At 37.7% G+C, this 115,343-nt stretch carries 97 protein-coding genes, 2 tRNA genes, 1 other RNA gene and 1 pseudogene (1 of these 101 cut by a window edge); 31 read left to right on the forward strand and 70 right to left on the reverse strand.

Translation table 11 applies throughout. The annotated features are described in order from the left end of the window. Nucleotides 1-81 precede the first annotated feature (81 nt). The 3 genes from F3H00_RS04385 to F3H00_RS04395 all read left to right on the forward strand — a co-directional run bounded on the left by F3H00_RS04385 (nt 82) and on the right by F3H00_RS04395 (nt 1,514). Nucleotides 82-157: transfer RNA gene (locus F3H00_RS04385), tRNA-Val, on the forward strand. An 8-nt stretch (nt 158-165) separates the two neighbouring features. Continuing rightward, nucleotides 166-242, forward strand: a tRNA-Asp gene (locus F3H00_RS04390). A gap of 252 nt (nt 243-494) precedes the next feature. Next, on the forward strand, nt 495-1,514 hold the full coding sequence (locus F3H00_RS04395) for a bifunctional 3,4-dihydroxy-2-butanone 4-phosphate synthase/GTP cyclohydrolase II (protein ID WP_148800141.1): 1,020 nt from the start codon (nt 495-497) through the stop codon (nt 1,512-1,514). A 37-nt stretch (nt 1,515-1,551) separates the two neighbouring features. Here the strand turns inward: F3H00_RS04395 and panB are convergent, their stop codons facing one another. Next, nucleotides 1,552-2,361, reverse strand: a complete 810-nt coding sequence (panB, locus tag F3H00_RS04400; RefSeq protein WP_148800144.1) for a 3-methyl-2-oxobutanoate hydroxymethyltransferase — start codon at nt 2,359-2,361, stop codon at nt 1,552-1,554. 86 nt (nt 2,362-2,447) lie between these two features. Here panB and F3H00_RS04405 point away from each other — a divergent pair, with 86 nt between their 5' ends. Both F3H00_RS04405 and ssrA read left to right on the forward strand, forming a co-directional pair. After that, nucleotides 2,448-2,852, forward strand: coding sequence for a histidine phosphotransferase (locus F3H00_RS04405; RefSeq protein ID WP_035167557.1), 405 nt, complete (start codon nt 2,448-2,450; stop codon nt 2,850-2,852). A gap of 26 nt (nt 2,853-2,878) precedes the next feature. Continuing rightward, nucleotides 2,879-3,237: a transfer-messenger RNA gene (gene ssrA, locus F3H00_RS04410) on the forward strand. Nucleotides 3,238-3,280: 43 nt separating this feature from the next. Here the strand turns inward: ssrA and F3H00_RS04415 are convergent. The 16 genes and pseudogenes from F3H00_RS04415 to galU form a co-directional block, all read right to left on the reverse strand. Next, entirely contained in the window at nt 3,281-4,168 is an 888-nt protein-coding gene (locus tag F3H00_RS04415) for a cache domain-containing protein (RefSeq protein ID WP_149703725.1), read from the reverse strand. Next, nucleotides 4,161-4,532 carry an HIT family protein gene (locus tag F3H00_RS04420; RefSeq protein WP_148800150.1) on the reverse strand — a complete coding sequence of 124 codons (372 nt, stop codon included), beginning with the start codon at nt 4,530-4,532 and terminating at the stop codon, nt 4,161-4,163. The genes F3H00_RS04415 and F3H00_RS04420 overlap by 8 nt, the downstream gene beginning before the upstream one ends. 14 nt (nt 4,533-4,546) lie before the next feature. Beyond that, a complete protein-coding gene (locus tag F3H00_RS04425) occupies nt 4,547-5,587 on the reverse strand; it encodes an AI-2E family transporter (RefSeq protein WP_148800153.1) in 1,041 nt (346 codons plus the stop codon). 216 nt (nt 5,588-5,803) lie between these two features. Next, nucleotides 5,804-6,883, reverse strand: a complete 1,080-nt coding sequence (locus F3H00_RS04430; RefSeq protein ID WP_148800156.1) for a cytochrome C — start codon at nt 6,881-6,883, stop codon at nt 5,804-5,806. 23 nt (nt 6,884-6,906) lie between these two features. After that, on the reverse strand, nt 6,907-7,917 hold the full coding sequence (gene ruvB / locus F3H00_RS04435) for a Holliday junction branch migration DNA helicase RuvB (RefSeq protein ID WP_021090089.1): 1,011 nt from the start codon (nt 7,915-7,917) through the stop codon (nt 6,907-6,909). A gap of 49 nt (nt 7,918-7,966) precedes the next feature. Further along, complete coding sequence (locus F3H00_RS04440; protein WP_103576260.1) at nt 7,967-9,073, reverse strand: sensor histidine kinase; 1,107 nt, start codon at nt 9,071-9,073, stop codon at nt 7,967-7,969. Beyond that, nucleotides 9,057-9,725, reverse strand: a complete 669-nt coding sequence (locus F3H00_RS04445) for a response regulator transcription factor (protein WP_021091644.1) — start codon at nt 9,723-9,725, stop codon at nt 9,057-9,059. The genes F3H00_RS04440 and F3H00_RS04445 overlap by 17 nt, the downstream gene beginning before the upstream one ends. Before the next feature lie 90 nt (nt 9,726-9,815). Continuing rightward, nucleotides 9,816-10,751, reverse strand: coding sequence for an NrfD/PsrC family molybdoenzyme membrane anchor subunit (gene nrfD / locus F3H00_RS04450; protein WP_148800162.1), 936 nt, complete (start codon nt 10,749-10,751; stop codon nt 9,816-9,818). Further along, nucleotides 10,744-11,307, reverse strand: a complete 564-nt coding sequence (locus tag F3H00_RS04455; protein ID WP_072595164.1) for a 4Fe-4S dicluster domain-containing protein — start codon at nt 11,305-11,307, stop codon at nt 10,744-10,746. Before F3H00_RS04455 ends, nrfD begins: the two co-directional genes overlap by 8 nt. A 9-nt stretch (nt 11,308-11,316) precedes the next feature. Further along, a pseudogene (phsA, locus tag F3H00_RS04460) lies at nt 11,317-13,591 on the reverse strand (thiosulfate reductase PhsA). A gap of 292 nt (nt 13,592-13,883) precedes the next feature. Beyond that, nucleotides 13,884-15,371, reverse strand: a complete 1,488-nt coding sequence (locus F3H00_RS04465) for an anaerobic C4-dicarboxylate transporter (protein WP_054196953.1) — start codon at nt 15,369-15,371, stop codon at nt 13,884-13,886. Nucleotides 15,372-15,462: 91 nt separating this feature from the next. Then, on the reverse strand, nt 15,463-16,863 hold the full coding sequence (locus F3H00_RS04470) for an aspartate ammonia-lyase (RefSeq protein ID WP_148800165.1): 1,401 nt from the start codon (nt 16,861-16,863) through the stop codon (nt 15,463-15,465). 662 nt (nt 16,864-17,525) lie between these two features. Continuing rightward, nucleotides 17,526-19,115 carry an ABC-F family ATP-binding cassette domain-containing protein gene (locus tag F3H00_RS04475; protein WP_148798854.1) on the reverse strand — a complete coding sequence of 530 codons (1,590 nt, stop codon included), beginning with the start codon at nt 19,113-19,115 and terminating at the stop codon, nt 17,526-17,528. A 62-nt stretch (nt 19,116-19,177) separates the two neighbouring features. After that, nucleotides 19,178-19,723 (reverse strand): DUF1287 domain-containing protein, encoded by a 546-nt coding sequence (locus F3H00_RS04480; protein ID WP_148798852.1) that lies wholly within the window; start codon nt 19,721-19,723, stop codon nt 19,178-19,180. A gap of 3 nt (nt 19,724-19,726) precedes the next feature. Next, entirely contained in the window at nt 19,727-20,947 is a 1,221-nt protein-coding gene (locus tag F3H00_RS04485) for a glucose-6-phosphate isomerase (RefSeq protein WP_148798850.1), read from the reverse strand. Then, entirely contained in the window at nt 20,944-21,765 is an 822-nt protein-coding gene (gene galU / locus F3H00_RS04490) for a UTP--glucose-1-phosphate uridylyltransferase GalU (RefSeq protein WP_009294249.1), read from the reverse strand. The genes F3H00_RS04485 and galU overlap by 4 nt, the downstream gene beginning before the upstream one ends. A 126-nt stretch (nt 21,766-21,891) precedes the next feature. Between galU and F3H00_RS04495 the strand changes: the two genes are divergently transcribed. The 13 genes from F3H00_RS04495 to F3H00_RS04555 all read left to right on the forward strand — a co-directional run bounded on the left by F3H00_RS04495 (nt 21,892) and on the right by F3H00_RS04555 (nt 37,795). Next, nucleotides 21,892-22,533: an IMPACT family protein gene (locus tag F3H00_RS04495; RefSeq protein WP_148798848.1), complete on the forward strand. Its 642-nt coding sequence runs from the start codon at nt 21,892-21,894 to the stop codon at nt 22,531-22,533. A 40-nt stretch (nt 22,534-22,573) separates the two neighbouring features. After that, nucleotides 22,574-23,389 (forward strand): prolipoprotein diacylglyceryl transferase, encoded by an 816-nt coding sequence (gene lgt, locus F3H00_RS04500; RefSeq protein WP_103600061.1) that lies wholly within the window; start codon nt 22,574-22,576, stop codon nt 23,387-23,389. A 119-nt stretch (nt 23,390-23,508) separates the two neighbouring features. Beyond that, nucleotides 23,509-24,207, forward strand: a complete 699-nt coding sequence (locus F3H00_RS04505; protein WP_148798846.1) for a fumarate reductase cytochrome b subunit — start codon at nt 23,509-23,511, stop codon at nt 24,205-24,207. Between the two features lie 14 nt (nt 24,208-24,221). Then, nucleotides 24,222-26,240 (forward strand): fumarate reductase flavoprotein subunit, encoded by a 2,019-nt coding sequence (locus F3H00_RS04510; RefSeq protein WP_148798845.1) that lies wholly within the window; start codon nt 24,222-24,224, stop codon nt 26,238-26,240. Then, nucleotides 26,233-26,952: a fumarate reductase iron-sulfur subunit gene (locus F3H00_RS04515; protein WP_021091811.1), complete on the forward strand. Its 720-nt coding sequence runs from the start codon at nt 26,233-26,235 to the stop codon at nt 26,950-26,952. Before F3H00_RS04510 ends, F3H00_RS04515 begins: the two co-directional genes overlap by 8 nt. A gap of 362 nt (nt 26,953-27,314) precedes the next feature. Beyond that, nucleotides 27,315-28,214: a restriction endonuclease gene (locus F3H00_RS04520; protein ID WP_148798843.1), complete on the forward strand. Its 900-nt coding sequence runs from the start codon at nt 27,315-27,317 to the stop codon at nt 28,212-28,214. A 232-nt stretch (nt 28,215-28,446) separates the two neighbouring features. Next, complete coding sequence (locus F3H00_RS04525) at nt 28,447-29,178, forward strand: phosphatidate cytidylyltransferase (protein WP_149703726.1); 732 nt, start codon at nt 28,447-28,449, stop codon at nt 29,176-29,178. Beyond that, nucleotides 29,160-30,269 (forward strand): 1-deoxy-D-xylulose-5-phosphate reductoisomerase, encoded by a 1,110-nt coding sequence (dxr, locus tag F3H00_RS04530; protein ID WP_148798840.1) that lies wholly within the window; start codon nt 29,160-29,162, stop codon nt 30,267-30,269. The genes F3H00_RS04525 and dxr overlap by 19 nt, the downstream gene beginning before the upstream one ends. After that, nucleotides 30,256-31,491, forward strand: coding sequence for a uracil-xanthine permease family protein (locus F3H00_RS04535; RefSeq protein ID WP_085658208.1), 1,236 nt, complete (start codon nt 30,256-30,258; stop codon nt 31,489-31,491). Before dxr ends, F3H00_RS04535 begins: the two co-directional genes overlap by 14 nt. Beyond that, a complete protein-coding gene (locus F3H00_RS04540) occupies nt 31,491-32,783 on the forward strand; it encodes a M99 family carboxypeptidase catalytic domain-containing protein (RefSeq protein ID WP_148798839.1) in 1,293 nt (430 codons plus the stop codon). The genes F3H00_RS04535 and F3H00_RS04540 overlap by 1 nt, the downstream gene beginning before the upstream one ends. Next, nucleotides 32,780-33,787: a tRNA (adenosine(37)-N6)-threonylcarbamoyltransferase complex transferase subunit TsaD gene (tsaD, locus tag F3H00_RS04545; protein ID WP_148798837.1), complete on the forward strand. Its 1,008-nt coding sequence runs from the start codon at nt 32,780-32,782 to the stop codon at nt 33,785-33,787. The genes F3H00_RS04540 and tsaD overlap by 4 nt, the downstream gene beginning before the upstream one ends. Nucleotides 33,788-33,882: 95 nt before the next feature. Continuing rightward, on the forward strand, nt 33,883-35,970 hold the full coding sequence (locus F3H00_RS04550) for a dynamin family protein (RefSeq protein ID WP_148798836.1): 2,088 nt from the start codon (nt 33,883-33,885) through the stop codon (nt 35,968-35,970). After that, complete coding sequence (locus tag F3H00_RS04555; protein ID WP_148798834.1) at nt 35,963-37,795, forward strand: dynamin family protein; 1,833 nt, start codon at nt 35,963-35,965, stop codon at nt 37,793-37,795. Before F3H00_RS04550 ends, F3H00_RS04555 begins: the two co-directional genes overlap by 8 nt. 51 nt (nt 37,796-37,846) lie before the next feature. Here the strand turns inward: F3H00_RS04555 and F3H00_RS04560 are convergent, their stop codons facing one another. Next, nucleotides 37,847-40,300, reverse strand: coding sequence for a molybdopterin-dependent oxidoreductase (locus F3H00_RS04560; RefSeq protein WP_149703727.1), 2,454 nt, complete (start codon nt 40,298-40,300; stop codon nt 37,847-37,849). 160 nt (nt 40,301-40,460) lie between these two features. Here F3H00_RS04560 and F3H00_RS04565 point away from each other — a divergent pair, with 160 nt between their 5' ends. The 3 genes from F3H00_RS04565 to F3H00_RS04575 are packed head-to-tail and all read left to right on the forward strand — an operon-like array spanning nt 40,461 to nt 41,962. After that, complete coding sequence (locus F3H00_RS04565) at nt 40,461-40,754, forward strand: putative quinol monooxygenase (protein ID WP_149703728.1); 294 nt, start codon at nt 40,461-40,463, stop codon at nt 40,752-40,754. Nucleotides 40,755-40,786: 32 nt separating this feature from the next. Next, complete coding sequence (locus tag F3H00_RS04570) at nt 40,787-41,008, forward strand: hypothetical protein (protein ID WP_021091847.1); 222 nt, start codon at nt 40,787-40,789, stop codon at nt 41,006-41,008. Between the two features lie 51 nt (nt 41,009-41,059). Next, a complete protein-coding gene (locus F3H00_RS04575) occupies nt 41,060-41,962 on the forward strand; it encodes a Cj0814-related protein (RefSeq protein ID WP_149703729.1) in 903 nt (300 codons plus the stop codon). A 167-nt stretch (nt 41,963-42,129) separates the two neighbouring features. On the opposite strand, the gene F3H00_RS04580 is transcribed toward F3H00_RS04575, so the two are convergent. The 6 genes from F3H00_RS04580 to F3H00_RS04605 form a co-directional block, all read right to left on the reverse strand. Beyond that, the gene (locus tag F3H00_RS04580; RefSeq protein WP_149703730.1) at nt 42,130-44,868 is read right to left on the reverse strand and encodes a M16 family metallopeptidase; all 2,739 of its coding nucleotides are present in this window, start codon (nt 44,866-44,868) and stop codon (nt 42,130-42,132) included. Nucleotides 44,869-44,943: 75 nt separating this feature from the next. Continuing rightward, on the reverse strand, nt 44,944-45,660 hold the full coding sequence (locus F3H00_RS04585; RefSeq protein ID WP_087579056.1) for a transporter substrate-binding domain-containing protein: 717 nt from the start codon (nt 45,658-45,660) through the stop codon (nt 44,944-44,946). Nucleotides 45,661-45,855: 195 nt separating this feature from the next. Further along, the gene (locus F3H00_RS04590; protein ID WP_103629478.1) at nt 45,856-47,808 is read right to left on the reverse strand and encodes a methyl-accepting chemotaxis protein; all 1,953 of its coding nucleotides are present in this window, start codon (nt 47,806-47,808) and stop codon (nt 45,856-45,858) included. A 381-nt stretch (nt 47,809-48,189) separates the two neighbouring features. Then, entirely contained in the window at nt 48,190-48,960 is a 771-nt protein-coding gene (locus F3H00_RS04595) for a transporter substrate-binding domain-containing protein (protein WP_148798826.1), read from the reverse strand. A gap of 13 nt (nt 48,961-48,973) precedes the next feature. Further along, nucleotides 48,974-49,702: an amino acid ABC transporter ATP-binding protein gene (locus tag F3H00_RS04600; protein ID WP_148798824.1), complete on the reverse strand. Its 729-nt coding sequence runs from the start codon at nt 49,700-49,702 to the stop codon at nt 48,974-48,976. Beyond that, on the reverse strand, nt 49,695-50,405 hold the full coding sequence (locus F3H00_RS04605; protein WP_148798822.1) for an amino acid ABC transporter permease: 711 nt from the start codon (nt 50,403-50,405) through the stop codon (nt 49,695-49,697). The genes F3H00_RS04600 and F3H00_RS04605 overlap by 8 nt, the downstream gene beginning before the upstream one ends. Before the next feature lie 150 nt (nt 50,406-50,555). Here F3H00_RS04605 and putP point away from each other — a divergent pair, with 150 nt between their 5' ends. Further along, nucleotides 50,556-52,043: a sodium/proline symporter PutP gene (gene putP / locus F3H00_RS04610; RefSeq protein ID WP_148798820.1), complete on the forward strand. Its 1,488-nt coding sequence runs from the start codon at nt 50,556-50,558 to the stop codon at nt 52,041-52,043. 47 nt (nt 52,044-52,090) lie between these two features. On the opposite strand, the gene mnmC is transcribed toward putP, so the two are convergent. The 14 genes from mnmC to F3H00_RS04680 form a co-directional block, all read right to left on the reverse strand. After that, nucleotides 52,091-53,971 (reverse strand): bifunctional tRNA (5-methylaminomethyl-2-thiouridine)(34)-methyltransferase MnmC2/FAD-dependent 5-carboxymethylaminomethyl-2-thiouridine(34) oxidoreductase MnmC1, encoded by a 1,881-nt coding sequence (gene mnmC, locus F3H00_RS04615; RefSeq protein ID WP_148798818.1) that lies wholly within the window; start codon nt 53,969-53,971, stop codon nt 52,091-52,093. Next, a complete protein-coding gene (locus tag F3H00_RS04620; protein WP_148798816.1) occupies nt 53,968-55,407 on the reverse strand; it encodes an N-acetylmuramoyl-L-alanine amidase family protein in 1,440 nt (479 codons plus the stop codon). Before F3H00_RS04620 ends, mnmC begins: the two co-directional genes overlap by 4 nt. Further along, on the reverse strand, nt 55,404-56,495 hold the full coding sequence (locus F3H00_RS04625; RefSeq protein WP_148798814.1) for a nitronate monooxygenase: 1,092 nt from the start codon (nt 56,493-56,495) through the stop codon (nt 55,404-55,406). The genes F3H00_RS04620 and F3H00_RS04625 overlap by 4 nt, the downstream gene beginning before the upstream one ends. Next, on the reverse strand, nt 56,496-57,701 hold the full coding sequence (gene tyrS / locus F3H00_RS04630) for a tyrosine--tRNA ligase (RefSeq protein ID WP_148798812.1): 1,206 nt from the start codon (nt 57,699-57,701) through the stop codon (nt 56,496-56,498). Nucleotides 57,702-57,711: 10 nt separating this feature from the next. Further along, a complete protein-coding gene (locus tag F3H00_RS04635; protein WP_148798810.1) occupies nt 57,712-59,901 on the reverse strand; it encodes a RelA/SpoT family protein in 2,190 nt (729 codons plus the stop codon). Continuing rightward, nucleotides 59,888-60,103 carry a DNA-directed RNA polymerase subunit omega gene (locus tag F3H00_RS04640; protein ID WP_021091717.1) on the reverse strand — a complete coding sequence of 72 codons (216 nt, stop codon included), beginning with the start codon at nt 60,101-60,103 and terminating at the stop codon, nt 59,888-59,890. Before F3H00_RS04640 ends, F3H00_RS04635 begins: the two co-directional genes overlap by 14 nt. An 18-nt stretch (nt 60,104-60,121) precedes the next feature. Continuing rightward, nucleotides 60,122-60,838 (reverse strand): UMP kinase, encoded by a 717-nt coding sequence (gene pyrH / locus F3H00_RS04645; protein WP_054196984.1) that lies wholly within the window; start codon nt 60,836-60,838, stop codon nt 60,122-60,124. A gap of 73 nt (nt 60,839-60,911) precedes the next feature. Continuing rightward, on the reverse strand, nt 60,912-62,132 hold the full coding sequence (locus F3H00_RS04650; RefSeq protein WP_103600545.1) for a murein hydrolase activator EnvC family protein: 1,221 nt from the start codon (nt 62,130-62,132) through the stop codon (nt 60,912-60,914). Continuing rightward, nucleotides 62,129-62,944, reverse strand: a complete 816-nt coding sequence (locus F3H00_RS04655) for an FtsX-like permease family protein (protein WP_148798808.1) — start codon at nt 62,942-62,944, stop codon at nt 62,129-62,131. Before F3H00_RS04655 ends, F3H00_RS04650 begins: the two co-directional genes overlap by 4 nt. After that, nucleotides 62,931-63,602 (reverse strand): cell division ATP-binding protein FtsE, encoded by a 672-nt coding sequence (locus F3H00_RS04660; protein WP_021091805.1) that lies wholly within the window; start codon nt 63,600-63,602, stop codon nt 62,931-62,933. Before F3H00_RS04660 ends, F3H00_RS04655 begins: the two co-directional genes overlap by 14 nt. Next, nucleotides 63,586-64,773 carry a tRNA (guanosine(46)-N7)-methyltransferase TrmB gene (gene trmB / locus F3H00_RS04665; RefSeq protein WP_148798806.1) on the reverse strand — a complete coding sequence of 396 codons (1,188 nt, stop codon included), beginning with the start codon at nt 64,771-64,773 and terminating at the stop codon, nt 63,586-63,588. Before trmB ends, F3H00_RS04660 begins: the two co-directional genes overlap by 17 nt. After that, nucleotides 64,773-65,198, reverse strand: coding sequence for a fibronectin type III domain-containing protein (locus tag F3H00_RS04670; RefSeq protein ID WP_223155236.1), 426 nt, complete (start codon nt 65,196-65,198; stop codon nt 64,773-64,775). Before F3H00_RS04670 ends, trmB begins: the two co-directional genes overlap by 1 nt. 106 nt (nt 65,199-65,304) lie before the next feature. Beyond that, the gene (locus tag F3H00_RS04675; protein WP_187422127.1) at nt 65,305-65,979 is read right to left on the reverse strand and encodes a fibronectin type III domain-containing protein; all 675 of its coding nucleotides are present in this window, start codon (nt 65,977-65,979) and stop codon (nt 65,305-65,307) included. Then, nucleotides 65,912-66,883: an RluA family pseudouridine synthase gene (locus F3H00_RS04680; RefSeq protein WP_148798804.1), complete on the reverse strand. Its 972-nt coding sequence runs from the start codon at nt 66,881-66,883 to the stop codon at nt 65,912-65,914. The genes F3H00_RS04675 and F3H00_RS04680 overlap by 68 nt, the downstream gene beginning before the upstream one ends. A 52-nt stretch (nt 66,884-66,935) precedes the next feature. Between F3H00_RS04680 and F3H00_RS04685 the strand changes: the two genes are divergently transcribed. Then, the gene (locus F3H00_RS04685; protein WP_148798802.1) at nt 66,936-68,042 is read left to right on the forward strand and encodes an FtsW/RodA/SpoVE family cell cycle protein; all 1,107 of its coding nucleotides are present in this window, start codon (nt 66,936-66,938) and stop codon (nt 68,040-68,042) included. A 37-nt stretch (nt 68,043-68,079) separates the two neighbouring features. Here F3H00_RS04685 and F3H00_RS04690 read toward each other — a convergent pair whose 3' ends face one another. The 4 genes from F3H00_RS04690 to F3H00_RS04705 all read right to left on the reverse strand — a co-directional run bounded on the left by F3H00_RS04690 (nt 68,080) and on the right by F3H00_RS04705 (nt 72,100). Next, nucleotides 68,080-69,357: an aminotransferase class V-fold PLP-dependent enzyme gene (locus tag F3H00_RS04690; RefSeq protein WP_148798800.1), complete on the reverse strand. Its 1,278-nt coding sequence runs from the start codon at nt 69,355-69,357 to the stop codon at nt 68,080-68,082. 70 nt (nt 69,358-69,427) lie between these two features. After that, on the reverse strand, nt 69,428-70,033 hold the full coding sequence (thiE, locus tag F3H00_RS04695) for a thiamine phosphate synthase (protein ID WP_148798798.1): 606 nt from the start codon (nt 70,031-70,033) through the stop codon (nt 69,428-69,430). Further along, nucleotides 70,026-70,772 carry a hydroxymethylpyrimidine/phosphomethylpyrimidine kinase gene (locus tag F3H00_RS04700; RefSeq protein ID WP_148798796.1) on the reverse strand — a complete coding sequence of 249 codons (747 nt, stop codon included), beginning with the start codon at nt 70,770-70,772 and terminating at the stop codon, nt 70,026-70,028. The genes thiE and F3H00_RS04700 overlap by 8 nt, the downstream gene beginning before the upstream one ends. Then, nucleotides 70,769-72,100: an aminotransferase class V-fold PLP-dependent enzyme gene (locus F3H00_RS04705; protein WP_148798794.1), complete on the reverse strand. Its 1,332-nt coding sequence runs from the start codon at nt 72,098-72,100 to the stop codon at nt 70,769-70,771. Before F3H00_RS04705 ends, F3H00_RS04700 begins: the two co-directional genes overlap by 4 nt. A 110-nt stretch (nt 72,101-72,210) precedes the next feature. On the opposite strand from F3H00_RS04705, the gene F3H00_RS04710 reads away from it, so the two are divergent. From F3H00_RS04710 to F3H00_RS04720, 3 genes are read left to right on the forward strand one after another with little or no spacing between them, the layout of a single operon-like run. Continuing rightward, entirely contained in the window at nt 72,211-73,047 is an 837-nt protein-coding gene (locus F3H00_RS04710; RefSeq protein WP_107824458.1) for a DUF234 domain-containing protein, read from the forward strand. Beyond that, on the forward strand, nt 73,044-74,027 hold the full coding sequence (locus F3H00_RS04715; protein ID WP_148798792.1) for a sensor histidine kinase: 984 nt from the start codon (nt 73,044-73,046) through the stop codon (nt 74,025-74,027). Before F3H00_RS04710 ends, F3H00_RS04715 begins: the two co-directional genes overlap by 4 nt. 2 nt (nt 74,028-74,029) lie before the next feature. Next, nucleotides 74,030-74,692: a cysteine hydrolase family protein gene (locus tag F3H00_RS04720; RefSeq protein ID WP_148798790.1), complete on the forward strand. Its 663-nt coding sequence runs from the start codon at nt 74,030-74,032 to the stop codon at nt 74,690-74,692. On the opposite strand, the gene F3H00_RS04725 is transcribed toward F3H00_RS04720, so the two are convergent. The 16 genes from F3H00_RS04725 to F3H00_RS10330 all read right to left on the reverse strand — a co-directional run bounded on the left by F3H00_RS04725 (nt 74,689) and on the right by F3H00_RS10330 (nt 94,932). Continuing rightward, nucleotides 74,689-75,363 (reverse strand): DUF6882 domain-containing protein, encoded by a 675-nt coding sequence (locus tag F3H00_RS04725; protein WP_148798788.1) that lies wholly within the window; start codon nt 75,361-75,363, stop codon nt 74,689-74,691. The two genes, F3H00_RS04720 and F3H00_RS04725, sit on opposite strands and share 4 nt — an antisense overlap. Before the next feature lie 14 nt (nt 75,364-75,377). Continuing rightward, nucleotides 75,378-78,995 carry a DNA polymerase III subunit alpha gene (dnaE, locus tag F3H00_RS04730; RefSeq protein WP_148798786.1) on the reverse strand — a complete coding sequence of 1,206 codons (3,618 nt, stop codon included), beginning with the start codon at nt 78,993-78,995 and terminating at the stop codon, nt 75,378-75,380. A 639-nt stretch (nt 78,996-79,634) separates the two neighbouring features. Beyond that, on the reverse strand, nt 79,635-80,486 hold the full coding sequence (locus tag F3H00_RS04740) for a universal stress protein (protein WP_021091781.1): 852 nt from the start codon (nt 80,484-80,486) through the stop codon (nt 79,635-79,637). Between the two features lie 17 nt (nt 80,487-80,503). Further along, the gene (locus F3H00_RS04745) at nt 80,504-82,702 is read right to left on the reverse strand and encodes a polyribonucleotide nucleotidyltransferase (RefSeq protein WP_149703731.1); all 2,199 of its coding nucleotides are present in this window, start codon (nt 82,700-82,702) and stop codon (nt 80,504-80,506) included. Beyond that, nucleotides 82,692-83,390 (reverse strand): sodium:proton antiporter, encoded by a 699-nt coding sequence (locus tag F3H00_RS04750; RefSeq protein WP_148798782.1) that lies wholly within the window; start codon nt 83,388-83,390, stop codon nt 82,692-82,694. Before F3H00_RS04750 ends, F3H00_RS04745 begins: the two co-directional genes overlap by 11 nt. Beyond that, the gene (locus F3H00_RS04755) at nt 83,391-85,550 is read right to left on the reverse strand and encodes an LPS-assembly protein LptD (RefSeq protein ID WP_148798780.1); all 2,160 of its coding nucleotides are present in this window, start codon (nt 85,548-85,550) and stop codon (nt 83,391-83,393) included. It lies immediately after the preceding gene. Continuing rightward, complete coding sequence (locus F3H00_RS04760) at nt 85,543-85,992, reverse strand: RDD family protein (RefSeq protein WP_148798778.1); 450 nt, start codon at nt 85,990-85,992, stop codon at nt 85,543-85,545. The genes F3H00_RS04755 and F3H00_RS04760 overlap by 8 nt, the downstream gene beginning before the upstream one ends. Continuing rightward, on the reverse strand, nt 85,989-87,233 hold the full coding sequence (gene purD / locus F3H00_RS04765; protein ID WP_148798776.1) for a phosphoribosylamine--glycine ligase: 1,245 nt from the start codon (nt 87,231-87,233) through the stop codon (nt 85,989-85,991). The genes F3H00_RS04760 and purD overlap by 4 nt, the downstream gene beginning before the upstream one ends. A 233-nt stretch (nt 87,234-87,466) precedes the next feature. Continuing rightward, nucleotides 87,467-88,105: a uroporphyrinogen-III synthase gene (locus tag F3H00_RS04770; RefSeq protein ID WP_148798774.1), complete on the reverse strand. Its 639-nt coding sequence runs from the start codon at nt 88,103-88,105 to the stop codon at nt 87,467-87,469. After that, nucleotides 88,098-89,258 carry a multidrug effflux MFS transporter gene (locus F3H00_RS04775; RefSeq protein ID WP_148798772.1) on the reverse strand — a complete coding sequence of 387 codons (1,161 nt, stop codon included), beginning with the start codon at nt 89,256-89,258 and terminating at the stop codon, nt 88,098-88,100. The genes F3H00_RS04770 and F3H00_RS04775 overlap by 8 nt, the downstream gene beginning before the upstream one ends. Nucleotides 89,259-89,368: 110 nt before the next feature. Next, on the reverse strand, nt 89,369-90,013 hold the full coding sequence (locus F3H00_RS04780) for a cupin domain-containing protein (RefSeq protein WP_148798770.1): 645 nt from the start codon (nt 90,011-90,013) through the stop codon (nt 89,369-89,371). Between the two features lie 557 nt (nt 90,014-90,570). Then, nucleotides 90,571-90,939 (reverse strand): TIGR02328 family protein, encoded by a 369-nt coding sequence (locus F3H00_RS04785; RefSeq protein ID WP_148798768.1) that lies wholly within the window; start codon nt 90,937-90,939, stop codon nt 90,571-90,573. Continuing rightward, a complete protein-coding gene (locus tag F3H00_RS04790; protein ID WP_148798766.1) occupies nt 90,923-91,327 on the reverse strand; it encodes a YbgA family protein in 405 nt (134 codons plus the stop codon). Before F3H00_RS04790 ends, F3H00_RS04785 begins: the two co-directional genes overlap by 17 nt. 390 nt (nt 91,328-91,717) lie before the next feature. Further along, nucleotides 91,718-93,250 (reverse strand): glutamine-hydrolyzing GMP synthase, encoded by a 1,533-nt coding sequence (gene guaA, locus F3H00_RS04795; protein WP_148798764.1) that lies wholly within the window; start codon nt 93,248-93,250, stop codon nt 91,718-91,720. A 10-nt stretch (nt 93,251-93,260) separates the two neighbouring features. After that, a complete protein-coding gene (gene nhaD / locus F3H00_RS04800; RefSeq protein ID WP_148798761.1) occupies nt 93,261-94,649 on the reverse strand; it encodes a sodium:proton antiporter NhaD in 1,389 nt (462 codons plus the stop codon). A 115-nt stretch (nt 94,650-94,764) separates the two neighbouring features. After that, nucleotides 94,765-94,932, reverse strand: coding sequence for a hypothetical protein (locus F3H00_RS10330; RefSeq protein WP_021091736.1), 168 nt, complete (start codon nt 94,930-94,932; stop codon nt 94,765-94,767). A 30-nt stretch (nt 94,933-94,962) separates the two neighbouring features. Here F3H00_RS10330 and F3H00_RS04805 point away from each other — a divergent pair, with 30 nt between their 5' ends. Genes F3H00_RS04805 through F3H00_RS04820 form a run of 4 tightly spaced genes read left to right on the forward strand, consistent with a single transcriptional unit; the run spans nt 94,963 to nt 100,835 of the window. Continuing rightward, nucleotides 94,963-95,412, forward strand: a complete 450-nt coding sequence (locus F3H00_RS04805) for a hypothetical protein (protein WP_148798758.1) — start codon at nt 94,963-94,965, stop codon at nt 95,410-95,412. Further along, nucleotides 95,406-97,223: an excinuclease ABC subunit UvrC gene (uvrC, locus tag F3H00_RS04810; RefSeq protein WP_148798756.1), complete on the forward strand. Its 1,818-nt coding sequence runs from the start codon at nt 95,406-95,408 to the stop codon at nt 97,221-97,223. Before F3H00_RS04805 ends, uvrC begins: the two co-directional genes overlap by 7 nt. Continuing rightward, nucleotides 97,220-97,975 carry a hypothetical protein gene (locus F3H00_RS04815; protein ID WP_148798754.1) on the forward strand — a complete coding sequence of 252 codons (756 nt, stop codon included), beginning with the start codon at nt 97,220-97,222 and terminating at the stop codon, nt 97,973-97,975. The genes uvrC and F3H00_RS04815 overlap by 4 nt, the downstream gene beginning before the upstream one ends. Beyond that, nucleotides 97,965-100,835 (forward strand): hypothetical protein, encoded by a 2,871-nt coding sequence (locus tag F3H00_RS04820; RefSeq protein WP_148798752.1) that lies wholly within the window; start codon nt 97,965-97,967, stop codon nt 100,833-100,835. The genes F3H00_RS04815 and F3H00_RS04820 overlap by 11 nt, the downstream gene beginning before the upstream one ends. Here the strand turns inward: F3H00_RS04820 and F3H00_RS04825 are convergent. Further along, on the reverse strand, nt 100,832-102,103 hold the full coding sequence (locus F3H00_RS04825) for an anthranilate synthase component I family protein (RefSeq protein WP_148798750.1): 1,272 nt from the start codon (nt 102,101-102,103) through the stop codon (nt 100,832-100,834). The genes F3H00_RS04820 and F3H00_RS04825 overlap by 4 nt on opposite strands. A 152-nt stretch (nt 102,104-102,255) precedes the next feature. Here F3H00_RS04825 and F3H00_RS04830 point away from each other — a divergent pair, with 152 nt between their 5' ends. Beyond that, nucleotides 102,256-102,996 (forward strand): sulfite exporter TauE/SafE family protein, encoded by a 741-nt coding sequence (locus F3H00_RS04830; protein ID WP_148798748.1) that lies wholly within the window; start codon nt 102,256-102,258, stop codon nt 102,994-102,996. Nucleotides 102,997-103,040: 44 nt separating this feature from the next. Here F3H00_RS04830 and F3H00_RS04835 read toward each other — a convergent pair whose 3' ends face one another. The 11 genes from F3H00_RS04835 to hisC all read right to left on the reverse strand — a co-directional run. Continuing rightward, nucleotides 103,041-104,501, reverse strand: a complete 1,461-nt coding sequence (locus F3H00_RS04835; protein ID WP_148798746.1) for a methyltransferase regulatory domain-containing protein — start codon at nt 104,499-104,501, stop codon at nt 103,041-103,043. After that, a complete protein-coding gene (serC, locus tag F3H00_RS04840) occupies nt 104,501-105,580 on the reverse strand; it encodes a phosphoserine transaminase (RefSeq protein ID WP_148798744.1) in 1,080 nt (359 codons plus the stop codon). The genes F3H00_RS04835 and serC overlap by 1 nt, the downstream gene beginning before the upstream one ends. Nucleotides 105,581-105,582: 2 nt before the next feature. After that, a complete protein-coding gene (xseA, locus tag F3H00_RS04845) occupies nt 105,583-106,749 on the reverse strand; it encodes an exodeoxyribonuclease VII large subunit (RefSeq protein WP_148798742.1) in 1,167 nt (388 codons plus the stop codon). Continuing rightward, nucleotides 106,742-107,464 carry a bifunctional demethylmenaquinone methyltransferase/2-methoxy-6-polyprenyl-1,4-benzoquinol methylase UbiE gene (gene ubiE / locus F3H00_RS04850; RefSeq protein WP_148798740.1) on the reverse strand — a complete coding sequence of 241 codons (723 nt, stop codon included), beginning with the start codon at nt 107,462-107,464 and terminating at the stop codon, nt 106,742-106,744. The genes xseA and ubiE overlap by 8 nt, the downstream gene beginning before the upstream one ends. 13 nt (nt 107,465-107,477) lie before the next feature. After that, nucleotides 107,478-108,884 (reverse strand): CYTH and CHAD domain-containing protein, encoded by a 1,407-nt coding sequence (locus F3H00_RS04855; protein ID WP_223155237.1) that lies wholly within the window; start codon nt 108,882-108,884, stop codon nt 107,478-107,480. Between the two features lie 140 nt (nt 108,885-109,024). After that, nucleotides 109,025-109,435: a Fur family transcriptional regulator gene (locus F3H00_RS04860; protein ID WP_054197019.1), complete on the reverse strand. Its 411-nt coding sequence runs from the start codon at nt 109,433-109,435 to the stop codon at nt 109,025-109,027. 72 nt (nt 109,436-109,507) lie between these two features. Further along, nucleotides 109,508-111,334, reverse strand: coding sequence for a 1-deoxy-D-xylulose-5-phosphate synthase (gene dxs / locus F3H00_RS04865; RefSeq protein WP_148798738.1), 1,827 nt, complete (start codon nt 111,332-111,334; stop codon nt 109,508-109,510). Next, nucleotides 111,327-112,190: a flagellar assembly protein FliH gene (fliH, locus tag F3H00_RS04870; protein ID WP_148798737.1), complete on the reverse strand. Its 864-nt coding sequence runs from the start codon at nt 112,188-112,190 to the stop codon at nt 111,327-111,329. Before fliH ends, dxs begins: the two co-directional genes overlap by 8 nt. Next, nucleotides 112,187-113,218: a flagellar motor switch protein FliG gene (gene fliG, locus F3H00_RS04875; RefSeq protein WP_021091747.1), complete on the reverse strand. Its 1,032-nt coding sequence runs from the start codon at nt 113,216-113,218 to the stop codon at nt 112,187-112,189. The genes fliH and fliG overlap by 4 nt, the downstream gene beginning before the upstream one ends. After that, nucleotides 113,218-114,915 (reverse strand): flagellar basal-body MS-ring/collar protein FliF, encoded by a 1,698-nt coding sequence (gene fliF / locus F3H00_RS04880; protein WP_149703732.1) that lies wholly within the window; start codon nt 114,913-114,915, stop codon nt 113,218-113,220. The genes fliG and fliF overlap by 1 nt, the downstream gene beginning before the upstream one ends. Before the next feature lie 4 nt (nt 114,916-114,919). Further along, on the reverse strand, nt 114,920-115,343 hold the 3' end of the coding sequence (gene hisC, locus F3H00_RS04885) for a histidinol-phosphate transaminase (protein WP_149703733.1). It continues 674 nt past the right edge of the window; 424 of the gene's 1,098 nt are visible here — the last part of the coding sequence; the start codon falls outside the window, past its right edge; the stop codon is at nt 114,920-114,922.

A 115,343-nucleotide genomic window follows, 5' to 3' on the forward strand; every position in this document is an offset into this window, starting at 1 on the left:
AGTGGCTCAGGACTCTACTTTCTCTGTGTAGAAACAGAGGTTCAAATCCTCTAAGGGTCGCCAGATATTTTTTAAATTTTAGGTCGCTTAGCTCAGTTGGTAGAGCGCCACCCTTACAAGGTGGATGTCATAAGTTCGAGTCTTATAGCGACCACCATTTTAGGTGCAGCGGTAGTTCAGTTGGTTAGAATGCCGCCCTGTCACGGCGGAGGTCGCGGGTTCGAGCCCCGTCCGCTGCGCCATCTATTATTCTTTAACTTCCATTTTTCCCAGTTATTGCTATTCTTAAAAATAGTGTTTTTATTAAAAAATTTATGCTTTTAAAATTTATACGTAAGACAAATTAAAAATAAAATCTAAGTTATCGCCACTAAATTGCATATATTTAATCTAAAATTTCTAAATAATTGATACAAGACAAATCAAAATTAATATTTTTATCTCTAAGTTATCAAAAAATCAATATAATCGTAAAAAATTAATAAGGGAAATTTATGGCATTTGAAAATGTATTAAAAGCGATCGAAGATATAAAAAATGGCAAAATGGTAATTATGGTCGACGATGAGGACCGTGAGAATGAAGGAGACTTGGTCTTTTCGGCGACAAGCAGCGATATGCAAAAGGTAAATTTTGCAATCACTCATGCAAAAGGCGTGCTTTGCCTTGCGATGGATGAAGCAAACGCAAAAAGACTTGATTTGCCGCTAATGGTTTCTAAAAATACATCTAGTCACGAAACCGCATTTACTGTCACGATTGATGCAAAGGAAGCAACGACAGGCGTAAGTGCTTATGAGCGTGATATGACGATTAGACTTGCTGCTAATACTGATTCAGTGCCTGAAAATTTTGTAAGGCCTGGGCATATATTTCCGCTTATTGCAAAAAAAGGCGGCGTACTCGTTCGAACAGGTCACACTGAAGGATCAGTTGATCTTTGCAAACTTGCTGGCGTTAGTCCAATGGCAGCGATTTGCGAGATTGTAAAAGAAGATGGCACAATGGCAAGACGTGATTATCTGGAGGAATTCTGTAAAAAATTTAACCTAAATATGATAAGCGTTTCTGAATTAGTAGAATACAGACTTAGCCACGAAAGCCTAATAGAAGTTTCGCCCACAAAGAGTGTAAAAATCTGTGGTTTTGAAGCAAAAAGATATGACATAAAAGATCACGAAAATAAAAATCACGCTGCCTATATTTTCGGGGAGATAAAAGCGCAAACTAATGTAAAATTTCAAAAAATAAGTAAAGATCATGAGCTTTTAAGCGGAGATAAATTTGATAATTTATTAAAGTCGTTGGATTTTTTAAGTAAAAATGGTGGAGTGTTACTATTTTTAGACAGTAATAAAAGCGATGCAAGCTCACAAAAAGATTATGGCATTGGGGCACAAATTTTAAAGTATTTTGGTATAAGCGAGATTGAGCTTTTAAGCTCAAATAAAAATAAAGAATTTGTAAGCCTTGCAGGCTTTGGTCTTGATATAGAGGGCTATAAAGAAATTTAATTTTGCCATGTTCTATTTAATGCGGATATTAATCGTCCTAATAGCAAAATTCTTCACTTGGAAAAATTTTGCTCTTTACATCATTTGCGTAGGATTGCACACTCTTTCTTACAATATCCGCTCCATCAAGATAGCGTTTTACAAATTTTGGTTTAAAGTCTTCGAAAAACCCAAGCATGTCAGACCATACAAGCACCTGTCCATCGACGTTTACTCCAGATCCGATACCAATAACTGGTACATGAACTTGCTTTGTTATCTCACTGGCCACGCCACTCATCGTGCCCTCAAGTAAGATACCAAATGCTCCAGCTTGCTCAAACGCCAAAGCCTCTTCAATTAGTTTTTTTGCCTCGATCTCGCTTCTACCTTTTATCTTATAGCCACCTTCAAATTTATAAAACTGAGGCTTTAAGCCAATGTGAGCCATAACGTTTATGCCCTCTTCACAAAGGCGCTTCACTAAATTTACTTGGCGCATGCCAACTTCGAGCTTTACCGCATCGGCATTTGTTTGTTTGAAAAATTTCATCGCATTTTTTATAGCTTGCTTTTCATTTGTGTAGCTGCCAAATGGCATATCGGCCATGATAAAAGTATTTTTAGCTCCATTACAAACTGCCTTTGTATGATAAAGCATGGTATTCATGTCCGCACTTATCGTGCTTTCTTGCATATTAAAACTCATATTTAAGCTATCGCCAACCAAAATAATATCAGCATAATCATCAAAAAGCTTAGCAAATAACGCATCATAGGCAGTTATCATTACAATAGGCTCAATGCCTTTTTTATTTTTTATATCATTTATGCTTAGTTTTTTCTTCTGAGTTTTTTCATTTTTCATTGCAAGCTCCAAGGATTTTTAGCTAAAAGGCTAACAATTTTATCAAATTTTTGCTACAATTACGCCAATTTCTTAAGGACATAAAAATGGGTATATTAAAAAGGCTTGAAATAGATTACTCTTATGACATAGTTGAAGAATTTTTATCTCACTATGCTTTAATGTGCGATTTACTCGAGCCTTTGATAATAAATTTAGGAAGAGCTGATAAATATAAAGATAGTATCTTAGAGCTTACTAGGATTTTTCATAATATTAAATCAGCAGCAGGATTCATGCATCTTGATCCGATACTAAAGCTTACAACTTTAGCTGAAGAGATAACTCAAGAGGCAAGAAGTCTAAAGGGTCCAGCAAATGATAAATTTATAGATTGGTTGCTGCTTATTAGTGATCAGTTTAATAAATATAAAGATGACGTCGAGAACGATTTTGAATATTTTAGCGTTCTTGAGCCAAAAATCATTGATGTGCCTGCAAAACTTAACTAAATAATTCACTAACCATTTTATTTTTTGGGAGCGACTTGGCTTCGACAGGAGCAGAGTGTATACGGTGGCACGTCGCTTTGAGCAAAGCGTAAAAAGCTCAAATTAAATTTAAACGCAAACAACGTTAATTTCGCTCCTGCTTACGCTAAAGCTGCGTAAGTTCAGTTGAGCCTTGCTTAGTCTAATTCTAGCTAGGACAAAAGCAAGTAATTTAGCTAGAATAGGCTCGCAAAGTGACTGCTTGCTAGCTGAAATTTTAGTCTTAGTCTAAATTTTGGTTTTGGAAAGTGAGCCTTTTTAGATGAAATTTTCACTTTTGCTAAGCGTGTAGAGGCTGTATGCATTTTGTTTTTGGACAGGGGTTCGATCCCCCTCGCTTCCACCATTTTTATCTAAAATACAAATAATTTTTTATTAAATAGATTAAATTAAAAGAGTTCTTCTGACTCAAAATAATTTTGTGAAATATTTCGCTCTTTTTCATTAGTATTTACATGAAGCACGTAGTAACCTATCTGTGTGTTGCTAGCGTCTATTAATGGTACCACGCAAAAGTAGTGCGTTTTATAAACGTAAAATTCATATTCTTTAAAATTAATATCACGCAAAAAACCTACTATATTTAAATTTGCACTGCTTAAATTTTCGATGTAATAATCATTTAAAATTTGATCACTTGGAATGCTTTTACGTGATGGCATCTTGTCTTTAGCTAAAAGAACAAATAGATCAATTCCTTGCTTTTTAAAATAATTTCCAAGTGAGTCAAAATTTAACAAAACCTCGATGTTGCCAATAATTTTACCATCACGTACTACGTTTGAGACAGCCCTTAGATGCGTTCCGGCATACCACGCCTCGATACCGACCATGGGCTTGTTTTGATGCCTTGACTCTTGCACTAAAAACCTACTACTAGCGATCATATCGCCATATCTGTTTAGATCCCAACTCCTTACATAGCTTTTTAGATCTTTATCATAAATGTGAAGCTTAATGTTGTTATACATCGAAGCTGCACCAAGGGTTTTGGTTAAATTTTCGATATTTTTTATACATTCATCGCGGCTTTGCCCTAGCAAGCATATTTGTATGGATTCATTTTGAGCAAGCAAGATAGAGATCGCCATTGATGAAAATTTCTCATCATCTATACTTTTATTAAGCTGTTTTACCTGGTAATCAAAAAAGACTCGCATATTATTTTGCATCTTTTCAGCCATATAAGAGCTGTAAAGAAAGTAAAAAAGCCCTCCAAGCACTATGATAAAGATAAAAACGATATAGAAATTAAGATATTTTTTATATTTATTCAAAACTAGCCCTTAGCTTTTCTTCTAAAAATTTTGCAAATTTATCAAATTCTGGTAACGCAAGCTCGCTTTTTCTTTTTGGATTAGCCCAAACACTATCTGGAAAAAATGCGTCATCACTAAATCTAGCAATAACATGTATATGCACGTGTGGCACGTAGTTTCCAAAGCTTGCAATGTTTATTTTGGTTGGTTTATAAAACTCAAGCATCGCCTTTTCGCTTATAAGCATCGCTTCAAATAGCCTGGCTCTACTCGCTTCATCACAATCGCTTAGCTCACGAAATGGCTTAATGGTAAAAATTTTTATCCATGGAAGTTCATTGTCTTCACGCTCGATTTTTATAAATTTATCTTTATAGATCATATTTGTTCCTATTTTTATACAAAATTTCTCTCTCTTAAAAGCGTATAAAGCTTAATAGTCGAGATAAAAAATGTCACGATCGCTGGTCCAAGGATCACGCCCCAAAACCCAAATGTCGTGATACCTGCAAGCATCGCAAAGAATATAAGAAGCTCATTTATCTTTGTTGGTATTTTAACCAGCTTCGAGTTTATAAATTTAATAACAAGTGGCTTTAAAAGCGTATCAGCTGCAAATGAGATCACTACGATCGTATAAATTGCGATAGTTATCGCTGCTGCTGTGTTGCCATTTGCAAACTCATAAATGCTAATAGGCCCCCATGCCAAAATACCGCCAACAACTGGAATAAGCGAAGCAAAGCTAAAAAAGATGCCAGTTAGCACGCCGTCATAGCCGTAAAAGCTTGTGATAATAGCAAATAAAAAGCCTTGGATTATCATATTTGCGATAGTTGAATAAAAAACCACACTCATCACGTTGCCAACTTCGCTTAAAATAGACTCTGTGTCATCTTGTTTTAGCGGAAGTGCATATTTTAGATAGCTGATTAGTTCATTGCCATAAAGATTACAAAAGAAGAAAAAGACCAAAATAATAATCATATCAAAGCCAAATTTAAGGCTTAACTTACCTAGACTTGCAAGATTTGTCGCAAGTTGAGAAAAAAGCATCTTAATATCAAGTCCGCCGATAAATTCTTTTATCTTTGGCTCTAAAAAATTTATCGACTCAGGCATCCTAAAATCATAATTTTTGATAAATTCGATAGTCTTTGTGACATTGTTTATATCAAAGCCAGCTGCGTATTTTGCGATCTCAACCACTGCATAAAGAAGTGGGGCGATAAATAAGCAAAGAAGCACCGACGTGGTAAGAGCCGATGAAAGCGTCTTGCGGTTTTTAGTGAGCGATAAAAATGCGATTTGGACATTCGAAACCGCGACAGCAAGCAGTGCTGCGATAAAAATATCAAGCAGATATGGTTTAAAAAGATAGACCACCAAAGCTAAAGCGCAAAATACAAAAATTCCAAAAAATAGTCTATTGTTCATCTCGCTCCCTTAAAATGGGGTAATTATAGCAAATTTATCAAAGCTGCTCATTTGCTTCCCAAATTTGCTCAATCTCTTTGCCATCAAGCTTGCAAAGCTAGCAAGTGTGGCTAGGCTTTGGGTATTTTCAGCATGCTACTGGCGCTTAGTAAATTTAGATAAATTTATAGTTTTACGCAAAATTTCTAGCTCAAAAGCTCCTACAAATTTAGCCTTTTACGTGCACTGAAAATTTGCCCCGACGATCTCGCACTTATCACAAATTTGCATATAGATCGTGCCCTCGCCGTCTATCAACGCGCCAAGAGGAATTTGTGCTAGATATTTCATGCTTTTGCTACATTTTGGACATTTTAAATGCTCAGCATCTTGCTCCCACTGCGGATATCCACCAAGCAAAATTTCGCTATCTATCATATATGAGTAGTGAGCGCAAACCTCGCTAGCTAGCTCGAAATTTTGCCCATCGAGCGTTGCCACAGCATCTCTTAAATAATCTTCGCTATCACCCTCGCCTACTACCTCTGTTTGCACGCTATTGTCATCATTTTGGCAAAAGTACTGCACAAGGCCAACGCATGTTGGGCAAAATTTAAGCACAGCATCGTTTTTTAGCTCTAGTCCAAGTCGCTTTAGACTCTCTTTTTTGATGATAAATTCCAGCATCTCACCGCTACAAAATTTACATTTTTCATCGCTTAGTGCTTTAAATTTAATGCTTGCATCTGCATTTTGGCTTGGCCCACATGTAAAACATTTATCAAAAACTAGGCTTCTTCTCTTGCCACTCTCGTCAAAGCTCCAGCCAGCAACCTGCGCATATCCGTCCATATCAACATGAAGCTTCGCCCTCCAAGGCTTTGGCGCATTATAGAGCTTAAAAAATAGCTCCCTTACCACCTCATCGCCCTGCCAGGCAAGTGCGCAAAGGATGTGATTTATTTTTACGATATTTTCAGCGCCATTAAGCCTATTTATGAGCTCATCTCTCACGTCGCTTGGGGCGTTTTTGTAAATTTCAAATGGGTAGTACTCGCCCTGCTTGGTCACTTCTCTTATTATCTGCTCATCACAAATGCCGTGTAGGTAGAAAATATAGACAAGATCGCTATAAATTTCATCATATTTGCCTATCTCGTCTGTGTGAGCTAGGACATTTTTTAGCTTTTGTTTGATCTCATCTTCGCTTAAGCCTTGATAAAACTCCAACTTCTCTTTTTGCCTGCAATCATAGCAGATCCCGTCAAAGTAAATCGTCCTTTGCTCGCACTTAGGACAAAGATATGGCTCGCCCATTTTTGCTCCAAATTTAAATTTCGCTACTCAAAAAGCCCTTTTTCGATATCTATCTTGACGTTAAAGGTTTCAAAGCACTTCGCACTCGCGATTCTACCCTTTGCAGTGCGCTCGATAAAGCCATTTGCAAGCAGGTATGGCTCGATGACGTCCTCAACCGTGCCCTCGTCCTCGCTAAGTGCTGCTGCAATCGTGCTAAGTCCCATAGGACGGCGCCTTGCTTGCATCAAAATTTCTAAATACCTAATATCCATCTCGTCAAATCCAAGCGAATTTACACCAAGTGCGTTAAGTCCCTCTTTTGCGCGCTCGTGGCTGATGATTTGCTCGTCATTTACCTCAGCAAAGTCGCGAATTCGCTTTAATAGCCTAAGAGCGATCCTAGGCGTGGCACGTGAGCGTTTGGCGATCTCTAAAGAGGCGTTTTTGTCGCACTCTTTACCAAGCTTAGCTGAGGCGATCTGTACGATACGGCTTAGCTCGCTACTTGTATAAAACTGGAGTCTAAAATCCATCCCAAAGCGGTCTCTTAAAGGCGCTGAGATCATGCCAGCACGCGTCGTTGCGCCTATTAGCGTAAATTTTGGCAAGTCTATCTTGATAGTCTGGGCAGCTGGTCCTGAGCCTATGATAATGTCTAGCCTAAAGTCCTCCATCGCAGGGTAAAGCACCTCCTCAATAGCTGGGCTTAGGCGGTGGATCTCATCGATAAAAAGCACGTCGCCCTCTTGTAAATTTGTAAGGATTGCCGCCAGGTCGCCACTCTTTTCTATCATCGGTGCTGCGGTCATTTTGATACTCACGCCCATTTCGTTTGCTATGATGTGAGCAAGGGTTGTTTTACCAAGTCCTGGAGGGCCGTAAAATAGCACGTGATCTAGGCATTCATTTCGCTTTTTGGCTGCTTTTATAAAGACATCTAAATTTTGCTTGATCTTTTCTTGTCCGATGTAGTCTTCAAATTTTGTCGGTCTAAGTGAGACTTCAAAGTCATTTTCAAAGCTTACTTTTTCGATTTCAACGATTCTATCCAAAGTTTTTCCTTCTAAATTTAAGGCTTCATTTTACGCTTTTATGCTTAATTTAAGCTCGTTTAAATTTATAATAAAAGGTGCTACCCTCGCCGTAGACGCTATCAACGCCGTATGTAATGCCATGTTTTTGGCAAATTTCACTGACGATATTTAGCCCAAGGCCAAAGCCGCCTTGGATTTCATCCTCTCTGACGTATCTTTTCCAGACCTTTTTGACGTCCTTTATCCCCTTGCCAAAGTCTTGCACGCTAAGCTTTATGCGCTCATTCTCAAAGCTTAAATTTATTAGTATCTCGCTCTCTTTTTGACTGTATTTTATAGCGTTTGTGATGGTGTTGTCGATGATACGCTGAGCTTCGACCTTGCTTAGCATAGTAAATGCATCGCTTGCCAAATTTGTCTTTACCACGATGTGCTTGACATCAGCCACGCTTGAGAGAAATTTCACTCGCTCTTTGACGTAGTCGCCTAAATTTAGCCTCTCAAGTGGGAATTTGATATAGCCTCGCTTTATGAAATACTCGACATCTTCGTAGGTTATTTGCATCTGTTTTAGGGCGTTTTTGATGCGAGTTATATACTTGTTTTCAAGCCCAAGCATCTCAAGATTCATACCAGCTACACCAAGTGGAGTCTTTAGCTCATGCATGGCGTCGTTAAAGAAGTTATTCATATATTTTTGAAACTCTTTATAAGGCTTAACGCTGCTTAGATATAAGAAATATACGATAAAAAGCACCGCTACAAGGATGACAAGGAGCATAAGTGCCGCTAGAAATATACTTTTTTCATTATCAAGCTCTTTTTCAACGACAATGTAATAAGGCGTTTTATCCTTTATAAAAAAGCTTTTATAAAACAAGCAGCCATTTTCTTCAAGTGTTACAAATTTAAAGTTGCTTGGCTGCCTGGAGAGATTTGAAATAATTGGATTAAAATTTACATCATAGATCGCAAATTTATAATTTAAAGAAGGAGTTATATTTTCATTTTTTAAAAACGAATTTTTGATAATAGTTTCATGCTTCATCGCACCAAAAAGAGCTTTTGAAGTGCTATTTTTTTGACTTAAATTTAAGATCACAAAGCTTTGAAAACAAAAAAGCGACATTATCACAAATGTCGCTATGATCTGAACCTTAAAGCTCTTGTGCATCTATCTTATAGCCTATACGCCTCTTTGAAGTGATAAAGTCACTAGTTGTTTTGTTTCTTATCTTTAAAACGTGCATTCTAATATCAGCGCCTTCTATTTCTTTGTCATTCCAGACAAGATCTCTTAGTTCTTCCATGCTGACGTAAGAATTTAGATGTGAAACTAGACACTCAACAAGTGCGACTTCTTTTGCACTAAGATCGACCATTTTGCCGTTTTTAAATAGCGCACGCTTGTTTAGATTAAAGCTAAACTCGTCATTGATCTTTACTATGTTCTTATCATCAGTACCATAGTATTTTCTCATAAGCTCAGTTACTCTAAATTTAAGCTCAGCAAGCTCAAATGGCTTTTTTAGGTATTCATTACAGCCAAGCTCATAGCCAATAGCCATATCGCCTATATCAACTAAAGATGTTGTTATCATGATAGGAGCGTTTGGATTTAAACTCCTTATGTACTTGATAACTTCATGTCCATTTACACCAGGGACTTTTATATCAAGTATAAAAAGATGATAGAAATTTTTCTCTATCAGATCACACGCCTCTTGGCCATCGCTCACCGCTGTAACTTCATAACCAAGCGTCTGTAAAAACTCACAGACGCTCTCTTGAAACCCTAAATCATCTTCTAAAAGTAAAATTTTCAAATCTCTCTCCTAAAAAATAAGTTTTATTAAGATTTAGCCCTATTGTAATATTTAATAGGTAAATTCAAAATTAAAATTATTTTTTAAGCATTAAATAAAAATTTGCCCTGCATAGACAATGTAATACCTTAGCAAAAAGACGCCACATATTACGAATAATGCGTTGATCACGGCAAATTCGCGTTTAAAATCATGCATCTTTAAAACGCTTAAGTCTAAAATGATAGGCAAAGCCATACCAAAACCAATAACGCCAATATAAAACATTAGCCCAAGAGAATTTGCGCTAAGCGCGTTTGCTACGCTCTCCGCACCACTTGTGCTTGCACTTTTTACAACCATAAACAGAGCAACTATGAGCAAAAACTCGGCAATAATCGCAAAAAAATCAAATTTTAATAAATAGTGTGCAATATCGTTTTGTCTTTTTGCCTTATCTTTTAGCACGCCAACAAGTAGCGTAAATGCACCAGCACAACTCAAGCCTGATACTAAAAATAATACCGGCAAGACCGATGTATTCCAAAGTGCGATCTTGTGAGCTGCACTTAGCAAAAAACCTGTATATGCACCAACGCCAATGCCTAGGATAAAAAGCAAAATTTCAAGTAGGTTTGAAAGCTTGCTAGCAAAATTTGCAACCACGTCAAAAAGAGAAATTTTAAGCATTGCAATCTCGTTTTTAAATGCACCAAGCGCGTATATAACGCTAAGAGGCGTATAGACTAGAAGCAGTGCAACGCCTATTGACATGACCGAGTCGAAGTTGTAAAGCAAAAGTATCCAGTAAAAGCTAAGCGGCTTGCCAAGATCAAGCACCAAAAGAGCAAGTCCAAGGACGATCGCCACTGGAGCGATAAGAGCAGCTGCTTTAAAGTAATAATTCTCTTTGCCATATTTTTTTGAAATAAGCACAGCAACGATGCTAGCACCCGCACTAAGTCCTGCTAAAAATAGATAAACGGCTATCGGCCAACCCCAGTAAATTTCAGAGTATTGAGCTAGGCTTCCTGACATGTTATTCATGGTGTGCTCCTTTTGTATTTGCGATCATCGCAAGTGAAGGTTTTGTATTTAGCTCCGCTTTTGGCAAGTAGTATTTACTCTCTTTTAATTTCTTTGAAATTTTAGAATTTTCATCATTTACATCGCCAAAAGTTAGGGCATTTGTAGGGCAGACGCTAACGCAAGCTGGCTCTTTGCCCTCTTCTAGCCTACTCTCATAGCAAAATGTGCATTTGCCTATCTCGCCATTTGGTAAGACGTAGCGAGCGTCGTATGGACAGGCTAGGATGCAGTATTTGCAACTAACACAAATTCTATGATCAAGCAGCGTAACGCCGTCAGCTGTTTTAAAGCTAGCGCCAGTTGGGCAAACCTCAACACAAGGTGCATCTTCGCACATAACGCAACTTTGACGTAAAAAGTCAGTCTTTAAATTTGGAAATGTCCCACTCATCTTCGCATGCACCTGCAAGCGGTAAAGCCCCCTCGGCACGTTGTTTGCACTTCTGCAAGCTACCGAGCAGCCTTGACAGCCGATGCATAAATTTTCATCATGTATCATCATATATTTTTTCATTTTCTATCCTTACGCTTTACTTATACTAACGCCAACATTTGTAACCATAGTCGCAGCCACTGGGCCTTCAGCTGGATTAAGAAGCACACTTGTGTTAAGCCCCACGTGATCTATGCTCTTAAGAGCTGGGGTGATGTGTCCAAAGCCGTGATAGATAAAGAGTGTATCTTCTCTAATGCCCTCAGTTACCATAAGCTTGCCCTTTTGCTCGCCAAATTTATTTTTCACCACGACCATGTCGCCATCACGTAAATTTTTACGTTTAGCTGTTTTTGGATTTATCCAGATAGGGCTATCACTCATAAGATCATGAAGCGACGGCACCGCCTGAGTATGTCCATTGGTATGAATAGGCGTTTTGCCACAAGTTAGACAAAGATCATGCCCATCAAACGTGTCCATATCTTTATCATTTAGCGCGCCATATCCTGCAAACTGCGCTTCGACATCAGGCAAAAATAGCTCTATCTTGCCGCTTTTTGTTTTAAGCTTAGCCATATCGTCCATTAGTCCATTTTCACCTACAAATTTAGATGCGACTGGATATTTAGCGATAAATTTCTCAATCATGCCTTTTTCTCTAAACAAAATTCCCGGCTCATCCCACGTAATAAAGCCATCTTTTTCCAGCGCAGCAAGTAAATTTACATCTCCACCAGCTTGCTGCATCCTAAACTCACGTATGTCGTTCCAAGTGTAAAGCTCATCTATCTTCATGCGGCGTGCTAGCTCTCTAAAGATAAACGCTCCATCTTTTGTGTCGCCAACTGGATCAATAACCTTATTTCTTATCATATAAGCTGGCTTTAGACCTGACTTATCCTCTATGCCCTCGTCGCGCTCAAGGTAGCTGCTCTCAGGCAAGATGACATCGGCAAAGGTCGCCATATCGTTTAGATAGATATCGCTTACTACGATGAGATCAAGCTTCTTCATCGCTTCTATGCTCTTCATCGTTTCAGCCACGTTTATGAGGTGGTTAAAGCGGATGTTAAACCAACCTTTTATGGCGTATGGTTTCTCGTTTAAGATAGCGTTATCTATATCCATCAAAACGCCGTGTTTTCTGCTTACAAATTTATGCGCTCCAGCCTCGCCAGCGAAGTCTAGTCTAGTGACTTTTGGCACTTTAAATTTATCATCTGGGTTTTTAAGGACTGGAAATTTATCCTCACCAACTAGCTTGTTAAAGGTTTTTGCATTTTTGCCACCAAAAAGACCGCCTTTGACCTCCCAGTTGCCCATCATCGCATTTGCCACCATGATGGCTTTTGTTCTCATATATTCAGCTCTTGTGGTAGTTGTCTTGTGACCAAAGTCTATGATGACTCTTGGAGCAGCTTTGTAAATTTCATCAGCGATGCGTCTAACATCACTTGCTTTTATGCCAGTGATTGCCTCTTGCCACTCAGGCGTTTTGCCCTCGACGCTCTTTACGATCTCATCAAAGCCGGTTGTAAATTTCTCAATAAATTCTTTATCGTAAGTACCATTTTGTATCCAACTGTTGATAAGTGCTAGAACAAAAGCGAGATCGGTGCCAGGTTTAACTGGTAGCCACTCATCAGCCTTTGAAGCTACAACGCTAAATCTTGGTTCAAGCACGAGCAACTTTGTATCTTTGCTGGCTGCAAATTTAGCAAGCTTTTTTGCATCAGCTATAACGATACCCTCAAAGAGGTTGTGCCCCAAAATTTACAACATATTTTGCATTTGCAAAGTCCCTTTTTAGTTTAGCTATGCCATACATCTGCTCACAGACCATTTGGTAGGTGATCGGGCAGCATGAAAAGTGGGAAAAGCAGTTTGGCGAGCCGTAAGCTGAGGCAAAATTTACCATCAGCTTATGCGTTTGCGAGCTTTTACAGGTAAATACAAAGCTTTCAGGGCCATACTTTTGCTTGATATCAAGCATCTTTGAAGCGACATAGTCAAGCGCCTCGTCCCAGCTAACCTCACGCCACTTGTTCTCACCTCTTTCACCAGCTCTAATTAACGGCTTTTTGATCCTATTTTCATCATAAAGCTGACTAAGGCCTGAGCCGCCTCTTGCACAAAGAGAGGTTGCCGTGCCGCCAGCTTTTGGATTGCCACTTAAGAAGCGAACTTTGCCATCAACGACTTTTGCTTCGATAGGACACCTTGAAGAGCACATCTCACAAAAGCTATGAACGTGCTTTTCACCTCCATTTGTAGCACCTTGCAAAACACCACCTGATAGAGATGATGCAGCTGCGCTAACTCCTGCACTGAATTTTAAAAATTCTCGTCTATTTAAGCTCATCTTTCTCCCTTTAAAGATATTTGCCTTTAGTTATTCTAGTATTTAAAGTTGAAAATAAAATTAAATTTTACTTAATATTTATATTTAGATTTTTAGTTTTAAAAAATGAGCATTCTAATATCAAAATGAATAAAATTCTAAAAATGATAGATTTAATTAATATAATTTTTAACGCGATCTTATAAAAATTTTGAATATAAAATTTTGATTAAGGATTTTGAATAGAAATTAAAAATTTTAAAGGGATTTAAAAAGCCGAGAGAGATCTCGGCTTAAGTTTGATTTAAAATACTTATAAAAGTATCGGAGCTATCAAAAATCCAAGTGCGACAGAAAAAGCAATAGCTAAAACACCTGGAATAAAAAATGAGTGGTTAAATATATATTTACCTATCCTAGTTGTTCCAGTATCATCCATTTGAACGGCTCCAAGAAGTGTCGGATATGTTGGCAACACAAACAATGCTGAAACTGCAGCAAATGATGCAACCAAAATATATGCATCGCCGTTATTTGCAGCAGTTAAACCAAGTGCGGCTATAACTGTAGGAATAAGTGCCTTTGCGGTAGCAGCTTGAGAATAAAGAAGCATACTAGCAAAAAATAGCGCAACAGCTAGCATAAATGGATAGTCTTTAACAAAATCACCTGCAAAATTTTTGATCGCATCGGTGTGATTTACCACAAAAGTATCTCCAAGCCACGCTACACCTAGCACGCAGACGCACGCGGTCATACCGCTTTTAAATGTAGCTGTATTAAATAGCTTATCGACTTTAACGCCACAAGTTAGTGTGATTAAAGTAGCGATAACTAGCATAAAGCTCATAATAGCGTTATCTCTAGTTAATACCAACACCTTTGTAGGCTTATCTGGATCTTCTACATATTTTACATTAGTAGTTGAGTCAGTTTTGACTTTTATATCTTTTGCGACAAGTTCATTAAATTTATCTGGACTTTTGGTCTCATAAATTTTTTCATAGCCTGTTACATAGCTTGGTTTTATCCAGCCTACGTTTTTACTAATAGCAGTAGCATATAAAACGACAGAGATAACACCAACTAGGAATATTAAAACAGATAGTTTAGCTCCTTTTGGAAGCTCTTTTTTCTCTTCGATTTTAACATCTTTGATTAGCCCTTCTTTAAGTCTTCTTTGATACTCTTTATCGCTACTTAGATCAAGGTTATAAAATATATTTATAACAAGAGCTGTTAGCATACAACCAATAAAAGTTGTAGGTATCCAGATAGCTAATAGTAATGGATAGCTGATGCCAAGTCCACCCAAAGCATGCTCACCAGCCATAAATACAACCGCTGCTGAAACTGGGCTTGCAGTAATGGCTATCTGACTAGCAACAACAGCTATACTAAGAGGCGCGCTAGGCTTAATATTTTGCGTCTTTGCAACTTCAGTAATAACTGGAATCATAGAAAATGCTGTGTGTCCAGTACCAGCAAATACAGTTAGCAAGTAAGTGACAACTGGGGCTAAGAAATTTATGTATTTTGGATGTTTTCTTAGTATCCCTTCGGCTATTTGCACTAAATAATCAAGACCACCAGCTACTTGCATCGCTGTAATAGCAGCTATAACGGACATGATGATTAAAATAACATCCCAAGGTATACTACCTGCTTTTAATCCAAGTCCTAAAGTTAAAACTACGACGCCAATGCCACCAGCATAACCAATGGCCATACCGCCTAGTCTAACACCCAAGAATATCGCACCAAAGAGTACGATCAACTGTAATATCAATGAAATATCCATTGAAAACTCCTCTATTAAATTTTATAACTAAAATTTTTACTTAAGCGTGTCAGAATTTTGACACGCTTTTAATAATACTTTGCTTAAATTTTTACCTAACCATGCTTGGATTTAGCATATTTTTTGGCTCTAAAATTTTATCGATCTCTTCTTTGCTTAGATAGCCTCTCTCTAGGCAGATATCGCCAACTGCTTTACCTGTTTGCAAAGCTTCTTTAGCGATGCTTGCAGATTTTTCGTAACCAATGTATGGGTTAAACGCAGTTACGATACCAACTGAGCCTAGAACTAATTTTAAGCAAGCGTCTGGATTTGCTGTTAGTTTTCTTACAGCTTTTTCAGCTAGTGTTTTCATCGCGTTTTCAAGGATAAATATAGAGTTAAATAATGCATAAGCGATGCCTGGCTCAAATGCATTTAGCTCAAATTCGCCTCTTTCTGAGCAAAGCATGATAGTTACGTCGTTGCCGATTACTTCATAGCACGCTTCGCCTACGACCTCAGCAATAACTGGGTTTACTTTGCCTGGCATGATTGAGCTGCCTGGTTGCATTTGCGGTAAATTTATCTCGCCAAGACCGCATCTTGGGCCTGAATTCATCAAACGAAGGTCATTTGCGATTTTTGAAAGTCTAACAGCTGCAGTTTTTAACGCACCACTTACGTGAACGAAGTCTGCTGTATCTTGTGTAGCTGCTATGAAATCATCAGCTTTTTTGAAATCAACACCAGTGATATCTTTTAACTTTTTAACAACCACATTTTTATAATCAGGATGGCAGTTGATACCTGTACCAATCGCAGTTGCACCCATATTTAGATATGTCATTGATTCGCGTGCAGCTGTGATCTTTTCTATATCGCTCTTAATATAGCTTGCAAATGCGTTAAATGTATTTCCAAGTGTTGTAGGAACTGCGTCCTCAAGCTCAGTTCTACCCATTTTAATGATATCTTTAAAATCTTTTGCTTTTTTTTCAAGTTCGTCTTTTAGTAGATTCATCGCAGCAAGCAAATCAGTAAGTTTTGCGTAAGTTGCTACTTTTATTGAGCTTGGGTAAGTGTCGTTTGTGCTTTGTCCAAGGTTTGTATGATCGTTTGGATGGATGTATTGATACTCACCTTTTTTATGACCCATGCTCTCAAGTGCGATATTTGTAATAACTTCGTTTGCATTCATATTTGTACTTGTTCCAGCACCACCTTGGACCATATCAACCACAAATTGATCTAAAAACTCACCAGCTATTACTCTATCAGCGGCTTTTGCTAGCGTATCAGCGATCTTAGGGTCTAAAACGCCAACCTCTTTATTTGCAAGTGCAGCTGCTTTTTTAATTTGTGCAAATGCTTTTACAAAGTATGGATACTCTTTTAAAGTTCTACCGCTCATGTGAAAATTTTCGGTAGCTCTAAATGTTTGGATACCATAATAAAAATCGTCAGAGATTTCCAACTCACCTATAAAATCGTGTTCTTTTCTGGTTGCCATAACCATTCTCCTTATAAAAAATGTATTAATGAAATTATATAGATATTTAATATTTTAAATATTAATTACTACTTTATTTTTTTAAGCTTTGACTTTTAACCTAGATAAAACGACTTTTGGAGAAAAATTTATAGTAGCTTTTAAGCTATATTTAATAATATAGCTTAGATAAATTGTTATTTAAATAATAATATCACTTTTTTATTATATAAAAAGCTCGTAATTAGCTCAAATTTATTTAAATTTTTAAGCTTAAAAGGTAAATATATAGAAAAATAACATAAAATAAATATTAAATCACACTTTTTATATCCAAAAATATAAAAAATAAAGTTAAATTTTATTTCTAATATTACTTTAGAAAGTAAAAACTAAGTAAATATCGCCATATTGCAAAGTAAATTTATTAAATTTTTAAGTAGAGCCCTTAAACTAAGCATTATAAAAATATTATTTAATAAATTTTATTTTACAAATCTTACTAATACTTTAGAAATTTCTTATTAATTTTCTTTCTTGTTTATAAAGTCTTTTTACTGGATTTTGATAATTTTTATAAGCTATTTTTAATTTATATGGTTAGATTAATACTTGCAAGAATTTATAGTAAATATAAAAATTTTAATCTTGCTCCTATAATCAGGAGCAAGAAATAACAGATTTTAGCTCTCAAATCCCAAATTTGCTCTGTATTCTTCATATGTGCCTTTAAAATTAACCACTTCGCCATTGCCTTTTAGGTGTAAAATTCTATTTGCAAAGGCGTCTATTAGCTCCCTGTCGTGGCTCACGCAGATAACTGAGCCGTTAAAGTTATAAAATGCCTCGCCAAGCGCGATGATAGCCTCAAGATCGAGGTGGTTGTTTGGCTCATCCATGACAAGTAAATTTGGTCTGTGAAGCATAAGCTGAGCTAGTCTCACGCGGTGTTTTTCGCCACCGCTTAGCGCGCCTACTGCCTTTTCTTGCTCAGCACCGCTAAAGAGCATCCTGCCAAGGCACTTTCTAATCTCATCGATGTCCTTGTTTTTGGCATCTTGCAAGTACTCATAAAGCTTTAGCTCGCCATCTATCTTATTTACCGTATCTTGTGCAAAATATCCTAGCTCGATGGTCGCGCCTATATGCACTTCGCCCGCATCAGGCTTTAGCTCGCCCATTATGATCTTGCAAAGCGTACTTTTACCAACGCCATTATGACCGATAATAGCTAGTTTATCGCCCTTTTCAAGCTTAAAGTTAAAGTTTTCAAATATCACTTTATTGTCAAATTTCTTACTAATGTTCTTTAGCTCTATTAGCTCATTTCCTATCTCGCGGTTTGCACGAAATAGAATACTAGGATCACGTCTGCTTGATACTGCGATTTCTGCGATATCGAGCTTTTCAAGCTGCTTTGCACGAGAGGTCGCCTGCTTTGCCTTACTCGCATTTGCTGAAAATCTCGCGATAAATTTCTCCAGCTCCTCTTTCTCTTTTAGCTTCTTGTCACGCTCCATCTCATGCTGCTTTGCGATCAAATTTGCAGCCATATACCAGTTGTCGTAGTTGCCTGAAAACTCGCGAATTTTCTTAAAATCCACATCCAAAATGTTTGTGCAAACTCTATTTAAAAAGTGCCTATCGTGGCTGATAACCACAAGTGTGCCCTCGTGGCGGTTTAGCTCGTTTTCTAGCCATGCGATCGCGTCTATATCAAGGTTGTTTGTCGGCTCGTCTAAAAACAAGATGTCTGGCTTTGGAAATAGCACTTGAGCTAGCAAAACTTTAACTTTATCTGAGTTTTCGACCTCGCTCATGAGCTTATCAAATTCATTTAACCCAAGCGAGCTTAAAATTTTTTCTATCCTAGTCTCGTACTCGTAGCTTGGGTCTTCTTCAGCACTTATCATCTCAAGCTCGCTTAAGCGCTCATTTATCTCATCTGTAAATTCCTCGCTCATATAGAGCTTTTCTTTCTCTTTTACAGCGTCATATAGGCGTTTGTTGCCATAAAGTACCGCGTCTTTTAGTGTGAAATTTTCAAATGCAAACTGATCTTGCCCAAGCACGCCAACCTTTAGTCCATTTTCTATGACGATCTCGCCGCTAGTCGGCTCGATAGCTCCGCTTAAAATTTTTAAAAATGTCGATTTACCAGCGCCATTTGCACCAATTAGTCCATATCTATTGTGGCGATTTAGCTTTAAATTTACATCTTCAAATAGCAAACTGCTTGCAAATCTTTGAGTAAGTCCCCTAACTTCTAACATTATTTTTCCTTGAATTTATTTTTTGCGATTTTGCCTAAAAATTGATTAAAAAGCCATTTTTGCTACTTTAGCCTAAAATGACCTGTGATCTTGTAGTTATAAAGTATATTTTCTTCTTGTACGCCAGAGCCGATATTGTGGATGACAAGCGGTGTTTGGCCTTCAAATTTATCTGAGATCACGCCAATGTGAGGTAAATTTCTTGGTAGCATCCATGTGACGATATCCCCTGGCAGAAATTTATCATCGCTCACCTCAAAACCTTTCCTTTTTAGATAGGTAGCGATGTTTAAAACACGCCTGTGATCGATGTTTTTATCAGCCTTTTTAAGTCCCCATTTTTTAGGATAGCTTGCGAAATTTCTACTTATATCTTCAAAAATGAGTCTTTGCAGATCCATCTCTTGATGACGTAGCGCCCTTATCACAACATCGGTACAAACGCCCTTTTTGATATCCACGTCGCCCATTGGATAGGCGAGCCCTTCGTAGCTTGGATCGTAACTTAGCGTCACGCCGATCTGCAACCTAGCATCATTTACAAATTTGCTCGCCGAAAAGGCAAAAATTTGTGTGGCAAAAAGAACCAAAAGCAGAAATTTCTTCATTTCTTACTTTAAAAGCATGGTTTTTAGGATACGTTTTCCTATCTCAACGCCTGGCTGATCATAGGTGTTGATGCCTAGCATGATGCCAGTGGCCGAGGTGAGCAACTCGTAGTAGAAAATGAGCCAGCCAGCATGAAACTCATCAAGCCTCTCAAGCGTGATCGTATCAACACTTATGCCCTCTTGCACCAGCGCCATAGCAGTCGCGTCGCACTGCAAATTTATAAGCTCATTTAGGCTTAGACCCGCCACAAAATCGCACTCTTCAAGCCCTTTTAGGCTCAAATTTGGGATAGTCTTGTCGCTTGCGTGATCTTTTATCTTTATAAATGTCACGCTCTTATCTTTTACACCGTCCATGATAAGCTGCAAAAAGCTGTGCTGATCACGGCTACCGACAAGTCCAACTGGCGTAAGACCAACTCTTTTATAACCTCTTTTTTTACCAAGGCTCTCAGCCCAAAGCTGCACATACCAGTCGTTAAATTCAAAAAATCTATCGCAGTAGCTAAATATGACATTTATGCTAGCGTTTCTATTAGTGGCGTAGTGGTAGGCTTTTGCGACGATAGAGTTATCTTTTTGCTCGATGTATTGCTTCTTACAAGCAAGTGCACCATCTAAAAGCGCCTTTATATCGTAGCCACAGATACCAAGAGGCACAAGGCCGATCGCACTTAGCACGCTAAATCTACCGCCAACATTTTTTGGAATATTAAAAAATTTAATCCCATTTTCTTTGGCAAAATTTTCTAAATTTGTCCCAGGATCAGTTATGATTAGGAAATTTTTGCCTAAATTTTGAGGTTTAAAGTCATCAAGCAAGCACTTAAAAATAGTGATCGTCTCGATTGTGTTGCCTGATTTTGAGCTTATTACAAAAAGCGTCTCATCAAAATTTACCCCATCAAGCGTGCTTTTGTAGCTGCAAGGATCGACGTTATCTAAAAACAAAAGCTCTCTTTTTATCCCCTTTGTGCCATCAAGCATTGATTTTAGCGCCTTTACGCCAAGACTGCTGCCGCCAATGCCAACTAGCACGACATTTTTGATATGAGCTAGCCCCTTTTCATACTCCTCGATCTCGCCAAGTAAATTTTGCCCAAGCACTGGCAAGTGGTAGTAGCCTATCTCACCGCTTTCGTACTCGTCGTTTATGCGTTTGGCATAAGAGTCGATGACGTCGCTACTTGCGAAGTTAAATTTAAATGAAGTTTCTATCATTTACTTCGCTCGTAAAAGAAATTTGTAGCTTCGACAAAGCCATCTATACTACCACAGTCAAACCTCTTGCCCTTAAATTTATAAGCTAGCACCATACCATCTTTTGCCTGCGTTTTTAGCGCGTCAGTGATCTGAATTTCGCCGTTTTTACCTGGCTTTGTTCGCTCTAAGATGTTAAAAATATCTGGCGTTAGGATGTAGCGACCAATGATAGCTAAATTTGTCGGAGCCTCGGCTGGATCAGGCTTTTCAACCATATCATCAACCATTATAAGATCATCTTCTATAAACCTGCCGCTTACAACGCCGTAAGACTTGGTCTGCTCTTTTGGCACTTCCATCACAGCAACGACACTGCAGCGATACTTTTCATAAATTTTAACCATCTGTGAAAGCACGCCCTCACCATTTTCATTTATGCATAGATCATCTGCCAAAATGACTCCAAATGCTTCATCTCGAACTAGCGTTTTACCTGTATAAATAGCATGTCCAAGCCCTTTCATGGCATTTTGCCTAGTAAATGAAAATGTGCATGAGCTCATTAAATTTCTAACTTCGCTAAGCAGCGACTCTTTTGAGCTGCCAGCGATCTCTTTTTCTAGCTCGTAGCTGATGTCAAAATAGTCCTCAAGCGCTCTTTTTCCGCGCCCTGTGACAAATGCCATATTATCCATGCCAGCCTCAAGTGCCTCATCAACGCCGTAGTGAATGAGCGGTTTTGTAAGGATCGGCAACATCTCTTTTGGGAGCGATTTTGTAGCTGGCAAAAACCTCGTTCCGTATCCAGCCGCTGGAAATAGGCAAGTTTGTATCATTTTAGTCCTTCATGAAAAATTGCAAAATTCTACTATCTTTTCCTTAATAATATAAATTTGTCTGAATTTACAAGGCTTTAATTAGCAAATTGATAAGATTTTTAAAATTTTTAAAAAAGAGCAAATTTGCAGACGATTGATAGGATTTTTAAAGCCCAGCTTGATATAAAAAAGTCAAATTTTTTAGCATTTTTGTGCCCGATTAGCTCGTTTAAAAGCTTGCATGAGAGCCTAAAAGAGGAGCATTTTAAGGCTGTTCACATAGTTTGGGCGACAAGGGAATTAAACAAATACGGACAAATCGTTGAAAATCAAAGCGATGATGGCGAGCCAAAGGGCACTAGCGGTCAGCCAAGCCTAAACGCGCTAAGGGGGGCGGGGCTCATAAATGTTGGTGTCTTGATAGTCAGGTATTTTGGCGGGATCAAGCTTGGCACTGGAGGGCTGGTAAGAGCCTACTCTGGGGCTGTAAATGAAGCGATAAATGAAGCGATAAAAGATGGTGGCGTGATGAAATTTGAGATAAAAGATGAGGTTAAATTTTTTACGCCATTTTCATTAATGAGCCGCTTTGAGCACTATTTTGCCACTAAAAATTTAAGCGAGTTTGAAAGAGAATTTAATGACACTGGAGCGATCTGGAGCGTAAATTTAAATGAGGCGGAGTTTGCTGAGCTATTTAAATTTTGCAAAGAATTTGAAGCAACTGAGTTTAATTTTTTAGCCCTTGCGCTTAGTGGCAAGAGCTTATTCGCTCATCAAAGCTAAATCATTGTAAAATTGCAAAAAATTTAAAAAGAAAGTAAAAATGGAAATTTGGAACGACATTTATAACCACTTTAACCCAGTCGCCTTTAGTATCTTTGGCTTTAGTGTGCACTGGTACGGGCTTATGTATATTTTAGCCCTTGTTTTAGCACTTGCCATGGCAAAATATCTCGTTAAAAAAGATAAAATCCCAATCTCAAATCAGCTTTTGGATAACTACTTTTTTTGGGTAGAGATAGGTGTCATTTTAGGCGCTAGGCTTGGCTGGGTTTTAGTATATTCAGGCGAAGTAAGCTACTACTTGACGCAGCCTTGGCAAATTTTTAATCCATTTCATAACGGCGAATTTATAGGAATTCGTGGTATGAGTTATCACGGAGCTGTAGTTGGCTTTTTGCTTGCGACATATCTATTTTGCAAAAGGTATAAACAAAATTTATGGCAGCTACTTGATCTTTGTGCGGTTTGCATACCTTTTGGCTATACATTTGGCAGGATCGGAAATTTCTTAAATCAAGAGCTTTTTGGACGAGTTACAGATGTGCCTTGGGCGATAAATGTTTTTGGCCAACCAAGACATCCTAGCCAACTTTATGAGGCATTCTTAGAAGGTTTAGTTATTTTTATTATTTTATTTTTATATAGGAAATTTAAGAAATTTAATGGCGAGCTGATCGCGCTTTATGCTATTTTATACACTTTTGCAAGATTTATTTGTGAATTTTTTAGAGAGCCTGATTCAGGGCTTGGATTTATTATTTTTAATCTTTCAATGGGTCAAATATTATCACTTATCATGTGTGGTTTTGGAATTTTTATTTATGCCATGCTTTATAAAAAATTTTCAAAGCTCTAATATAAGTGTTTAAAAAATATTAAAGTAAAAATCTGATAGGATTAGCTTTATCAATTAATACTAATATTTAAATTAGTATTAAGAAATGATAATTTATTTCAAATTTCTTAGGAGGGCTCATGACCGGGCTTATAGAAGGTTTTTTGGGAAAACGGTCGGACGATAAAAAAAGTCGCACACCAGCCGCTTGGGATAGATGGCAAAGTATTACAGGTTTTATTTTAGCCTGTTTCATATTGTGCCATATGGTTTTTACTTCTACTATACTACTTGGTAAAGACGCATTTAACGCTGTCGTAGGATTTGCGGAAGCTAAATTTTTATTTGGAGAAGCTACTTGGTGGATTACTAATGTTATTGCCGCGGTAATATTTGCCATTTTTATCGCTCATGCATTTTTAGCTATGAGAAAATTTCCAGCAAACTATAGACAATATCTAATGTTTAGAGGCCACAAAGACCGCATGAAGCACCTTGATACTACGCTTTGGTGGTTTCAGTTTTTGACCGGTTTTGCGCTATTTTTTGCAGCCAGCGCGCACCTAGTGGATATAGTCTTTGGCGGACACATTACTGCAGATAATTCAGCTAAAAATTTTCATCAATTAGAAATTTTTTACTTCGCGCTACTTGTTTTCATGGTCGTTCACGCTAGCGTGGGAATGTACCGCCTATACGTAAAATGGATAAGCATCGACGGAGTAAACAAACAAGAGATGTTTGCAAAAAGAAATAAAGCCAAAACTGCGATATTTGCGGTCTTTGGAGTGCTCGCGGTCATCGCGCTGATCGCCGATTTCGTGTGGATCAGCCATTAAAAAGGAGCTAGAAGATGAATGTAAAATATTATGATGCATTAGTTATCGGAGGCGGTCTAGCTGGTCTTAGAGCTGCCGTTGCCGCAGGAGAAAAAGGGCTAAGTACGGTAGTTTTAAGCCTAATCCCGGTTAAGCGCTCGCACTCTGCGGCTGCGCAAGGCGGCATGCAAGCCTCTTTAGGAAATTCAAAAATGAGCGAAGGCGACAACGAGGATGTGCACTTTGCCGACACGGTAAAAGGTAGTGACTGGGGCTGTGACCAACAAGTTGCTCGTATGTTTTGTCAAACAGCGCCTAAGGCGATTCGCGAGTTAGCGGCTTGGGGCGTGCCTTGGACTCGTATAACAAAAGGCGAGAGAAGTGCTATCATCAACGCTCAAAAAACTACTATTATTGAAAAAGAAGAGGTTCATGGCCTTATTCACTCACGTGACTTTGGTGGTACAAAAAAATGGAGAACCTGCTATACAGCTGACGCAACTGGTCACACAATGCTTTTTGCCGTAGCAAACGAAGCTCTAAAGCACAACGTCGAAATTCATGACAGAAAAGAAGCTATCGCGCTAATCCACGCAAACAACCGCTGTTACGGCGCGATCGTTCGCGATCTAGTTAACGGCGAGATCACGGCATACGTCGCAAAAGGCACGCTAATAGCTACAGGCGGCTACGGCAGGGTTTATAAACACACTACAAACGCCGTAGTTTGCGAGGGTATCGGCGCGGCCATCGCACTTGAGACTGGCGTAGCTCAGCTTGGCAACATGGAAGCGGTACAGTTTCACCCGACTCCGATCGTTCCATCAGGCATTCTTTTAACAGAAGGTTGCCGCGGCGACGGCGGAATTTTACGCGACGTGGACGGATACCGCTTTATGCCCGACTACGAGCCTGAGAAAAAAGAATTAGCTAGCCGCGACGTCGTAAGTCGCCGCATCATGGAGCATATCCGCGCAGGCAAGGGCGTACCTAGCCCATACGGATATCACGTTTGGCTTGATATCTCGATCTTAGGACGCGAGCATATAGAGAAAAATTTACGCGACGTTCAAGAAATTTGCGAAATCTTTAACGGCATCGATCCTGCCGATACCGAAGTATATACCGACGAGAGCGGACGACAGCGCGGCAAGGGCTGGGCGCCGATCCTGCCTATGCAGCACTACTCTATGGGCGGCATAAAAACTAAGCCTACAGGTGAGAGCCCGACACTAGCTGGTCTATTTAGCGCCGGCGAGGCTGCATGCTGGGATATGCACGGATTTAACCGCCTAGGCGGCAACTCCGTTTCTGAAACGGTCGTCGCGGGCATGATCGTTGGGGACTATTTTGCCGACTACTGCGGCAGCCACGAGATAGATATAAATACCGCAGATATCGAAAAATTCGTTAAAAGAGAGGAAGACTATCTAAAAAGCCTAGTAGAAAAAGAGGGCAAATTTAACGTATTTGAGATCAAAAACAAGATGAAAGACATCATGTGGGAGCATGTGGCGATCTTTAGAACTGGCGAAGGTCTAGCCGTAGCGGTAAAAGAGCTAGAAGAGCTTTATAAACAATCTTTGGACGTCAAAGTCGCAAACAAGGCGCTATTTGGCAACCCTGAGCTTGAGGAAGCCTACCGCGTACCAAAGATGCTAAAACTGGCCCTTTGTATCGCGAAAGGCGCGCTTGATCGCACCGAGAGCCGAGGAGCGCACTGCCGCGAAGACTATCCGAAACGCGACGACCTAAACTGGCTAAATAGAACTCTAACTAGCTGGAAAGAGGGCGATACGCTACCGACTATCGTGTATGAGCCGCTTGATATTATGAAAATGGAGATGCCACCAGCATTTAGAGGCTATGGTGCGAAAGGTAATATTATTGAGCATCCAGATAGTGCCATCCGCCAAAAAGAGGTTGATGAAATTCGTGAGAAAATGCAAGCTGAAGGTAAGAGCAGACAAGAAATTCAAGAAGCGCTAATGTACTACGAGCTTCAGCCTAAATATAAAGCACCAAACGAAAGAGCAGGAATAGGATATGAGTAGAAAAATAACCATAAAAGCATTTAAATATAATCCGTTAAGTAAAATTTCAAAGCCGCATTTTGCGACCTACGAGCTAGAAGAGACTGATGGTATGACATTGTTTATCGCGTTAAATATGATTCGCGAGAAATTTGACCCAGATCTTAGCTTTGACTTTGTTTGTCGTGCTGGAATTTGTGGAAGTTGTGGCATGCTTGTAAATGGTAAGCCAAGATTAGCTTGTAGAACTCTTACTAAAGATTTTGAAAGTGGAGTAATTGAGCTTATGCCTTTGCCAGTATTTAAGTTGCTAAAAGACTTAAGCGTAGACACCGGCAACTGGATGAATGCGATGAGTAGGCGTGTGGAGAGCTGGATACATACAGACCACGAGACCGATATCTCTAAGCTTGAGGAAAAGGTTGAGCCTGAAGTAGCGCAAGAGGTATTTGAGCTTGACCGTTGCATCGAGTGCGGTATCTGCGTAGCTGCGTGCGGTACGGCTATAATGAGGCCTGATTTCATCGGCGCGGTCGGACTTAACCGCGTAGCTAGGTTTAAAATCGACGCGCTTGATAAACGAACCGACGAGGACTTTTACGAGCTTATCGGCGATGATGACGGCGTGTTTGGCTGTATGACTTTGCTAGGCTGCGAGGATAACTGCCCTAAACACTTACCACTTCAAAGCCGCATAGCTTATATGCGTAGAAAAATGGCTGCCATAAAGTAGCCAAGGGGCTGTAAAAGCCCCAAATTTACTTCTAAATTTATTAAAAAAGACTGCAAATAGATGCCAAAAGGCATAAAAAGATATCAATAGATACAAATAAGAAAAATAAAAATATCAAAAATGGGATTGATAAGAGTGTGTCCATTATATAACCAAGTGGAAATACGATAAATATAAAGACGATTCCAACACCAGAAACAAAACAAAAAATTAGCGCAAATATCGTAGCAAAGGTGTTTACAAATAAGCTAATATTTTCTAAAAGAAAATTTGTTAGGCCAAGACATCTCATGTTTTGATTATAGCTTTTAAGCCAAAAAATTTATATAATTTCAAAAATTTGCTTCATTTAAGGATATAAAATGTTGCCAAGCTATAAAGATATGATGCTACCTATTTTGGAATTTGTCGCGCAAAAGAAAGAAGCAAATAGAGCTGAAATTTCTAAATTTATAATTGAGTATTTTAAGTTAAAAGACGAAGATATTTTACAAAAAATAAAAAGTGGAACTTTTACATATATAAGCAGGACGGGCTGGGCTTTATCCTATCTAGCTACAACAGCACAAGTAAAATCAAGGCCAGAAAAAGTGCCGCTTAAAAAAGTTGGTAGAAGCCTATTTGCCATAACAAATTTTGGCAAAGAGCTAGTAAGTAGCAAGGACAAAAAGAGCAAATTTCTCTCTTGGTACGATGAAATTTACAAACAAGAGATAAGGCAAGAGGAAAAAGAGGCTACAGAAAATACCCCAGATGACAATATAGATGAAGCGCTTTGCAAGATAAAAGAGGAGCTAAAAAGTGAAATTTTATCTAGCATTTTAGAAAAAGAGCCAAGATTTTTTGAATACCTTGTAACAAAACTACTTGAAAAGATGAATTATGGAGCCGGAAATCTTACAAACAAAGGCCCAGATGGCGGGATAGATGGTATCATAGATGAAGATGAACTTGGGCTTTCTAAAATTTACATCCAAGCAAAAAGATACAAAGACGGCAGTAATATCCGTAGGCCAGAAATTCAGCAGTTTATCGGCGCCATCTCAAATAAAAATACTAAAAAAGGTGTCTTTATCACTACGGCAAAATTTACTAAAGAAGCTGAAAATTTCGCCAAAGATAATCAAAATTTTAGTGTGGTTTTGATAGATGGCGACAAGCTTGCAGAGCTAATGATAAAATACAAAGTCGGCGTTCAAACAAGCCAAATATATGAAATTTGTAAAATCGACACCGACTTTTTTGAGGAAAATAATTTTTAAAATTTTAAGCCATAAAGCACTACTGCGTATATTTATTGCAAGTTGCTACTTGGGATCATTTTGGTCTTGCTTTATTTGTGTGCTTAAAAGACAAATTTAAATCTTTACTAACACCAAAATAGTCCAAATTTACCAGCTTAGAATGCTTTTTAAACCAAATTTTACTCTTATAAACGCCGTCTAAAATTTAAGTGTTATAATTACAGCGAAATAACGATTTTAAGGAGAGGATATGCAATCTCGCATAATCACTGGCGTTTTGATGTTTGTTGTTATTTTGGTAGTTTTTTTTATTGATAATTATATTTTAAATTTTATCTTGCTCGGCGCTGTGCTTTATTTTGCATTTAATGAGTCGATCAAGCTTTATAATATCGATCACAAACAGCTAGTTTTTGCCGCACTTGCTTTTTATGTGCTTACATATTTTACAAATCCAATTTTCATAGCGATCCTTGCTATCATGCTAGTTGCTTCGATCCTAGCTCACATAAAAAGTGAAAATTTAAAGCTAGTCGCACCTTTTGTATATCCGACCACACCGATCTTTATGATGTGGATGCTTTACTCAGAGTATGGCGTAGGCTATCTCGTATGGCTTATTTTAAGCGTAGTTGCAAGCGATAGTGGTGCATTTTTTGTTGGTAAAATGTTTGGCAAACATCCATTTAGCCCAAGCTCACCAAACAAAACAATCGAAGGTGCAGCAGGCGGTGTGGCGATAGGCACAGTGATTGGCTGCATTGTTGGAAATTTTGTTACTGAAGGATTTTTTCAAATTTTATTTTCAAGCTTTTTAGTCTGCGTGTTTGCAGTTTGGGGAGATTTGTTTGAGAGTTACCTAAAAAGACTTTGCGGTGTCAAAGATAGTGGTTCGCTCTTCCCAGGACACGGTGGCATGCTTGATAGGATAGATGGCTATTTATTTGGCGTAGTCGCCCTACTTTGGTCGCTCTCGTGGTAATACTTGGCTCAACTGGTTCAATCGGCAAAAACGCCCTTAACCTTTGCGAAAAATTTGGCGTAGAGGTTGAGGCGTTAAGCTGTGCTAAAAATGTAGATTTACTAAATGAGCAAATCTTAAATTTTAAGCCAAAATTTGTCTGCGTAGGCGATGAAAAGCTAGTTAAAAATGTAAAAAATGTAGAAGCTAAAAATATCTTTTTTGGCGAGGCTGGACTGCTACAAATGCTAGAAATTTCAAGCTCAAAAAAGGTAATAAACGCCCTTGTTGGCTTTGCTGGCCTTGCTCCTAGTTTAAAGACGCAAACTCTTGGCAAAAGGCTTGCCCTTGCAAACAAAGAGAGTCTTGTTGTTGGCGGCAAATTTCTAAAGACTAGAGAAATTTTACCAATAGACAGCGAGCATTTTGGACTTAAATTTCTACTTGAAAATAAAACTGCACCAAAAAGACTCATCATCACAGCAAGTGGCGGCGCATTTTATAAAAAGCCGATCAAATTTCTAAAAGATGCCACGCCAAGTGACGCACTAAAACACCCAAACTGGGATATGGGTGCAAAGATCACGATTGATAGTGCGACGATGGCAAATAAGCTTTTTGAAGTAATGGAGGCTTACTGGCTTTATGGCATCAAGGAGATCGAGGCTGTGATAGAGCCAACTTCTGCGATACACGCCGTAGTAGAGTTTATAGACGGCTCAAGCACGATGCACCTCTCGCGACCTAACATGAAACTAGCTATCGCTCATGCTATGTTTGAAAATATCAATGAAAATATTGTCTCACACGCAAATTTACTTGATCTAAAAAATATAAAATTTCATAAAATCAGCCTTAAAAAATATCCCATTTTTTCGCTAAAAGATGAGGTCCTAGCAAACCCTGATCTAGGTGTAGTGATAAATGCTGCAAATGAGGTTGGAGTATTTAGCTTTTTAGAGAAAAAATGCCCGTTTTTGGATATCTCAAGGCTCGTTTTAAACTCTGTTAAAAATTTTAGAGATATTAAAATTTCAAATATTGATGAAATTTTTGAAGCTGATAAAGAAGTTAGAAATTACGCAAAAAGGATGTTAAATGCAAAGGTATGAGGGTTATAAATTTGATCCCAAACAAAGCTTAATCGGCGTTCAGTTTTTATTTGTCGCCTTTGGTGCACTGGTATTAGTGCCGATACTTACGGGACTAGATGCAAATGTAGCTCTCTTTACAGCCGGTCTTGGCACGCTACTTTTTCAGCTAGTCACTAGAAAAAATGTTCCGCCTATTTTTTTAGCAAGCTCCTTTGCTTTTATCGCGCCACTTCAGTACGGTATCGAAAAATGGGGCATAGCCGTGACGATGGGAGGCGTTATATTTGCTGGATTTTTCTACGTTGTTTTAAGCCTCGTGGTCCGATTTGGCGGAGAGAAAATTTTGCATAAAATTTTACCTCCAGTTGTCGTTGGTCCAGTCATCATGACAATAGGCCTTATCCTTGCCCCAAATGCTGTCAAAATGGCAACATCGGCCACTGAAATTTATACTCAAAATGAGGCGATGATCGTCGCTGGCATTTCGCTAGTGGCTACTATTTTAGTGATGATGCTTGGGCGTGGCATGTTTAGGCTTATACCTATTTTGCTTGGTATCATCACTGGCTACATCGTAGCTTACTGCTTTGGCATGGTTGATTTTACCCCTATCTTTAATGCACCTTGGTTTAGAATGCCAAATTTCACTACACCAAAATTTGAGTTTGAAGCGATCATTTATATGATACCTATCGCTATCGCTCCAGCGATCGAACACATAGGCGATATGCTTGCTATCTCAAATGTTACAAAAGAAGATTTTCTAAAAAATCCAGGCCTTAAAAACACACTCCTTGGAGATGGACTTGCCACTTCGCTTGCTGCTTTTTTTGGTGGCCCGCCAAACACTACATACTCAGAGGTCACAGGCGCAGTTAGCCTTACAAAAGCTTATAATCCAGCAATCATGACCTTTGCAGCAATCACTGCCATTGTGCTAGCCTTTGTTGGCAAGCTAGGAGCGGTGCTCTCAACTATCCCAGCCCCAGTCATCGGCGGTATCATGCTGCTACTTTTTGGCATCATCGCAAGCGTTGGCATGGAGACACTTATAAAAAATAAAGTTGACCTTGCAGACCCTAGAAATATGATAATTGTAGCCCTCATCTTCATCTTTGCCATCGGTGGCATGGTGCTTGACCTTGGAGCGGTTAAATTTTCAGGTATAGGGCTTGGTGCGGTTACTGGTATAGTTTTAAATTTGCTTTTACCAAAAACAAAGCATTATGAAGGATATTAATGCGTAAATTTTTACTTTTTTTACTAACCTTTACCACTGCTAGTTTAGCCAATACTTTAGACTATGCGCTCATCAAAAAAGGTGAACCAAGCGAAAATACGATGTTGTTAATCGGTGGCATTCAAGGCGATGAGCCGGGTGGCTTTTTGGCAGCCTCTATCGTGGCAACTGACTATAACATCACAAAAGGTTCGCTTTGGGTCGTGCCAAATTTAAATTTCCCAAGCATAATCGAGCGAAGTCGTGGCACAAAAGGCGATATGAATAGAAAATTTGCCCATGTCGATAAAAACGATCCTGACTATAATTCAGTGATGAAGATAAAAGACGTCATAACCGATAAAAACGTTACGCTCATCTTAAATTTACACGATGGAAGCGGCTATTACAGAGATAAATTTATAAACAAAGACGAAAATCCAGATAAATGGGGCAATACTTGCATCATTGATCAAAGCACGCTTTCTGGCTCAAAATATCCAGAGCTTGAAAGTATCGCCTCAAGCGTAAAAGACGTGCTAAATAAGCATCTAATAGATCAAAAACACCAGTATCACATCAAAAACACGCACACCGCAATGGGTGATAAAGAGATGCTAAAAAGCCTAACTTACTATGCTATCACGCAAAATAAGTCAGCCTTTGCAAACGAAGCTAGTAAAAATTTAAACGCCGAGCAAAGGACTTATTACCATCTAATCGCCATTGAAGAATATATGAAAAAGGCTGGCATTAGCTTTACTAGGCCGTTTAACCTTGATGTTAAAAGCGTAAAAAAAGCAATCGAAAAAGAGATCAGACTCGAGCTTGAAAATTCATACGCGATAAGTCTTAAAAATCTAAAGCCTTTAATAAATTTTGTCCCGCTTAAAAAAGGCGAGTTAAACTATAGCTCACCAAATCCGCTAATAGCTGTCATAAAAGAGAATGGTAGCTTCAAAGTGCAGTACGGCAACCGCTTTGTTACTAGATTAAAACCGCAATATTTCGAGTTTGCAAAACCACTTGATGAAATTTTACTAATAAGCGACAGTAGCGAGCTTACATTAAAAAGTGGCGATAAATTTAGCGTGAAAAAGAGCTTTAAAATAAAATCACTCAAAAACGTGCGCGTAAACGTCATAGGATACGGTACAAAAAGTATAGATGAGAGTGAGCAAGAAGTGGCTAAAAATAGCCTAAATAAAAGCTATAGCATCGATAAAGACGGCAAAATTTATAGAGTCGAGTTTTATAAAAACGAAGATGGCAAAGAGAAATTTGCTGGCATGATCTTAGCGGAGTTTAAATGATACTTGGCATCGAAAGTAGCTGCGATGATAGCTCGGTCGCACTCATAGATGAACGTACCTTAGAGAAGATTTATTATAAAAAAATTTCTCAAGAAGAGGAGCACGCTATCTTTGGTGGCGTGGTTCCTGAGCTTGCAGCGAGGCTTCATACAAAGGCGCTGCCAGCACTTTTAGAGGATATCTTGCCAAATTTTAAAGATATAAAAGCGATCGCTGTGACAAATGAGCCAGGTCTTAGTGTGAGCCTAATAGGTGGTGTCAGCATGGCAAAAGCGCTAAGCGTAGCTCTAAATATCCCGCTAATCGCTGTCAATCATTTAGTTGGTCACATCTACTCGCTATTTTTAGATCGCGAAGCCGCCTTTCCACTTGGCGTCCTGTTAGTTAGTGGCGGGCATACGATGATCCTAGAGATTGACGAAAATGGTGAAATTTTGGAGCTTGCAAGTACTGGCGATGATAGCTTTGGTGAGAGCTTTGACAAGGTTGCTAAAATGCTTGATCTTGGCTATCCAGGCGGTGCTGTTGTGCAGCAAAATGCACTTTTGTGTGAGGATAAAGAGAGGTTTAAATTTACCGTCCCACTTCTTCACGATAAACGCCTTGAATATAGTTTTTCAGGGCTTAAAAACCAAGTCAGAGTTGAAATTTCTAAGCTAGAAAGTATCACACAAAAGGATATCGCTGACATCTGCTACGCATTTGAAAATACTGCCTGTGAGCACATTTTAAACAAGCTTGAAAAGGTCTTTTGTTTAAGAAATTTTAAGCGTTTTGGCGTAGTTGGCGGTGCAAGTGCAAATCTAAATTTACGAAAAAGGCTTGAGATGCTTTGCCAAAAAAATGAGTGCGAGCTTTTGCTAGCTCCACTTGAATTTTGCTCTGATAACGCCTTGATGATAGCAAGAGCGGGACGTGAGAAGTACCTAAAAGGCGAGTTTGTAAGCCATAGCGAGCTAAATATAAATCCAAGAGTTAGCTTTAAAAAGCTTGAGTTAAATTAAACTTTTTAAAAAATATAAAATTTGCGCCTAAATCTTGATAGCTTCGTAAGTAAAAACGTAATAAAATCTAAAAAATTTCAAAAAAAGAATCTTTAATGGACGAGTTTTTAAATCACGCTTGGCATTTAAATAAAATTTACGCCAATACCGATGCGAGCGTGCCTTTTTACCCAGATCTACTGGCGCTTCTTTTATCTTGTGACGAGAAAAATTTAGATGAGTTTATGGCTCTTGCTGAGTTTAGAACTATCTTAAAAAAGCTAGGTGTTGGACTTGATATCTTTAGCATACAAAGCGCCCAGCTAGCCACACTAAAAGCACTAAATGAAGCAAAAATTTCAAGCGATGAACTTGTAACCCGCTTACAAAAGCTACGTGATGAAAAGATAATTAGCCATGAAAAATTTGATTTTTTAATAAAATTTATAAGTAAAAACTCAAATCAAAATAAGGCTGAAATTTCTAATGCGAAGCCAAAAGATCACTTTCACAAGAGCCTGGATTTTCTAAATGAGATAAATGAAAAAGCAAGCATGCTTGATGAAGATAAAGAATTTTTACTAGCTTTAAAAAACGCCAAAAAAAGATCAAACGAAACGCTTTTTAACATCGCAGTAAGTGGCATCATAAACTCTGGCAAATCAACCCTTTTAAATGCCCTTTTAAACAAACGTGTTCTTGGTGCTTCAAATGTGCCTGAAACCATAAATTTAACCATCTTAAAGCACGCAACAACTAGCCATGCAAAGGTAAATTTTTATAGCCCAGATGAGCTAGAAAAGCTTGGACTTTCAAGTAAAAATTTACCAGCTAGTAGCGTAGAGATCAGCCTAGATGAGATCAAAAACTATACATCTTCAAGCTCAAAAACGGCAAATCTCGTAAAAAGCGTAGAGCTTTATGATGATTTGGAGCTTTTAAGAGATAATGTCTGCATTATAGACACTCCGGGCATAGATGATGCGATCGTTTTAAGGGAGCAGATCACTACAAATTTTATGAAAGAGTGCGACCTTTTAGCACATCTCATGAATGGTTCGCAAAGTGCAACGCAAAAAGACGCACTATTTTTGAAAAAATGCCTTGAAAACTCGCACATCGTAAGAGTTGCTATCGTGCTAACTCACGCTGACGAGTTAGATGCAAAGGATATTAATGAAACGCTTAACTACGTAAAAAAGGCGATCGGCGAGCAGATAAATGACATCAAGATAGATTATTTTGCCCTTAGCGCGAAAGCTTATCTTGATGGCGCTTTAAATAGTGGCGTGCCGGAGTTTAAAGAGTATCTTTACGATGTGCTTTTTGGCAAAGACTCTAAAAAATCAGCTCTAATTTTAAGCTCATATCAAAAAGAATTGCAAAATATTTTAAAAACGAAACTCGAAGCCACAAAGGCTGAAATTTTAGAGCTTAAAGCATTTGGTTTAGAGCTAGAAGCTTTGCAAAACGAGCAAGCAAATATCAAAAATTCTCTTAATGAAAATTTCACAAAACTTGAAAGGCTTTTAGAAAGCGAGCTAAAAAAACTCGATGATAAAAATGTAAAAGATATCTATAAAATGGGGCTTGAAGCACTACTGCAAAATCTAAATGAAAAGCTTAAGAGTGAGATTGCTTACTGCAAAAATAAAAGAGAAAATTTAAATCTAAAACGTCTTACACAAATAGCAAAAACTACACTTTGTGACGGAGTTGCGGCACTCATGAGAGAGGCTAGAAATGAAACTTTGGTGCAAATAAAGTCATGCGAGCAAAATATTGCTTTAAGTTTTGATGGCTTTAAGGTGAGTGAAAATAAAATTTTTAGTATAAATGACTTTTTAAAGCAAATGGGCGTAGAGCTTGATTTTAGCGAGCTTTTAGATGAGCTTGAAGCTAAAATTTTAAGCAGAAGTGAGCCAGATGAGGCGCTTTTAAGTTTAAGACAGAATTTACTTAACAATAAAAGCATATCACAGTTTTGCGAGACACTAGCAGAACATGAAAAAAAGCTGTTAAAAGAGCGAGTAAAGGCTTATGAAATGAGCCAAAAAGAGGCTTTAAGCCAAAGACTTTTGGTGCTCAATGAAAAACTTAATGAGCTAAATTTACAAAATCAAAGCTCGATTTTAAAGCTTAAACAAAAGACCTCCTTACAAGATGAAATTTGCTCACTTTTAGAGGATATTAAAAATGTTTAATGAGTTTATAAATGCCTACAAAGCGAGATATTTTAAGGTTTTTACAAATGATTTTAAGGGCGAGCTAGCTAGGCTCGTAAATAATCTAAACGATCCTAGTTTGCATATAAGCGAGCAGATAAAAGAGAGCTTAAATTTACTAATAGACACTTTAAATGAACCACCGCTAATAGCTGTTATCGGTCAATTTTCAAGTGGGAAATCAACATTTTTAAATGCACTTCTTGGCCAAGATATCTTGCCATCAGGACTAACTCCAGTCACCGCAAAGGCTGTGAGACTAAAATTTGCAAAGATGCCACTTCTAAGCGTGAAATTTATAAACGGTAGCGAAAGCCTGCTAGCAAGTAGCGATCTAGCCGAGCTAAATAAGTTAGGTGAGCAAGTTTCTAGTATGACGCTTTATGCGCCAAGTGAAATTTTAAAAGAGATAAATTTCATCGACACTCCTGGACTAAACTCGCTAAGAGATGCTGATACAAAAGAGACAAAAAATACGCTAAAAAAGGTTAGTGGCGCGATATGGCTAAGCCTTGCAAATAACGCCGCAAAGGCAAGTGAGCTTGAAAGCATTAAAGAAATTTTAAAAGTCAATGATCTAAAAGCGATCTGCCTAATCAACCAAAAAGACAAGCTAAGTGAGGAGGAGCTTGAAAGTTTGCTAAAGCACGCTAGACAAACTTATGGCGAGCTTTTTGAGGATGTCATCGCTATCTCGTCAAAGCAAGCTCTTCTTGGTATAACAAATAATGACAAAAGCCTACTTGAAGCTTCAAATTTTAACGAAGCTCTAAAGGCTATTAAAGAGTGCTTTTTGAACAAGAGCTTTAAAGAAAATTTTATAAAAGCAAGAGCAAAAAAGATCGTAAAACTCCTAACTAACGAGCAAGAAAAACATCTAGAAATTTATGATAATGCGCAGTTTATTTTAGATGAATTTAGTGGCTCATTAGGTGAGAGGCTGGAGGCGATAAAAGAGGAGTTTAAACCAAAGATCGCTTTAAGATATAGTCAAATGAGTGAAGTTATAAAACTTGCTGCCGATGAGGTATTTAAGCTACTTAAGCCATTTTCAAAGACGAAATTTAACGCTTCAAAGACGCTTTTAAACAAAGAAATTTATAAGCGTGAAAATTTTGAGGTAATAAGTCTTGATAGCGACGAAGTCTTTTCAAAACTTATCTACGAAGATGTGGTTTTTAATAAATTTTTTAAACGCTACAAAAAAGATCTAAAAGAGCTAGAAAATGCAATAACCTCAGCGTTTAATGAGCTTTATAAAAATTTAGAGGATAAATTTTTAATATACAAATCTCGCTATGAAAATTATGCTAGCTTTGATGATCAAGTCTTGGCTTACGAAACAAAATCCATAAATACATATGCCGGACGGACATATGAAAATTTTTTAAGAGAGTATGAAACGGCTAAATTTAAGGCCATACAAAAGGTCTCTTTGTTTTTTGAAAAGCTTGATATAAAACTAGCTTCAAACTATGAAAACGCGCTCAAACTCGCGGTTTATTTTATAAAACAAAAGATAGAAAAGACGCTAGAGTCGCACCTGCAAATGAATACACCACTTTATATCCCAAGTGCAAAAGACGTCTATGAGCGTATGCTTGATGCGTTTAGCCTTTATGAGTTTGAAGCTTTAATGTGCTCAAATAGCTCGTTTTTAAATAAAATTTTGCTTGATATAAAAAGCGATTTTAATGAAATTTATACTTTAAAAATAGCAATGCTTGATGACTTAAAAGCAAGAGTTAAAGAGCAAATTTCAAAGATCGAAGAGCTTTGTGAAAATTCATTATTACTAAGATAAATAAAAAATTTTTAAAGCTTAGAAGCTATCCATTTAAGGATAGCTTTTATTTTATGCGTGCATTATGCCGATCTTTGGTGCGTCAAATGCTGTCACGCGCTTTGGCACGCCTTTAAATTTCTCGACATTCACAAGGCTTGTGTGAGCGGTGTTGCTCTGGCTCATCTTGCTTGATGGCACGTCTTTTGTGAGCACATTTAAATTTCCGTGCAAGCAAAGGCTCTTCTCGCCTGGCACATCTGGGTCATACCAAGCGCCCTCGCTCACGATGACGACGTTTTGTGGCACGTCCTCGGTCACAAAGGCACCGCACAAAATTTCGCCCCTGTCGTTGTAAATTTTCACCACGTCGCCCATTTTTATCCCCCTAGCTTCGGCTGTTTTTGGGTTTATGAGCACTGGCTCGCGCTCTGCGATCTCGTTAAAATGGCGAAGCACGGAGTTATTTAGCTGCGAGTGAAGTCTAAATTTAGAGTGCGCGCCGCTGATGGCGATAGGGTATTTTTTATTTTTTGCGCCCAGCCACTCAAATGGCTCAAGCCACGTCGCATGCGGTGGGCAGTCATCGTAGCCAAAGCCAGCGACCGTCTCAGAGTAAATTTCTATCTTACCAGATGGTGTTTTTAGCGGATTTGCCACTGGATCGTCGCGGAATTTCTTATAGTTTGTAAAGTAACGTTTTTTCTCATCGATCTTGTCAAATCTAAAATATCCCTTCTCCCAAAATTCCTCAAAGCTAGGCATGCTCTCATACCCAAGCTCAGCAGCCTTTTTAACGGCATCTTCATATATTGTCTTGACCCACTCTAGCTCACTTTTACCCTCGCTAAATGCCTCTTCCCTGCCCCACTCTTTGGCGATCAGCCTTGCGATCTCAAAGTCGCTCTTACTCTCGCCAAATGGCTTAACTAGTGGCTTCATCGCAAATAGATACTCGCTTGTAGAGTTTGCCATCTCGATGTCTGTTCGCTCGTACTCAAGTGCAGCTGGCAAGACAATGTCGCTAAATTTAGCTGTACTTGTCCAAAACGGCTCGCAAGTGATGATAGCATTAACGTTTCGCATAGCTTTTATCGCTCTATTTGCGTCAGGATGCCTTGTGAAAGTCGAGCCATTTGCGTTAAACATCACTCTAATCTTTGGCAGTTTATAGCTCTTGCCATTTCTTGTTATCTCCTTGCCTGGCTTAAGAAGTGCGTCTATTAGCCTTGAGTTTGGCATGTCATAGCCCTTAGTCTTTGGCACTAGGCCGCTATCGATAAATCTTTGTGGCACTTTTGTCTCAAAAGCCGCTAGTTTAGGCGCTATGAAGCTCTCATCAGCATTTTTGTGCATGCCATCATTTGTGACAAAGCCACAACCCTCTTTGCCGATGTGTCCAAGCATCGCATTTAGCGTCACAAGCGCCCAGTATGCCATCTCGCCGTGATCTTGCCTTTGTATGGCATAGCCACTAACTATAACTGAGTCGTTTTTAGCTAGGTCTTCACAAAAAGTTGCAAGATCTTGCTCGCTCACACCACAAATTTTGCTTGCCCAAGCTAGGTTTTTATTGACCCCATCTTTTGTGCCAAGCATATACTCTTTAAATTTATCAAAGCCAACTGTGTATTTTTCTATAAATTCTTTGCTGTAAAGTCCCTTTTCAAAAAGGTAGTTACACATACCTATCATCATCGCCGTATCGGTGCAAGGCACGACTTCAAGGTATTTTGAGTCAAAGTATTTTGCGCTATCGTTGTGATAAATATCGACGCTATAAATTTTCATCTCGCCGCTCTCGCCTTTTTTTCTGATCTCATCGTAGTATTTATATGAGTTATGAAGCGGTACGCCAATGGCGATCTTGTTTGAAACGACTGGGTTTGTACCCCAAAATACGATCGTTTTGGCGTTTTTTAAAATAGCCTCCCACTTTGTTGGCACTAGCGCAGGATCGACGAAGCCAGTGACGTGAGGCATGATGACAGTCGCTGTGCCGTATGAGTAGCCGCCAAGCTCATTTACATAGCCACCAAGCACGTTAAGTAGCCTTTTTGCGGTCTTTTGGCTATGCCCTACTTTGCCAAGGCTACCCCACTGATAAACCTGTCCGTAGATCGCTTCAGCACCGTATTTATTAAAATTTTCTTTTAAAATTTTTGCACTTAGCTTTATAGCCTCGTCCCAGCTCACACGCACAAATTCCTCTTTACCACGAAGCTCTGGTTTTGGGTTGTTTGGATTGGCTAAAAAGCTCTTTCTAACAAATGGATATTTTACCCTGCTCTCGTTTTGGATGTAGTCAATGACTGCGTTATTTAGCTCGTTTGGATAAGCATCGCCCTCAAATGGCACGGTCTCAACCACGCGCCCTGCGATAGTTTTTACATAAAATGGGCCAAATTTATTTGCGCTTAGTCCGCTTTGTTTGTCAAATAACGCTTGCTCTGCGCTTCCAAGCTCTTTTGCTTGAAGGCTAGCCGCGCCTAATGCGCTCAATCTTAAAAAGTCTCGTCTTTTCATTTTCTCTCCGATTTTGGTTAAATTTATTATTTTTGGTTGGTTTTAGAAATTATAAATTTAGGGTTTTGTATCATTTCATCGTTTAAAGGCCTTGTAATGTAATACGCAAACTTGCGTCTAAATTGCGCTATTTTAGCCAAAATTTTTAAAGGATGAGCAGATGATTGGATTTTATGTAAATGTAAAGTTAAAGGCTGGGTGTGAGGCGAAATTTGAAGAAATTTTAAAAGAGATCGTGCCAGCTTCAAGGAAAGACAAAGGCTGCATAAGCTACGAGTGCGGCATGGTTGTGGGCGGTAAAAACGAATACTGTTTTATGGAAATTTGGGAAGATCTTGCAAGCCAAAAAGAGCATATGAAAAGCGCTCATATGGTGAAAAACGCAGCCGCGCTGGAGGCTTGCAAAGAGAGCCAAGAGGCAAAAATAGTAAATTTTGTGAGCGTAAAGGAATAATATTTGCTTTAAAAAGGGCAAAATCCACAAAAATGAGCGAAGAAAAAATGCTTGAGATGATAAATGCGACTGCTGATATTATATTTATGGCCGTACTTAGGGGGCGAGTGAGCTTTGAAGCTTGTAAAAAAGATAGGGAATTTATCGACTCTTTAAGAGAAGAGCTACTTGGCAAAAATCCAAATAAATTTAAAATCGCCCAAAACTCATACCAAATGATCGCTATTTTTGAAAAATACCGCAATAAAAAATAATTCCACTTAAAATTTAAATCCATTTGCCGATATAGTGTTAAAGGATTTGACATGATAAACGCACTAAATGGATTTAACCAAAGCTTTAGCTATCAAGACGCTTTTAGTAAGCACCAAGCCACAAACGCAAATTTAAATAAAGTAGAAATTCCCACCAAAACCGCGGACATCAAGCATCTATCGCTCTCTGGCTACTCGTCAAATGATAAAATTTCTATCTGGGGCAAGATAAATGGCATAGATAGTTCTATGAGTAAAGACGAGGTTGCTAGCCTTAAAAATTTCGTTGATAGCACGAAGCTTTGGCGACTAAATTCCATCATCACTAGCGAGAAAAACGGATTTAGCGTAGATGAGTTTAACAAAACCTATAACATATCTGCTAGTGCCACCGACAACCTGAAAATTCTAATCAATCACGCCAATGGCACGCTTTATCTAAGCCGTGAGGCTACAAATTTGCTAGACTCTGATCTAAGTATCGATGAGTTTAAAGATAAATGGCTGGAATTTACCGCAGAAAGGATACTTGGCGAGCACGCAAATGTAAAAATTTCTTTTAAAGACGGGGCTTTACATTACGAGCAAAGCTCAGATAAAAAACGTATAGAATTCTTAGGTCAGCCTATGTTGCACCGCGTAAGCTACGCTGATAAAAATAGTAAAGATGAGTTTTTAAAATTTCTAAAAACAAGTTTTGAGAAAGGCGAGAGCATCGCTGATGTGCTGCAAAATATCGCTCTTACGCCGGTTAGAGAAAATGGCGATGAAGAGATGGAAGAAGAGAAATTTAAGCCTATGCAAGTTACCAAAAAGAGCGTGACTTACACTGATAAAGATGTAAAACGTGAGTTTTTTGAGGAATTTATCAGGCGCGAGGTCGAAAATGGAGCAAGCTTTGATGAACTAGTGCAAAAGCTAAACAAACTAAAACCAAAGGATATCCTCGCTTAGCTTTGGCTTTAGGCTAAAATTTTAGGGGCCGCTTAGCTCTTTAAATTTCTACTTAGATTTGAATTTAAAAAGCCAATTTAGCCAACTAATTTAAAAAGCTAGCTTATCTTAATAAATTTTACTCGCGTTTAAATTTTAAGAGTCAGCCAGCTTGGCTCACCAAATTTCTACTTTGGATTATTTATACTTATCACCATATTTTTCTCATCAAGATATAGCTTAGCTGCCTCTTTGATGTCCTCATTTGTGATGGCTTTTACCGCACTTATGTACTCATCAGCCGTATAAAGTGGCGTGTTAAAAATTTTATTTGAGATGATGAGCTTTTGCCAAAACTCAGGCTTTTCGTAATCTTTTTTTATAGAAATTTCACTCTGTGCCTTAAAATCCTCCAAATGCTTTGGCAAGATCGCGCCACTACTCTTGATGCTAGCTATTATCTGCTTTATCTCGGTGATGATCTTGTCCGTGTTTGTAGGATCACAAGTAAAACTAATTAGCATATCTGAATGCTCAAAAGGATAGCGCGAGAGCTTGGCATTTAGGCTAAAGCCATATGTTTGACCCTTATCTTCTCTGATCTTTTCTCGAAGCGCTGTTTTTAAAATTTCACTTAATGCCCTTAGTTTAATCGCTCCTTCAAAGCTATATTTAGCGTCAGAATTTATGATATTTATGCCAACATCGCTTCTTTTTGTGCTTTGATACTTCCTTTTAAAGGTGTGCTGACCCTTGATACTTCGCACGCCATCGTCTTTAAACTCTTCAGTCTCGTCAAGCTTTGGCAAAGTGGCGATATACTTTTTAATAAGTGGTAAAAGCTTCTCTTCATCGGTATCGCCGATGATTACAAAAGTATATGAGCCTGCATTTGTAAATTTATCTTTGATGATCTCTTTTAGTTCATTTAGTTTTAGCGCATCGATATCAGTCATCTCAAGCGGCGCGACACGTTTATTATTTTCATAAAAAAATTTGCTAAATTCGGTGCTAAATTTATATTCAGGTAAATTTTGCTCTTTGCTTAGCTCATCTTTTGCTCTTTGCTTTATCCTCTCAAGCACGTGCGAGTCGGCTCTTGGAGCGTTAAATTCTAAATTTATAACAGCTAGCAGCGAGCTAAGATCGCTGGTGCTTGATGAGCCATAAAATCCTTGCGTAAGACCCTCAATATTCTTTTGATAGCTTACGATCTTGCCATTTAAAATTTTTGATAACTCATAGTTATTAAATTTGCCAACGCCGCTTTCATTTGTGAGCGCTACTGCAAAGCCACCAAGCTTTGGATCAGCCAAATTTGATGTGCCTCCTTTGCTGACGGCTGCAAACAAAACGCTATCTTTTTTAGTAGCTAGTGGCTTAAAGATAACTTGCGAGCCATTTGACATTTTGTAGGTATAAATTCCATTTTTTTCATCAAAGCTTCTTGAGCTTATCTCTTTTGGCTCTAAATTTTCATTGCCTAGGCTCTTATCGTTGTTATTAGCAGATAGGTTTGTGTTATAAGCAGGCGCCTTGGCAAAAAGCTTTAAAAACTCATCTTTGCTAAGCTTATAACCATCTTTGCTAAAAATTCTTACACGCTCATCAGAAATGGCCAAAATTTGTCTAAATCTAGCATTCACGTCAGCTAGCGTAATCTCGTTTAATAGCTTTAAACTAAGCTCTTTGTCGTCTTCATCGCTTAACACAAAGCCACCATTTTCTATCATATTTAAAATTTGTCCTGCGTAAGCACTTGATTTTTTAGTCTTTGAGCGTTTAAACTTTGCATCCACATTTGCCACAAACGCCTTTTTTACATCTTCGAAATCTTCTTTATTAAAGCCAAACTCTTTAATGCCTTTTATAACACCAAGCATATCTTTAAGGCTTGCGTTAAAATCGCCTCCAAGTACATTTGTTTCAAAACTATAAATTTTCTGCTTTGCTTGAAGTGTTTGAGCTATAAAATCAGTGCTTAAATTTGATGAATTATTTGCATTTTTTTGCTCATAAAGCATATTTATTAGGCTTGCGATAAGTGCGTCTTCTAGATTCCTCTTTGCATCAGCTTCATTTACAACCGGGCTAAATTTATCAAAATAGCTAAGTCTAACTAGCTCCATTCCAGTTTCATTTGAGTCGTAGTTAAAAATATTTAAACCACTTTTAAAGCTGATATTTTTTTCTGGATGAATGTAAGAATTTGTATTTTTTGCTTGGCTAAAGCTTTTTTCGATTAAGCTTTTTATCTCATTTTTATCAAAGTCGCCAACAGCAACAAAGCTCATAAATCTTGGCTGATAAAGCCTCTCGTAAAATTCTTGCATGTGCTTAGCATCTACGCTTTTGATGACGTTCATATCGCCTATTGGCACTCTTTTTAGATAGATGCTGCCCTCAAAAATATCCTTTGTTTGAGCCAAATAAAGCCTATATCCTGGCGTATTTCTCTGACGCTCTTCCTCCATGATGACGCCACGCTCCTTATTAAGCTCCTTAGGATCGATTTTAACGCCATCTATCCAATTCGAAAAGACCTTAAACGTATCTTGTAAATTTTTCTCATTTACATTAATCGTTAAGACATAACTCGTCTGATCGTAGCTCGTCTGCGCATTTAGATCAGCTCCAAATTTCACACCAAGGCTCTCAAGCTGCTTAATGAGCTCATTTTTGCTAAAGTCACGGCTGCCATTAAATGCCATGTGCTCCAAAAAGTGAGCAAGACCTTGCTCGCCGTCTTTTTCATCAGTTGAACCAGAATTTATAACAAGATAAAAAATAGCTGTTTTTTGTGGAAATTTATTCTCTTTGATATAGTATTTTAGCCCGTTTTTTAGCTCTCCATTTAACATATCTTTATCATTTTGAAGCGCAAAAAGACCCATTGCTAGACAAAAAAGCAACAAAATTTTTCTCATTATTTTCCTTTTTAAATTTTAATCGATAGACAAAGCAGAATTTAGCATAAGCCTGCAAATTTGCAGGCTAGAAGATTATTTTAGGTCGTATTTTTTAAGTAAAGCTTCGTAGCTTCCGTCTTTTTTCATGTCATCTAAAATTTGATTTATTTTCTCTATTAACGCACTCTCTTTTCCTTTATCAAAAGCTATTGAAAAGCCCTCGCTGCCATCAACTTCTTTGAAAAATGCTTCAAGTTCTGGATTTTTCTTAATAAAGCCATATCCGATAGAGCTATCAAGGATGACTGCGTCAAATTTGCCAACTTTTAATCCCATGATGAGTGGCACAGTATCCTCTGAAGGCACTACTTTTACGCCATTTATAGCATTTGCTGCTAGCTCTTGGACGGTGCCTTGTTGCACGCCAACTCTTTTGCCAGCTAGCTCTTCTTTAGCTTTTAGTGCGTCATTACCTTTTTTCTTTAGATAGAGGTTTTCAGTTAGATAGTATGGCTTTGTAAAATCAATCGATTTTAATCTATCTGAAGTCGCACTCATCGCACTTATGATGCCATTTATTTTGCCAGCTTTAAGCGCTGGGATAAGGCCATCAAAACTCATATTTATGATCTTGTATGAAAAGCCTGCACGCTTTGAAATTTCATCGATTAGCTCGATGTCAAAGCCTGTTATTTTGTTATTTTCATCGATATACTCAAATGGTGGATAATTCGCCGCTGTACCAAATTTTAGCTCGTTTGCACAAAGAGCAACAAAAGCTGTAAGTAAAAGAGCAAAGATCTTTTTCATAATAGTGTCCTTTAAGGTGATTTAGTGGCTTAATTATCAGTATTTCTCTATTAAAAATTGTTTAAATCCGTAATAAAAGAAAAATGCTATAAATATATCGTATAGCAAAGTAGCATATAAATTTTTATAGATAGGTTCTATCCCTTAATTATCTTAAGGGATAAAATAGTAGGAGCTCTAAGAGTAAGTCAAAGATTAAAATTTACTTTTTCTAACTTCGTTTACTATTGCCTTAGCCATGTCGTCAACATCAGATGTTACTTCATTTGCTTTATTGACAATTGATACATTTTCTTTTGTAAGTGTGTCTATTTGCGCAACTGATTGGTTTATCATATTGATTCCCTCACTTTGCTCTTTTATAGATTCACTCATTTCATTGATTGATTGAGCTAGTACATTTGTATTTGCTTCGATCTCTGTTAGAGACTTTTGAGTTCTTTCAGCCAGTTTTCTAACCTCATCTGCAACAACCGCAAAGCCTCTACCATGTTCTCCTGCACGTGCTGCCTCGATCGCGGCATTAAGAGCTAGTAAATTTGTTTGATCAGCTATATCTCTAATAATAGTTATGATGTTTTTGATCTCGTCACTTTGTCTAATAACATCAGATGTTTTTTGAGATATTGCATTCATTGAACTTGACATTTGCTCTACTGCGGCAGCAGACTCTTGAAGTGAGCTTGCTTGTACATTTGCGCCTTGAGTTAGTTCTTTCATTGACTGACTTAAAGACTCAGCCTTTTCTTCTAGCACATGGGCTTGATCTAAATTTGCTTTTAACATCTTGGCTATCTCTTCACCAAGAGCATTTATACCAACCGCCATTTTACCATCATCTTCAAGCCTTTTAGTAAAGTCTTGTTTTTTAAAACTTTCTAGTAGATTTAACACGTCGTCGCCATTTTCTGCAATAGCATGTTTAAGTGCGATTTGTAAGTCTTTAAAAGTTTGTTTTAGCTGGCTAAGTGCAGGATTTGAAGTATCTGCATTAAGCTGAGCTACGTAGTTACCTTTGCCGATTTGATTTACAAAAGTATTTGCTTCTTTAATGAAATTATTTTGTTCAGATAAATTTGCCTCGATTTGTTTGATATTCTCATTTATCAGTGCACTCATCTGTCCGATCTCGTCGCTACCACTACGATCTAAAAATTCAGCCTTATTAGATTTATAATTTAAGAAGTCAAAAAATCTAACTAAGCCATTTTTAGTCTGATCTATACCAGAGATCAGGTTTTTACCTATTAATGTAGATACTAGCAACATAAGCAAAATACAAATCGCAATCACAATAGAACTTATAATAAGTTCGGTATCTGCCTCGCCTTTAATTTGCTTTGCATCTTTTTGCATATTATCAAGCAGCTTAAGCTCAAGCTCTCTCATAGCATCTATCGTAACACTTATCTTTGAAAACCAACTCGCTGCGTCATAAGATGCATCTTCAGTAGTAACTACATTTTTAATAATATTCATAGCATCTATAAAATCAGCCTTTTTTCTAGCGATGGCATCAAATTCTTCGCTAAATTCTTTTGGGTTGTAATCGTCAAAATCCTGCATAAATTTATTTATAACGCTATTTAGTGCAACTACTTTGTTATAGTCCTCTTTGCTTATACTTTTTTTAGTAAAAATTCCATTTAAAGTTGCACGCAAAATACCAAAAGACTCTTTTATCTCACCAACAATAATGATACGCTTTAGATCATCTACCAAGCTAGGCTCGAGCTTATCACTATATCCATTTATAGCAATAACCTCTTTTCTTAAAATTTTTGTTATACGACTAATTAGATCATTGCCACTTTTTTGATCTACATTTGAGCGGATACTATTTATCTCTGAAACTATTTCATTTTTTTCTTCAAGCTTATCAAGCGCAGCATCTACTTTTTTACGCTGCTCTAATAAATTTTTATTATCCCCTCCTGCTAGCACACCTGAGCTAAATCCGCGTTCTTTTTGCATTTCATGGATAAAATTATTTTGATTTATTATTGTATCCACGATTTTCTCGCTAAATTCTGCTTTTGAGCGAGTTTTTAAGATACCATTTAGCATGTATGCACTCATGATACCAAGGCCAATAAGACTGACGATAACTATCGCCATAATCTTAGATTTAATACCTAGATTATTCATTTTCTCTCCTTTTAGTTTTTCTTAATATCTGCTTCAAAAAATAAAGTCATACGACTTTAATACTTAAAAATTTATCAACCAAAAAATACTTTTGGTTATTTTTATAAAAAATATCAATTAACGCATTTATGTAAAATTTTAATTTAAATTTAGATTTATTAATTAGTAGGAATTTTTTAAAAAAATTGTGATACATGCAAATAGAAAATAGCACATTTAAAATAAATGCCGTTCTCATCCTGAGAAGCTCCATTTTTTCTCCTTGAAAATAATTAAGTCATTTTATTAATTTTACTTTTAAAAGATGTTAAATTTTAAAAATTAGAAAAAAGTGAGTTTTTGCAGAGAATTCCTGCTTCTCTGCAAATTTTGTATTTAGATTTATTTCTTTAATCCATATTTATCTAGCATTTTGTCAAATTCGCCAGATTTTTGTAGCTCATCGATCGCTGCGTCTATCTTCTTGATAAGCTCAGTGTGTTTGCCTTTATCAAACGCCATTGCAAATCCTTCCGTGCCATCAGGAACTCTTAAAAATTCTTCTAAATCTGGATTTTGTTTTAAATACTCAACCCCTATCGGACTATCAGTTAGCACAACGTCGATTTTGCCAGCGTTTAGTGACATGATAGCGGCTGCTACATTTTCAGCAGGTATCGATTTAGTGGTTATGCTTTTGGCTGCTTCTTCTTGAAGTGTGCCAACTTGAGCTGAAATTTTCTTATCCTTAAGGTTGTCTTTATTTACATCTGAGCCTTTTTTGCGGATAAATAAATTTTCTGAAAAATAATATGGCTTGGTGAAATCAACCGATTTTCTTCTCTCATCAGTAGCACTCATACCACTTATTGCGATATCGATCTTGCCTGTTTTCAAGGCCGAGATGAGGCCGTCAAAATTCATATTTGCAACATCAAATTTGATCCCAGTTTTTTTGGTGATCTCATTTAATAAATCTATCTCAAAACCAACTATTTGGTTTTTTTCATCAAGATATTCAAAAGGTGGATAATCAGCACTTGATCCGACTTTATAAACCACCTCTTTGCTAGCCTCTGGCGCATTTGCTACACTTTTTTTGTTAGTGTTATCACCACAACCTATAAAAAATAAAACTAAGCCTAACGCTAGAACTTTTAAAAAATTTTTCATTTTTTATCCTTTATTAGTGATTTAAAATTTTACCTAAAAACTCTTGTAGACGCTCGTGCTGCGGATTTGTAAAGACATTTTTTGGCGTGTCATCCACTGCTATCTTGCCTTTATCCATAAAGAAAATTCTATTTGCTACATTCCTTGCAAAGCCCATCTCATGAGTTACCACAAGCATCGTTATACCTTTTGCTGCGACATCTTTCATAATGTCAAGAACCTCACCTATCATTTCAGGATCAAGCGCACTTGTCGGCTCATCAAAAAGTATCACTTCTGGCTCCATTGCTAGGCTTCTAGCGATCGCAATACGTTGCTTCTGTCCGCCTGAAAGCTTGTGCGGATAGGCAAATTTCTTATCACTTAGCCCAACACTTTTTAGCAACTCATCAGCTCTTTTTTCTGCACTTGCTTTATCTAAAATTCCCGCTTTTATCGGAGCTAGAGTTAAATTTTGCAAGACATTTTTATTTGCAAAAAGATTAAAGTGCTGAAAAACCATGCTCACTTTTTGGCGAATTTTATTTATATCTGATTTTTTATCTAAAATATCTTCACTATTTATCTTTATGTGCCCGCTATCTGGCTCCTCAAGGCGGTTTATGCAGCGTAAAAATGTACTTTTTCCACCACCACTTGGACCAATTATCGCTATAACTTCACCTTTTTTTATATTTACGCTAATGTCGTTTAAAACGAGTAGATCACCATAGCTTTTATTTAAATTTCTAATCTCAATCATGGCGATTTAGTCTCCTCTCAAGTAGTTTCACCAAGAAGGTGAAAAATTTAACACTCACATAGTAAACGATGCCTGTAAAAATGACTGGCTCTGGGCTATAAAATACCGCCTGCAAGCTCTTACTTTGCATCGTGATATCAACAACGCTTATGTAGCCAACAACCGAAGTTTCTTTAAAAAGCGAGATAAATTCGTTTGCAAGTGCTGGCAAGATATTTTTTGTAGCTTGTGGAAAAACCACCTCACGCATCGAAACATAGTAGTTTAGACCCATGGCACGAGCCGCTTCCATTTGTCCTTTATCGACGCTATTTATACCGCTTCTTACGATCTCGGCCACATAAGCAGAACTATTTAGTCCAAGTGCGATGAGAGCTACATAAAAATTATCACTCCATGTTGCAAAAATGACAACTGAAAATATTAAAAGTTGAAGTATTACAGGTGTTCCACGTAAGATATCGATATATTCATCGATTATAAAATTTAAGACTTTAATATTTAAAAATTTAATAAACGCCAAGGTAAATCCAAGTGTTATGCCTATGGCAATACCGCCTATAGTAAGCCCTAAAGTCACTCCATAACTTTTGATATAAGCGATCTCTTGAGCCTCACTAAGATTTCTTGGATAGAAAAAATATGCTCCAAGTGAGACAATTATTATAAAAAATAGAAATTTAGCTAAATTTTGAGCCTTCAACTTTGTCCTTCTCTTTAAAATATGGCTTTAAATAATACGAAAAAATTTATATCATTTTGCTTAAAAGTGTTTAAGGATCGGCACTGAATGTTGTAATTTAAAAAAATTTATATTAATATAAGCCATTTATCTTAATTTGAAAGGAAATTTATGAGCTTTGGGTCTTATTTAGCCATAGCCATCTATTTTGGCTTTTTGCTCTTTATCGGACGATATTTTTACGATAAAAATGCAAGCATGAACCAATATCTACTGGATAATCGTCAAATGGGTCCAGTTGTCACAGCACTTAGCGCTGGCGCTTCTGATATGAGTGGTTGGATGCTGCTTGGCGTGCCCGGAGCATTGTATGCAACTGGTGTAGCAAATATCTGGATGATAGCTGGTCTTATTGTAGGTGCTTACTGCAACTACCTATTTCTAGCAAAAAGGCTTAGGGTCTATACCGAGGTTGCGAGCGATAGCATCACGATACCAGACTTTTTGGAAAACCGCTTTAAAGATAGAACAAAAATTTTAAGGATCGTATCTGGTCTTATTATTTTGATATTTTTTACACTTTACGTAAGTAGCGGCATCATCGCTGGTGGCAAAACATTTGAGAGCTTTTTTGGTATAGGCTTTAGATATGGCGCAATATTTACACTTTGTATCGTGGTCTTTTACACGTTTTTTGGTGGATTTAAGGCTGTGAGCATAACTGATGCATTTCAGGGGCTTTTGATGTTTTGTGTCCTAGTCTCGATCCCAGTCGTGGCATATCTAAATTTAGACCTGCCAAGCGATACAAATTTGATAAAAGAGATAAGCAGGCTTGACGCAAATCACCTAAATCCATTTAGAGATCAGACTTTCTGGGGCATTTTAGGTCTTCTAGCTTGGGGCTTTGGCTACTTTGGTCAGCCACATATAATTGTTAGATTTATGGCAATACGCGATTCAAAAGAGCTTGCAAAGGCAAGAAGGATCGGTATTGGTTGGATGACGATAGGTCTACTAGGTGCTATCATGAGTGGACTTATCGGCTTTGTCTACTTTAGCCAAAGAGGTGGGCTTGGCGATCCTGAGACGGTCTTTTTAAAGCTTGGTGAGCTACTTTTCCCACCATTTTTTATAGGTATCATCATCTCAGCCGTGCTTTCAGCGATAATGAGTACCATCTCAAGCCAGCTTTTGGTTACATCAAGCTCGGTTACAAAGGACTTCATCTTTGCCTTTTATAAAAAAGAGGTAAGCCAAAGCACGCAAACAGCGATCAGCCGCTATGCCGTAGTAGTCGTAGCGTTAATAGCAACAGTACTTGCTTTTATCTCTACAGATAGCGTCCTAAACGTCGTTGGAAATGCTTGGGCTGGATTTGGTGCTAGCTTTGGACCGGTGCTACTTTTTAGCCTTTACTGGAAACGCATGAGCGCACTTGGGGCTCTAGCTGGTATGATAGCTGGAGGTGTGACCGTAATATTTTGGATAACATCAGGGCTAAATGCCTATGTTTATGAAATTTTACCAGGCATCTTAACATCGAGCCTAGCCATCATCATGGTCAGTATCTGGGGCGATACAATAAATAAAATGACAAGTGAGCCACACGAGCAAGTCATACAAGAAGAATTTGAAAAGATGAAAACAAGGCTTTAGGCCTAAACTTACAAGAAATTCCTAGTATCTCGTGCTAGGAATTTCTGTTAATTCTCTCTTAAAATTTTAATCCCTTTTTTTAGTTTTCTTATCAAAAATCTAGCTGGATGAAGCTCATGAAATAGAGATCTTTCTATACAAAGTGGGCGAGCAAGCACAAGATCAGCTATCAAATTTGCTCCAAGTATCGCTGTGCCAAGACCTCTAGAACCGTGGGCAAAATTTACAAAGACATTTTTTTCGTAGCTTGCTTTTGGATTGTTGTCTTTATTTTTACTCCAAAATAGCCCTTTGTAGTTTTGCTTGTAAAATTCTTCGTCATGCAAGGCACCAATTATCGGAAACCTGTCTCCACTATAACTTCGGTAGCCTACTTTTGCACCGATAATAGTTGCTTTTTTGATATCAAAAAACTCACTTACGTCGTTTAAATTTTTAGTATTATCTTCAACTTTAGGCATGTCACAAATTTCATTTCTGGCGTAAGTTGCTCCTATAACTTGCGCGCCTTTTACAACTGGACAGATGTAGCCTTTTGCGCTTAGTGGCAAAGTATTTTTAAGTATTGGTTTTAGGTGCGTGACTTGGCCTCTGACACTGCTTATTTGCATATCGTAGTCCTTAAAAATTTCACTACTCTTGCTACCAGTACAAAAGACCAAAATATCAGTCTCTAAATTTTTACCGTTTTTAAATTTAACGCTGATTTTGCCATTTTGCAGGTGTGTTCTGCTCTCATACTCGTGATTTAATAAAATTTCAAAATTTTTTGATAGAAATTTGCAAATTTCTCTTGGTCTAGCGTATGCGCCATCTTTTATAAAAATGCCAGGATATGGCTTTAGACTCTCATCAAATTTAAAAATTTCCTCCGCGCCTTGATCCTGCCACGAGCCATATCTCTTAACTAACTCATCATCAAATGCGTAGTCGATGCAGCCGTTAAATTTGATAAGGCTTTTTGGCAAAGTTGCCTTATAAAATCTCACTGCTTGCAAAAATGCGTTTAAATGCATGCGGCCTAAATTTACACCAGGCTTGGTAACTAGAGGCATCAAAGCGCCACAGTGATTGCCTGAGCCATTTGTGGCCACCTCGCTCTTTGCCTCAGCGATCACAACCTTAAAGCCATTTTTGGCTAGCTCGCCAGCTGTTGCAAGTCCGGCCACGCCAGCTCCTATGATAAGTGCTGTTTTGCCTTTTGACTCAGCAAGTGGCTCACATCTTGCAAACCAAGCATCCTTTAAATTTTCATCCTTTTTTTCTAGCACGGCGCTACTCATCTGACGTTTTCTAGCGTAGCCCTCTTTTAGGCTTAGTAGAAAGCCAGCACCCTTTAGACCGTCCTTAACCATTTTTGCGCATGAGTAAGTTCTAACTATCGTGCCGGGTTTGCTTAGTCTTGCGATCTCTCTAAAAATTTCTTCACTCCATATTGAGCCATTTTTACTTGGAGCAAAGCCGTCTAGAAACCAGATATCAGCGTTAAAATCAAGCTCAGGTAAAATTTCTTTAGCCTCACCGTAGCAAAGATCAAGTGTGATATTTGGGGCGAAATTTATGCGGTGTATGCCTGAAACTAGAGGCGGATAGAGCGAAATCAGCTTTTTGGCATAAGCTTTAAAAATGCCTAAATTTTCATAAATTTTTAAAAGATCATCTTTTTTAATAGGACTTTTTTCGATGCTAACAAAGTGAAGTTTTTTAGAGCTATTTTTAAATTTCTTACAAAGTGTGAAAAAATTTAACCCAGCACCAAACCCAGTCTCAGCGACGATGAAGCTATCTTTACTCTGCCAAATTTCATCAAGTGCGCTTGCAAAGACAAATTCGCTCTCAAGCCAAGGTTTATCGGTATTAAAGTAGATGTCACCAAACTCTTCGTTAAATGGAATTTGTCCTTTAAAGCTTAAATTTGCATTTTTCATCTATTTTTTGCAAAATATCCATCTATACCGTTTGCTATACCGTTTGCAAGGGCATTTTGATAAGCATCATTAAAGAGCTTTTCACCCTCAACCGGATGCGTGATATAGCCGATCTCAACAAGAACTGCTGGCATAAGAGCACCAACAAGTACCCAAAACGGTGCCTCTCTCACACTGCCGTCACTTGCAGCATAGACCTTTCTAGCACTTGCTAAAATTTCTTTTTGGATATCGATGCCAAGCTTATTTGACGCGATAATCTTCTCACGATTTAGTACATTTAGAAATGTCTGCTGTGAAAAGTAATTCATCTCTTCAATATCTGATTTGTTTTCAAGTGCGGCTGCGTTTTTACTACGTTCGCTTCTTGCAGGCGATAAGAAAAATGTCTCAATGCCGTGCATGCTCTTTGCCTTTGTGGCATTTGGAGCGGCATTTGCGTGAATGGAAACAAAAAGATCAGCCATCTTATCATTTGCAAATTTTGTTCTTGTTCTTAAATTTATAAAGACATCGGTTGACCTGGTAAAAAAGACCTTGTAACCACGCGCTTTTAGTATATCGCCAAGCTTTTTGGCTACGCCTAGAACTGCGGTTTTTTCTTGAAGCTTGCCATTTACTGCACCTGGATCAGTGCCACCATGGCCTGGATCGATGACGATCGTTTTGTTGCGTGAAAATTTACCAGCCGCAACTGGTGGCAAAGGCGCTGCCACTGGCTCGCTTTGTGCAGGCTGTGGCTTTAAATTTGGCTCAGGCTCTTTTTGTGGCACTTCTTCATTTTTGTTTTTAGTTTTATGAAGTGGTATTTTTACATTTTCGTTTGAGATAAAATTTTGAGCGCTGATTACAAGCAGATCGCCTGTCGCATTTGCTTTTATAGTCTTTTGGATCTTATCAGAAAAAATAACTCTAACAGTGTTTTTATCATACTGCGAGATGTGAATATAATCAGATATGAAATTTTTATAAGTTAGCGAATTGCCATTTAATCTACCATCAATATCCATAATGTTTTTATATGTATTTTGCTGCTTCAAAAAGGATGTTTTTAGTTTTGCAGTATCAATTTTTGTATTAAACTTAAGCACTAAAGTGTCATTTACCTTTGTGGCACTAAGTAGCGTCAGAGCAGCACTAGGCGTACTGGCGCTCTTTACGCCATTTAGTGCATTTAGATCTTTTATATACCCACTTGAGTCAAAGCCAAGCGATTTTGAGCTGTTTATGAGTCTTGTGAGTGCTTGTTTTTTTATATTTTTGTCATTTTTGATGATCGCGTCGACATAGATATCTTTTATATCGTTGTGAAATTTAATCTTTGCACTTCTGCTTGAGCTGGCAAAATTTTTATCAAATTTTGCAAATATCTCTGAATTTGTCGCAGCAAAAAGAAAATTACAAACAATAAAAAAGAGGATTATCGCTCGTTTCATTCACCATGTACCAGCTTGTGCATTAGCTCTTTTACGCTTATTAGCTCTTTTAGTTTATATCCGTTTGCTCCAGTGAAAAATAACCCAGTCTCTTTTTTGCCACTAAATGAGTCAAACAGCCTATCAGCGATGCAATATCCAACCTCTTTAGCTCCTTTGCCCCTTTGACAAGGGCTCACACAGTTGCTTATACACTGGATCTTTGGTCCCATCCTTTTTTCTACCAAATTTATCAAATTTGTTCTAATCCCACGAGCCGGATAGCCAACTGGACTTTTTATAAGCTCTATGTCTTTTTCCTCGGCTGCTAGTATCACTTCTTTAAAGCCAGCATCCGCGTCACACTCATGCGTTCCAATGAAGCGTGTGCCCATCTGAACGCCATCTGCACCTAGCGATATTGCCTTTTCTATGTCATTTTTATCCCAAATTCCACCGGCTGCTATGAGCGGAAAATCACCCCACTCTTTTATCTCAGCCTTTACTTGTGGGATTAGATTAAATAGCGAAAACTCAGGGTCAAGGCACTGCTCGTATGTAAAGCCCTGGTGTCCACCGCTTAGTGGCCCCTCAAGCACTACAGCATCTGGTAAGCGGTTATATCTTTGTAACCAGCGTTTGCAGATGATCTTTAATGCCTTTGCACTTGAGACGATAGGAACTAAAGCAACCTCTTTAAAATTTTGTGTAAATTCTGGCAAATTTGTAGGCAAGCCTGCACCTGAAACTATGATGTTTATGCCAGCCTCACAAGCATCTTTTACTACCCTTGCGTAATCATTTGCAGCATACATTATATTTACGCCAAGTGGCAGGTCTCCACAAATTTTTCGTGCATTCTCAATAATTGCTCTAAGACCTCTTGTTGAGTAGAAATTTTCACTTCCAAAAGGCTTTGCATTTAGCTCTTTATCTATAAATTTTCTATTTTCATAATATCCGGTACCAACTGAGCTGATTATCCCAAGGCCGCCTTCTAAGCTTACATTACCAGCTAGTTTGTCCCAGCTAATGCCAAGCCCCATACCGCCTTGAAATATCGGATACTTTATCTCATATTTTCCTATTTTTAATGGCTTTAACTCCATTTATTCAACCTTTACTTTTGCAAATTTACGCTTACCGACTTGCAAGATATATTCACCTGCTCCTAATTTTAACTGCTCATCACTGATCTTTTCTTGATTAATGCTAACCGCATTTGCCTTTATATCACGCCTTGCTTGAGAATTTGACTCGCTTAGTTCGCACTGTGATAAAGCTTCCACTATCCAAACTGGTGCTTTTAGGCTAAATTCTTTGATATCAGTTGGGAGTTGATTTTGAGAGTGCACGCTATTAAACTCAGCCATCGCAGCTTTTGCAGCCTCCTCGCCGTGATACCTTGCTGTTATCTCGTACGCAAGGTCCTCTTTTGCTTTTTTTGGATGATACTTGCCGTTTTTTACATCGTTCATTAAATTTTCTATCTCGCCAAGGCTTTTTGTACTTAAAAGCTCGTACCAACGCCACATTAGCTCATCGCTTATACTAAGCGTTTTTGCGAACATATCATTTGCATTTTCAGTTACGCCGATGTAGTTTCCAAGACTTTTGCTCATCTTATTTACACCATCAAGCCCCTCAAGAAGTGGCATCATGATGACAGCTTGCTCTTTGCCAACGTTATATGTTCTCTGCAAGGTTCTACCCATTAGAAGGTTAAATTTCTGATCCGTACCGCCCATCTCGATGTCACACTTCATCGCAACGCTATCATAACCTTGAAGAAGCGGATACATAAATTCACAAATTGAAATTGGACTGCCAGCTTTTATCCTTTTTTCAAAATCATCGCGCTCTAGCATTCTAGCGACTGAAAATGTGCTAGTTAGCTCTATCATTCCAGCAGCTCCAAGCTCATTTGACCATTTTGAGTTAAACATTATCACGGTCTTTTTTGGATCTAAAATTTTAAAAACTTGCTCTTCATAAGTCTTTGCATTTTTTAAAACTGTCTCTTGATCTAGCTTTTTTCTAGTTACTGATTTACCGGTTGGATCGCCTATTTGAGCAGTGAAGTCGCCTATTAAAAACTGCACGATTGCACCATGTTTTTGAAGCAGTGCCATCTTGCTTAAAACGACTGTGTGTCCTAAGTGAAGGTCTGGAGCAGTTGGATCAAAGCCAGCCTTTACATAGAAATTTTCACCTTTTTCATAATAGTTTTTTATTAAATTCTCAACTCTTTCAAAGTCAATAATCTCGGCAACACCGCGTTTTATCTCTTGTAAAATTTCAGCTATATCTTGCATTATCTTTCTCCTAGTTGTGGTATGGATCGCTTTGTGAAACGAAATCTATAATCTTATATCTATCTTTGATCTTCTCTCTTAGCTCGTTTGCATCGATGTTTTCAGCTATCTCAACACTTATCTCAAATGTATCGCCGCTAAGGTCATTTGCTTCATTTAGCGAGATTGTAGCCAAATTTACATCTAGTCTAGCAAGATATGTTAAAAATTCAGCCAACGCGCCTTTTCGGTTCTCAAGATTTAATAAAATTTTATATCTATGTGGGGCATTTCTAGTCCATTTGACAAAGATGATCTCATTGCCCTTATCCATAAGCTTTCCAGCACGCTCACAAAGCTTGTGATGCACTGTCACATTGTGCCCATTTTTAAAGCCAACTATGCTATCGCCTCTTTTTGGGTTACAACAATAGTCAAACTCGACATTTGAAATTTTATGATTTGAATAGATTACGATATTTTCAAATTTTTGCTTTTTAACCTGATATTTGTCGCCCAAAGAGATCATAAAAGGACGCTCTTTTTTTATATACTTTTTAAGCATATTTACGACCTCTTGCAAAAAATCACTTTCAGTTGCAGCACGAAAAACTTTTTTGCCTAAATTTTCATGCTCTATCCAGTCTAAAATTCTATCTTTAGAAACGCCAAAAACCGACTTTAAAATATCAACTGCAATTTTATAATTTATATCTTTTATCTTTTGCTTGCAGTATGTTCTTATCGTAGCCCTTGCTTTACCAGTTCGAACGCTATTTATCCATGAACAGCGAAATTTTGCCTCTTCGCCAGTTACAATCCTTACAATATCGCCGTTTTTTAGCTCTGTTAAAAGTGGCATCCTGACGCGATTTATATAAGCTTCTTTTGCGTAAAGTCCGATCTCTGTGTGAATCTCGTAAGCATAATCAAGTGCAGTAGCCCCGCGTGGAAGCGTAAAAACCTCACCTTTTGGCGAATAGACCGCAATATCTTCTATGTAAAGACTATCTTTTGCATATTCATAAAGCTCTTCGACGTTACTTTCAGCTTCATTGTTTTGCATGCCAATGTCGTTTAGCCAGTCAAGTTTTGGATTTAGTAAACTGCCCTCGCCGTTTTTGTATTTCCAGTGAGCTGCGACACCATATTCAGCGGTTTTGTGCATATCGTAAGTACGAACTTGTGCCTCAAAAATACTCTTATTATCAAAAATAGTTGTATGTATCGTTTGATAACCATTTTGCTTTGGAAGCGCAATATAATCCTTAAATCTCGAAATAAGAGGATTAAAATTTATATGCAAATTTCCAAGCGCAAGATAGCAATCAAGCGGCTTTTGCACAAGAATTCTAATAGCAAGCAAATCAAGCACCTCTTCAATCGAAATACCTTTTCTTTGCATTTTTAAATAAATCGAATAGTAATGCTTTATACGTTTTTGTATCTCAAAAGTGCCCTCAATAAAGCCATTTTCAAGCAAAATTTGATTTACTTTCTCGTAAAAAGCATTTAGTTTAAGGCTAAGCTGCTGCTTATTTTTATTTAAAAAGCTATCGATCTTGGCGTATTCTTCTGGCATCGCATATTTAAAACTTAGATCTTCAAGTATATTTTTAATCGATGAAATTCCAAGCCTATGAGCGATCGGAGCGTAGACCATAAGTGTCTCTTCAGCAATGCGTTTTTGTTTTTCTATTTTTAATGCATCAAGGGTTAGCATATTATGAAGTCTGTCACAAAGCTTAACCACAAGAACTCTAACATCCTCAATGGAAATTAAAAGCATTTTTCTAAAAGTTAGTGCCGAGCTTGCTAGTTTTTCGTTACTACTTGAGCTTGCAAGCTTGTTTTCTCTTATGGCAACTATCTTTGTAAGCCCTTCAACCAGCTTTGCCACTTCATCGCCAAATTCAGCCTGGACTTCACTAAGCGTAACTTCAGTATCTTCAACTACATCGTGAAGTAGTGCAGCTATGACCATGCTCTCATCGCCACCCATATTTGCCACTATTGATGCTACCAAGATAGGATGAATTGCGTATGGCTCGCCACTTTTGCGGTATTGACCAGCATGAGATGTGACACAGCTATCTATAGCTTTGTCTAATTTCTCGCTTCGTTCGCAAAGAGAAAAAAGCAACGTTATAGCTTCTGACACATTTTTACAAGGTAAAATTTGTTCTATTAGCTGCTCTAAAAAAAGACTATTTTCCTTCAACTATTGCCTCTAAGCCTATTTTGCCCTCAGCTACTTCAAGTAGTGCAATGTCAGCAAATTTCATCTTTGAAGTATCGGCTTCTACAAGCACTACTGCTCCATTTGCTAGTGCTTCTGCACGCTTTGCAACTATAAGCGAAAGCTTATATCTATCGTCGCCAACTTGTTTTAACGCTCTTGCTGTTATTTGTTCTGTTCTCATTTTTATCCTTTTTAAAATTTATTTTACTACTGAGTATAGGGCTGCTTCTTCTTCATTTATTATTTTTAATAAATTTCCAGCCTTAAACATGTTACAAACCAAAATAGGCAGTGAGTTATCTTTTGCTAAAGCTATGGCAGTATCGTCCATAACCTTGATATCATCGCTCATTGCCTTTTCATAGTTTAGTGATTTTAAAAGTTTTGCATCTTTGAATTTTTTAGGGTCTTTGTCATAAACGCCATCAACCTTTGTAGCTTTTATGATCATATCTGAGCCGATTTCAATAGCTCTTAGCGTAGCTGCTGTATCAGTTGTAAAGAAAGGATTGCCAGTACCTGCAGCAAATATAACGACTCTGCCTTTTTCCAAATGGCGCTGCGCACGTCCAACGATAAAAGTCTCACAGATCGCTTCCATTTTGATTGCACTTTGCACTCTTACCTCTAGCCCACTTCGTTCTAAAGCTTCACGCATTGCGATCGAATTTATAACAGTTGCTAGCATGCCCATGTGATCGCCGCTCGTTCGTTTGATGATGCCATCTTTTGCAGCACTCACACCACGTATAATATTGCCACCACCTATCACGATGCCAACCTCGATACCATTCTCGACAAGCTCTTTTATCTCATTTGCTATAAATTTAAGCACCGCCGTATCTATGCCAAAACCATTCTCTCCCGCTAAAGCTTCGCCTGAAAATTTAACCAATACGCGTTTTCTTTTACTCATTGTCTTGCTCCTTAAAATTCACGCATTCTAGCCAAAAAGGCTTTAAATTTAGTTAATAGCACTTACAAAGTGGCTATTTTGAGATCATTTCAAGTGGATCGATGTGGTAGTTTCTTTGCGTTACTTCAAACGTTAAATCATTTCTTACTCTACCTATGACGTAGCCTTTTTGTACGACTGAGCCTACCTTAACCGTCGGTGCGATCTGACTTAGGTGAGCATAGATCGTGTGGATGCCATTTTCGTTTTCTATAATGACTACATTTTCAAGCATTGGAGTTGCTTTCGCAAAGACCACTTTGCCATTTAGTACGCTTTTGACCTTGGCATCTGGCGTGGTTGAGCGAAGCGTGACTGACTCGTTAAAAATTTTGATGTTATATATTGGATCTACATAGTTACCAAATTTTTGCTTTACAGTGTAGCTATCAAGAGGAGCGATTGTCTTTGCACCTGAATATTTTTTGACTGAGCTTGTTTGATAGCCTCCACCCATTGGCTGGCTTTTTTCGCCTTTTTTACCACCTTTGCTTGCAGCTGCTTTTTCTTGTTTTTCTCTAGCTGCACGTGCGGCTTCGTCCTCTTGTTTTTGCATGATAGCAAGCTGCTCTAGCGTCTTTCTTAGCTCATCTTGTTGAGCTTGAAGCTTGGCTAGCTTTTTGCTATAAATTTCTTTATCACGCTTTAGTCCGTTTATAGTATTTTTTTGCGTACTTTCTAAATTTTGCAAGTCACTTTGCTTGCGTCTATAGTTTTTGATGCTTGAGTTTATCTCGCTTATTTTGTTTGATTTATTTTTTATCTTCTCAATCGTATCTTCATAGTTCTGGCTAAGCCTTTTAAAATCCTCTTTTGTGATGGCATTTAGCTTGGTTAAAATTTGAGATGAGATGATGCTCTCCTCGCTTTGCTTGCCCTCAGTTGCAGACATCAAAAGATCAAACGACAAATCTTCTGCGATGATCCTTATCATATTTTGCTCTAGCTCTTTTTGTGTGCGTTCTAGCTCTTTGTTTTGCTTAGTTAGATCATCAAGCTCAATAAGTGCTTTTGAAGCATTTGTCTCAAGGACTGAAATTTGACCCTTTAAATTTGTGATATCGCCACTTATACCACGAAGTTTTTTCTCGCCATTTACGATATCGCCAGCCAAATCATCTAACTTTTTACTAAGCTGCTCGCTCATCGCTTGACTCGATCTTAGCGAGTTTTTGGAGTCTTTGATCTTCTCTTTGGTATTTGACGCAAAAGCTAAGCTAAAAGCTAGCAAAAATGTAAAAATTCCTTTTCTCATATCGTGCTTTTTCTAGCCTTACTCATCACCAAACTAACAGCAAAAATACTTAAAAACATAGCCACGCCAAATAAAATAAAAATATCCCTTGAAGGATCAAGGCTAGGCAATACTACATCGATGCTTGCGGCATTTTCTCTAAAAATTTCAAAACTAGGCAAGAAAAAGAAAAATGCACCGACTGCAATGGTAGCAACTAGGCTATCAACCATAGCTGATTTATAAAGCATGGCTGATTTTAGCCAAAAAGGTGCTCCAAAAAGCGTCATAATCTCGATGCGCTCCCTATGCTCAAACAGCCAAATTTTAGCCTGCTTTAGCATAAGCATAAGCCCAACAACACAAAGTATCGCCATAAAAGCATACGATATGCTTTTTGCCAAATTTAGCATTTTAAAGACTTTGTCATGGGTCTTTGAAAATGTTTCAACCTTTGTGATGCCATCAAATTTTAAAAGTTTTTGCTTTAGATCATCCATGTACTGCGGTGTCGGAAATTCGCTAAGTTTTAGTGAGTAAAATTTAGGTAGCGCATTTTGCAGTATGGACAAATTTTTAGCCGAGATGTCATTTGAGAGGCGGTCGATGATCTTTTGCGGACTTAGTGGCTCGATGCTAGATAGATTGCTAACCACTGGCTTTAAAATAGTATCACTAAGCTCTTTACTTGAAACTATGACAATGTTGTAGTCATTTCCCATGAGTCTTTCATAATCTCTCACAATCTTATCGGCAGTTAGGCTAAACTGCACTGAAAACAAAAGTGCGATTAGCGGCAGGATGAATCCAAGATGATTTTTAAGCGATCTCATGCACGCCTCCATTTTCTATTACGAAGTGGCGGTATGGGATACGAAGCGTTGATGGGATATGATGAGTCACCACAACGACGCTTGTGCCTAAAAATTCCCTAGCTGATTTTAAAAGCGACCAGATGACGTCGCTTGAGTATTCGTCTAAATTTCCAGTTGGCTCGTCACATAAGAGCAAATTTGGATTGTGCGCTAGAGCCCTTGCCATCGCCACTCTTTGCTGCTCGCCACCGCTTAGCTCACGAGGGTATTTATCAGCTTTATGAAGCATATTTACATGTTTTAAAAGTTTAGCCACTTGCTTTTTGCTCACATTTTGATTGATGCCTTTTATGATGAGAGGCAACATAACGTTTCTTTCCACGTTCCATTCATTTATCAAGCGATAATTTTGAAATATAATGCCAACTCGCTGCCTAAGCTCACAAAGTCTTTTATCATCGATGTCGTCCATTTGTGTCATGCAGACATTTAGCTCTCCAGCAAGGGGTGAAATTTCTCCGTAAAATGATTTTAAAAGCGTGCTTTTTCCACTTCCACTCTTGCCTGTGATAAAGACAAAATCATTTGCATAAATATCTAAATTGACGCTATTAATTACGATTTCATCGCGTTCATAAGCTAGGCTCAAATTCCTTGCACTAATTATCTCTTGCATCAGCCAAATACTCCTTCAAAAGCTCGTGTGCAGCTAAATTCTCACGAATTAAGATCGGTTTTTTTATAAAATATTCGCTTTTTTCATCGCTTATTTTGATAAAACATTGCTCAGGTTTATTAAATGCTCCAAAAGCAACTTTTAGCAAAATTTCACCCTCGTTTATGGTGTAAATTTCTTCAAAATGTAAAAAATAATCCTCTTTTTTGATGATGAAATTTTTGAAATTTTTAATGATATTTTTTACGCTTGTCTTTTCTTTAAAGCTAAAATCTCCAGCTAAAACACTCTCGCTACTTTCAATCTCACAAGTATAAATGACATCATAAATATCCTTATCTTGGCGTCTCCAGCGGTCTTCGTACTTACTAGTTACTTCTAAATTTCTATTTTTGAAAGCTTCTATTTTTGAGTTTGTAGGCTCTAAAAATTTACTCAAACTAAAGTCGCAATACTCCTTGCTATCAGTCCTTAGCTCAAATTTGCCGCCTACTTTTAATATCCTCTCGCATTCAAGCGCAAACACCGATGAGACCACACGTCTATGCTCTGCTTTATCCCACGGCACTGGAAAGTGTAAAAAAACTCTATCAACTAAATTTGATCCAACAAGCGAGAGCAAGAGCCTTGCGTCGGTATTTATAAGCCTCACGTTTTCTAAGGCATTTACCCTAGCTAACTTTGCTACTTGCTCGATACTTGGCTTATACACCTCTATGCCTATAACTAGGGCATTTGGGTTGTTTTTAGCTTGATAAAGCAAGTGTCTGCCAGAACCAAAGCCGATCTCAATGAAAATCTCTTTAAATTTATCTTTTAGCTCGCAAAACGCTGGCACAAATTCTTCAAGGCTTAAAATTTCACTCACTTTTTTAGTCAAATTTGTCTTTTTTACAGCAAATGCTTGGCTGATTACGTCATTGCAATTTTGCTCCTTAAAAAGCTCCAGTGCCTCTTGTAAAAGACCAACTTTAGCTGGCTTTGTAAGCTTTTCACCTTTTACGACGATGCCATTTTTACCGGGCTTTACAACTAGAAAAAAGCTCTCTTCTTCATTTTTTGTGTAGATGAGCCTCTCGTTTCGCCCATTTGCCTGCCAAAGAAATTTGACTTTGTCATTACCAAATGGAAATGAGAGCTCTTTTAAAGACGAAGCGATGAAATTTGGCATTATTTTATGCTAACTTCTGCTTTTGATGACTTATCAGAGGCGATGCCGTACTCATCGATAGCTACGACGCTGTAAGAATAGCTAGCTCCTTTTTGCACGCTATCATCTCTAAGTCCAGTACCATCTATGCCACTAAAAATTTTCTCACTTGCACCACTTCTATAAACCGTGTACGAACTGGCTCTATCAACTGCGTTCCAGTTTACATTTACGCCGATACCATCGTAGCTAGCGCTAATATTTGGAGTCTTTGGTGCACTAAGCGTTATCCCCACGATTGGCTCTTCTTGTTTTAAACTCTCAAGGCCGTCTTTATCGACTGCTGTGACTCTGTAATACCTCGTCGCTGCATTTGTGTTTATGAGATCCTCGTAGGTGTTGCTAGTCGTTTTTGCCAGATATGTGTAAGGCAAAATTTTACTCACTGTCCTATAAACCTTAAAATAAGCAAAATCCTCAGCCGGCGCGTAATCCCAAGTTAAAATTATCTTTTTTGGTGCATTTTTTGTTGCCTGAAGGTTTGTTACTGATTTAGGGTAACTCCTTTGTCGTTGCACTGATATTTTGGCTTGGTTTTGAGACAACACCTGAAGAAGTTTTAACTAAAATTCTATATTCATAAGACTTACCAGGCTTTACCTCAGTATCGATATATTCGGCATTTAGTCTGCCATTTACCTCTGCGATTTGGCTAAATTTATTAGCTCCTGCATCACTTCTTTGAATGATATAGCTTGCCACGGTGCTATCAGGATGCGGTCTCCAGATCACTTTTACACGTCCTGGAAGCCCTGTAATAGCTTGCGAAAACGGTACTGAGTCAAGCAGTGGCTTTGTAGTTGCTGTTGCGATCGTGCCCGGTTGAGAGATGGCGTTACTTGAGTAGGTTCTCATTTGGTATGAGTAAGTTGTCTCTGGAGCTAGATCACGATCCACATAGTGCGTAGCAAAGCGGTCTTTTATGTTTGCAACTAGTTGCATTTTTGAGTTTGCATCATTTGGATTTGAGCGGTAAAGATAGTAGCCAACGACGCTCTCATCGGTTACTGGATTCCACTCGAAGCCAACTTCTGTCATATCTGAAATAGTTTTTAAACTTGTAATCGTAGGCAGTGACATACTTTGCTGAGTCGGTACGCTAGAGCCGCATCCCGCTAAGAAAGCTGCTAAAAATGGTGTCAATATGCGTAGGGCAAATTTTTTCATCAAAGATCTCCTTGGGAATTTTTTTGTAAATTATCTGGTTAAAGTCATCATACGTTTTTGCGGTAAATTCTACCCTTTTGCCAGTTCTTGGATGGATAAAATAAAGCATATAAGCGTGAAGCATAACCCTGCTTATTTTATCGCCTTGGCTCTTAAATCCGTATAAATCATCGCCTAAAATGTGGCGATTTATGCTAGCAAGATGCACTCTGATCTGGTGCGTCCTGCCTGTAAAAAGCTTTGCTGCTATCAAATTTACCCCGCCTTCGCTTAGCAAATTTACAAAGGCACTTTTTGCAAATTTAGCGTCCGCGACGATCGCTTTTTTTAGGCGGTTGTTTGGATTTCTGCCGATTGGCTTGTCGATGATGATGTCTTCTTTTAGGGGCAAGTCGGTGAGCGCTAGATAAATCCTCCCCATGCTCTTATCGCTTAGCTGCTCGCTAAGTTTGGCGTGGGCGAAGTTGTTTTTAGCAACGACGATAGCGCCGCTCGTGCCCTTATCTAGGCGGTGAACTATGCCAGCTCTTACGTCGCCATTTAAATTTGAGAGCATAAATCCTTTTTTATTTAGCCACTCAACAAGTGTTGCCTCTTTGACGCTTGGGGCTTGATGAACGACGATTTGAGGAGGCTTATTTAACACTATTAGATCATCATCTTCGTAGATTATTGGTATATCAAAATTTACTTCGTACTCGTTTTGCACCTCTTTTTTTGGAGCAAAATTTATACAAATTTCATCATTTTCGCTTAAAACAAAACTTGGTTTTGAGACTGGTTTTAAATTTACGCTTACGAGAGAATCTTTTATCAAATTTAAAGCTTGATTGCGTGAAATTTGAAGCTCCTGCGCTACTGCTACGTCGAGCCTAGAGCTATTTAAAACATTAAATTTAACCAAAATCAAAGCCTTGTTTGTGATATAATCTAGCCCAAAAATTAAGGTTTGCTTCTTGATAAAACTAGATCGGCGTATTTTAACACATTTTGATTTTATTCAGCCGTTTTTAATAATCCCAATCATAGCCATCTCTTACATCCTAGTTTCCGAAGCAAACGACGTCTTAGCAAACAAACAGCTTGTATATTTTGGTATCGGATTTGTTTCATTTTGTGTCGCATTTTTGTTGCCCATTAGGCGTATAGACTGGATTATTCCGATGTTTTACTGGGTCTGCATCGTGCTACTTTTAAGCGTCGATCTCTTTGGAGTTAGTAAGCTTGGAGCGAAACGCTGGCTAGAAATTCCATTTGTTCACTTCACACTTCAGCCATCAGAACTGATGAAACCAGCCTTTTTACTAATGCTAGCCTATCTCATCAAACAACGTCCTCCAGAAGCTAATGGATACGGATTAAAAGATTTTTTAAGACTTAGCTTTTACATACTTTTGCCATTTGCGCTAATTATGAAAGAGCCTGATCTTGGTACCGCACTCATACTTTTAATAGTTGGCTACACCATCCTTTTTGTCATCGGCGTAAATAAGAAAATTTGGATCACTATCATCCTTGCGATAGGCTTTTTGGCGCCGGTTTTGTATGAAAATTTACATGACTATCAAAAAAAGAGGATCCACGATTTTATCGCTGAAGAGCCAAGCTATCACGTCAAACAAAGTATCATCGCCATAGGCAGCGGCGGACTAAAGGGCAAGCCAAAAGATGAGGCGACGCAGACACACTTTAAATTTTTGCCAATCGCCACTAGTGACTTCATCTTTGCCTACAATATCGAGCGTTTTGGCTTTTATGGTGGATTATTTCTACTTGGGCTTTATGGAGCACTTATAACACATCTTTTAAGTTTAAATTACGGCCTAAAAAATGACTATTTTACACAAGTTACCACCACGGGGATTGCTGCACTTATTTTCGTTTATGTGGGTGTAAATGTCTCGATGACGATCGGTTTTGCACCAGTTGTGGGCGTACCACTGCCATTTTTTAGTTACGGTGGAAGCAGCTTTGTTACATTTATGGTGCTTTTTGGAATTTTGCAAAATTTGCTAACTTTTAGATTTGATAGAACTTATAGCTTTATAAAAATTCACTTCTAAAATTTTCTCCACAAATATCAAGCATATAGTTTTTGCTCTATCCTTCTTTGTGCTTTTTGATGCAAGATTTTATGGCATTTATAAGATATTTTATATCCTCTTTTGTATGTGTGTAGTGAATGCTAACACGTACCCAGCCAGGCTTTGCTTCAAAAATGGTATTATCTTTTAAATTAAGCAGATCATGTCCATACGGCCCAGCGCAATCACAGCCTGCACGCGTTTGTATACCAAAATCACTACTTAAACTAGCAGCAAAATCATAAGGCGAAATGCCTTTTACATTAAATGCAAAAATAGGCAATCTGTCTAAATTTTCAGGGCAATAATTTATCACCTCATCTATCTTTTCTAGTTCTTTACAAAACATCTCGCCCAGCTCACATTCAGCCTCTTTTATCTTATTAAGTCCGATTTCATTTCTTAGCTTATAGGCTAAATTTGCACGGATTAGCTGCATTATCGGTGGCGTGCCACCCTCTTCTAAATTTTCAACTTCATTAGTAAAAATATGTGATGTCCTGCTTACGTATTTGACTGTGCCTCCTGCTGCAAATGTAGGCAAATTTTTACAAAGCTCTTTTTTGATAGCCAAAAGCCCGCAACTCCCAACTCCGCCAAGCAGCTTGTGAGGCGAAAGAAACAGTGCGTCAAAATATCTGCAATCAACATTTTCATAAGCACTAAGAGTGGCCACATCAAGAGCCAAAATGCCATTATATTTTTTAATCAGCGAGTAAATTTTTTTATAATCAGTTTTAATGCCAGTGACATTTGAGGCGGCGCTAAAGCTAGCTATTATCTTTCTTTTTGCATTTTGCTTTAATGTATTCTCAAGCATCGCATAGTCTATCTCATTATTTTCATCAAGCTCTATACGTTTTATATCACAAAGCCCTTCTCTTAAGCTAACTTCAACAGAGTGATGCTCATAAGGGCCAATGATCGCTAGTGGCAAGTTTAATTTTCTTAAATTTGCTTCACCGATCAAGGCTCTTGTAGCTGGTGAGATATAAATTCCCATTATTTCCTGAAATTTCTTTATCGCAGCCGTTGCTCCTTGACCAGTCGCAATAAGATAAAAACTATCATCAAGACCTAATAAGCCTTTTAGCTCAGCCCTTGCATTCTCATAGCATTTTTGCGTTAGCACTGCGCTTGAACTACTATCTGAGTGAGTGTTTGCGTAGGTTTTTAAAAATTTTAAAATTTCATCTTCAATGGGCTTGTAAGCAAGACCTGAAGCCGTGTAGTCAAAATAGTAAAGACCATCTTTTAAAATGATATTTTTTCTTACTTCATCGATATTTAGCAATGTTTTCCTTTTATTTAAAGCAGGGATTATAATTAAATTTTCATAAAAAAGCTTGCAAAATAAGCATCTTTTAAAGCAATAAATTTCTTTGTAAATTTTCTATATTTTTCTTTATCGTGCCATCTTTATAGATAGCAGATATTAAGGCGATTATGTCTGGATTTACTCTAGCGACACTTGCAATGTTGCTAGAGTTTATGCCTCCTATGACACACACATTCATTCCCATTTCTTTTGCTTGTGATATGGTTTGGGCCTTGCAAAGTGGCGCATTTGGTTTTGTTGGGCTTTTAAACATCGCTCCAAAAGCCACATAGCTAGCACCATTTTGTTTTGCCCTAAGGGCAAGCTCCAAGCTATCATAGCAGCTAACTCCCACGTAAGCATCATCTCCTAAAATTTCAAACGCTTCTTTTATACTCGCATCATCTTTTCCCAAATGCACGGACTTTGCCCCTATATGAGCAGCAAATAAAATATCATCATTTACGATAAATCTGGCTCCAAATTTTTCGCATAAGTTGAAAATTTCACTAGCTAGCCTCTCATATTTGGGTATTTTTTTAGAGCGAAATTGAAAAAATTTTACCCCACACTCTAAAATTTCTTTAGTGTATTGCAAGGCTAAATTTTCAGGCATCAACACATCGTCGCTAATCGCATAAATTTCAATCACTTATGCCAACTTTATGATTTAGTAGACGTTTGCCAAATTTTGTCGTAATTGCATTTTTAATAGCATTTAAAATGTATTTTTTGGCTAGTTTTATGGCCTCTTCTTTTGTGTGTCCATTTGCCAGCAAGCAAGCCAGCGCACTTGCAAAGCTACATCCAGCCCCGTGCATGATCTCTGGTTTTATTAGTGGCTCTTTAAATTTAATTACGTCACCATTTTTTTTAAAAAGAGTATCTTCACAAATTTCTGCAACCATGCTTCGCTTTAAGATCATATCGCAAGGTAAATTTTTACTATCAAGTTTCAAAACTTTGGCTTCATCGATATTTGGCGTGATAATGTCTGCAAATTTAAAAAGCTCTTTTAAGCTTGCTATCGCATCATCCTCAAGAAGCTTTGAGCCTGATTTTGCTACGCAAACTGGATCTATTACTATTTTAATGCCTTGCTTATAAAATTTTTCAAGCCAAGCACCAACGCAAGATATAAGCTCTTTATTAAAAAGCATACCAACCTTTATGGCATCTATGTTTAGCTCTTCGTCTACCATTTTGATCTGTTCATTTAGATTTGTAACATTTGTTGCAAAGATATTGCTAACGCCATTTGTATTTTGTGCCGTAAGAGCCGTGATAGCTGTCGCTGCGTAGCAAGAAAATGCCTCGCATGTCTTAATATCAGCCTGCACGCCAGCACCACCAACACTATCACTTCCTGCAATGATTAATATATTTTTCATCTATCTCCCATACAACCTGAAATTTTATCAACACTAAAAGGATCATCGACCTTCCAAATACTTGAATACTTCTTAATGCTATTTTTTAATGCATCTACTAAATAATCCGCGTCCTTTAGCGTATGCGTATAGTGGAGTCCAGCCCTTACCCAGCCTGGCTTATGGGTAAATAGTGCATCTTCTTTTAAATGAAGCAAATCATGTCCATATGGCCCAGCGCAAGAACATCCTGCACGCGTTTGAATGCCATATTCTTTGCTTAAAACTTTGGCTAGTTCATAAGGCGAAACACCAGTCACGTTAAAAGCAAATATCGGCAAACGCTTTATGTTATTTGGATGATAGCACGTAAGCTCAGGAATTTCTGCTAGTCTTTTTTCCAAATACTCTCCAAGCTCGCTCTCGTTTTCATATATTGCCTCAAATCCTATCTCATTTCTTAGCCTATAGGCCAAATTTGCCCTTATAAGTCCTAAAATAGGCGGAGTGCCAGCCTCTTCTAGCTGTTCACTATCTTTTACAAATATAGCATAGTTTTTGCTAACATAACTTACCGTTCCACCACCAGCAAATGTCGGCTCATCTGAGTTTGCAAGTATCTTTTTTATAGCAAGAAGCCCACAACTTCCAACTCCACCAAGTAATTTATGAGGAGATAAAAAAAGAGCATCAAAGTAGTCACAATCAATATTTCCATAAGCGCTAAAACTTGCCGCATCAAATGCCACAATGCCACCATAAGATTTTATAAGAGTGTAAATTTTTCTATAATCGCTCAAAACCCCAGTCACATTTGAAGCCACACTAAAAGTTGCGATGATCTCACGACCGATATTTATCCTTAAAATTTGCTCCAAATGATTAAAGTCGATCCCTCCGTTTTTATCAAGCCTGATACGCTCAACCTCACAAAGTGCCTGTCTAAAGCTTATCTCATTTGAATGATGCTCATAAGGACCAAGCACAACAAGCGGAGAATTTTCATCTGGCTTTAGGGCATATCTTTTTTTTAATGCTGGCGGTGCATAAATTCCTAAAATTTCTTGAAATTTCTTTATCGCACCGGTAGCTCCATTGCCACAAGCAAAAAGATAAAAACTATCATCAAGTCCTAGTAAGCTTTTTAATTCACGTCTTGAATCTTCATAAGTTTGAGCGGTTTTATAGGCGTTTGATGAGCTGATAGAGTGCGTATTTGCGTATGTTTGGAGTATTTTTGCTATCTCATCTTCGATAGGTTTATAAGCTAGCCCTGAAGCTGTAAAATCAAAATAATAAATACCATTTTTTAAAATTATATTTTCTCTAATGTGCTCTAAATTTACCAAATCACAACCCTTGTTTTTTGCATAGCATTATAGATTACTTTAGCTAAAATATACTACAATGCCCAAATAAAGGAGCCAATATAAAAGCTTTAAAATCAACATTTGAGCGAATGAAACACCTTGATATAAATGAACTTATTAAATTTCATCTTGTCTTTGATGAGTTTGATTTAAAGCACTCATATTATGATGTTTTTGAAGCGATTGAGGCTGAAATTTTAAACAACTTCTTGGCCTTGATGCCAAAATTTTACTTCGAGTCCGATACAAACGATGCTATAAAATCTGCCCTCATAAAACTCGCACGAAGCGATAGAAAAAAATTTAGTGTAAATAAAATTTTGCCTCAAAGCCTAGCTAGCAAAGTCTACGCAAAGCTTTTTGAAAAGAATTTTTTACTGCTTGAAAAAAGTAGAGAAGTACTTCCAAAAAGATCAAAAAACCAAATGCTAAAAAAAGAGGAAAGGGGCTATAAAGTTGAGGATAAAATACATTTTAATAGCCATTTTTCAAGGTTTTGGTTTAGATTCATAGAGCCAAATTTAAGCTTGCTAAAAGCCGGTAAAAATGATGAAATTTTAGCCATTATAAAAAAAGAATTTGACGAATATGCAAGCCTTGGATTTGAAATTTTATGCGGTGAACTCATGGCAAAAAAATTTCTGATTAATGGCATATTTTTAAGTAGCTTTTGGAGCAGAAATATAGAGCTTGATATGCTATTAAATATAGGTGGCAAGATCATAGTCGGCGAGGCAAAATATAAAGAGAGAAAGGTTTGTAAAAATGTGCTAAATTTACTATTAAAAAAATGCGAAAAACTAAATATCAAGCCAGATATTATTGCTCTTTTTTCAAAGAGTGGATTTAGTAGCGAGCTAAGAAATTTAAAAGATGAAAGACTAAGGCTTTATGAAATTAGCGATTTTGAGGAACTTTTAAAATGAACGAACACGATATCCAAGCTGGCTTAAAAAGCCTGATAGAGCAGACTTATCTAATAGAAAACGAATATAAAAATTTAACATCATCTTATGCAAACTTGCAAAATTTCATTAAAGATATTGTAGAAATTCTGCCAAATGCTATCTGGGTATTAGATGAAAATGATGAGATCTTTTTACAAAATTCAGAAGCAGTAAGACTTGGTAAAATTTTTAAAGAGATACCAAAAAAAGAGGGCGAGATAAATGTAGATGGACAAATTTATCTTTTTAAAACAAGCTCTAAAGACAATAAACTAATAATCTCTGCAACAAACATAACAGTAGAAAAACGCACCGAGCGTCTTGCCTCTATGGGCCAAGTGGCAGCTCACCTAGCCCACGAGATCAGAAATCCGGTAGGCTCTATCTCGCTTTTAGCATCAACACTACTTAAAAGAGCTGATGAACGCACAAAGCCTATCGTAAATCAGATACAAAAAGCTACATGGCGAGTCGAACGCATAATCAAAGCTACTCTACTTTTTACAAAGGGCCTTAACATAAATGCACAAATTTTTGACTTTTCACAGCTTAAAAAAGAGTGCGAAGAGGCTATAAATTTTTACGACTATTCAAAGGATATTAAATTTAGCCTAGAATTTCCAGATGGCAAATATACGGGCGATCTTGATCTACTAGCCATCGTCTTTCAAAATATTTTATTTAACGCCATTGATGCCATCGAAGAGAGCGATGATGATGAAGGAGAGATTATTTTAAGCTACGAAAAAATACCAAGTGAACATAAATTTATCATTTACGATAGTGGCGAGCCTATCAAAGACAAAGCCATAGTCTTTGAGCCATTTAAAAGCAGCAAGCTAAAAGGAAACGGCCTTGGACTACACCTTTGCTTGCAGATCATAGAGGCTCACAAAGGCAGTATCGAGATCACACTAAATCCAAAAACATTTTGCATAAATTTACCAATAAAGGAGTAAGAATGAACATACAAAACGAACTTGAGGCTTTTAAAAAATCTCTTCAAACGCTTGATTTGAGAGAAATTTCAAACAATGGAGCAAAAAACGTTGCATTTATCTGTATTGATATGATAGAAGCATTTGCTGGCAGTGGCGCGCTCGCTAGCCAAAGAGTGGCCGCCTTATCAAATGGGATCGCGACACTCTTTGATAGAGCGTGGAGAGATTTTGGTTTTAGAAATTTTATCCTTATAGAAGATAGACACACCAGTGATTCAAAAGAATTTGAGAACTTTTTGCCACATGCCATACTTGATACAAATGAGATAAAAACCGTAAAAGAGATAGAAAATCTAAGCTTTTTTAAAGAGTTCAAGACATTTTATAAAAACTCTTTAAGCATCGCATTTAATAAAGAATTTGAGAAATTTTTAGAGCAAAACCCACAAATTGACACTTTTGTTATTACCGGAGATTGCACTGATATGTGCGTTTATCAGTGCGTTAGTTATCTTAAACTACGAGCCAATGAATATAATAAAAAATCAAGAGTTATCGTGCCGTTTGATCTTACGCAAACGTACGATATACCAGGACATAATGGCGATTTTTACCACGAGATGTTTTCTCTTCATATGAAGCTAGCACTTGGCGCTGATGTGGTAAAGAGTATTAATTTTTAAAGCTTGCTTGAAATATTTATGAGCCTATTTAGCTCGTCAAATTTAAAGCTAAGCTCGTATTTATCCGATACGATTTCATTAGGACTTTCGCTAAATTTCATATCACAGCTTAGCAAAAGTCCTTTTATAAAGATTTTGTGATCTAGCTCGTAGCTGCTTATACACTCATTTACTACGCTCAAAATCTCATTTGCTAGCACTGGCTCTTCAAAGACCACATCCGCTCTAAAAGCCACATACGCCGCTCCTCCCTCGTACTCTATCCTATAATAATTTTGCTCATCAAAAGCGGTGCAAAGAACCATACTAATCGTGTGACCATTAAAATTTTCATCTAGCTCAAATTGTGGCGTGCTAAATGCGCTAAGTCCAAATTTCTCGCCAAACTCACGTGCTTTATTTGCAAGCTTGAGCAACCGCTCATCAAAGCCATTTATATTTTCATAACCCCAAAGCCACGTATTTGACGAGAAGCTTTCAGAGCCGATAAACTGCATGTCAAACTCACGCCCATCAAAGTAAATTTTGCCACTATCAAAATCAACCTGCCAATTGCTACCTTCAACAAGTAGCTTAAATGCACGTTTTTGAAGTAATGTCGATTTGCCGACACATGCGCTAAAAAGCTCGCTCCAGTTACTTTTATCTACGCCAAGCTTATCTAAAAACATCGCTTCTCCGGGCACTAGCAAGCTATCGCTTGAAGTGCTTTTTCTTTAAAGCTGTCATTTACAACAAATTTTGTCTTATAGACAAAAATTTGAGCCGTATTTTCATTTTTTATCTTAATAACAAGACGTTTATCGTTGTTTGTGCCACTTTTTATATGTTCGTTATAACCAAGATTATAAAGGTTGGTAATCTTATCTTTGCTAAGCTCACTAAGGCATAAAAGTACCTCTAGTTCGGCATATTCTCTTGCTATTTGAGGCGTGCTAGCTTCTTCATTTTTAGAAAATTTAGAGTTTTGTTTTAGCTTTCTTGTCTTAAAGTCTAAATTTTGTGCATCTTCTAGGCTATAAACCTCGTTTAAATTTGTCCTTACAAATTGATCATCTTTTGTGATATTTATCCTAAAAGCATAAGGGAGGTCGCGTTTTGCTTCATCTTTTACTATATCTTCGATGTTGCCAAGCTCTCTTTCAAAGACTGCGATCTCGATATTTCCGTGAAAATCAAGCACATTTATAGTGCCCATTTTCTTGCCACTTTTGGTTATCCTTGTGCTAAAGTCCTCGATCTTACCAACGACTAAAATTTCAGCGCTTTGCGGCAAGCTCTCAAATTCTGAACTTAGAGTGTATTTTATCTTGTTGATCTCGTCTTTATAATCATCAAGCGGGTGGCCTGAGAGGTAGATACCAACGCTCTCTTGCTCAAATTTTAAAATTTGTTTGATGTCAAATTCGTCATTTATCGCGACAAAATTTATATTCACATCGTTCATGCTCTCATCTTCGCCAAACAAGCTCTCAACTGCATTTTTACGAATCTGAGCAGCACTTTTGCAAGCTTCTATGATATTTTCTACATTTTGCATAAGCATCTTGCGACTAAAGCCAAACTCATCAAAGCAACCAGCTTTTATGAGGCTTTCAAAGACCTTTTTATTGACCTTAAATGGATCGATCCTTGAGACAAAGTCATCCATACTCTTAAATTCGCCATTTGCTTCACGCTCAGTGATAATGTTTTCAATAGCCGCTCCGCCAACGCCTTTAATCGCACCAAGTCCAAAGATAATGCCGTCATGATCGCCATTTTTAACGACGCTAAATTCTTTAGTTGATTTATTGATAGATGGTGGCAAAGTGTCTATATTTATGCGTTTTATCTCATCGATATAGCGAACGATCTTATCGACATTGCTCTCTTCGCTTGTAAGAAGTGCGGCCATAAATTCAGCCGGATAGTAAGCCTTAAGATAAGCAGTTTGAAAGGTAACATAAGCGTAAGCTGCGGAGTGAGATTTATTAAAGCCATATCCCGCAAATTTTACAATTAGCTCGAAAAGATCGTCTGCTTTTTGTCCATTTAGCCCTTTTGCCTCAGCACCTTTTACAAACTCGCCCTTTAGCCTATCCATCTCTTCTTTGATCTTTTTACCCATCGCACGGCGTACAAGGTCCGCCCCGCCAAGGCTAAAGCCGCCTATGGCTTGAACGATTTGCATAACTTGCTCTTGATAGACGATGACGCCGTATGTTGGTGCAAGGATCGGCTCAAGCTCTTTAAATGAGTAGGTTATCTCTGCCTCGCCATGTTTTCTTTTGACGAAGTCATCGAGCATACCACTCTCCATCGGTCCTGGGCGGTAGAGCGCTAGCATCGCGACGATATCCTCGAAGCAGTCTGGACGCAAGCTAGTTCCTAGCTTTCTCATGCCCTCGCCCTCGATTTGGAAAATTCCTATCGCTTGGCCGCTTTGTATCATTTTATAAACATTAGAATCGTTTTTATCGATCTGCTCCCAAATGATATCCTTGCTAGTTCGTTGTTTTACTAGCTTTATGGCATTATCGATAACCGTTAGTGTTTTTAGTCCAAGAAAGTCAAATTTTATTAAATCCACATCCTCAAGATATTTAAGGCTATACTGCGTAACATATCGATCTTCTGGGCTGTTTGGCTGACGAAATAGCGGAGTTTTATTCCAAAGCTCCTCATTTGAGATAACAACACCTGCTGCGTGCTGGCCGGCGTTTCTATTTAGCCCCTCAAGATCAAGTGCAAATTTCCAAATTTTAGCTGCCTTTGGATTTTGACTTATTAGTTCAGCTATCTTTGGCTCTTTTTCATAAGCATCTTTTAGCGTAATGCCTAGTTCATCAGGTATTAACTTTGCCATCGCATCAGCTTCGGCGTAAGGCATATCACAAACCCTAGCAACGTCTCTAATGACACCTTTTGCGAGCAATTTACCAAAGGTAATAACGCCAGCAACGTTAAATTTTCCATATTTTTGCGTAACATAGTCAATTATCTCGCCGCGTCTACTTTGACAAAAATCCACGTCAATATCTGGCATGCTAACACGCTCTGGGTTTAGAAACCTCTCAAAAAGTAGGTTGTATGGAATTGGATCAAGGTCAGTGATCTTTAGTGAATAAGCGACCAAGCTACCAGCCGCAGAACCACGTCCTGGACCAACTGGCACACCTCTACTTTTAGCCTCATTTATGAAATCCCAAACGATCATCATGTAGCCTGGGAAATTCATTTTATTTATGATGCCAATCTCTATCTCAAGACGCTTTTTGTATTCGTCATGTAAATTTTCAGGGACAAATTTTAGCCTCTCTTCAAGACCTTTTCTACATTCATACTCAAAAAAAACAGCATCGTTTTTAAAGCTATATCTATTTTCTGGCTCTGGAAGTGTTAAATTTCTCTCTTTAGCATACTCAAGCGTAAATTTAAAATTTGGCGGAGTTGGGTTGCCAAGCTTGATCTCAAGATTGCACTTATCCACGATCTCTTGGGTGTTTTCTATCACTTCAGGGATATCTAAAAATAGCTCACTCATCTGCTCTTTGCTTTTTACAAAAAACTCATGGACGCTGTGGCGAAGTCGGTTTGGATCATCTAAAGTTTTGTTCATCGCGATACACATAAAAACCTCATGCGCGTCAGCTCGCTCTTTAAAAGTGTAGTGAGTATCGTTTGTGGCAATAACCTTTATGCCAGTCTCTTTGGCGATGCGTAAAATATCATCATCAATGCGTTTTTGATCGCCGATGCCGTGACGCATGATCTCAAGATAAAAGTCATCTCCAAAAATTTCTTTATACTCAAGCGCGATCTCTTTTGCTCTCTCGTAGCCTTTAGCGCCAAATTTGACGTTACGATCGCTTAAATTTAGATGCCAACTTACCTCGCCCTGCAAGCAAGCAGAGCTACAAACCAAGCCCTCGCTGTGCTCTTTTAAAATTTTTTTATTTATACGAGGATAGTAGTAAAAGCCCTCGATGTAGCTCATGGAGCTAAGATACATTAAATTTTTATAGCCAGTCTCATTTTTGGCGATTAGTATAAGGTGAAAGCGCTGCTTAGTACTCTTGTCATCAAGCTGCTCGCCATTATGAACGTAAGCTTCGATGCCAATTAGCGGTTTTATTCCCTCTTTTTTCATCGCCTTGTAAAAATCTATCGCTCCAAACATATTACCGTGATCTGTGATCGCCGCTGCTGTGTCGCCTCTATCATGAAGCACATGAGCTAGCTCTTTTATCTTGTTCGCTCCGTCAAGAAGGGAGTATTCGGTGTGTAAATGTAGGTGCGTAAAGTTAGATTTTTCACTCATTTTTTATCCTTTTTTAATGAGTGGATTTTACAAAATTTTGGCTAATAAGGTGCTTGATGAAAACTTAATGTGAGCTTTAAAATTTAAAGATTTTGTAGTTTGTGGCTAAGAACGAAGCGCGCTGCCATCTGACGCACTATGGTCTTGTAAATTTTAAAATTTTATGAACGAGTAATTTCGGCTCTGATTTTAGTGGCAAGCTTTGCGAGACTTAAAATCAGTAGTCAATTCTTGTGAGTGAGTGAAGTTTTAAAATTTGAAAATAGTAAATTTCTATTTTTGAAATCCCAACTTTAAATTTATAAACTCTTTTATTCAAAAGGGAGGCAAGGGGACTCAAGTTACGATCTGCTTACAGTTGCGAGCCTACGAAGCAAAGCCGTCTCCTTATCTCTCTTTGATCCTTCGATTCCCTCGAACGTTAGAGGTGCATGCAAATGTGCTAGTGCACTGCATGCGCTTTATCATCAGGCAAGTGTTGAATAAATTTTAAAATTTCATGAACGAGTAATTTCGGCTCTAAAATTTGAGTTAAGCGGTCAGTGAATCCAAAATTTAGTAGTCAATTCTTGCGAGTGAATGGAATTTTAAAATCTATAAAGTGAAAAAGAATTAGATCGCGGACTAAGCCGCAATCCATTATAGATAAACTGGGATATTTGTGTGTTCTAAGAAAAATCTTGAAGTGCCACCAAGCACCATTTCCATAAGACCATTTTCACCATATCTGCTAGCAACGATTAGATCAGCATTTCTATCAATAGCCGCTTTCAAAAGTGCTTCACCAGGTATCATCGTAGTAGCAATCACTTCAAAAGTGGCCGATATGCCATGAATTTTGAAGTACTCTTCAAGCTTTTTAAGATTTAGCTCAGCATTGTCGCCAAGACTTGCTTTTGAGGTAATGCACTGAACCTTTTTTGCCTTTTTTAAAAGATCGATCGAGCCTGTTAATGCCCTTGAGCTTTGTGTCGTACCAGTCCAGCTAACAAGGATATTATCAGCTTTAAACTCACGCATTTTTCTAGGGATTACAATCGCATTTTTACCGCTTTTTAGAACAGCTGACTCAAATGTGCCAGTGATCTTTCCATCAAGTGGCACAGCAGCCACCACTAGATCGCAAAATTTACTTTCTTGCTCAACTATGGCGCTTCTTTTGCCACTGTGAATCGTAAAATTTGCAGTGCAAACATCTTCAATGATTTCACTAGTTACTTTTATACCAAGCTCAGCACAAATTTTATTGAAAATTTTCTCATTCTCTTCATGCTCGACAGCTAGTTCAGATTTAGCTGATTTTAGAAATTCCTCAAAAAGCACTCCTCCACGAAGCGTCATTTTCATATTATAAACTACGCTTGGATCAAGCTGGCAAGTCATAATTTCCATATGTGTGTTAAACCACTGAGCAACCTTTAGGGCACCATAAATTCTTGGCTCGATATCGTCTCCAGCTCCTATTGGAAAAAGCAACTTTTTATATTTCATCATCTGTCCTTTAAAATTTATTCAACCAAAGAGAGCGAAATTTTATTTCCTTTTTGCTCGCTCACACATACTTTGACCTGATCGCCTACATTTAATGGAGTTTTTATCTTTGAGATATGAAGCAAGCCATCAATGCCATCTTTTAGCTCAATAAACACACCAAAATCAACCACGCTCTTTACAGTTCCTACAAACTCATCACCGATATTAAAATTTGGTTTTGAACGCTCTTTGTCGTGTTTAAACGGCTTTTTGCCAAATGAACGTCCATTGTCTTTTGAAGTGATAGAGATGATGTAATCTTTTGCGGCATCGACATTTTTCTTTGCTCCACCTGCGATTTTTACCTCGCCTTTTTCTCTATCAAGGTCGATTGAGACTTCAAATTTCTCAATGATCTCTTTTATGGTTTTTCCAGCTTGTCCGATGATGTCTACGATCTTGCTTGGATCGACACTAAATAGTTCAAGCTTTGGAAGCACATCTTCATTTATTTCTATATTTTTATCCGCTTCTGTCATCAAAGATAAGATATGCTCTCTACCACGTTTTGCTTGATAAAGCGCCTCTTTTAGCACTTCTAAACTAATGCCGCCAAGCTTAATATCCATCTGAAGTGCCGTGATACCATCGCTTGTGCCTGCTACTTTAAAGTCCATATCGCCGTCATGATCTTCAAGTCCCATGATATCTGTTAGCACTGCGTGTTTATCGCCTTCAAATATTAGTCCCATAGCGACACCTGCGACAAGTTTTAAAGTATTTACGCCAGCTGCCCTAAGTGCGAGCGAGCCACCGCAAACGCTAGCCATCGAGCTTGAGCCGTTGCTCTCTAAAATTTCTGAAACGACTCTTATTGTGTACGGTGATGCTAGATCAATGCTTGGCGCAAGGGCACGTTTGGCTAAATTTCCATGTCCAAGCTCGCGTCTACCAGGAGCTTTTAGTGGGCTTGCCTCACCTACGCTAAAGCCTGGGAAGTTGTAGTTAAACATAAATTTCTCTACAAAAGGTACTTTTTCAGTGAGGATGTCATACATTTGAGCGTCACTGTCAGTGCCAAGAGTAGTGACAACTAGGGCCTGCGTCTGTCCTCTTGTAAAGAGGCATGAGCCATGTGCATTTGGAAGCACATTTGTTTCGATACTAATAGGTCTAACCTCTTCAAGACCACGTCCATCAGCTCTTACGCCTTCATTTATTATCTGCTCTCTAACGATTTTCTTTTTATATTTGCCAAGGACATTTGTGATGACAGCCTCATCCCAGCCCTCTTTTTGAGCGACCTCATCGCTTGAAATTTGTTTTGCGATCTTGCTAAGCTCGCTCGCTCGCTCGCTTTTTGCCATTTGATTGATAGCATTTTTGACTTCAGCTTTATAAAATTTATCAATGTAAATAGCGATATTTTCATTTTCTATCTCAGGTTTTAGCTCAAGCGCAGCGTCCTCTTTTTTATGCTCTTTGAAAGCTTCTTCGTAAGCGCTGCTAGCTCTTAGTATCGCCTTACCAGCAAAATCAATCGCTTCAACCATCATATCTTCGCTAAATTCATTCATTAGCTGTTTTTGAGCCATGCTGTCACTTAAGCTCGGATCTATTATCGGCTCAATCGCAACCATTGGGATAAGCTGCGTAGTTTGCTGAGGTAAGCTTCTCATCTCGATCATCAAAAGCTCATCTTTTGTGCCAGCCACGTATAGATCTATCGCACTTTGTTTTAGTTCAGAGTTGCTTGGGTTGATCACAAATTTTTCATCTATATAACCAACTCTAACGCCACAAACTGGGCGATTTACAGGGATGTCGCTAAGATATAGTGCAACTGAGGCTGCATTTAGACTTACAACTTGTAAATCAACCTCAGGATCGGCTGAAAGTACCATTACAACTATTTGAGTTGGATATGCGTAACCTTTTGGAAAGAGCGGTCTAAGAGATCTATCGATGATGCGAGCTGTTAGCGTTTCAAAGTCGCCTGGCTTTGTCTCGCGCTTAACGTAACCACCTGGAATTTTACCAGCGGCGTAAGCTTTTTCGATGTACTGCACCGTTAGAGGTAAAAAATCCTCCTCAACTTGTGTGTCCTCTCTTGCAACAGTTGCTAAAACTACGGTATTTTTCACCCTTAAAAGTACCGCTCCGCTAGCTTGTTTTGCTACTTTATTAAGGTCAAAAATTTCAACCTGATTATTGACTTCTATACTATATTGCATTATTTTTATCTCCTTGTTGTTTTTGTAACGGTAAATAATAAGGGCTCTCTTCTAATATTGACATGATACGCTCACTCGTAGCTTCGATCTTTTTCTCGTAATACGAATCCACATCGATAAAATCAACGATCTTATTTATCGTGTAAATTTCATCGACCATATCATTTAAATTTGTAAAGACATCAGTAGCAATCACTGGCGTTGCGTATGAGATGGATTTTACCTTCACATCAAGCAACGTCTTTATGCAAATGAGTGCCGTCATACCAGTCTCGCACCCCTCATCGATTAGTAAAATATTTTTATCTTTTAGCTCTCCTATCAAATTTCCTTTTCGGTATTTATAAACGTTTTTTAAAATTTTTTCTTCATATTTTCTATGCGCTTCGCCGTAAATATAGTCATAGCTTATATTAAAAGCTTTTATAAGCTTATCATTTAATACTATATCTTCTGTCTCACTAACTATTGCAACGTCGCATTCGCTATTATTTGGCGCAGGTATTGGCTCGCTAAAGAGCATCTCGTAGCTTAAATTTAAACTTTTACAAACTGCATCTGTGAGTATAACTGACTCAAGCGACATACAAACAACTATCGTCTTTTTATCTACGAGCTCTTTTTTTGGCAAAATTTCAATTAGCTTGCTAGCTGCTTCTAATTGATCCTTAAATTTAGCCGTTATCATTTAGTTGGCACTCGATTTTGTACTGCTTTGTGAAAAGTCATAGTGCAAACCGCCCATTGGATAGAAATTTATCGTGAAATAAATACCATTTTTTCTAGTTGATGCTGAACCGTTTATTGTTGTTGTTGGCTCGACATCTTGTTGATAAATTATCCCGTAATTCCAGCATTTTCTTTGATGAAGCACGCCAACTCTCCAGCTTTTTGTGTAGCTTCGCTCAATATCATATTGCCAGCCGCCAATAAGACTATACTGATGAGGTAATTTTACTCCAAGACCACTTGTAAAATAGCTATCTTTTGTCGCACTATTTTTTATTTTGCTATCATTTTTCTTCATAGTATGAAGCATATTTAGCCAAAATAGATCATTTGTGTATGAAAATCCGCTTTGTACCTTTTTTAGCTCTTTGCTCTTGTGCGAATATTCAAGCTTATTATAAAGGTTTAAATTTTCAAATGGATATAGATAGATAGAATTTTTTAAATTCGAATATTCATCTTCTTTTGTGTAATATCCTTGAGAAATACTATGTTTTATAATCTTTCTACCATTAGAGTTAAAGAAATACTGAGTCAAATAACCAGAAATTTCTTCCTTACTCTGCTCTTGAGTCAAGAAATTTTCATATTCATTTAGATTTTTATCATAGATAAACTCATCATCCAAATTTCCTTTTCTATAGCCTGGCAGTAGGTATTCGGCCCCAAAATTTAGAGTGTGATAAAAGCTTTCATACGCTTTTGCAAGGTCAGTGTGAAGGGCAAATTTATGGTAATTATTTACAAAATTTGTATGCTTATCTTCTCTTTTATCATCAAATGAATTTATCTTATTCTCGTAATTTATTCTTGAAGCGTATAGATACTCATAAAATGAAAATGTTAAGCTATCATCAAGCAGTGGCACATGCACTGAAGCTGGAAGTGTAAATTCATACTGAGTCGCTCTAACGCCTATCTTTCTATCATATCTATGTGACTGAATATCAAGCGAGTATAAGATATTTGGCAAGACAATATCATCAGTAAATTTATGATACTGAAGCGATGGAAGCTCTTGAAGAGTGTCTTTGTTCTCATTTTTTGAGCCAATCTTTTCAGTATCTATATAGTATTTTGCATAAGTACCAAAATAATGATCGTCATTTGCGATGAAGTAGTTAAATTTAGAAGTTACAAGCGAATCATAATCATCATCCCTGCCCTTTAAATTTAAATAATCTATATCATTTAGCTTCGTTGCGTCTATCCAAATTCCCTCTTGTAAATCTGCTTCACTAAGGTATCTTATAAGCTTATCTCTTTCGTATTTTAGTCCGATACCTTTATGTGTTTTATTCTTTAGTTCAGCCTTATTTGAAGTCTCTCCTTTTTGCTTGGCTCGGTAGCTGCTTTTATCAGCAAATGAACCAAAGCTGATTTCGCCCCTTGAATCAGGCGACTCAGTAAATCTAAACGCACCATAAATTCCAGCACCCCTGTTTGTTCTGATCTGCGGATCAAGCTCAAAGTCCCACTCATTATAAGGTGCAAAATAAATCGGCTGCTTGTAATAAAAACCTTCAGATTTTCCGTATCCAAGCTCAGGCGGCAAAAGACCTGTTCTTCTTGTAGTATCTGTTGAAAAACCAAAATATGGCAAGTAAAAAACTGGTACATTGGCTATACGAAAGACTGGATTAAAAAGATGTAAAAATTTGCTTTGTTTATTTAGCATAGCTGAGCTTGAGGTGATGCTCCAGTCAGGATCTTGGACATTACAGCTTGAAACCATCGCTTTTTTTACTCTATAGTACTCACTGTCAGAGCTGCTCTCATCGCTTCTCATCCATACTTCCATGTCTTTATTCATCATAAAAAGCGATTCAAAAGCAGTATCATTATTTTTTAAATTTAGCTTTGCATAATTTGAGCGAGAGACTTCGCTCTTGCCCTTCATCATGTTGACGTTACCAAATAGCTCGATAACCGAATTATTTTGATCATACACAGCACAATCAGCCGTTACAAGATAATCTTGTGAATATACAACGACGTTTTTATTTGCCGTTACGATGCCTTTATCTTGCTTTACATCATCGGCCAAAAGCTGCACATCTTGCACAGCTGCACTTAGATTTAAAATACAAACCGGAACTAAAAATAAAATTTTACGCATTTATCACCACTGTTTTTGCTATTTTGTCTTGCCAAGTTTGCCTAGCTGGATTTGCAAATGCCCATGCAAAACCAAGATAAAAACAAGCTTCACTAACCAACCTAAAAATCGCTCTTACCAAGCTTGAAATAAAATTTGGTCTATCTAAAATTTCTACATTAATGCACATCGTCTTTGTTAGCATTTGTCCAAGACTCGCACCATAATACCAAACAAAAAATACATGATAAATAATCTTTAGTGCGACTATTTGCCAAAAGAAATTTAAGGTCAAATTTCTGGCTTCATCATAGCTCATAACCGACAAAAAAGCATCCCAGTAAATGATCAAAAACAAAGAAGAAACAATACATTCATCAATTGAGTAAGCTAGCACTCTTTTTGAAAATGGCGCTAGCGAAATTTCTTCTTTTTCAAGTTTTTCAACTATCTGCATACTCATTTTAATGCCTGCCAGGCAATATCTTTTCTATAATGTGCTCCATCAAATTTTACATTTTCGCAAAGCTCATAAGCTCTATCACGTGCCTCTTTTATACTCTTCGCAGTGGCCACGCAGACTAATACTCTGCCACCATCTGCATAAATTTCTCCATCTTGCTCACTAACACCAGCATAAGCGATGTGAGCATTTTTTACATCATTTAAAACTGAAATTTTAGCTTTTGGGCTGCTTTTATACGGATAGTCCTTACTAGCCATCACAACGCCAACTGCAAATTCATCTTTTAAGCTAATAGGCTTTAGCTCGCCCTTTGCAGCATTTAGTAAAATTTCGCTTAATTTTCCGTCAATTAACGGCATCAAGACCTCGCACTCAGGATCGCCAAATCTGACGTTAAACTCAAGTACATAAGGCTCATTTTTCACGATCATCAGTCCCACAAAAAGTACTCCACAAAATGGACTACCCTCGTTTTTCATCCCTTTTAAAGTTGGCTTTACAACCTCTTCTTCGACCCTTTTTATCAGCTCTTTTGAAGCAAGCGGACTTGGAGCATAAGCACCCATGCCACCAGTATTTGGACCTTCGTCGTTATCTAGCAAGCGTTTGTGGTCTTGTGCCACTGGCAAACTTACAAAATTTTCGCCGTCACAAATAGCAAAAAAGCTGAGCTCAAAGCCGTCCAAAAACTCTTCAACAACAACAAATTTACCAGCCTCGCCAAAGCTAGCTCCACTTAGCATGTCGCTAACTGCCTCTTTGGCCTCCTCTTTAGAGTTTGCGATTATAACGCCTTTTCCAGCACAAAGACCATCTGCCTTTACGACCATCGGCGCGCTTAAGGTATCAATAAATTTAAATGCCTTTTCTTTATCATCTGTGTTTAAATATCTTGCGGTTTTTATGTTATTTCTAGCCAAAAAGTCCTTCATATAGGCTTTGCTAGCTTCAAGTCTAGCAGCTGCTTTGCTTGGTCCAAAGATGAGCAAACCCTCTTTTTTAAAGATATCCACTACGCCTTCACTAAGCGGCGCTTCAGGTCCTACGATAGTTAGCTCGATACTATTTTTTTTAGCAAAATTTGCAAGTTCATAAAAGTCTTTTATGTTTAAATTCTCACCAAGGCGTGAGATCGCACCATTTCCTGGCGCAAAGTATAAATTTATATTTTTTTCGTTTTTTAGTTTTAGAGCAATGGCGTATTCGCGGCCGCCACTTCCTATTATGAGAATATTCATTTCATCTCCGTAAATTTAAAAAACCCGAGTGGGCGTCGCATAGAAGAGTGGCCCATAAACAAAGCCAATCTTGCAAATAGATGGATACCAAACGGTTGCAACTTCTCGCCTTTTCAGACTCAAACGAAGCCACATCACAAGGCACCCATACCTTTTCGCTAACAAAAAAGTGTTGGACCCCGTAAAATGCTGACTCGCTTCACTCAGGCAATAAAATTATATAAATTCTTTGCTTAAAGTAATGTTTTGGCAAGCGCGATACAGGCGTTTATATCTTGACTTTGGCTTACTATTGGCTCGGTAAATTTTAGCTCTTTTGCAGTTACCTTTCCAATGCTTACCACTTGATAACTCTCATCCCAGCCAAAATTACTAAGAAAATTTTTGACATTTAGCGGAGAAGCGAAGATCAAGATACTATTTTTTGGTGGTTTTAGCTCCATTTTGTAAGGATTTAAGACATTTTCATAGGCAACGATCGCTTTTATGTTTACGCCGCCATCTTGCAAAATTTCTAAGAAATTTGAAGCACTATCTTTACCTTTTAGATAAATAACCTTTTTACCTTTTAAAAGTGGCAAAATTTCTCTTGCAAAGTCATCTCCGTGAGCATTCTTTCCGGTATAAATTTCACTAAATCCAAACTCTCTTGCGGCTACCGCACAACTATTTGCGATGGCAAAAACTGGCAAATTTATAGCTTTTATATTGTTAAATTTTAATGCATTAAAAGCATTTTTAGAAGTAGCTACCAGCACGTCATAGTCACTTAAATTTAATTCAAATTTTAAAAACTCTATCTTGCTAACGCTTAAATTTACAACGCTCTCATCAGCCGTTTTTGTATTTGAAATAAGATAAATTTTACGCAACTCTTTTTAACCTAAAAAATGATATCAAAGCAAGTAATGTGCAAGCTAAAATAACAATAGAAGTCGAATAAAATATATCACCAAGCCCAACTAGCGGAGAGACGACTCCACCTAAGAAAAATGGGCAAAATCCAAGTATCGCTGAGGCTGATCCTGCGTATTCTCTACCTTCGTTCATAGCTAGCGATGAAGCAGTTGGCAAGACAAATCCTGTAAAAAGAAGCAATAAGAAAAATGCGATAATGACGCCGATCACTTCAATTTTAGAGCAAAGCATGAAAGCAATAAAAATGCTAGCAAACAAGGTGCCAAAAAGCCCGGTTTTTAGTGCTTTTCGCTCATTTAAAAGACTAGCAAGCCTTGCTCCTATAACAAGTCCTAAACCATTTGAAGCAAAGCAAAAGCTATAACTTACTGGACTTAAAGAATAAAATTCTTGAAAGATGAACGAAGATGACGCTATATAGGCAAACATCGCACCCATCGCAAATGTCTGAATGCTTACGAAAAGCATAAATTTTTTCTTTCTTAAAATTTTGCCAAAAACACTATAAGTCACTAGCAAAGGCATTTTTAAGCGATTTGACTGACTTAAGCTCTCTTTGAAATAAAAATTTGCGATAAAAAGCAAGATACCAATGATAGTAAGTGCCATAAAAATGCCACGCCAGTCGGTAAATTTAAGCAATAAACTACCGCCAATTGGCGAGAGTATCGGAGCAAGGCCATTTACAACCATCATAATACTAAAAAATTTAGTCATTTCATGGCCCTTATAAAGGTCGCTCACAACGGCTCTTGAGATGACTAAGCTGCCGGCACTTGCAAGCCCTTGAATAATTCTCATAAAGATAAAAAACTGGATATTTTGCGAGAAAAATATAAAAATAGTGCTTATCGTATAGACGATGAGCGAGATGGTAAGGGGCAGTTTTCGGCCAAATTTATCACTTATTGGGCCAACTATTAGCTGACCTATGGCTAAGCCTGCCATTGATGTCGTGATCGTTAATTGCGTAGCTGTAACACTTGTTTTAAACCACTCGGTAATAGCCGGAAGTGCTGGCAAATAAAGATCTGTAACAAATGGTCCAAAGGCAGAGAGAGCGCCTAAAAATAGCAATAAAAATAGCTTGGAATTTTCTTTTTTCATAGTTTTTTCTTTTTTTGGAGCGATTATATTATGGTTTTACTTTTTGCTTTATTAAGTATAAATTTACTATTGTTATTATAGAGAAAAAGCCCTAAAAATAGGGCTTAGTATTACATTTTGTCTTTAGTGACGATTAAGAGCATTTTAAATTTATCTTTTATCTTTAATCCGTGTGGTATTTTGCCTGGTAACACGATGGTATCGCCTTTTTTGATATCAAAATGTTCATCACCAATAGTTAGCTTCATCTCACCATCAAGTGCGATAAGTAGTGCATCGCCTGGAGCTGCGTGAGTTGAAAGCTCTTGGTCTGTGTCAAAACTAAGTAATGACATTGAGCCGTTTTCGTTCTTTACGAGCGTTTTGCTCACGATTTTGCCTTTTTCGTATTCCACTGCATCAACTAAGCTAAAAATAGCTGCCTTAGGTAAATGATCTATCACTAAATCCTCCTTAAAATCAATTGAAATATATTTCGTTGGTTCGTTAAAAACTAGCTTGCGCCACACTTTTTTCTCTATCAGGCAAGCTTGCTCATTGCCTATATGTATCTGCTTTTCGCCGTAGTATAGGCTAGCACCGCCTTCTACAACCCATGCGAGGCTATCGCAAAACAGCATCTCATGATCTAGCTCCTCGCCCGTATCAAAAGCAAATACATCGATATGAGCATTCTCGCAATCAAAAATTCTCTTGCTAACGACACTTTTCGCGACGACTTTCGTGTCGGCGTTTAGATTGTAAATTTTACTCATTTTATATCCTTTTTGCAAAATTATAAAAGGTTAAGAGCCAAATTTCATTGACCAATGTTAATAAAAAGAGAAAAAATATCCTAATTAAAACTAATGCATATAAGGAAGTTCCCTTTATAGAAAAATTCCATAAAATGGATTTGGTGCCCCTATTCCCACTCAATAATTACCATATCATATTTGTTTCTTTTATTCTATAACAGTATCTTTTTAGTTTCTGTTTTTAATATGCGTAACCCAGCTTCCTTGCCGTAGTTTTGTAAGCTTCGTTAAGTACTAATCCAATACCCATTTGATGGAATTTCTTTTTTATGCCAATTACAAAAATATCTGCACAATCCTTGTCAGTTGTATTAATACAACAAAACCGACTAACTCATCATTCATGTGACAAGCGAGAAAAGGCTTTTCCTGTGAATCACAAATATACTCTTCTGTGCTTTACGGTATTCCAAACCATTCTGAAAGGTCATATAATATTTCTTTTGATGCACCTTCCTTTTCCAGTTTATCTTCAACTTCTTTTATTTTTATATCGATTTACTCCTCCGCAGCTTCTATACTTTTAAATGTATACCTTTATTTCTTAAATTTTCTATGCAATCAGCCAGATATTCAATATTGTGCTCTTTGTAAATTGGACTGCCTATAATCTCCTCTTTAAGATTATCGTACTTTTCTGCTGTGCTTCCTCTATAATTTTTATCTTTCCATTCCGCAGAAACTTTATATCCTCTTTTTTCCATCTCCACCATAACCAATACATGGTAAATAAAAAGATGATATGGGGAATATGTAAACACATAATCTACGGTTTTATGTTTCTTTTTCCATCCATTGCCCCTCAAAGCACAACATTCCCTGTGTTGTCCAAGAAGCTGATTTTTAGGCAATAAGTGTATAAGTTTTTCATGCCATAGTCTCATATTTTTCTCCTGTTAACAAGGTTGATTTTTCTAAATATTCATTAGGGTATTTCTTTAGTAAAGTGTTAATGCATTCAATTACAGCCTTCTGACTATTCTCCCCTTCCATATATCCATTTAATATATCAAATAATACCTGTTTTTCAATTGTACTTGCATCTTTTTTGAAATATCCCCATATATGAAGAACAGCATTACTAAAATCTTTTTTACTCTCCTTCATATCTCTTGTTTCCTGTATTTTTTCATTTAGCCATAAAACATCCAATTCTTTTTCCTTCAAGTACTCCCTTATCTCCAGATATGCTTTTTGCGATTTGCTTAGTACATAATATTTATTTTTTGCCCACAACTCTTCGCATTCTCTTCTTATGTCTTTTTGTCCCATATTGACACCTCTTTCCAAATATTCAAACTAAAACAAATCCCATATAATGTATCACTCTTTAAGTTTTTATTAATAGCATTTAAATTTTTTATTCAGGTAAGGTATAAATGAATATCCTGCATTATTAGTATGTTAAAGTGGGTTCAGATACAAAGGATTTTTATTACTATAAGAGCTATTCAAATTTATTAACCACTGTTTCCACAAAAGCCTACCACCAAAATAATGGAAGGCTTTCTAAACAATTTATCTAAATTCAATAACTCCCTTTTAAACCTACTTTTTCTCATTTTTAGTATCAAAATAGTATCACTAAGGAGCTTTTTGCTTCTGTAAAACTGTTGTAATATTGTATTTTCAACGGTTTTACAGCAAAAATATTTTTTTACTCTATTCCCACTCGATAGTTGCAGGTGGCTTGCTTGAGATGTCATAAACTACGCGGTTTATGCCATTTACCTCGTTTATGATGCGGCGGCTTACGTTTTCAAGTAGGTCGTAAGGAAGCCTTGAAAAGCTTGCAGTCATGCCATCGCTCGCATCGACTACACGCACACAAACAGCGTTTTCATAGGTGCGGTTATCACCCATTACACCAACAGAATTTACATTTAAAAGCACACAAAATGCCTGCCAAGTTTTGTTATACCATCCACTACTTTTTAGCTCATCACGTAAGATCACGTCAGCTTTGCGAAGTAGCTCAAGGCTTGGTTTATTTACCTCACCCATGATGCGGATAGCAAGGCCAGGTCCTGGGAATGGGTGACGAAAAACTAGCTCGCGGCTTAGTCCAAGCTCAAGACCTAGCTTTCTAACCTCGTCTTTAAAAATCTCTCTTAAAGGTTCTATTAGCTCAAATGTCATCCAATCAGGTAAACCTCCAACGTTGTGGTGGCTCTTTATCGTCTTGCTTGAGCCAACTACGGAGCTTTCGATGATATCAGTATAAAGAGTGCCTTGAGCTAGAAATTTCACATCACCATGCTTTTTAGCCTCTTGCTCAAAAATTTCTATAAATGTCTCGCCTATAATCTTGCGTTTTTTCTCAGGATCAACCACACCAGCCAAGCGTCCAAGAAAAGTCTCGCTCGCATCTATGCTAACTAGCTCAACACCAAGCTTTGTTCTAAATGTAGCTTCAACCTGCTCTCTTTCATTTGTTCTAAGAAGTCCGTTATCAACAAAAACAAGGATCAAATTTTCAGGCACGGCGGCCGCTAAAAGTGCCGCAGTCACAGAGCTATCCACGCCGCCACTAACTGCACAAAGTACCTTATGAGTGCCTACTGTTTTTCTTATCTCTTCTATCTTATTTTTAGCGAAGCTTCCCATGTTCCACGTGCTCTCGCAGCCGCAGATATATTTAGCGAAATTCTTTAAAATTTGCGTACCGTATTCGCTGTGTTGTACCTCTGCGTGAAACTGGATCGCATAAAATTTACGTTTATCATCGCCAAAAGCACAATAAGGCGAATTTTCACTAACAGCGATCACTTCAAAGCCCTCTGGCAAGTCCTTTACATAGTCACTATGACTCATCCATACGATTTGTTTTGAAGGTGTATCCTTAAATAGCTCATGCTCTTTAATCACGCTAAGCTCTGCCTTGCCATACTCTTTTTGATCGGCCGCTAAAACCTCAGCCCCATGTGTATGAGCAAGTAGCTGCATACCGTAGCAAACACCAAGGATAGGGATATTTAGCCCAAAGACGCCGTTATCGCAAAAATAAGCATCTTTAGCATAAACGCTAGCTGGACCGCCACTTAAAATGATACCTTTTGGCTCTTTCGCCTTTATCTCACTAAGCTTTGCATTAAATGGCAAAATTTCAGTGTAGACGCTCTCTTCTCTTAGCCTTCTGGCTATTAGCTGAGTGTATTGCGAACCAAAATCCAAAACTATAATCGTATTGTTCATTTATAACCTTTTAAAAATAGATATGAAAAATTTCAAACTGCACATACCAAACAATGATCGATACGATATATCCTAGAACCACCATCCAAGCGTATTTCATATGTGCACCAAAGGTATAAATTCCTTTTAATTTACCCATTACTCCAACACCGGCTGCTGAGCCAAAGCTGATCATCGAACCACCGATACCAGCAGTTAGTGTCACTAGTAGCCACTGACTCATCGCCTCGCCTACATCAGCTCCCATTGCTGGATTTGCTTTTAAAACAGCTGACATAACAGGGACGTTATCAACGATCGCTGAAAGGAAGCCAACGCCAATATTTACAGCAGTTGAGCCAAATTTATCATAAAGTGATACAGCGTAATTTAAAAATCCAGCAAAATGAAGAGCGCCAACTGCAGCTAAAATTCCAAAGAAGAAAAATAGTGTATTGTTTTCGATCTTTGACATATAGTGAAATACATGCATTGGCTCTTCATTTTTGTGAGCTTTTTTGAAATAGTAAGTATAAAGACTAAGAAGCGAGAAGCCAAACATCATTCCCCACATCGCTGGCAAGTGGAAAAGCTGATGCATCATAACTGCACAAAAGATAGTAAATGCGCCTATTGCAATAACTGCTTTACCACCTTTTTTGATAACAACTTTTGGCTCGTTTGCTACGTCAAAATGCGGTGCAGTACTTGGCACCACGCGAGAAAGTAAAAATGCCGTTACAAACCAACCTACGATAGATGCTGGAAAAAGTGCGAAAAAGTCGACAAATGGTGCTTTTCCAGCAGCCCAAGCCATAAGCGTAGTGATATCGCCAAATGGACTCCATGCTCCACCTGCGTTTGCTGCTACGACGATGTTTATCGCACCGGCTACTAGGAAATTTGTATTATTTCTATCTATCGTTAGAAGAACGGTTGAAAGAATAAGCGCTGTTGTTAGATTATCAGCTACTGGGCTTATGAAAAATGCCAAAATACCAGTTAGCCAAAATAGTTTTCTATAAGTATAACCTTTTGATACGAGATTATATTTAAGTGCATTAAATACATCTCTTTCGATAAGTGCTTCGATAAAAGTCATCGCTACCATCAAGAAAAATACAATCTGAGCGATCTCTAAAATCAGGTGATTTACCTCATGTTCAAGCGAATGCACATCCATACCATTTATAAGCATATAAACGCCGATAAGTAGGAACATAAACGTACCGATAAAGATAGCAGGTTTTGCTTTGTCGATATGGAAATTTTCTTCTGCTGCTATGAAAAAATATCCAACAACAAAAATTATAAGCGATAAAATTCCTGCCCATGTAGTAGTTAAGTCAATAGCTGCGGTTTCTCCATCAGCACCAAAAGCCATCGCAAAAAACAAGCCTAGAAGTCCAAAAAACCTCATTATACTCTCCTTGTAGAATAAAAAATCTTGGTATATTACTTAAATGAGCCTAAAAATTAGGTTAGTTAAAATTATTAAGCTTACATTACATTTTTATTTAAATACGAAAATTTTACTAGATTTTGTTTATCTTGTCAGTTTTCTTTTCTTTTACGGGAGCATTTCCATAAAATGGATCATCTTTATAGCCACAACCGCTAAATGCAAAAAGAGTAAAAATTAAAATAAAAGATGATAAGATAAGCCCATGAAAAACGCTAAATTTTTGATAAATACTATTCACGAAAATCCTTTGTATAAAGAAAAATTAAGCATGGCAAATGAGTGCCAACAGCTTTTAGAGCTTATGGGGAAAGCAAAACGATTTTACATAGCTTTTTGCTACGTTAGAGAAGGTGTTTTGACCTTTGTTCTTACTCATCCCACTGGGCTTTTAGAGCTTAGGCGTGATAGTAGTATAAATGATATAAAAAGGTTATTAAAAACCTTTTGCAATTTTAATAAAAATAGCGTTTTTAACAGCATTCTTACTCCAAAACCTATTAACGAAATCAACTATACAAAAAACAAAAAAGAAAAAAATATAAGATTTGTCGTGAGCAAATTTTTAAAATTTTTTAATCAAAAAGAGCAAAGTGTCATCTTCTATGCGCCAGCTAGTAAAGGCGAGTTTAAAAATTTAGCAAAAGACGAGCAAATACACCAAAAATTTGAAGAGCTAAGAGAAATTTTGCTCAAGAAAAATGAGCAGGCAAGATGCTAATAGACGAGATAAGAACGCTTCCAAACGAGCCTGGCGTATATCAGTATTTTGACGTCCAAAACAGGCTCTTATACGTTGGCAAAGCCAAAATTTTAAAAAATAGGGTCAAAAGCTACTTTAAATTTACCCCAAGTCTAGCTCCGGCTGAAAAACTAAGCCCAAGAATTTCAAAGATGATAAGCGAAGCTGTGCATCTTGAATACATCGTCACGCCAAGCGAGGCAGACGCGCTCATACTTGAAAATTCTTTCATCAAGCAGCTTAAGCCAAAATATAACATCTTGCTTCGTGACGACAAGACCTACCCTTATATCTTTATAAATTTAAATGATGATTTCCCTAGATTTGAGATCACTAGAAAGGTGGTAAAAGGCTCAAATATCCGCTATTTTGGGCCATATTTTAACGGAGCTAGCGAGCTACTTGAGGCACTTTATCTAAATTACAATCTCGTTCAGAAAAAGTCCTGCATCAAAGGCAAAAAAGCCTGCCTTTTTTATCAGCTAAAACGCTGCTATGCCCCGTGTGAGGGCAAAATTTCAAAAGAGAACTACGCTAAGATCGTAAACGAGGCTATCATAGCCTTACAAAATCCAAATTTACTTATAACTCGCCTTGAAGAGCTCATGCTAAACTACGCCAAGGCCGAAGACTACGAGCAAGCAGCCGCGACTAGAGATAAGATACAAACACTTAAAAACATGCAAACAAAGGTTGAAGTTGATCTTGCTAAACTTGAGGACTTTGAGGCCTACTCGGTCGCTTGCGTGCACGATATGATCTGTGCGGTGAGATTTAGCGTGCAAAGTGGCAAGATAACTGGCGTAAAAACTGACATCACGCAGGCCAAAAACGCTCAAAAAGACGAGACAAACGAAGCTTATAAGCAGGCCATTTTAAAAAGCTTCATAGCTGGACAGCCGATAATTAGCACCAAAATTTATGTGCATGAGAGCTTTGAAGATAGCGAGCTTGTGGAGGAAATTTTAAACGAGAGATTTGGTCGTAAATTTAGCATCACTTGCCCTAAAATAGGCGATAAGCGTAAAATTTGTGAGATCGCTACCAAAAACGCTGAAGTTAGCATCGAAAAATATCTAAAAACGCACGATAACGTGCTATTAAACGAGATAAAAGAGTACTTTGACCTAGCTCACACGCCTTACGTGGTCGAGGCTTACGACAACTCGCACCTTTTTGGCGAGGCAAGTGTCGGAGCGATGGTGCGCTATGAGCATGGCGAGTGGGCAAAGCAAAACTACCGTCACATGCACCTAAGCTCTAAAAACGACTACGATCAGATGAAAGAGAGTTTGACAGCCAGAGCACTTAGATTTGACAAGCTTAGCCCGCCTGATCTTTGGGTCATTGATGGTGGTGAAGTACTTTTAAATTTAGCCTGTGAAATTTTAGCAAGTAGTGGTGCAAACGTCGATGTGATCGCTATCTCAAAAGAAAAAATAGATGCCAAAGCTCACCGCGCAAAAGGTGAGGCAAAGGATAAAATTTACACAAAAAATGGTAGCTTTAGCCTAAGTACGAGCGATAAAAAGCTTCAGTTTTTCCAAAAAATGCGTGATGAAAGCCATAGATTTGTCATCAGCTTTCACAGAAAAACAAGGCAGAAAAATGATATGCAAAGATCAATTCTAAAGCAAGCTGGCGTATCTGAAGGAAGTATTGCGAAATTAATCAGCTTTTACGGAAGTTTTGATAAAATCAGCGAAGCGAATTTAGACGAAGTGGCAAAAATAACAAATAAAAGCGTAGCAGAAAAGCTTGCAGTGCTCAAAGAAGGAAATTTGAAGTGATAATATATGATGAAAATTTAAAAATATCCGCGATAACGCAAGATTCACTTGAGCTATTGGGTTTTGATAGTTTAGATGATTTTTTATCGCAATACAAAGATATAAGTGAGCTAGTCATAACAAGCCAAGAAAGCACAAACTACAGCTTCTTGGAATTTTTACAAAATACGAAAGATAATAGCGCTAGAGTAAATTTAAAAAGAAAAGATGGTGGTGCGATCTTACTAGAAGCGAGATTGCAAAATGCTATTTTAAAAAATGGCGAAAAATTTTTTATCGTGCTTTTAGAGAAGCAAGACATAATAAACAACCAAAATCTAATAGCAGCAGTAAAAGTAAAACCTACATTAAGACTGCCTGTTTTTAAACTAAACGCATGGTATCTTTTTGATACACAGACACAATCACTTATCGATGATTCCTGGTTTGAAACATCGCTTAAAATACTAAATTTAAATAAAAAAGATTTTGCATCCTACTTAAATATCTTTTTGCATAACGCAAGGGAAATTCTTATTCAAATCCAATCAGCCATAATCGCAAAAGACGAGATAATGCTCAAAAAATACGTAGATGAGATAAGGGAAGCTGCATTAAATTTAAAGCTTAATAACCTTGCAAATGAGCTTAACGCTCTTTTAGATAACAATCAAAATGGAAAAATGAAAGAGATGTCTCTTTTTACCAAAAGGCTAATCGAGATAGAAAATATCGTCAAAAAATATAGCAAAAAGAGTATCCATGAAAAATAATAAATTTTATATATTGTTAGCGCCAATAATAATTTCAGCGATCTTTTGCGCATATAGCGGAAATGAAAGCTATAAAAAATTTACAGATCTAAAAGATCTAAATGAAAAACTATATAAACAATCCTTAGTATTTCAAACTATAAAATCCGTAATACAAGAGCACGATACGCTAATAGGCAAAAGCCAAGAAGATATAAAAAAGCTGCGAGATAATACCTTAAAAAATACACAAAAATTTATAAATTCTATAAGAAAAGACGATCGCACCGAGATACGAAATGTAAATAAATTAAAAGAATTGCTAGCAAATCTAAACCAAAATGATAAATTTGATGAACTATTTTATGAATTTTTCCAAAATATAAACGGAGAAATAGATAGCGATTTTAAACAAGATCTAGACCGAGACTTTCCGCTTATAATAAAAGCTTATGCCGCAACTTTAAGTAAAATTTACAATCAACTCTCTTTAGCAAACAACACAAAATACTACGTAAAAAATATCTTTATAGATGGCCCTTTATTTTCAATAAACAATAATGTGAGAGAAAATATATATTCCGTAAAGGACAACACGCCAAATCTTGATATGCTTCCAAAAAGTGAGTTAAAAGAGAATATTTACAAAGACTTTAACCAGTTTGAAGCCAACTATCAAGCTAAAAAAATAAGAGAAGCTAAAGCCAAGATCGCATTTTCTGAGAAGCTAAACATCGAAGATATAATCTTAATAAAACAGTATGAAGATGATAAATTTATACTTTTATTAAATAGTGCTATAAACATAAAAAATGAGCTATTAGAACTTACCAAGAGCGAGAAAATAAGCTTTGGCATAAAGACCTTTTTTGAGTTTTTGCTTTGTGGCTTGCTCATTTTATCTTTGCTTGGTATTTCTGCTAGGTTGAAATTTTTAAAGGTGCTTATCGATAAGTCAAAATACATATCAAACTATATCCTATCATCAAAAGAGACAAGTGCGGATAATGCGATATCAAAGCTCATAAAAACTTATGAAGATCTAAAAGAAACCTATATAAAAGATAGCAGCTTTTTTCAGATAAAAGATAGATATATTTTATCCGTAAGCAAGAAGCTAGAGTCTATCAATAAGGAAATTTTTACATCGACTGCGGCTTTAAAAATAGAAACAAATAATAGCAAAAAGCAAGTATTTATAGACACGATAGAAAAAAATGCAAATATCATGACTTCGCTTTATAACAATGCTAAAAATATCTCAAATGTTAAAAAATATAGCGAATGCAATAAAACCGAGATATTTGATCCTCAAAAAAGCTTTGAAGAAATTTTGCAAGCAAATATCGTCTATTCGCAAAGCAAAAAGATAAATTTTATAAGCTACCTTGATCCAAGCCTTACAAATGAACTAGAAGGAAATCTAAATTCATTAAAAACCGCATTTAACTCTATCTTTTTGGCGTCTTTATCAATGTCTTTAAGACATCAAAATATTATCATCGCTATCAAAAAAGTTCAAAAAGACTTTGATAGAAGTGGACTTTGTTCTGTAAGCTTTAGCATAAAAAATAGCTCAGCTGCCATGAGCGAAAAGCAAATTTCAGATATATTTTCAGATGATGAGAATAGCTTAAATAATGATGAGAGCGAGTTTTATCTAAAAATCGCTCAAATTTATTTAAAAAATTTAGAAAGCAAGCTGGAGATTAACTCGTTTCCAAGTATCGGAAATGAGTTTAAATTTGTAGTCATTTTTAAAACAACATCAAACTATAAAGACTTTGATATAAAATGCAATCACAAATTAGCATTCTTACAAGATGTAAATGTCGCTTACAACGAAGCTTTTGAGCAGACTACAAAAGATCTTGGGCTCAAAGTGGATATGCTAACAAGCACTAGTCCATCTATTACAAAAAATTATGATGCTATATTTTTAAGAAACACCAATAAGCAAGGCCAAGATATTAAAAATCCGCTCATTTTAAAAGATCCGCTAACTCCATTAAGCATCACAAGGCTACTTTGCTTAGGTGAAGCTGATATTATGAATAAAAATTTAAACGATAAACCAAAAATTTTAATCTACGATACTAATGAAATTTACATAGATATAACAGCAAGTGGCTTTAGTAAATTTAACTGCGAAGTTGTGGGGGTTTGTAATAAAAAAGATCTAAAACAAGCCATAAAGCAAGGTGATTTTGACCTTATCTTTGTTGGCTCGAAATTTTTCGAAGCTGAAAAAAATAGCCTTCAAAAAAATCTTGATCTTATAAAAGCAGCTATACAAAATGCGAAAATTCCAATTATACCAATGCTTTCAAATACTTCAAATATAGATGGAGAGAGCGTCAAAGAATACTTCAATGCCTATATAAAAACGCCAATAAATAGTGACGAACTGGCTCAAATTTTTAGAAAATTTTTGCCAAATTTTGGCGAGATTGCAATAGACGAAAGCTATCTATCAAAAAGCGAAAATATTATTTTATTTAAGAAATCGCCAATGGAAAATAAAATATTTAGCTCAGCTTTAGGAGAATTTTACAACACACTTGAAACCACAAATAGCTTTGATGAGCTATTAACAAAGATAAAAACCAAAACTTATGGCATCGTTCTTATAGATGAAAATGTAAAAGGCTTCAACTATGAAGAGTTAACAAGAGTTGTTGATAAGATAAGACAAAGCCAAAAGGTTGATACAAGAGTGCTGATATTTGGCGCACAAGAAAGAAGTGAATTTCCTTTTGTAAAAGTACTAGCCAAAAATATCACAAAAGCAGAGCTTTCAGCTACAGTAAGAGAGCAAATCGATTCTATGGGTACTAGCTACGCTAAAAGCTCTTATGAATTTATTAAGTTTAACGCCTAAAACTCTTTTGCGTTATTTTTAAATACATTTAGCACGCTTGCTCGCTTATGGCAAATTTCAGCGTATTCTCTTTCGCTCTTTGAGTCATAAACTATACCAGCTCCAGCCCCCACAAATACATCACTAAATCCATTTTCACCTGGCACAAAGATGGCTGAGCGAATAAGAATAGCAACCTGAGCATCGCCATTAAAATGTAAAAATCCAATGCCGCCACCATAGATATTTCGCTCAGAAATTTCAAGCTCATTGATTATCTGCATAGCTCTTATTTTTGGGGCTCCGCTTAGCGTGCCAGCTGGAAAAATACTAGCTAAGACATCAAAAAGATCAAGTCCCTTGGCGCATTTGCCATAGACATCGCTTACGATATGAATTACTTTTTCATACTTTTGGATATGCATAGCATTTTTTACAGCTACGCTTTTTGGTTCTGAAACCCTGCCGATGTCATTTCTGGCAAGATCGATTAGCATTTTGTGCTCAGCCAGTTCCTTTTCGTCACTTAAAAGCTCACTTTCAAGTGCTGCATCTGCATTTGCATCGCTTCCTCTAGGCCTTGTGCCTGCGATCGGAGCCACAAAAATTTGCTCACTTTTCATCTCAAAAACAAGCTCTGGCGAAGAGCCAACCACATCGCCATAAGGTGTAGGAAAATGAAACATATATGGGCTTGGATTTGTAAGTGAGAGCTTTTTATAAAATTCCAAACTGCTCATATTCGTTGAAATTTCAAGCAATTCATCAAGCACCACCTGAAAGACATCGCCGCTTCTTATATACTCTTTTGCTAACTCAACCATATCCTCAAAGTGTTTCTTTTCTTTACCAAGATCAGTTTTTATACTAAATTTACTCTGCTCTTTGCTTTTGTTTTCAACTTTCACATCAAGTAAAAAGTCATAATATTTATTCTTATCTCCATAAAATGTATAAATTTTACTCATCTTGTCAAAGTGCAGATAGGCCTTTGCATCGGCATAGATAAATTTTGGAAATTCGTACTTTTTAGCTTTCTCTTCTCCGATATACTCAAAGTATCTCACGCCGTCATATGCAAAAACACCAAAGAGACCTGCAAACGGAGCTAAAGATTTATTACGATTTGTATCAAAATAACTTCTAAGCCCATAAAAATCCATATCCTTTTCATCGATGTATTCGCAATCAATGCCTATAATCGTTTGCGTCTTATCCTCGGCTAGGTAGCTATTTTTAAATTTTTCTCTAATCACTTCATAATAAAACAGTGGTTGTTCTAAGAGCATTTTTTTCCTTTAAATTTTTGATGATTATAAAAAAAGTTCGCTTTTACTTTTTAAAATTTTTATCAAATTTCTAAATTTATGCCTAAATTTCACCTTTTTACTATTTTTTTAACACCACTTGGCTAAAATTTGGCACTCATAAAAGGAAATTTATGCTTTTTGTTGAACTTTTTATAATTGGTATCGGCGTTGGATACATCGCTGGATTTTTTGGCATAGGTGGTGGCACGGTCGTTGTTCCTATAATGGTCGCCTTTGGATATGACATAAAAACTGCTATTGGCATAAGCATCATGCAGATGATATTTAGTGCGACATTTGGCTCATACCTAAACTATAAAGCCGGGCTTTTAAAACTAAACCGCGGTGTATTTTTAGGTCTTGGAGGTCTAGTAGGAGCCAGCTTTAGTGGCATAATCGTATCTCATGCACCTGAGCTCTTACTCGAACTGCTTTTGCTTGCAACTTTTATCTTTTCACTCATAAAACTATACTTCACACCAAATAGCGACGGTACAAATGCGAACAACTCAGTGTTTTTGCTATTTCTAGTTGGTTTTTGCATAGGTGCACTTGCCATTAGTATAGGCATAGGCGGTGGGGTTTTTATAACTCCTATTTTAGTTGGCTTCTTGCGCTATGATATGAAAAAAGCCGTTTCAATGGGCGTATTTTTCGTGATGTTTGCAGCCATTTCAGGCTTTATCTCGCTATCTTTAAACGGCCACATCTCTTATTTGGAGGGTACATTCCTAGGGCTTGGCTCATTAATAGGAGCCTACTTTGGCACCAAGAAAACACAAGCTATGGACAAAAAAGCACTTAAAAAGTGGTTTTTACTCTTTTATATCACGATGATAATCATAATACTAAAAGATATAATGTTTGACTAGATAAGTGATAAAAATTTTTAAGGCTGGGGTAGACCAGCCTTGTGCTAAATTTCTTCAAAAAAGTAAGCTTCCCTTAGCTTAAATGCAAGTCTGTCTAGTTCTTCTTCTTTTAAATTTACACTCTTTGTGATCTCTTTTAAGCTGGTTTTACCATCAAATTTCAAAGCAGCTTTAATCTCTTCCTGGCTTAAGTTTAGCTTACCGTTTAGCTCGTTTGCAAGAGAGATGACTGGCGAACTAGCATTTAAAAAATACTCAAGATATGCAGCAGCTCTAGGCTTTAGCTTGGTTTTACCAGACTCATAGGCAAGTGCTTTGAGTTTTGAAGAAGAAATTTTAGTGTTTTGATCGTTTAAAATTTCAAGCAGTCCCACAAAAGCTTCATTTGCATTCTCGCCAAGCGCCGTTTTTACTTCGCTTAAATTTAGGCTTTGTGGATAGGCTTTGCTTAAAATTTCTTGCGTTTTTGTCCTTGGTTGCTCGCTAAAATATGCAAAATAAATCCTATCAAGCTCGCTCTCTCCAAGCACCACGTCAAAGTCCTCAGCACCACCAAGCCTTTCTTTGTGCGCGATGAGGCTTTTTCTAAATGATCTATTAAACAAAAAGTCGTTTAGCTGCTCTTTTTTGATGCGAGAGTTGTAATTTTGCTCGATGTGCGCGTCAAAGCGGTAGATCCCAGTTGAGCTTGCAAAGATATCATTTAGTGAGGCGTCTATGACGTAGCAAAGTCCGTGCTTGTCGATATGTTTAGCAAATTTATGAAAGTAGATTGGCTCGTTGCTAGCCTCTAAAAAATCATGCAAAATATAATAATCATTACCCTTTGTGATGATGCCTTGTAAGAAATTTAGCTGCGTTAGAAGAAGCTTCATGCTATCTTTGTATACGACATCGCTTTGACTTTGCAGGCTAAATTTCAAATAATCCTGTAAGAAATTTAACTCGCTCTTTACGCGAGCAAGTGCTTCTTTGCTGTCGTTGCCTGAGCTTACAAAAAGCATAAAATCTCTTAAAATATCAAGACTCTTCCAGCCAGGATAGGTATTATACGAAACATAAGCGATGCCATCCTCGCTAAGTAGTGCCTTAATCGTGGCAAGCAGCGCATCTCTCACGTTTGGGCTCACCCAGCTATAAACGCCATGAGCGATAATATAGTCAAATTTTCCAAGCTCTTTTATATCGCTTTCGTTCATGTGCAAAAAATTTCGCTCAAGCAGAGTAAAATTTTCTAAACCTATCTGCTTTGCTACTTTGTTACCTTCAGCCACTTGATGACTTGAGATATCGATACCAACGACTTTTGCATTTTTATGTGAAATGGCAAATGGCAAGATATTGCCGCCATATGACGAGCCAAGCTCAAGCACCCTAGCCTCTTTTAAGCCAGCTGCTTTAAGCCCCAGAATTTTAGCAACCGCTTCTATCCTAACTGGCGAGCAGTCGCTAAATGCAGCCGAGAAATAAGGAATTTCATCGTAAGCTTTCTTTGTTTTATTCATCAGCTATGTTTTCTTGCAAATTCTCTCATAAACTCGCCAAGTTTTTCAACATCGCTTTGGCTAACGGCATTGTAGATAGAAGCTCTTATACCACCAAGATGTCTGTGACCTTTTAGCCCTAACATGCCCTCTTTTAGTGCTTCTTCTACAAAAACTAGCTCAAGCGCGTGATCTTTTGGTATCGTAAAGCTCACGTTCATATCTGATCTGCTTGATTTTTTAGCGTGACCTAGATAAAAGCCATTTGAGCCGTCTATGATGTCATAAAGCGTGCTTGCTTTTTTGGTATTTATCTTCTCAACCTCGGCAAGTCCGCCAAGATCTAGCAGGTGCTGCATAGTTAAATTTAAAAGATAAATTCCAAAAGTTGGTGGTGTGTTGTAAAGCGAGTTTGCCTCTACGTGCGTTTTGTAGCGCAAAAACATAGGGACATTTTGACTGCTCACACGATCAACTAGGTCTTTTCTTATAATAACGATAGTCACGCCGCTTGGGCCTGCATTTTTCTGAGCGCCGCCGTAAAGCAAGCCAATACTGCTAAAATCAAGCGGTCTAGCAAAAAAATCGCTCGAAGCATCAACAACTAGGGGCGATTTGGTCTTTGGCATAGCTTTATACTGCGTGCCATAAATCGTATTGTTTGAGCAGATGTATGCGTAGTCGGCATCGTCACTAAATTTCACATCAGGGATGTAAGAGAAATTTTCATCCTCACTGCTTGCTACGACATCTACGTTTACGCCAAGCACTTTTGCCTCTTTGATCGCTTTGTTTGTCCAAACGCCAGTATTTGCGTACTCGGCCCTACCACCTTGATATAAATTCATTGGTATCATGCTAAATTGCAAGTGTGCACCACCTTGCAAAAATAAAATTTCATACTCATCACCGATACCGTAAAGCTTTCTTATCTTATCCATCGCGCCAAAGTGGATCTCCTCAAAGGTCTTGCTTCTGTGGCTGATCTCCATGATCGAGTAGCCCTCGCCTCTGTAGTCGGTAAATTCGGCCTTTGCATGCTCTAAAACGCTTAGTGGTATCGCGCTTGGACCTGCGCTAAAGTTGATTTTTCTACTCATTTTTACTCCTTGATAATTGCTTTTTTATGTGTATTTTGCGAGATAAGCTCTACCTCATCGTCTATTTTTAAATCCCTAAGATCAACCCTCTTGCCATCTTTTCTAACCTCGATAAGCCCCTTTGTGCTCTCAAAAAAGAGCTCTCTCATCTCATAAGCCTTCTCTAGCGAGCTAAGGGCCGAGCCAAGGACTAAAATTTTTCTTTGCACGGCGTTTGCTAGGGCGTTTTGCTTATTTGCTACCTCGCTAAATTTTAGCTCGATCCTAGCTTTTAGGGCATTTGATGAAAATTTAGAAAGAAGAACATTTAACAAATTTTGCTTTTTGGTTATCTTTAAGCTTAAGGCGCTATCAAGATCGTCGCTGAGCCTGTCAAGATACTGAAAAAACGCCTCTTCATCAGGCAAAAGATCTAGCATGGCTGCACTTGGTGTAAGCGATCTGCGGTCTGCTACAAAGTCGCTTATAACATAGTCGACCTCGTGTCCGATAGCACTTATGACTGGCGTTTTGGTAGCGTAAATTTCACGCGCTAGACCTTCGTCGTTAAAGCACCAAAGGTCTTCTTTGCTGCCACCTCCACGAGCTAAAACGATCACATCAACGCCGTATCTATCAGCTCTTCGTAAAGCCTTTATAAGCGAGCTTGGGGCATTTTCACCTTGAGTTAGCGCGTCAAATATATAAATTTCGCTTAGTTTCCAACGGCTCGTCACTACCTTTAGCATATCCTGAAGCGCTGCCGAAGTGGCGCTTGTAACAAGGGCTATTTTTTTAGGTAAATTTGGTATCTCTTTTTTTGCACCTATGTCAAAAAGCCCCTCATTTTCGAGCTTTTCTTTAAGCTGCCTAAACGCAAGCTCAAGCTCGCCCTCGCCATCAGGCATCATCGTACTAGCCACTAGCTGATACGACCCGCTTGGCGAGTAAATAGTCACTTTGCCATAAATTTTGACCTTCAAGCCATCTTTTGGCAGGAATTTCACCTTTTGGTTATTCATGCGATACATCACGGCTGAGATGCTTGACTTTTCATCCTTTAGTGTGAAGTACCAGTGCCCAGAAGCGTGCTTAGTAAGGCGCGAAATTTCTCCGCTTACCTCGACATAGTCAAGTGTGGCTTCAAGCAGTGCCTTTGCTTTTTCGTTTAGCTCAGATACGCTAAGCATTGATTTCTCTTACCTTTTTAGCGATAAATAGTGTCGAGATATCCATGCTAAAGCCCTTGCAAAGCTCTATCTCAAAACCAGCCGTGGCTAGCTCGTCGCAAAAGCTCTTTGCATCCAAGAAATTTTCGATCGAGCTTGGCAGATATTCGTATGCCTCTTTGTTTTTTGAGATAAAGCCACCAATTTTTGGCAAAATTTTACTTAGGTAAAAATCTCTTAGCGAGGTTATAAGCCCCTTTTTCTGGCGTTTTGTAAATTCAAGTACGACTACGTAGCCATTTAGAGCAAGCACTCTGTTAAACTCCCTAAGCGCTGCCTTTCGCTCGACCACATTTCTAATGCCATAGCTTATGCTTAAAATTTGAGCCTCTCCGCTTGCAAGCGTAGTGTTGTCAGCGTAGGCCTCTATAAATTTAAAATTTGGAAATTTCGCTCTCGCCTCTTTTAGCATGCCACTTGATGGATCGATGCCAGTAAGGTTTTTTATCTGCACGCCAAATTCTTTTGAAATTTCACTCCAAAGCCCCATCATATCGCCAGTGCCACAAGCCACATCCACGATATTTATGCTTCTTTCTTTAAAAATTTCTAGCATATACCTGCAGGCAAATTTCCTCCAACTCACATCCACACCAAGGCTTAGCACTCTGTTTGCGACGTCATAAGTCGGAGCGATCTGGTTAAACATATCAACGATTTTTTCTTGTTTTTGCATAAATTTGCCCTTTTTATATGTAGTAAATTTTTAAATTTCTTGAAATTTTACGAGTTGCTTTTATAAATTTAAGACGCTTTTTTAGTATCTCTTCTCTACTTTTATAAATTTGCTTGTAAATTTTACTCTCAAGCCTCTCTTTATCTGGTATTTCTGGAAGTCTTTTAAGGATACCGAGCCAGACGTCATAGTCTTGAAGATTGCCAAAAATTTCTTGCATCTGCTTTAGCTTCTCTTCATACTTTTTAAGCCCTTCAAAATAAAAAATTTCACATAAAAACTCGTATGTGTATCTCATCTTTTTAAGCTCTATCCTAAGATCATGAAAGCTCTCATTTGGGCAGTCTTGATTAAGGCTTTTTAGCCTTTTTTGAGCTAAAACTAAAAGCATTCTAAGCTTAAACGAACCAAGTCGCGAGAGGCTTATGTCAAAGAGTTTTGACTTATAAAATTCACCCTCGTTTAAAAATATCTCCCACTCTTTTAAGAATGCGTAGTTTTCTTCATCGCCAAGGTAGCTTTTTACATTTTCATACTCTAAATCTAGAGCCTTTTTTACAAAATATATAGGCTCATTTGCGTGCTTTTGCTCGTTTAAAAAGTTCAAAAATACATCCAAATCTCGCTTTTTGTTTGTCGAGTTTGCAAGCATTTTAAAATTCTCACCAAAAAAAAGTGTCACTTTCTCATCAAAAACGCCACTAAAAATTTTAAGGATCGATCTAACCTTTCTTAAATTTATGCGAAGCTCATGCAAAACCTCTTCATCTTTATCTATCAAATACTGGTTTTTTAGCTTTTTTATTACTTTAAAAATACTAACAAAAAGGGCTCTTAGCGCCTCTCCGCTTTTTAGATTTGCAGCAAAATTTGGCAGGATTTCTTTTTCTTTTATGATCTTATAGGCTCTTTTGTAGTCGATTTGCTCATTTTCATTAGCATGGATGGCAAGAAATTTGTTTTTATATCTTTTGTCGCAAGTTACGTCACTTAGGCAAAAATTTTCTAAAAACGGTGGTAGCTTGAAAAAGACGGCCTCATTTTCATCGCTAAATTCGATTTCAAATGTACAAAGCCCGTTTAGTTCATTTTTAAAAATATCGATATTGCAAGGATTGTTATTTAGTTTAAAAATATATCTATCTTTTAAGATGATGCTACCGATGCGGTTTTTAAGAGCCTTTTTAAACTCCGCTTTTTCACAAAATTCTTCATTTTCTTCTCTAATTAGACCTTTGCCAATCTTTACAGTTTTTATAAATTTATCCTCTTCACTTCGAAAGCGGATCTCTTCATTTTGCGTTATCTTGGTATAAAACTGAGAAATTTCAAGATGCTTAAAGACTACTCCAGCTTCTTTTAAAAAATCTAGAATTTGAGAATTTTTGAGTAAAAATTTACGCTCTATCTCCAAACTCACATTTTTCTCCAAAATTTTTTGTTCATTTTAGCAAGTTAGTGCTTAAAACAATGAGAAAAATGCTAAATATAGGCTTATTTTAAAAGTATTTTTATTAGGAAAAAAGATGAAATTTATGCTGCTAAATAGCAACATAAATTTTATTTACAGTGTTTACAGCTTTTTACGCTAGCTACGATATTTAAACGCTCTATTATATTTCCGATCTTCTTTTCTAGTGCCTCTTGATATTTGCCAAGCTCAGCATCATCGTAGCTCACGTCCTCGACGCTTCCACAGCTTTCGCAAACTACATGGATATGTGGATATTCGTAGATGTCGTATCTAGCTTTTTGATTGACGATATTTACTTCGACTACGAGACCTTCGTCTTTTAAAGTATTTAAATTTTTATAAACTGTCGCAAGAGAAACCGATGGACTCTCTTTTAAAATCTCATCATAAAGCTCATCAATTGTTGGGTGCGTGTGGCGATCAAGAATTCTTAAAACGCTAAGGCGCTGTGGCGTGACTTTTAGCCCAGATTGCTTTAATAATGATACGTATTGCATAATGCTTTTCCTTGTTTTTATTTTGGCTTATGCTAGCAAAAATAATATTAAACGTTACTTTATTAAATGATATTAATTATTCTCTAGTAAATTTTTGGTAATCTGCTCGGCACTTATACCAAGATATTTTTCAACCTCAGCAGTTGAACCATGTGGGATAAATTTATCTTCGTACTCAAAGCTAATGACACTTATATTTGAAATTTTATTTTCTTGTAAAAATGCACTTACTATCTCGCCAATACCGCCTTTTTTGGCACTATCGCTAAAGATGTACCATTTTTTAGTGCGTTTTGCAAGATCCAGTAAAAGCTCACTATCAAGCGGTTTTGCAAAAACAAGATCAACCAATATCACATCAAGCTTGCCAGTTAGTAAATTTCTGACCAAATTTGCTCTGCCAACGCCGTTACCATAGCCTAAAAATACAATATCACTATTTGCATCAGCTAAAATTTCACCCTTGCCAAACTCAAGTGGCTGAGCTTCAAACTCATCTCTTAAGATAAACGCTCCGCGCGGATATCTAAATGCGCTAACACCCTTGTAAGAGTAGGCAAATTCCATAACATTTTTCATACTCTCTTCGCATCTTGGGGCAAAAAGAACCATGTTTGGCACAGCGTTTAAAAAGCTTATATCAAACGCACCCTGATGCGTTTCGCCGTCCTCACCTACGATACCAGCCCTATCCATCGCAAACGTGATGTTTAAATTTAAAATAGAAGCATCGTGAATGACCTGATCGTAGGCTCTTTGCATAAATGTCGAGTATATTGCAACAAATGGTTTAAAACCCTCTTTTGCCATGGCTGACATAGACGTGACTGCGTGTTGCTCGGCTATCGCCACGTCCCAAAAACGATCTGGAAATTCTTGTATCAAAGCGTCCATACCAGTGCCTGTTGGCATCGCGGCCGTTACACCAACGATGTCGCTATGCTCTCTTGCCATCTTTAAAAGCTGCTCGCTAAAGATCGCCGTGGCTGACTTGTTTGACTGTCTTTTGATAAATTCGCCACTTTTTAGATCAAATGGTCCAACTCCGTGCCAATTTTCGTAGCACCCCTCAGCAAATTCATACCCTTTGCCCTTTAGCGTCTGCACGTGCACGATGACTGGTTTTTTCATATTTTTGGCAGTTTCAAATGTGCTAAGAAGCGCCAAGAGGTCGTGTCCATTGACTGGACCTATGTACTCAAGTCCAAGCTCTTCAAAAAACATACCAGGAGTGATAAGTCTGATGCCCTCCTCCATGCGTCTAGCCATGTAGGCTGCAGAGTCTGGCATATAGCTTAAAAAGCGCTCAACCCTACCTTTAAATTTTTGATAAAACTGCCCTGCCATCATCTGGCTTAGATACTTGCTAAGTGCGCCTATTGGCTTGCTTATACTCATCTCGTTGTCATTTAGGATGATGACGCAAGGATATTTTCTATCCCCTAGCTCATTTAGCGCCTCGTACGCCATGCCGCCACTTAGTGAGCCATCGCCTATGACAGCTACTGGGATACGATCTTCGTTTTTAAGTTTTATCGCCTTTGCAGCACCAACTGCTAAAGATATGGACGTCGAGCTATGCCCTGCTACAAAGTAGTCAAATTTACTCTCGCTTGGCTTTGTATAGCCGCTGATGCCATTAAATTTTCTAAGCGTATCAAAGCTATCCCAGCGTCCAGTTAGTAGCTTATGTGCGTAGCTTTGGTGGCTTACATCGAAGATAAATGGATCTTTTGTCACATCAAAAATTTTATGCATCGCTACAATGATCTCAACTGCACCGATATTTGAGCTAAGATGACCGCCATTTTTGCTAACAGTGGCTAAAATTTTATCCCTGATGTCATGACAAAGTGCGTTTAGTTCATCAACATCTAAACTTTTAACGTCTTTATTCATTATTTACCAGCATTTTTAGTTTTTCTAGCCTTGTTTGCATAGTTGCATCGATATTGCCACCATCACTTATAATAACCACACCGCCTTTGCTTATAGCATCATCAGCGCTTATTTTGACGTGCTCATTCTTGCTAAATTGCTCTTTTATATATTCGCTATCTTCAGGATTTACGCGAATTTCTATATTTTTAACATTACTTAGCTCTTTTATAAGCGAGCTTGCTAAATGATGAGCGATCTGATTTGAAGAGGTTGAAATTTCTTTATCGATTACTTCTTTTGCGATTTTTATAGCAGTTTGTCCAAGCTCTTCTTCGATTTTCTTTAAAAACTCATCAAATTTAACGTACTGCTCTTCAAGTTTTGCAGCTGAAGTGCTAAATCTAGCCTCTAACTCATTTATCCTTGCTTCATTTGCCGCATTTGCTTGGGCGATACCCTCATTTTTACCATCTTCTTTTGCACGAGAAATTTCAGTATCAAGGCGCTTAGCAAATTCGCTCTCTTGATTTTCTATTTGCATTTGAAGTTTGATGATATTGCTACTTAGCTCATCTGTTTTTTTAAGCAGTTCTTCAACAAAGCTCGACTCGCCTGCTTGCTGTATTTGTGGACTTTGAGCCTGAGGAGCAAAGTGATTTTGTGAGTTTGCCTGCGCTTGGTGACTAGCTTGAGGAATGAAATTTTCACCCTTTTGCCCAAAATTCTGCTCACTTAGCTCTTCACTAAGATTATTTTCTTCTATCAATACAGGAGCACTATCTATGGCTCGCTCTCCAACCCCAAGCACCTTAAATCTGTAATTTTCTATAAAGTGAGCTGGAGAAGTCTCACTGGTTATTACGCTGCTTTTCATTCTATCATCTCATCTGCTTCGCCGACTTGGAATACACCTTGATCAGCTAGAGTTTGCACTGTCTCCACTATGCGTCTTTGAGCCTCTTCAACATCTTTTACGCGCACCGCACCAAGATACTGCATCTCCTCTTTAAAGGCTTCTGCTGCACGCTGAGACATATTTGATAAAAATTTATCCTTTATGCCATCGCTTGAGCCCTTAAATGCGACCATAAGGTCTTTTTTATCGACATTTTTAAGAATTTCTCTAATCGCAGTTGCATTAAGGTTGATAATATCTTCAAATGTAAACATAAGCTCTTTAATCGTTGTTGCAAGCTTATCATCACTTTGTTCGATACGTTCGATCGTACTTTTGCTGGCTTTTTGTCCAAGTCTATTAAGCACTTCTGCCACAGCTCTTGGACCGCCAACTTCGACTTTATAAGATGTAAGACTTTCAAGCTTACCCTCAAGTACGGTTGAAACACGCTTAATGACCGATGGGCTAATATCACCAAGATTTGCCATTCTAATGACAACCTCGCTTCTTAGCTCATCTGAGAAAAAGCTAAGCGTTTCAGCAGCGCTCGTTGAGTCCATGTGAGCTAGTATTAGCGCGATGGTTTGAGGGTGCTCTTTTATGATAAAGTCTGCCAGCTGTTGTGGTTTTATCTTATCAAGATAGCCAAAGCTTTTTGAGTTTTCCATGCTTTTTGCAAGCTTGTCTAAAATTTTCTGAGCTGCCTCTGGACCAAATGTGCGGTAAAGAATTTCTTTTGCGTACTCTAAACCACCACTTCTCATATATTGATTTGACTGCATTAGCGCGTAAAATTCTTCTAGCACAGCACTTGCGACTTGTTTGTCTATGTTTTTTGCGGTTGCGATATAGCCTGAAATTTCAGTGATAACATCAACATCCATGTGAGAAAATATAAGAGCAGTTGCCTCTTCGCCAAGCTGAATCAGCAAAATAGCAATCTTTTCAGGCATCGATAGATCATCATAAATCATTTTTTGCTTGTCATTTAGCTTTATTGACATCAAATTTCCTTACGCATATTAAAGTCGCTGTCATTTTTTACCATATCTTGAAGTAGCATTGCTATCTCTTCATTTCTTTCTGTGATGACCGCTCTCATTTTCTCAAGTAAAACATCGTATTTTAATTCATCTTCATTAAACTCGCCACTAAGTCCTAGTTGCTCTTCGACCTTTTTGCGAGCAGCTTTAAATTTCTCAAGCGTATCTTCGGCATCTACCTCAATATCTTCAAGGCCATCTTGAACTTGCTCCTCTTCTTCTTTTGTCTCTTCAAGCATCTTTTGCATAAATGGCACAATGACTTTTTTATAGAAGATGTAGAGCAACAATGCTGCAAAAATATATTTTAGTAGCGGCATAAATGGCACTACATAGTTATTCACAAAGCCATCCATCTTCTCGCTAGTGCTTATATCTTTGCCAGTTTTAAACTCAAAGTTATCTAAGCTTACTTCATCGCCTCTATTTTGGTTATAGCCGATTGATTGTTTGATTAAATTTGTGATTGACTCTCTTTGCTCTTTAGAAAGTGGAGTAAATTCTACCTCACCAGTTGGCTTGCCATCTTTGTCTTTTTTGCTCTGATAAAGTCCGTCTATAACGACAGCCGCACTCACTCTATTTATGCTAGCAAACTGCCCTTTGACATTTGTTACTTTCTTTGAAATTTCATAGTTTGTCTGCTGCGAGCTTTTGTTGTACTGCTCTTTTAAAGTGCTGTCATCTAGCCCTTGAACAGGGCCTATGTTGCTAACCGCACCTGGTACGCCGCCCACTTCATTTGGAGCTGAGCCTTGGCGTTTTTCTTCGATGTTACTTTCGCTTCTTACGACGTTATTTGGGTCATAAACCTCGCTTTTTGTATCTTTTTTATCAAAGTCAAAGTCGATATTTACCTTTGCTACGACCTTATCTGCTCCGCCCACGATAGGAGCTAGCACATTTACGATCTTTTGCTCATAGTTATTTTCAAACTCGCGCTTATAGCGGATCTGCTGAGCTATAGCGTCACTATCAAACTCACCATCTTCATCGCCAAGTGCGACTCCGTCTTGATTTACGATCTTTACATTTTCTGTGCTTAAATTTGTAACAGAGGCAGCGACTAGGTTTTTAATGCCAAAAATTTGCTTTGCGTTTAGGCTAACGCCTGGCTTTAGCTCAACAACAATAGAAGCTGTTGGAAGTGCTTGACGCTCAGTAAAAACGCTCTCTTTAGGGATAGCGATACGAACAGTCGCTTTTTGGATAGAAGAAAGACTCTCGATCGTTCTAGCTAGCTCGCCCTCAAGCGCTCTTTGAAATTTTACTCTCTGCTCGGCATCAGTCGCACCAAATTCTTGCTTATCAAAAATTTCAAAGCCGATTTTACTCTCTTTTGGTATTCCAAGCGTTGCAACAGCGATGCGCTCTTTATAAACATCACTCGTTGGCACAAGAATAGTGCCTTCGTTTGCTAATTTATATTTAATTCCATCTTTGTTTAGCTGATCAAGTATTAAGGCAGAATCGTTTGGGCTAATGTTTTCAAAAAGGACGCTGTAACCTGCAAAATTTTCATTTTTGCTTTTATAAAGTGTTAAAAATACCAAAAATGCCACGACCAAGACGATCGAGCTAGCTGCAACGATTTTTTGCTTTAATGAAAGCTTTTGATAAATTTGACTTATTTGATGAAGTAATGCTTTAAAATCCATATTCCTACTTTAAAATTTGCTTTAACTCTTCAAAAACTCTATCATTTTGCCAGCTAAGGCCGATGGTGATTCTCACCGCATTTAAGGCGTAGCTTTTTAGATCTCGCAAAATTATACCCTTTTTTAGCATCTTTTCGCATATCTGGCTTGATTTTGGCTCGTTAAATTTAAAAGTTATGAAATTCGTATAGCTTGGGATAAATTCTATGCCATTTTGCTTTGCAAATTCTTCATATCTCTTCATCTGCTCGAAGTTATTTTGCATGGTTTGCTGCACAAACTCATCATCATTAAGTGCTACTATCGCAGCTCTTAAGCTTGGAGTTGTGATGTTAAACGGAGCTCTTAGTTTTGAGAGAGCGCCTATGATCTCTTCATTTGCCACGCCGTATCCAACGCGCATGCCGCCAAGTGCGTAGGCTTTTGAG

The organism is Campylobacter concisus, from assembly GCF_902460845.1.
Classification (GTDB): domain Bacteria; phylum Campylobacterota; class Campylobacteria; order Campylobacterales; family Campylobacteraceae; genus Campylobacter_A; species Campylobacter_A concisus_X.

Coding starts and splice junctions, on each gene's coding strand:
- F3H00_RS04560 (WP_149703727.1), bottom strand. CDS start 40,300: ATGAAAAGACGAGACTTTTTAAGATTGAGCGCATTAGGCGCGGCTAGC.
- dxs (WP_148798738.1), bottom strand. CDS start 111,334: ATGAATAAAGACGTTAAAAGTTTAGATGTTGATGAACTAAACGCACTT.
- F3H00_RS04520 (WP_148798843.1), top strand. CDS start 27,315: ATGTTGCCAAGCTATAAAGATATGATGCTACCTATTTTGGAATTTGTC.
- F3H00_RS04710 (WP_107824458.1), top strand. CDS start 72,211: ATGAAACACCTTGATATAAATGAACTTATTAAATTTCATCTTGTCTTT.
- dnaE (WP_148798786.1), bottom strand. CDS start 78,995: ATGAGTGAAAAATCTAACTTTACGCACCTACATTTACACACCGAATAC.
- fliH (WP_148798737.1), bottom strand. CDS start 112,190: ATGAAAAGCAGCGTAATAACCAGTGAGACTTCTCCAGCTCACTTTATA.
- F3H00_RS04505 (WP_148798846.1), top strand. CDS start 23,509: ATGACCGGGCTTATAGAAGGTTTTTTGGGAAAACGGTCGGACGATAAA.
- F3H00_RS04475 (WP_148798854.1), bottom strand. CDS start 19,115: ATGTTAGAAGTTAGGGGACTTACTCAAAGATTTGCAAGCAGTTTGCTA.
- nrfD (WP_148800162.1), bottom strand. CDS start 10,751: ATGAATAACATGTCAGGAAGCCTAGCTCAATACTCTGAAATTTACTGG.
- panB (WP_148800144.1), bottom strand. CDS start 2,361: ATGAAAAATGAAAAAACTCAGAAGAAAAAACTAAGCATAAATGATATA.
- pyrH (WP_054196984.1), bottom strand. CDS start 60,838: ATGAGTAAAAGAAAACGCGTATTGGTTAAATTTTCAGGCGAAGCTTTA.
- F3H00_RS04430 (WP_148800156.1), bottom strand. CDS start 6,883: ATGGGCGAGCCATATCTTTGTCCTAAGTGCGAGCAAAGGACGATTTAC.
- tsaD (WP_148798837.1), top strand. CDS start 32,780: ATGATACTTGGCATCGAAAGTAGCTGCGATGATAGCTCGGTCGCACTC.
- tyrS (WP_148798812.1), bottom strand. CDS start 57,701: ATGCAAGATATAGCTGAAATTTTACAAGAGATAAAACGCGGTGTTGCC.
- F3H00_RS04775 (WP_148798772.1), bottom strand. CDS start 89,258: ATGAAAAAAGAAAATTCCAAGCTATTTTTATTGCTATTTTTAGGCGCT.
- F3H00_RS04535 (WP_085658208.1), top strand. CDS start 30,256: ATGCAAAGGTATGAGGGTTATAAATTTGATCCCAAACAAAGCTTAATC.
- F3H00_RS04660 (WP_021091805.1), bottom strand. CDS start 63,602: ATGCAAGAGATAATTAGTGCAAGGAATTTGAGCCTAGCTTATGAACGC.
- F3H00_RS04640 (WP_021091717.1), bottom strand. CDS start 60,103: ATGAGAACAGAACAAATAACAGCAAGAGCGTTAAAACAAGTTGGCGAC.
- F3H00_RS04600 (WP_148798824.1), bottom strand. CDS start 49,702: ATGATTGAGATTAGAAATTTAAATAAAAGCTATGGTGATCTACTCGTT.
- F3H00_RS04590 (WP_103629478.1), bottom strand. CDS start 47,808: ATGAATAATCTAGGTATTAAATCTAAGATTATGGCGATAGTTATCGTC.
- F3H00_RS04585 (WP_087579056.1), bottom strand. CDS start 45,660: ATGAAAAAGATCTTTGCTCTTTTACTTACAGCTTTTGTTGCTCTTTGT.
- fliG (WP_021091747.1), bottom strand. CDS start 113,218: ATGTCAATAAAGCTAAATGACAAGCAAAAAATGATTTATGATGATCTA.
- F3H00_RS04715 (WP_148798792.1), top strand. CDS start 73,044: ATGAACGAACACGATATCCAAGCTGGCTTAAAAAGCCTGATAGAGCAG.
- F3H00_RS04860 (WP_054197019.1), bottom strand. CDS start 109,435: ATGCAATACGTATCATTATTAAAGCAATCTGGGCTAAAAGTCACGCCA.
- F3H00_RS04835 (WP_148798746.1), bottom strand. CDS start 104,501: ATGAATAAAACAAAGAAAGCTTACGATGAAATTCCTTATTTCTCGGCT.
- F3H00_RS04570 (WP_021091847.1), top strand. CDS start 40,787: ATGAGCGAAGAAAAAATGCTTGAGATGATAAATGCGACTGCTGATATT.
- F3H00_RS04790 (WP_148798766.1), bottom strand. CDS start 91,327: ATGGGACAAAAAGACATAAGAAGAGAATGCGAAGAGTTGTGGGCAAAA.
- F3H00_RS04750 (WP_148798782.1), bottom strand. CDS start 83,390: ATGATAACGGCTAAATTTAAGGATCAATTAGAAGCAGCTAGCAAGCTA.
- fliF (WP_149703732.1), bottom strand. CDS start 114,915: ATGGATTTTAAAGCATTACTTCATCAAATAAGTCAAATTTATCAAAAG.
- F3H00_RS04760 (WP_148798778.1), bottom strand. CDS start 85,992: ATGAGTATGCAGATAGTTGAAAAACTTGAAAAAGAAGAAATTTCGCTA.
- F3H00_RS04785 (WP_148798768.1), bottom strand. CDS start 90,939: ATGAGACTATGGCATGAAAAACTTATACACTTATTGCCTAAAAATCAG.
- trmB (WP_148798806.1), bottom strand. CDS start 64,773: ATGCCAAATTTCATCGCTTCGTCTTTAAAAGAGCTCTCATTTCCATTT.
- F3H00_RS04480 (WP_148798852.1), bottom strand. CDS start 19,723: ATGAAGAAATTTCTGCTTTTGGTTCTTTTTGCCACACAAATTTTTGCC.
- lgt (WP_103600061.1), top strand. CDS start 22,574: ATGGAAATTTGGAACGACATTTATAACCACTTTAACCCAGTCGCCTTT.
- galU (WP_009294249.1), bottom strand. CDS start 21,765: ATGATACAAACTTGCCTATTTCCAGCGGCTGGATACGGAACGAGGTTT.
- F3H00_RS04485 (WP_148798850.1), bottom strand. CDS start 20,947: ATGATAGAAACTTCATTTAAATTTAACTTCGCAAGTAGCGACGTCATC.
- F3H00_RS04455 (WP_072595164.1), bottom strand. CDS start 11,307: ATGAAAAAATATATGATGATACATGATGAAAATTTATGCATCGGCTGT.
- F3H00_RS04440 (WP_103576260.1), bottom strand. CDS start 9,073: ATGCACAAGAGCTTTAAGGTTCAGATCATAGCGACATTTGTGATAATG.
- F3H00_RS04555 (WP_148798834.1), top strand. CDS start 35,963: ATGTTTAATGAGTTTATAAATGCCTACAAAGCGAGATATTTTAAGGTT.
- F3H00_RS04655 (WP_148798808.1), bottom strand. CDS start 62,944: ATGAGATCGCTTAAAAATCATCTTGGATTCATCCTGCCGCTAATCGCA.
- xseA (WP_148798742.1), bottom strand. CDS start 106,749: ATGCTTAGCGTATCTGAGCTAAACGAAAAAGCAAAGGCACTGCTTGAA.
- putP (WP_148798820.1), top strand. CDS start 50,556: ATGAGCTTTGGGTCTTATTTAGCCATAGCCATCTATTTTGGCTTTTTG.
- F3H00_RS04595 (WP_148798826.1), bottom strand. CDS start 48,960: ATGAAAAATTTTTTAAAAGTTCTAGCGTTAGGCTTAGTTTTATTTTTT.
- F3H00_RS04650 (WP_103600545.1), bottom strand. CDS start 62,132: ATGAGAAAAGGAATTTTTACATTTTTGCTAGCTTTTAGCTTAGCTTTT.
- serC (WP_148798744.1), bottom strand. CDS start 105,580: ATGAGTAGAAAAATCAACTTTAGCGCAGGTCCAAGCGCGATACCACTA.
- F3H00_RS04395 (WP_148800141.1), top strand. CDS start 495: ATGGCATTTGAAAATGTATTAAAAGCGATCGAAGATATAAAAAATGGC.
- ubiE (WP_148798740.1), bottom strand. CDS start 107,464: ATGCAAAAACAAGAAAAAATCGTTGATATGTTTAACCAGATCGCTCCG.
- F3H00_RS04740 (WP_021091781.1), bottom strand. CDS start 80,486: ATGAAATATAAAAAGTTGCTTTTTCCAATAGGAGCTGGAGACGATATC.
- F3H00_RS04510 (WP_148798845.1), top strand. CDS start 24,222: ATGAATGTAAAATATTATGATGCATTAGTTATCGGAGGCGGTCTAGCT.
- F3H00_RS04620 (WP_148798816.1), bottom strand. CDS start 55,407: ATGAAACGAGCGATAATCCTCTTTTTTATTGTTTGTAATTTTCTTTTT.
- F3H00_RS04725 (WP_148798788.1), bottom strand. CDS start 75,363: ATGTTTTTAGATAAGCTTGGCGTAGATAAAAGTAACTGGAGCGAGCTT.
- F3H00_RS04675 (WP_187422127.1), bottom strand. CDS start 65,979: ATGAAAAAATTTGCCCTACGCATATTGACACCATTTTTAGCAGCTTTC.
- F3H00_RS04405 (WP_035167557.1), top strand. CDS start 2,448: ATGGGTATATTAAAAAGGCTTGAAATAGATTACTCTTATGACATAGTT.
- F3H00_RS04780 (WP_148798770.1), bottom strand. CDS start 90,013: ATGAGTAAAATTTACAATCTAAACGCCGACACGAAAGTCGTCGCGAAA.
- F3H00_RS04550 (WP_148798836.1), top strand. CDS start 33,883: ATGGACGAGTTTTTAAATCACGCTTGGCATTTAAATAAAATTTACGCC.
- F3H00_RS04625 (WP_148798814.1), bottom strand. CDS start 56,495: ATGGAGTTAAAGCCATTAAAAATAGGAAAATATGAGATAAAGTATCCG.
- F3H00_RS04805 (WP_148798758.1), top strand. CDS start 94,963: ATGGCAAATGAGTGCCAACAGCTTTTAGAGCTTATGGGGAAAGCAAAA.
- F3H00_RS04745 (WP_149703731.1), bottom strand. CDS start 82,702: ATGCAATATAGTATAGAAGTCAATAATCAGGTTGAAATTTTTGACCTT.
- nhaD (WP_148798761.1), bottom strand. CDS start 94,649: ATGAGGTTTTTTGGACTTCTAGGCTTGTTTTTTGCGATGGCTTTTGGT.
- F3H00_RS04525 (WP_149703726.1), top strand. CDS start 28,447: ATGCAATCTCGCATAATCACTGGCGTTTTGATGTTTGTTGTTATTTTG.
- mnmC (WP_148798818.1), bottom strand. CDS start 53,971: ATGAAAAATGCAAATTTAAGCTTTAAAGGACAAATTCCATTTAACGAA.
- F3H00_RS04825 (WP_148798750.1), bottom strand. CDS start 102,103: ATGCTCTTAGAACAACCACTGTTTTATTATGAAGTGATTAGAGAAAAA.
- F3H00_RS04700 (WP_148798796.1), bottom strand. CDS start 70,772: ATGAAAAATATATTAATCATTGCAGGAAGTGATAGTGTTGGTGGTGCT.
- F3H00_RS04565 (WP_149703728.1), top strand. CDS start 40,461: ATGATTGGATTTTATGTAAATGTAAAGTTAAAGGCTGGGTGTGAGGCG.
- F3H00_RS04540 (WP_148798839.1), top strand. CDS start 31,491: ATGCGTAAATTTTTACTTTTTTTACTAACCTTTACCACTGCTAGTTTA.
- uvrC (WP_148798756.1), top strand. CDS start 95,406: ATGCTAATAGACGAGATAAGAACGCTTCCAAACGAGCCTGGCGTATAT.
- F3H00_RS04755 (WP_148798780.1), bottom strand. CDS start 85,550: ATGCGTAAAATTTTATTTTTAGTTCCGGTTTGTATTTTAAATCTAAGT.
- F3H00_RS04425 (WP_148800153.1), bottom strand. CDS start 5,587: ATGAACAATAGACTATTTTTTGGAATTTTTGTATTTTGCGCTTTAGCT.
- F3H00_RS04575 (WP_149703729.1), top strand. CDS start 41,060: ATGATAAACGCACTAAATGGATTTAACCAAAGCTTTAGCTATCAAGAC.
- guaA (WP_148798764.1), bottom strand. CDS start 93,250: ATGAACAATACGATTATAGTTTTGGATTTTGGTTCGCAATACACTCAG.
- F3H00_RS04820 (WP_148798752.1), top strand. CDS start 97,965: ATGAAAAATAATAAATTTTATATATTGTTAGCGCCAATAATAATTTCA.
- F3H00_RS04720 (WP_148798790.1), top strand. CDS start 74,030: ATGAACATACAAAACGAACTTGAGGCTTTTAAAAAATCTCTTCAAACG.
- F3H00_RS04420 (WP_148800150.1), bottom strand. CDS start 4,532: ATGATCTATAAAGATAAATTTATAAAAATCGAGCGTGAAGACAATGAA.
- F3H00_RS04830 (WP_148798748.1), top strand. CDS start 102,256: ATGCTTTTTGTTGAACTTTTTATAATTGGTATCGGCGTTGGATACATC.
- F3H00_RS04515 (WP_021091811.1), top strand. CDS start 26,233: ATGAGTAGAAAAATAACCATAAAAGCATTTAAATATAATCCGTTAAGT.
- F3H00_RS04580 (WP_149703730.1), bottom strand. CDS start 44,868: ATGAGAAAAATTTTGTTGCTTTTTTGTCTAGCAATGGGTCTTTTTGCG.
- purD (WP_148798776.1), bottom strand. CDS start 87,233: ATGAATATTCTCATAATAGGAAGTGGCGGCCGCGAATACGCCATTGCT.
- F3H00_RS04470 (WP_148800165.1), bottom strand. CDS start 16,863: ATGGCAACCAGAAAAGAACACGATTTTATAGGTGAGTTGGAAATCTCT.
- F3H00_RS04465 (WP_054196953.1), bottom strand. CDS start 15,371: ATGGATATTTCATTGATATTACAGTTGATCGTACTCTTTGGTGCGATA.